The sequence below is a fragment of the Comamonas sp. C11 genome (genome assembly GCF_024496285.1).
Lineage (GTDB): Bacteria > Pseudomonadota > Gammaproteobacteria > Burkholderiales > Burkholderiaceae_C > Comamonas > Comamonas testosteroni_F.
The window spans coordinates 341,398-454,783 of sequence record NZ_CP101743.1; the positions used below are offsets into that span (position 1 = coordinate 341,398).

Below are 113,386 nucleotides of genomic sequence, written 5' to 3' on the forward strand. Positions count from 1 at the left end.
GGGCGCAGCACCTTGCCGCGCATGAACGGCGCGGCCGACGATGTCTCGCGTGCCGCGCGCACCATGGGCGCGGCCGCGGGCCGCTTCAATGACAACCCACAATCCGTCATCTACGGCCAGGGACTGGGCCTGCCAGGCCCCGGCGAGCCTGGTTTCGTGGCTCCGGCCAAGTGAACCCGCAACAAGGACACGACTTGCGCAAATCCGGAGCAGGCATGGTGTTTTCTTCGATAGCAACATCCATTGTCCCTTCCCGTTTGCGTCGGTCCTAAAGGAATCAATATGGCAGACACAAAGCTTTCACTCACAGGCCGCAGAGCATGGAGATTGCTGGGCGCATCTTCTTTGTTGCTGGCGCTTGCGGCCTGCTCGGGCCTGCCCACGGCTCCCACGCAGCCGGTGCGATATGACCTGGGCATGGCCAACCTGGCAGTGCCGGCCGCGAATGCCGCCGCACCCTCCGTGGCGCCGGTGCCGCTGGTGCTGGCTGAAGTCCAGGCGCCGGGGCTGCCCGAGGGCCTGACGGCCATGTTCTACCGTCTGAACTACAGCGACAGCCAGCAACTGCGTGCCTACCAGAACGCACGCTGGAGCCTGCCTCCCGCCCAGATGGTGGAGCAGCGCCTGCGCATGCGCTTGGGGCTGGAGCGTCCCGTTCTTTCGGGTAAGGACAATGTCCGCGCGGTGCTGGCCGACAAGCGCTCGATTGCGCAGCTGCGCGTGACGGTGGACGAGTTCAGCCAGGTCTTTGACAACGCCAGCAACAGCCGTGCGCTGCTGCGCCTGAGCGCCAGCCTGATTGGAGCCGGCGAGAGTGCAGGCAACCAGTTGCTGGGCCAGAAGGTGTTCACGGTCGAGGTTCCGGCTGCCTCGGCCGACGCAGCCGGCGGTGCTCAGGCCATGGCGCGTGCAGTGGATGAGGCGGCAGCCCAGCTCAGCCGCTGGTTGCAGGGTTACGGGCGCTAAGGCCCGGTCAGTCCCAGGCATTTCCGCTCCCAAAGCCCTGCCATGCAGGGCTTTGTTGATTCCGGGCAAGTCCTGGTTGCCGGTGGGCAACTGCTTTGCTGATGTGGGTCAATGGCCGGGACAGGCCTTGTTCTTAAGCTGGCAGTTCCTCAACCTCGCACAAGGAACTGCCATGGCCAGCCTCGAATGGAATGCCGCTCTCATCCTGGATTTTCCCGTCATGGACGCGGTGCATGAAGAGTTCGTCACCTTGCTGGCCCAGGTGGAGGCGGCGGCCGATGAGCAGCTGTGCGCGCTCTGGGACGAGTTGATTGCCCATACCCAGCAGCACTTCGATCAGGAAGACCGCTGGATGCAGACCACGGGCTTTGCCACGAGCAACTGCCACAGCCAGCAGCACAAGGTGGTACTGGCCGTGCTGCGCGAGGGGGCGGTCAAGGGCGAGCAGGGCGATCTGGCCACGATCCGCCATATGGCGGCCGAGCTGGGCCCGTGGTTCAGCCACCATGCGCAGAATATGGACGCGGCTTTGGCCTTGCACATGCGCCGCTCGGGTTTCGATCCGGTCAGCGGTGCGGTGCTGATACCCGAGGCCTTGCCGGCCGAGCCTATCACCGGCTGTGGCGGAGCCTGCGGTGAAGCTGAAAAAAAGGAAGTAGTAACTGCCTGAAACTGGCACGCGCTAAGGCGAGAGACAGCGAGCAAGCTCCGGTCCCCCTTGGGGGAAGCGGCGTAGCCGCTCAGGGGGTCAAGGGTAAATCGCCGGGGAGGCCAGGATGGGGAAGATCTTGATCAGGCCTCCTGCCATCACCTCGATGGCCAGCGCGGCCAGAATCAGGCCCATGAGCCGGGTCATCACATTGATGCCGGTCTTGCCCAGCACGCGGGCGATCGGGTGGGCCAATGAAAAGCACACCATGATGGCGGCAGCCACCACCACGCCGTAACCGACCAGCGCCACATGCTGCCAGATGGTACGCGCCTGATCGGCATAGATCACCACGGTGGACATGGCGGCAGGCCCGGTCAGCAGCGGAATGGTCAGCGGCACTACGGCAATGCTGTTGCCCTCGGCGGCCTTTTCGACGCCGGCTGCCAGCGTGGCATTGTTGGGGCGGTCTTCGGCGGGGCGGGCATTGAGCATGTTCATCGCGCTGATCAGCAGCAGCAGACCGCCGCCGACCTGAAAGCTCTGCAGCGAGATATTGAAGAACTGCAGAATCTGCAGTCCCAACAGGGCGCAGACCGCAATCACACAAAACGCGGCAAAGGCGGCGGTGCGAATGGTCTGCCAGCGCTGCTCGGCGTCGAAGCCGGCCGTGTAGTGGATGAAGAACGGGACGATGGCCAGCGGGTTGATGATGGCGACCAGGGTGATCAGCGGCTTGATATCCATTACAGCTCGCCTCCGGGCATGGGGGGCTTCTTGCGACTGTCGGCCTTTTGTGGGGCTGGGATAGCTTGCATCAACACTCCTGTGAAAAAATGTCCGAATCATCGACGCGGCATCAGCCATTACAGCATTGCTGGCGGCCGCGTCGCGGATTTTCCCTTTGAACCAAGTTAAGGAGCTTCGCAATGGGCAGCTTTATTGAACTGACAGCCGTGGATGGCGCAAAAACCCCCGCCTATGTGGCCATGCCCGAGGGCCAGGCACGCGGTGCCATCGTGGTGCTGCAGGAGATCTTCGGCGTGAACTCGCATATCCGCTCCTTGGCAGACCGCTACGCAGCCCAGGGTTATGTGGCGGTGGCTCCCGCCATGTTTGCCCGCGTCAAGCCCGATGTGGAGCTTGGTTACAGCGAAGAAGACATGAAGGCCGGATTTGCGCTCAAGACCGCGGTGGAGGCCCTGCCCGAGCCTGGAGCGCTGCGCGATGTGGAAGCGGCCGTGGCCCATGCCGCGACGCTGGTGCCCGGCGGCAAGATCGGCGTGGTGGGCTTTTGCTGGGGCGGCCTCATGACCTGGCGCTCGGCCTGCAATCTGGCCAGCGTCTCGGCTGCAGTCTGCTATTACGGCGGCGGCATGACGGGCGAGCTGGAAGCCAGCCGTCAGGCGCTGTGCCCGGTGCTGGCCCACTTCGGCAGCAAGGACCATTACATCTCGCTGGAGTCCGTCGAGGCCTTCAAGACGGCCCAGCCCAAGGCGCAAGTGCATATCTACGAAGCCGATCACGGCTTCAACTGCGACCAGCGCGGCTCCTACAATGAAGCGGCAGCCAAGCTGGCCGGTGAGCGTACGCTGGCCTTCTTTGCCCAGCATCTGGGTTGATATAAAAACCATAGCTGCTTGTGCTTGATATATAAGCACAAGCAGCTGTTTTTATCTAAAGCCCGTTGCCGCCGGGCGGTCCCCCATCAGAGACATCAAGCAAGCGCCGCCGCGCAGCGAGGATGTCGTCCCCCTTGGGGGAAGGCGCGGAAGCGCCTCAGGGGGTCATTCTTTTTCTTCGCTTTCCAGATAGCGCCGCCGCCAGAAATAGGCCACCAGCACCACGGTGATGATCACCATGGCCACCAGGGCCCAGATGAAGCCGTCCTTTTTGTGCACGAAGGGAATGAACTCGAAGTTCATGCCGAAGATGCCTGCAATCAGGTTCAGCGGCAGAAAGATGGCCGTCACCGTGGTCAGCGTGCGCATGATGTCGTTGGCGCGGTTGCTCTGCGCCGAAAAGTGCATCTGCACGGCGGTCTCGGCGCTTTGCTCCATGCGGTGAATGTGGTGGGTCACGCGCTCTATATGTTCGAGCACGTCGCGCGAGCGCACGCGCAGCAACTCGCGCTCATGCTGGCGCGCGGGTGTGTGCTCGGGCGGCCAGCCCTCCAGTGCCTCGGTCCAGTCCTGCACGGCCGCGCGCTGGTCTTCGCAGATCTCATCCAGCTGGTGCAGCGCCAGACGCACGTCGAGCACGCTGGCCCAGTTGCTGAAGCGCTTGTTGGGCTTGAGCAGCGCCATCTGCCAGTGGTCGATCTGGCGCGTCAGTGTGCGACGCAGGTCAAGATAGCCGTCCACCATGCCATTGACCATGCGAAGCATCAGGTCGGCAGGCTCCACAGGCATCTTGGTGCTGACCTGGCGGCTGTCAGTCTTGGCGGGGCCGGAAATCAGGCGCTGCCAGAAGCTGTCCAGCACAAAGCAGCCATCGGGATGCACGGACAGCAGGATCTGGTCATACAGCGCAAAGCCCACGGGCTGGGTTTCCACGCGTTGCAGCACCGGCGTTTCTCGCTGGCCGCTGTGGGCCGGGTTGTGCGATGGAGGCGGGGCACTGGATGCAGCACTGCCGGTGCCTGCCGTCACGGCAGGCGAGGCTGGGGTGTGGTTGCCGTTGAGCGGCGGCAGATGGGCGTTGGCCAGGCGGCGGAACACCAGCACGTCGTACACCGAGGTGTAGTCGTAATTGGAAGGGATTGCCGGATTCAGCAGATCGGAGACATGCAGATCAACGAGGGCGGAGCCGCCCAGCCTGGTCAGCATGGTCTGAATGGCCGGCAGTTGCGTCTCCAGCTCCGAGCGTGTGCAGGAGACCCAGTAAAACCCCGTTGTCGCGGCCTGCGTTGGCAGTCCGTCAACAGGCTGGGCATAGAGGGGAGAGATATGCAGCACGCGCATGGGAATTGGCAGCCTCGATGTCAGTGCAAAAGCAGATGCAAAAACGGCCCGGGCCAGCAGCCCGAGCCGTCAGATCATGCCTGAAATGCTCTCAGGCGCAAGCATGACCTGCGCTGGTAGCTATCAATTTTGTTACAGGCCGCGCAGCTTCTTGGCGGCATCGATGGCAAAGTAGGTCAGGATGCCGTCGGCGCCGGCGCGCTTGAAGGCCAGCAGGGCTTCCATCATCACGGCGTCATGATCGAGCCAGCCGTTGGCGGCCGCGGCCTTGAGCATGGCGTATTCACCGGACACCTGATAGGCGAAGGTCGGCACCTTGAACTCGTCCTTGACGCGGCGCACCACGTCCAGATACGGCATGCCGGGCTTGACCATGACCATGTCTGCGCCTTCGGCGATGTCCTGCGCCACTTCGCGCAGGGCTTCGTCGGTGTTGGCAGGGTCCATCTGGTAGACATTCTTGTCGGCCTTGCCCAGGGCGCCGCGTGTGCCCACGGCGTCGCGGAAGGGGCCGTAGAAGGCGCTGGCGTACTTGGCGCTGTAGGCCATGATGCGGGTGTGAATATGGCCCTGAAGCTCCAGGGCCTCGCGGATGGCGCCGATGCGGCCGTCCATCATGTCGCTGGGGGCCACCATGTCCACACCGGCTTCGGCATGGGCCAGGGCCTGGCCGACGAGTACTTCCACGGTGTCATCGTTGATGATGTAGCCGCTCTCGTCGAGGATGCCGTCCTGGCCGTGGCTGGTGTAGGGGTCCAGAGCTACATCGGTCATCACGCCCAACTGGGGAAATTCCTTTTTCAGCGCGCGCACCACGCGCGGGATCAGGCCGTCGGGGTTCAGGGCTTCCTTGCCATCGGGGGTCTTGAGGCTGGATTCAATGGCGGGGAATAGCGCCAGGTAGGGAATCTCCAGCTTCACGCATTCCTCGGCCACGGGCAGCAGCAGGTCCAGGCTCAGGCGGTCCACGCCAGGCATGGAGGGCACGGCCTCGCGCTTGTTCTGGCCTTCATGCACGAACACGGGGTAGATGAAGTCGTGCGGTGTCAGCACGCTCTCGCGCACCAGATTGCGGGTGAAAGCATCGCGGCGCAGACGACGCGGACGATTCTGGGGAAAAGGAGTAGGGCTGGACAAATGCATGGGGAAAATTGTGCCCCATTCGTCATGGCTTGGCTTGCAGCTGCGTGACTATTCCATGACGACCGGCGCGACAAGGCCCGAGCTTCAGGGTAAAGACGCGGCGCGCAGCAGCTGTGGCGCAGCGCAGGCCTTTACACTGGCCCCATGCTATGGGTCAAAGCCTTTCACATCATTTTTGTCGCCAGCTGGTTTGCTGGTCTGTTCTACCTGCCGCGCATCTTTGTCAATATCGCCATGGTCACCCCGGGCTCTGTGGCTGAGCGCGAGCGCCTGCTGCTGATGGCGCGCAAGCTGCTGCGCTTCACCACCATGCTGGCCGTGCCCGCGCTGGGCCTGGGCCTGTGGCTGTGGCTGGGCTGGGGCTTCGCGGGTGGCTGGCTGCATGCCAAGCTGGTCGTGGTGCTGCTGGTCATCGGCTACCACCACAGCTGTGCCGTGCTGCTGCGCAAGCTGGCGGACAACACCTGTCATAAAAGCCATCGCTGGTTCCGCTTCTATAACGAAGTGCCGGTGCTGCTGTTGATTGCCGCCGTGATTCTGGTGGTGGTCAAGCCCTTCTGAATCTTGCGCTGAGAGTAGGAGGCGACTGTGTCCGATTCCGCGGTGCCGGTGATTTCCATGCGCCATACCTCGGCCTGGCCGCTGGCGCTGGTCTATGGCCTGCTCATCGTGTTTGCCAGCCTGTTCCCGTTCGACGGCTGGCGCGCCCAGGGGATTGATCCCAGCGTATTTCTGCTGGCCAGGATTCCGCCGCCGTACTGGACCTGGTTCGACGTCAATACCAATATCGTCGGCTATGCGCCGCTGGGCTTTTTTCTGGCGCTGGCCCTGATGCGTTCGGGCCAGCCCAGGCTGGCCGTGCCGCTGGCTTTTCTTGCCGGCACGCTGCTGTCGCTGTGCATGGAGTTTCTGCAGATCTATCTGCCGCGCCGCGTGCCGTCGAATCTGGATCTGATGCTCAATGCGGGCGGTACCTTGATCGGTGCCCTGCTGGCTGCGCTGCTGGAGAGGCTGGGGGCTCTCTCGCGCTGGAGTGCATTTCGCAACCAGTGGCTGGGCGAGGGCGGTGCTGGCGTGCTGGTGCTGCTGGCGCTGTGGCCGTTTGCGCTGCTGTTTCCGGCGGCCGTGCCGTTTGGCCTGGGCCAGGTGCTGGAGCGCATCGACGATACCCTGCAGGACTGGTTGCTGAACACGCCGTTCGAGGACTGGTTGCCTCTGGGTGACTTCGCCATGACGCCGCTGTCGCTGGTGACGGAGATGCTATGCGTGATGCTGGGGCTGTGGATTCCCTGTCTGCTGGCCTACTGTGCCGTGCGCCATATGGGGCGCCGCGCGCTGGCCGGACTGCTGCTGGTGGCGGCAGGAGTAGGGGTGACGGCACTGTCGGCCGCGTTGAGCTGGGGTCCGGCCCATGCCTGGGAGTGGGTGGATCTGCCGGTGCGCCTGGGAGTCTGGGGCGGGCTGGGCCTGGCCGTGATTGCATTGCCTGCCTCGCGCCGCATGTGCGCCGTGCTATTGCTGCTGGTGCTGGTGCTGCATCTGAGCATCCTCAATCAGGCACCGACGAATGTGTATTTCGCCCAGACCCTGCAGGCCTGGGAGCAAGGCCGTTTCATCCGCTTCTACGGCCTGGGCCAATGGCTGGGCTGGCTCTGGCCTTACGTGACACTGGCGTATGTAGTGATTCGACTCTCGCGTCGCCAACAGCCTGCCTAGAATGAGCCACCATGAGCGACATCCAGAATCAAGGCCAGGCCGGTGGCTACTACCAGCGTCATATCTTCTTTTGCCTGAACGAGCGTCCCAACGGTGAGGACTGCTGTGCCCTGCATGGCGCCAAGGCAGGCTTTGACCACTGCAAGCGCAAAGTCAAGGAAGAGGGGCTGGCCGGCAAGGGGCAGGTGCGTGTGAACAAGGCCGGCTGCCTGGATCGCTGCGCCGGCGGCCCCGTGGCCGTGGTCTACCCCGAGGCCGTCTGGTACACCTTCATCGACGACAGCGATATCGATGAAATCGTCGAATCCCATCTCAAGAACGGCAAGGTGGTCGAGCGCCTTGTGCTGCCCGATAGCGTGGGCCGGTGATCTGGCTGCCCTGAGGTTTTTGGTCGCTCCGACAGGCTTGCGGCAAGGCGGCTCTTGCCTGGTGCAACCTACTCAGGGCTTGCTGGTTCAGGAACTTTAAGCGTTTACAGGCGTCAGCCCAATTACAGCAAGCGCAAAAAGCTACAACTAGGATAGCAATCGTGAATTCCCAGACCGAACGACTGACGCTCACCGGCACCGCCGGTGCCATTGAGGCCCTGCGCGATGCACCGCAACTGGTCGAAGGCCAGAGCCCCAAGGGTGTGGCCATCATCGCCCATCCGCATCCGCTGTTTGGCGGCACCATGGACAACAAGGTGGTCCAGACACTGGCGCGTGCCTTTGTTCAGTGCGGCTATACGGCCGTGCGTTTCAATTTTCGTGGCGTGGGTGCCAGTGCCGGCGAGTATGACGCGGGCAAGGCCGAGCTGCAGGATTTGCTGGCCGTGGTGCAGCAGGTGGCTCCCGAAGGCCCGATTGCCCTGGCCGGTTTTTCCTTTGGCGCCTTTGTCACCAGCCATGCACTGGCCCAGCTCTGGGATCAAGGTCGAGTGCAGAAGGCCGTGCTGGTAGGCACCGCCGCCAGTCGCTTCGAAGTGGCGCCCGTGCCTGCCGAGGCCCATGACCAGACCCTGGTGATCCACGGAGAGGCGGACGACACCGTCGAGCTGTCCGCAGTGATGGACTGGGCACGCCCGCAGATACTGCCTGTTACCGTGATTCCCCAGGTCGGCCATTTCTTTCACGGACAATTGCCTCTGCTCAAGAGCCTGGTGGTGCGCCATCTGAAGTCCCTGTAAGAGCCATTTCCCACACCTTGACGCACGTGAATTGCTGCCCCGTCTTGGTTAACTCCCTTTTCATAGCGCCAGGCCGAGGTATATCCTTGGCCTTGGCCGTTTTCGACGGTAAATCACCGCGCTTACCTTTGCTTTAGCGAGAGTCCTCTTCATGAAGCCCATCTACTCCACACTGCGTGTTCTGGCCGTTGCTGCCGCAGTGGCGCCCGTGTTTGCCATGGCACAGGTGGCGGCCCCTGTTCCTCCCGAAATTGCTGCCCGCAACTATCTGCTGGTGGACGTCACTGCCGGCCAGGTGCTGGGTGCCAAGGATGTCGATGCTCCCGTCGAGCAGGCATCGCTGACCAAGCTGATGTCGGCCTATGTGGTGTTCGACGCCCTGCGCTCCAAGAAAATCACGCTGGAGCAGCGCATGCCAGTAAGCGAGCGCGCCTGGAAGATGCCCGGCTCGCGCATGTTCATCGACCCCAAGATGCAGGTGCCCGTCAATGACCTGCTCAGCGGCATGATCATCCAGTCCGGCAACGATGCCACCATGGCATTGGCCGAGGCTGTGGGCGGCACGGCCGAGAACTTCGTCAAGATGATGAATGACCAGGCCAAGGCCCTGGGCATGAAGAACACCAGCTACAAGAACCCCGAAGGACTGACCGAGCCCGGCCACCTGACGACGGCGCGTGATCTGTCCATCCTGGCGCAGCGATTGATGCATGACTTCCCCGAGTACATGCACTACTACGCCACCAAGCAATACAGCTACCCCGGCACGCCGGCCTCCAACGGCAGCAACCGCAATGCCTTGCTGTTCCGCGATCCCACCGTGGACGGCCTGAAGACCGGCCACACCAATGCCGCCGGCTATTGCCTGGTGGCCACTGCCAAGCGCGACCTGCCCAATGTGGGCCAGCGCCGCCTGCTGTCCATCGTGCTGGGAACGGCCAGCGAAAAGGCGCGTGCCAACGAAAGCCAGAAGCTGTTGAACTGGGGTTACACCGCGTTCGATGCCGTCAAGCTGTTCGATGCCGATCAGCCCGTGGCCACTCCCGCCGTCTGGAAGGGCGCTGCCAATGCCGTCAAGATCGGCAAGGCCGACGGCGCCGTGGTGGTGACCGTGCCCTCGGGTACCGGCGGCAAGCTGACCACCGAGGTGGTGCGCCAGGATCCGCTGATTGCACCTATTGCCAAGGGGCAGTCCATGGGTGTGCTCAAGGTCAAGTCGGGTGCGGATGTGGTGGCCGAGGTGCCGCTGGTAGCGCTTGAGGCCGTCGAGCAGGCGGGCTTCTTCGGCCGTCTGTGGGACACCATCCGCCTCTGGATCAAGTAAGTTCCCGGGCCGGCAGGAGGCTGCTCCTGCCGGTGAGAGCACTTTGATGTGCCATGCAAAGCATCTTGCTGCCTGCGGGGCTATTGTTGGCGGGGAGTTGTGCTGGTTTGCACAAGCTGGTACATTCGAGGGCTTTTCGGAATTTCCGAAGGGATTCACGTTTCCGCATCGGCATCTGTTGCTGCGGATAAACCTTTTGCTTTCACGAAGCAAATTCACGTTTAGGGACGTTTAATTAATGCCAACCATTAACCAACTCGTGCGTCAGGGCCGCACGGTCGAAGTTGTTAAATCCAAGAGCCCTGCTATGGAAAACTGCCCCCAACGCCGTGGCGTGTGCACCCGTGTGTACACCACCACTCCCAAGAAGCCTAACTCGGCTCTGCGTAAGGTGGCCAAGGTTCGTCTGACCAACGGTTTCGAAGTGATTTCGTACATCGGCGGTGAAGGCCACAACCTGCAAGAGCACAGCGTTGTGCTGGTGCGCGGTGGTCGTGTGAAGGACTTGCCCGGTGTGCGTTACCACATCGTGCGCGGTTCCCTGGACCTGCAAGGCGTCAAGGACCGTAAGCAAGCTCGCTCCAAGTACGGTGCCAAGAAGCCTAAGGCTAAGTAATCAGCCCTGGTTTTTTGAAAACAAACGGTGTTTGATTCGCCTGACTGGCGCGGTCAAACGTAGTGGCCCTGAGCACGAATGTTTTGTGCGGGTCGAGTAAGTGAGAGTTTTGAATAGCTCTCGCGGTATCTGAAAAGATGCCAACTGAAGCAAAGATAGAGGTAAAAAATGCCACGTCGTCGCGAAGTCCCCAAACGTGAAATCCTGCCGGATCCCAAGTTCGGCAATGTAGAGCTGTCCAAATTCATGAACGTGATCATGGAAGGCGGCAAGAAGGCGGTTGCTGAGCGCATCATTTACGGCGCTCTGGACCTGATCGAGAAGAAGCACCCCGGCAAAGACCCTCTGGAAGCTTTCGTTGTTGCCATCAACAACGTCAAGCCCATGGTCGAAGTGAAGTCCCGCCGTGTTGGCGGTGCCAACTACCAGGTGCCCGTGGAAGTGCGTCCCGTCCGTCGTCTGGCTCTGGCCATGCGCTGGATCAAGGAAGCCTCCCGCAAGCGTGGCGAGAAGTCCATGGCTCAACGCCTGGCCAACGAGCTGCTGGAAGCTACGGAAGGCCGTGGCGGCGCCATGAAGCGTCGTGACGAAGTGCACCGTATGGCCGAAGCCAACAAGGCTTTCAGCCACTTCCGCTTCTAATCGGAATCTCGCTCGAGATACAGGGCCGCATGCAAAAACTTGCTGCGGCCTTGTGTCGATTCTGAGCGCCCCCATATAGAGCTGCTGCCTCCTGCGCACAATGCGGGGCCGGCAGTACTCCCATACGATCAAGCAAGGATCCATCATGGCTCGCAAGACCCCCATTGAGCGCTATCGCAACATCGGTATTTCCGCTCACATTGACGCAGGTAAGACAACCACTACAGAACGTATCCTGTTCTATACCGGTGTGACCCACAAGCTGGGCGAAGTGCACGACGGCGCTGCCACCACCGACTGGATGGAGCAAGAGCAAGAGCGTGGTATCACCATCACTTCCGCTGCAGTGACCTGCTTCTGGAAGGGTATGGATCTGTCCTACCCCGAGCACCGCTTCAACATCATCGACACCCCCGGCCACGTGGACTTCACGATTGAAGTGGAACGTTCCATGCGCGTGCTGGACGGTGCTTGCATGGTGTATTGCGCCGTGGGCGGCGTGCAGCCCCAGTCCGAAACCGTGTGGCGTCAGGCCAACAAGTACAAGGTGCCTCGCCTGGCCTTCGTGAACAAGATGGACCGTACCGGTGCCAACTTCTTCAAGGTCTATGAAGGCATGAAGACTCGCCTGAACGCGAACCCTGTGCCCGTGGTGATCCCAATCGGCGCTGAAGAAAACTTCCAGGGCGTGGTCGATCTGGTCAAGATGAAGGCCATCATCTGGGACGAAGCTTCCCAGGGCATGAAGTTCGAATACCAGGATATCCCCGCCGAGCTGGTGGAGACCGCCAACAAGTGGCGTGAAAACCTGGTGGAAGCCGCTGCCGAAGCTTCGGAAGAGCTGATGAACAAGTACCTGGAAGAAGGTACTCTGACTGAAGAAGAAGTGAAGCTCGGCGTGCGTACTCGTACCCTGGCCACCGAAATTCAGCCCATGCTGTGCGGCACCGCGTTCAAGAACAAGGGTGTGCAGCGCATGCTGGACGCCGTGATCGACTATCTGCCCGCTCCTGTGGACATCCCTGACGTTACCGGTACCGACCCCGATGACGAAGAGAAGAAGCTGAGCCGCAAGGCTGACGATGCTGAGAAGTTCTCGGCTCTGGCCTTCAAGCTGATGACCGACCCCTTCGTGGGCCAGCTGACTTTCGTGCGCGTGTACTCTGGCGTTCTGTCCAAGGGTGAGACCGTTCTGAATGCCGTCAAGGGCAAGAAGGAACGTATCGGCCGTATCGTGCAGATGATGGCCAACGACCGCGTGGAAGTGGAAGAAATCCGTGCTGGCGACATCGCTGCCTGCGTGGGCCTGAAGGACGTGACCACCGGTGAAACCCTGTGCGACATCGCAGCGCCTATCGTGCTGGAGCGCATGGTGTTCCCCGAGCCCGTGATTGCACAGGCTGTGGAGCCCAAGTCCAAGACCGACCAGGAAAAGATGGGTATCGCTCTGTCGCGTCTGGCTGCAGAAGATCCTTCCTTCCGCGTGCGTACCGACGAAGAATCCGGTCAGACCATCATCGCCGGTATGGGCGAACTGCACCTGGAAATCATCGTTGACCGCATGAAGCGCGAATTCAACGTGGAAGCCAACGTGGGCAAGCCCCAGGTTGCCTACCGCGAAACCATTCGCAGCACGGTCAAGGACGTGGACGGCAAGTTCGTTCGCCAGTCCGGCGGTAAGGGCCAGTACGGCCACGTGGTTCTGACTCTGGAACCCCAGGAAGCCGGCAAGGGCTTCGAGTTCGTCGACGAAATCAAGGGTGGTGTGGTTCCTCGCGAATACATCCCTGCGGTGGAGAAGGGCGTGATCGAAGCTCTGACTTCCGGCGTGCTGGCTGGCTACCCTGTGGTGGACGTCAAGGTTCGTCTGACCTTCGGTTCGTACCACGATGTGGACTCGAACGAAATGGCGTTCAAGATGGCCGCTATCTTCGGTTTCAAGGAAGCTGCCCGCAAGGCCAACCCCGTCATCCTGGAGCCCATGATGGCTGTGGAAGTGGAAACGCCCGAAGACTACGCCGGTACCGTGATGGGCGATCTGTCCTCGCGTCGCGGCATGGTTCAGGGCATGGACGACATGGTTGGTGGCGGCAAGGCCATCAAGGCTGAAGTGCCTCTGTCCGAAATGTTCGGCTACGCCACTTCGCTGCGTTCCATGACTCAAGGTCGTGCCAGCTACACCATGGAATTCAAGCACTACGCTGAAGCTCCTCGTAACGTGGCTGAAGCCATCGTTGCTGCCCGCGCCAAGTAATTGACGCAGGTTTGACGAATCCGTCATAATCTACGGCTTCCAATCGCGGCAGTCCTTTGAGGATTGCCGCGATTTTTGCCGGTCTGCGATCCCATGCCGTCCTGTTTCCTGTGCGGGGCGAGTCAGCAATGAGGTGCAGACCTTAAACATCACACAGGTTTTTGCTCTTTCGGAGAAATCATGGCAAAAGAAAAGTTTGAACGTACCAAGCCCCACGTGAACGTGGGCACCATCGGTCACGTTGACCACGGCAAGACCACCCTGACTGCTGCTATCGCTACCGTGCTGTCCAAGCACTTCGGCGGTGAAGCCAAGGACTACTCGCAGATCGACAACGCCCCCGAAGAAAAGGCTCGTGGTATCACGATCAACACTTCGCACGTTGAGTACGAAACTGCCAACCGCCACTACGCTCACGTGGACTGCCCCGGCCACGCTGACTATGTGAAGAACATGATCACTGGTGCCGCTCAGATGGACGGCGCTATCCTGGTTTGCTCCGCTGCTGACGGCCCCATGCCCCAGACTCGCGAGCACATCCTGCTGTCGCGTCAGGTGGGCGTGCCCTACATCATCGTGTTCCTGAACAAGGCCGACATGGTGGACGATGAAGAACTGCTGGAACTGGTCGAAATGGAAGTGCGCGAGCTGCTGTCCAAGTACGACTTCCCCGGTGACGACACCCCCATCATCCGCGGCTCCGCCAAGCTGGCCCTGGAAGGTGATCAGTCCGACAAGGGCGAGCCTGCCATCCTGAAGCTGGCCGAAGCTCTGGACACCTACATCCCCACTCCCGAGCGTGCTGTTGACGGCGCCTTCGTGATGCCCGTGGAAGACGTGTTCTCCATCTCCGGTCGTGGTACCGTGGTGACTGGCCGTATCGAGCGCGGTATCGTCAAGGTCGGCGAAGAAATCGAAATCGTCGGTATCAAGGACACCGTCAAGACCACCGTCACCGGCGTGGAAATGTTCCGCAAGCTGCTGGACCAAGGTCAGGCTGGCGACAACGTGGGCCTGCTGCTGCGCGGCACCAAGCGTGAAGACGTGGAACGCGGCCAAGTGCTGTGCAAGCCCGGCTCCATCAAGCCCCACACCAACTTCACTGCTGAAGTTTACGTGCTGTCGAAGGACGAAGGCGGTCGCCACACTCCTTTCTTCAACAACTACCGTCCCCAGTTCTACTTCCGTACAACTGACGTGACCGGCTCCATCGAACTGCCCGAAGGCAAGGAAATGGTGATGCCTGGCGATAACGTGTCGATCACTGTGAAGCTGATCTCCCCCATCGCCATGGAAGAAGGTCTGCGCTTCGCTATCCGCGAAGGTGGTCGTACTGTGGGCGCCGGTGTGGTTGCCACGATCATTGCCTAATTCTTAGAAAAGCTAGGAATTAACAATGTCTAAGCAAAAAATCCGCATCCGTCTGAAGGCTTTCGATTACAAGCTGATCGATCAGTCTGCAGCCGAAATCGTTGATACCGCCAAGCGTACCGGCGCCATCGTCAAGGGTCCCGTGCCCCTGCCGACACGCATGAAGCGCTTCGACATCCTGCGTTCGCCTCACGTCAACAAGACCAGCCGTGACCAGTTCGAAATCCGTACGCACCAGCGTCTGATGGACATCGTGGATCCGACTGACAAGACTGTTGACGCTCTGATGAAGCTGGACCTGCCCGCAGGTGTGGACGTCGAGATCAAACTGCAATAAGAGTTTTGGAAGCCTCGCAAGAGGCTTTTGAGGGTCTTTGTTTAACGCGAACTTGCTTGAAAAAGCAGTTCGCGTTAAAATTTGGAGCTTCGCCTTTGATGCGGAGTTTTATTAACCTTCTTTTGTGTGCTAGGCATGATTGCCGAGGCGCAACGCTGGGCCAATTGCAGTTTCAGCGGCAAAAGTTTTGGAGCAAACAAATGAGTCTGAGCAACTCCCTGGGGTTGCTGGGTCGCAAGGTGGGCATGATGCGTCTGTTCACTGATGATGGGGACGCAGTGCCTGTCACAGTGGTGGATGTTTCTAACAACCGCGTGACTCAGGTCAAAACCCAAGAGAACGATGGCTATGTGGCCCTGCAGGTCACTTTCGGTGCACGCAAGGCTTCTCGCGTGACCAAGCCTCAAGCCGGCCACCTCGCCAAGGCGGGTGTCGAAGCCGGTGAAGTGACCCGTGAATTCCGTGTGACTGATGAAACCGCTGGCAAGTATGCCGCTGGTGCCGTTCTGCCTGTGGCAGAACTGTTCAGCGTTGGCCAGAAGGTGGACGTGCAAGGCACTTCCATCGGTAAGGGCTACGCCGGCACGATCAAGCGCCACAACTTCAGTTCGCAGCGCGCTTCGCACGGTAACAGCCGTTCGCACAATGTCCCCGGTTCTATCGGTATGGCACAAGACCCCGGTCGCGTGTTCCCCGGTAAGCGTATGACCGGCCACATGGGCGACGAAACCGTCACTACTCAAAACCTCGACGTGGTTCGTATCGACGAAGCACGCCAACTGCTGTTGATCAAGGGTGCCATTCCTGGTGCCAAGGGTGGCTTCGTTTCCGTGCGCCCCGCGATCAAGGCTAAAGCTTCCAAAGGAGCGAACTAATGCAGCTCGAACTCCTGAATGAACAAGGCCAGGCCGCTTCCAAGGTGGAAGCTCCCGAGACTGTGTTCGGTCGTGAATTCAACGAAGATCTGGTCCACCAGCTGGTGACTGCCTACCGTGCCAACGCACGTCAAGGCACTCGCGCCCAGAAGGACCGTGAACAAGTGCGTCACACCACTGCCAAGCCTTTCAAGCAAAAGGGTACAGGCCGTGCACGTGCTGGTATGTCCTCCTCGCCTCTGTGGCGTGGCGGCGGTCGCATCTTCCCCAATCTGCCCGAAGAAAACTTCTCGCAGAAGATCAACAAGAAGATGTACCGCGCCGGTATGGCTTCCATCCTGTCTCAGCTGGCCCGCGAAGGCCGTCTGGCAGTTGTGGAATCCCTGACGCTGGATACCCCCAAGACCAAGGTGCTGGCAGACAAGTTCAAGGCTATGAACCTGTCTTCGTCGGTGATGGTGATCGCTGAAGAAATCGACGAGAACCTGTACCTGGCATCCCGCAATCTGAAGAACGTGTTCGTGGTTGAGCCGCGCTATGCAGACCCCGTGTCGCTGGTGCACTACAAGAAAGTGCTCGTCACCAAGGGTGCGATCGACAAACTCAAGGAGATGTTCGCATGAGCACTACCAAGTTTGACGAAGGTCGTCTGATGCAAGTGCTGGTCGCTCCCATCGTGTCCGAAAAGGCCACTCTGGTTGCTGAAAAGTCCAATGCTGTGACATTCAAGGTGCTGCAGAACGCTACCAAGCCCGAAATCAAGGCCGCTGTGGAATTGATGTTCAAGGTTGAAGTGGCTGGCGTGTCTGTGGTGAACACCAAGGGCAAGACCAAGCGCTTTGGCAAGACCGTTGGCCGTCGCGACAATGTGCGCAAGGCTTACGTGATGCTCAAGCCCGGTCAAGAGCTGAACCTGTCCGGGGAGGCTGCGTAATCATGGCTGTTATCAAGCTCAAACCTACGACCCCCGGCCAACGCGGCGCGGTGAAGGTTACTCGCGACCACCTGCACAAGGGTGAGGGCTTTGCCCCCCTGCTGGAAGCTCAATTCCAGAAGGCCGGTCGTAATAACAACGGTCACATCACAACTCGCCACAAGGGCGGTGGTCACAAGCACCACTACCGTGTGGTGGACTTCAAGCGCAACAAGGACGGTATCCCCGCCAAGGTTGAGCGCATTGAATACGATCCCAACCGTACTGCCCACATCGCTCTGGTGTGCTATGCAGACGGCGAGCGTCGCTACGTCATTGCTCCTCGCAACCTGGAAGTCGGCGCTACCATCATCAGTGGCTCCGAAGCTCCTATCCGCGTGGGCAACACCCTGCCTATCCGCAACATCCCCGTGGGCTCGACCATCCACTGCATCGAACTGAAGATCGGTGCCGGTGCTCAGATCGCTCGCTCGGCTGGTACCTCCGCCACTCTGCTGGCTCGCGAAGGCATCTACGCTCAAGTGCGTATGCGTTCGGGCGAAGTCCGCAAGGTGCACATCGAGTGCCGCGCCACCATCGGTGAAGTTGCCAACGAAGAACACAGCCTGCGCCGTCTGGGCAAGGCCGGTGTGAAGCGTTGGATGGGTATTCGTCCTACCGTCCGCGGTACGGTCATGAACCCTGTCGACCACCCGCACGGTGGTGGTGAAGGTAAGACCGGTGAAGGCCGTCACCCAGTTGACCCATGGGGCAATCTGACGAAGGGCTACCGCACCCGTAACAACAAGCGCACACAGACAATGATCGTGTCGCGCCGTAAGAAGTAAGGGGTAGCAAATGACTCGTTCTCTTAAAAAGGGTCCGTTTGTTGACCATCACTTGCTGGCCAAGGTCGAAAAGGCCATCGCCACCAAGGACAAGAAGCCAGTGAAGACCTGGTCGCGTCGCTCCATGGTCCTGCCCGAGTTCATCGGTCTGACCATTGCCGTGCACAACGGCAAGCAACACGTGCCGGTTTATGTGACTGACCAGATGGTCGGCCACAAGCTGGGTGAATTCGCGCTGACTCGTACCTTCAAGGGTCACCCTGCGGACAAGAAAGCCAAGAAGTAAGGAATAGAACATGTCTGAAACACGTGCTGTTCTCCGTGGCGTCCGCCTGTCTGTTGACAAGGGTCGCCTGGTCGCGGATCTGATCCGCGGCAAGAAGGTGGATCAAGCTCTGAACATTCTCCAGTTCACGCAGAAAAAAGCTGCCGTGATCGTGAAGAAGGTTCTGGAATCCGCTATCGCCAACGCTGAGCACAACGACGGCGCCGATATCGACGAACTGAAGGTCAAGACCATCTACGTCGAGCAAGGCACTACGCTCAAGCGTTTCACTGCTCGCGCCAAGGGCCGCGGCAACCGCATCAGCAAGCCTACCTGCCACATCTACGTGACAGTGGGTAACTGAGGCCTTAAGGAAGAATATGGGACAGAAAATCCATCCTACCGGCTTCCGTCTGGCGGTGAGCCGCAACTGGGCAAGCCGCTGGTACGCTAGCAACCGTGACTTCGCCGGCATGCTGGCCGAAGACATCAAGGTGCGCGAGTACCTGAAGGCCAAGCTGAAGAACGCTGCCGTGGCTCGCGTTCTGATCGAGCGTCCTGCCAAGAACGCCCGTATCACCATTTTCTCGGCTCGTCCGGGCGTGGTGATCGGCAAGAAGGGTGAAGACATCGAGGCCCTGAAGAAGGAACTCGCTGCTCGCCTGGGCGTGCCCGTGGCTGTGAACATCGAAGAAGTGCGCAAGCCCGAAATCGATGCCAAGCTGATCGCTGACTCCATCTGCCAACAGCTGGAAAAGCGCATCATGTTCCGCCGCGCCATGAAGCGTGCCATGCAGAACGCCATGCGTCTGGGTGCTCAAGGCATCAAGATCATGTCTTCCGGTCGTCTGAACGGTATCGAAATCGCTCGTACCGAGTGGTACCGCGAAGGCCGCGTGCCTCTGCACACTCTGCGTGCCGACATCGACTACGGCTTCTCCGAAGCCAAGACGACTTACGGCATCATCGGCGTGAAGGTCTGGGTCTACAAGGGTGACACCCTGGGCCGTAACGATCTGCCCGCCGTGGAAACGCCCCGTCCTGAAGACGAGCGTCGTCCCCGTGGTCCCCGTCGTGACGGTCGCCGTGATGGCCGTGATGGCGCTGGCCGTGGTGGCCGTCGTCCCGCAGGCACCAATGCCGCTCCTGCCGATGGCAGCGACAAGCCTGCTGGCGCTGGTGCTGATTCCGTTAAGCGCGTTCGTAAGGCCGACGCGCCCGCTACAGCAGCGGACGGTAAAGGAGAATAAACATGCTGCAACCTGCACGCCGCAAGTTCCGTAAGGAACAAAAAGGCCGCAACACCGGCATCGCTACCCGTGGCAACTCCGTTGCCTTCGGCGATTTCGGTTTGAAGTCTACTGACCGTGGTCGTCTGACCGCACGCCAGATCGAAGCTGCACGTCGTGCAATTTCCCGTCACGTCAAGCGTGGTGGTCGTATCTGGATCCGCGTGTTCCCGGACAAGCCCATCTCTACCAAGCCCGCCGAAGTGCGTATGGGTAACGGTAAGGGCAACCCCGAGTACTACGTGGCCGAAATCCAGCCCGGCAAGGTGATCTACGAAATCGTGGGTGTGCCTGAAGAGCTGGCCCGTGAAGCGTTCCGCCTGGCTGCTGCAAAGCTGCCTCTGCGCACGACCTTCGTGTCCCGTCACATTGGTGCTTAAGGAGATCAACATGACGAAATCTGCTGAACTCCGCCAAAAAGACGTGGCTGGTCTGGAAGCTGAAGTGAAGTCCCTGCAAAAGGCTCACTTCGGTCTGCGCATGCAAAAGGCCACGCAACAACTGGGCAACACTGCGACCATCAAGGCTACACGCCGTGACATCGCTCGTGCCAAGACCATCCTTGCTGAAAAGCAAGCCGCCAAGTAAGGAGCCGACATGACGGAAGCTAAAACATCCCTCAAGCGCACCTTGATTGGCAAGGTGGTCAGCGACAAGCGTGCCAAGACCGTGACCGTTCTGGTGGAACGCCGCGTCAAGCACCCCATCTACGACAAGATCATGATCAAGTCGAGCAAGTACCACGCTCACGACGAGCAAGGTGAGTACAAGCTGGGTGACGTGGTTGAAATCACCGAGAGCCGTCCTCTCTCCAAGACCAAGAACTGGGTTGCTACCCGCTTGGTTCAAAAGGCTGCCCTGGTGTAAGCCTAACCAGGCCCGGCGGCTGCAAAGCCCTTGAAAACGACCCACAATGCTGTGGGTCGTTTTTTTATTTGGGCCGCCAAGAACGCGGTCCTTGCTTTGCAACAAAGGAGATAGTCATGATTAAAGTTGGTGATGCCCTGCCCGCAGTGACCTTGATGGAATATGTGGAAGTGGAAGGCAATGGCTGCAGCCTCGGCCCCAACCCCGTGAAGCTGCCCGAAGCTCTGGCCGGCAAGACTATTGCCGTGTTTGCCGTGCCCGGTGCATTCACGCCCACCTGCTCCGAAAAGCACCTGCCAGGCTATGTGGCCAAGGCCGAAGAACTCAAGGCTGCTGGCGTCGATGAAATCTGGTGCCTGGCCGTGAACGATGCTTTCGTGATGGGCGCCTGGGGCCGCGATCAGAAGGTGGCTGGCAAGGTGCGCATGATTGCCGACGGCGATGCGGCCTTTGCCAAGGCGACCGGCCTGACGCTGGACCTGAACGGCAAGGGCCTGGGCCTGCGTGCCAATCGCTTCTCGATGCTGGTCAAGGACGGCAAGGTCGCGACCCTGAACGTGGAAGCCCCCGGCAAGTTCGAAGTCAGCGATGCCGACACCATGCTGGCTCAGGCCAAGGCTTGATGGGTGAAGTCCCGAGCTGCTGCGCGCGGGAATGATGTTCTCGCCGTAAGGCAGCTTGGCATCACAGAAAAAAGGCATTGCCAAACTGGCAATGCCTTTTTCGCATTAGGGGGCTCAGAACAGGTTCGCCTTGAGGTAGTGCGCGCCTGGAAGCGGGTTGTGATAGTAGGGCTCGATCGACTCGAAGCCCAGATCCACATAGAGTGCGCGGGCAGACTCCATGTCGTCCAGGGTGTCGAGCAGCACATGGTCATAGCCAGCCTGGCGGGCTATGTCGAGCATGGTTTCGGCCAGTTGGCGCCCCAGGCCAAAGCCACGAAACGCCTTGCGCACGAACAGGCGCTTCATCTCGGCGGCATTGGGGTAGTCGGAGTCGTCCAGAGGGCGCAGCGCGCAGCAACCCGCAATGCTGCCATCCACGCGAGCCAGCAGAATCTGTCCACGGGGCGCAGCATATTCCCCAGGGAGGGCGGCGAGTTCAGATTCGAATCCTTGAAATTCCAGGTCGATGTTCAGGCTGTCCGCATACTCTTGGAAGATCTGGCGCACAGCACCCATTTCCTCCAGGCTGGGCGTCAGCAAGTCCACGGCAGGCTTGTCCACGGCAACTAGGCGATGATGAAAGAAGGGTCAGTGTAGCGGCAAGTGCGCTTCATGGTTAAAGCGCAGGCGGCGTCGTCAGAACTCAGAAAGCAGCGCCCTGACCCAGTTGATGGACCCACCAGGACAGTGCGCTTGCCACCACGGCCAGTAGCGCAGCCAGCATGCGGGTGGCAGCGGTGTCGCGGCTGGCGGCAACAGGTTCGGCCAGGCATTTGTCGCCCGTCACCATGGCGGGCACCAGCTTGTCGCCCTTGAGGCTGTAGCCGATGAGGGCCAGCAGATGCAGTGCGACCAGTGCGTAAACCAGGTACTGGCCCCAGTGGGCGTGGTAGTTGGTGGCCTTGGAGATCAGCTCGCCCGAGACAAAGCGGGTCAGGGGACCGCTGAAGGCAATTTCGTCATCGCTCATCAGCCCGCTGGCGATCTGCGCTGTCAGAACGATGAGCATTGCGATGACCGACAGCGAGCCCAGGGGGTTGTGGCCTGCGCGGTCCTGCGTGGTCGACGCGCCGCTGAGATAGCGTTTCATGGCTGCTGCGGAGGGGATGAAGCTGCCAAAGCGCGACCAGTACCCGCCCACCAGGCCCCAGAGAATGCGAAAGACCAGCAAGGCCAGCACCACCTGTCCCAGTATCAGATGCCAATTCATGGCATTGCCGCCCATCTTGGCGGTGACGACCAGGGCCACGATGCAGATCGCCAACAGCCAGTGAAACAGGCGGGTGGGCAGATCCCAGATCCGAACTCTGTGGATTTTCGTGGCGGTTTGTGCGACGGACTCTGTCATGGCTTTTTTCATGGCTGATGGACCCGGGCATTGTGCCCTGGCAAGGCCGCAAGCCCAAATCGCGGCTTTTGGGTGACTCTGCCATACTGGTCAGGCAGCCGCCTGCGGCAGGCTGCAGAACCAAGAAAGGATACCCTGATGAAAGCTTTTTCCACTCTGGCATTCGCTGCTGTGGTTGCCACCGTGGCCCTGCCTGCCTCGGCCCAGTTCGCCAAGGCTGAAGATGCCATCAAATACCGCCAGAGCGCCCTGAGCGTGTTGGGCACGCATTTCAGCCGTCTGGGCGCCATGGCCAACGGCAAGATGCCCTTCGATGCCAAGAGCGCGCAGGAAAGCGCCGAGGTCGTGGCCTTCATGTCCAAGCTGCCCTGGGCTGGCTTCGGTGCCGGCACCGAAGGCGGCAAGGCCAAGCCTGAGGTGTGGAAGGAGCAGGCCAAGTTCCATGACCTGTCGGGCAAGCTGGAAGCAGAAGTCGTCAAGCTCAACGCCGCCGCCAAGACCGGCAATCTGGACAATCTCAAGACGGCTTTCGGCCCGGCCGCCAATAGCTGCAAGAGCTGCCACGACAGCTTCCGCAATAAGTAAGCCAAGACTGTTCTGCATCAAACAGACGCAAAAAAACCGGCATTGCCGGTTTTTTATGAGCGTCTTGCGCTTGCTGGTAGATCATTTCAGCTGGATTGAAGCTTGAGATTCAGCAGCAGCATGCGCAGCCAGCTATGCTTTTGAATGAGCTCAGGCGTTCGCCGGCTCGGCCAGCAGCTTCTCGATCAGCTTGTGCAGTTGCTCAAAGTCGGGGGCGCCGATATAGCGCTTCACGATCTCGCCGCGCTTGTTGACGATGAAGGTGGTAGGGGTGAGCTGCACATCGCCCCAGGCCTTGGCCACGGTGCCGGTGTTGTCCAGCGCGACCTGGAAGGGCAGCTTGCGCGATTCGACGAAGTTCACGACATAGCTGGGCGGGTCGTAGCTCATGGCCACGGCCAGGGTGTCAAAGCCCTTGTCCCGATACTTCTGGTAGGTGCTGATGATCTCGGGCATTTCCGCCACGCAGGTGGTGCAGCTGGTGGCCCAGAAGTTCACCAGCGTCACCTTGCCTTTGAGCTCGGCGGTGGTTTTCTGGCTGCCGTCCAGCAGCACAAAGGTGGATTGGGGGGCAGTGGTCTGCCCTGCGCCCGAATACACCCAGGCCCCGACGCCGATGACGGCGGCCGCCACAATGCCTGCGATCCAATGTTTGCTTGCCATAGAGATTGATTGTGCACAAATCTTCAGCACCTTGCTGATCTGTGGGTTGGTGTGTCAAACCCGCCGAAAGTTCAGTTCTTACTGCTTGACCCACGGGTCAACCCTAGGCTTGTGTGACAGCTCGGGCCCGTGCCGCTGCCGATAATGGGTCATGAAGAAAACCGGACTCCGGGCCGTGAACTTGCTTGCCGGTTGCGCGCTGTTGCTGGCAGCCTGCAGCCCGGCGCTGAACTGGCGTACCACCCAGCTCAAGGATGCGCCGCTGCAAGCACTCTTGCCCTGCGATGCGCAAACAGCCGCCCGGCCGATAGAGCTGGGGCTGGGTCAGGTGCAACTGTCGGTCGTGGGCTGCGAGGCCCGGGGCGCGACCTATGCGGTATCGCATTTCGCCGTGGCCGAGCCAGCGCGTGCTGCCGAGGCTCTGACATTCTGGCAGCAGGCGGTGCTGGCACAGCTGAAGTCGGCAGGCGGCGTCGCGGCAAGGCTCAATGCCAAGGGAGACGGCCCATGGGTGCCCAAGGGGGTGCTGAATCTGCCGCAGTCCCTGCGCATCACGTTCGAAGGCCAGGGCCCGAGCGGACAGAACGTGGTGGGGCATGGCCTGTGGTTTGCTCGTCTGGAGGGCAGTGGTGCCAGGGTCTATCACGCCGTGATCTATGCCGACAAGCTCGGGCCTGCCGAGGCCGAGATGTTTTTTTCAGGCCTGCAATTGCAATAAGCCCCCATCCAGATCATGAGCTTTGCGCTTCATCCACCTCATTGCCCTTGTTGATCGAAGCAACAGGCCATAATTTGCTTTCAAGAACTGTGACTACATGACCACGCGCATTCTTTTGCTCACTCACGCTCCTTTGGCCGCTGCATTGCGCGAATGCGCCCTGCATGTGTTTGCCGATAGCGCTGACGATTTGCTGGCCCTGGACGTGCCTTCCGAAGAGGCGCCCGAGGCCACGCTGGAGCGCGCCCTGGCCATGCTGGTGGCACATGGCGGGCTGGATGCACCGACCCTGGTGCTGACCGACCTGTTTGGCGCCACTCCATGCAATGTGGCCCAGCGTCTCACGGGCCTGTTGCAGGCCAGGCTGGTGGCGGGCGTGAACCTGCCCATGCTTTTGCGCTCCATCGGCTATCGGCATGAGCCGCTGGATGCCCTGGTTTCGCGGGCCATGGTGGGCGGCAGCCAGGGGGTGATGCAGGTAGCCGGCAGTTCTCGACAAAATCAAAGCGCACGACCTTCCAATGATCAAGACCAATATCACCATCAGCAATAAATTGGGCCTGCATGCCCGTGCATCGGCCAAACTCACCAAGCTCGCCGGCAGCTTCCCCTGCGAGGTCTGGCTGACCAAGGGCGAGCGCCGCGTCAATGCCAAGAGCATCATGGGCGTGATGATGCTGGCGGCAGGCATAGGCTCCGAGCTGGAGCTGGAAACCGACGGCGCGCAGGAGCAGGAGGCCACGGAGGCGCTGGTGGCCCTGATCAACGACAAGTTTGGCGAAGGCCAGTAAAAGCTGTTTCACCTGTGCCGCGGCTTGACCGCGCGGAGGTGGCAGTTAGCTCTTTTGATAGCGGGCAAGGTCTTGCTGTCAATAAAGTAGAGCTGTTTTGATGCTGTAGTGCAGCGATAGTTGGCGCTGACTGCTGCAAAAACAAGAGCAAGAAGCAAGCAAAAAGCAATCGCGAAATTCGCGAAAGGGCATTCGCTATGACATTTGCCATCCACGGCCTGGCCGTCTCCCGGGGGATTGCCATCGGGCGCGCGGTCGTTGTGGCCTCCAGTCGCATGGAGGTGGTGCATTACTTCATCCGGCCTGATCAGGTGGAGTCGGAGATCCAGCGTGCCCGCACGGCACGCAATGCGGTGATTGACGAGCTGCGCCGGCTTCAGGAGGAAATGCCCAAGGATGCGCCAGGCGAGCTGGATGCGCTGCTCGATGTGCATCTGATGCTGTTGCAGGATCAGGCACTGGCCGAGGCCATCCGCAACTGGATCTCGGAGCGCCTGTACAACGCCGAATGGGCGCTGACCACGCAGCTGGAAATCGTCTCGCGCCAGTTCGACGAGATGGACGACGAGTACCTGCGCGAGCGCAAGGCCGATCTGGAGCAGGTAGTGGAGCGCATTCTGCGCCACATGAAGGGCGCGGCCAGTCCGCTTGCGCAGGTTGCGCCACCTTTGGCTCCGACGGGCGCCGTGCCTGCAACCGATGGGCAGCAGTTGCGTCTTGACGTCACCACGGAAACCCCGCTGGTGCTGGTGGCACAAGACCTGTCGCCTGCGGACATGCTGCAGTTCAAGAGCAAGGTCTTTGCGGGCTTCATCACAGCCGTGGGCGGCAAGACCAGCCACACGGCCATCGTCGCGCGCAGCATGGACATTCCGGCCGTGGTTGGGGCGCGGGCTGCAAGCCAGCTGATTCGTCAGGATGACTGGGTCATCATCGACGGCAACGAGGGCGTGGTCATCGTGGACCCCACGCCCATCATCCTGGCGGAGTACAGCTTTCGCCAGCGCCAGACTGAACTGGAGCGCGAGCGCCTGACCCGTCTGCGTTACACGCCGTCCCTCACCATGGACGGGCAGAAGGTGGAGTTGCTGGCCAATATCGAGCAGCCCAGCGACGGGGCTGCTGCCGTGCGTGCCGGTGCAGTCGGGGTGGGGTTGTTCCGTACCGAGTTTCTGTTCATGGGACGCAGCGGCAATCTGCCCGGCGAGGAAGAGCAGTACCGCGCCTATCGCGAGGCCATAGACGGCATGCAAGGCATGCCGGTCACCATCCGCACGCTGGACGTGGGGGCCGACAAGCCCCTGGACAAGGCACAGCCCAAGGACTACTACCTCAACCCCGCGCTGGGCCTGCGCGCCATACGCTGGAGTCTGGCCGACCCCGTCATGTTCCGTACCCAGCTGCGCGCCATTCTGCGCGCGGCAGCGCATGGGCAGATCAAGCTGCTGTTTCCCATGCTGGCCCATCGCAGCGAGATCGAGCAGACCCTGGCCCAGCTGCGCCAGGCGCAGCATGAGCTCGATGTGCGCGGCGTCGCCTACGGCCCGGTCAAGCTGGGCGCCATGATCGAGATCCCGGCGGCCGCCCTGACGGTGCGCAGCTTTCTCCAATATTTCGACTTTCTGTCCATAGGCACCAACGACCTGATCCAGTACACGCTGGCCATCGACCGGGCCGACGAAACCGTGGCCCATCTCTACGACCCCATGCATCCGGCCGTGTTGCGCCTGGTGGCCGAGGTGATCGCAGCGGCCAATGCCGCAGGCAAGGAAGTCTGCGTTTGCGGCGAAATGGCGGGCGATCTGAGCATGACCCGGCTGCTTTTGGGCCTGGGCCTGCGCAGCTTTTCCATGCACCCCGCGCAGATTCTGGCGGTGAAGCAGGAGGTGCTGCGTGCGGACACCGGCAAGCTTGCACCCTGGGCCAGCGAAGTACTGGTCAGCGAATGTCCGGCGCAGATGCTGGCGCCCTGAAGCACCCGGGGAACGACATCGAGGCAGGCAGAAAGGGATGGATGAATTACGCAGATTCGCAGGAAATTGCCCGCGCGCTCGAGCCGGTGCTGGAAGATGCGGCACTTGCGCAGCAACTGGCTGAGCAAGCCAGGCCGGCCGTGTGGTTGCAGACCACTGTGGTGGAGGATGAAGCGGAGATTGCGTCCGGCAGCACCAAATTTGGCGGCTGTCCCGATCTGCCTGCCGGTGTGGCCTGGCCCGAGCGCGGACGCTATCCGGACCATGAGCAGCGGGTGAAGCCCCATCGCGAAGACAGTGTTGCTCCCGACAGCCGCTGGCGATGGGCCAGGCCGGAGCAAGTCCAGCTGTTTCGCGAAGAGGCCTTGCAGCACGTCGCAAGGCTTGAAAGCACTTTTCCGCTGAGCTTTGTGGCGCAGATCAACTTCGCCGAAGCCCGCTCCGCCGGGACTCTGGATGCAGATTTCCCCGAGTCCGGACTGCTGTCCGTCTTCTACGACCTGATGGAGCAGCCCTGGGGTTTCGATCCTGCCGATGCCTGCGGGTTGAAGCTGATCTTCTCCGAGGGCGATGCCGCGCTCGAGCGGCGCCCGCAGCCGCCGGCGCTGCTAGAGCTGCCCGATCACTGCCAGCTCGCTCCTATGGCCTGCGAACTGCATGCCTGCGTCACGGCCCTGCCCCTGGAGAGCGCTCAGTGGGGTTCGCAGGGCCTGGCACTTGACGAAGAGCAGCGTGACCGCTTTTTCGAATGGTGGTTTGATGGCGCACAGAACGCTGCCAGCAGCGGTGGTGAGGACAGCGGCTGCCACCGCATCGGCGGCTGGCCCACGCCTGTCCAGGGTGATATGCAGACCGAATGCGCGCTGGTGGCTGCGGGGTATTACTGCGGTAATGGCGATGCCTACGCGGACGATGCCACGCTGGCTGTGCGCAATACTGCAACGCAGTGGCTTTTGCTGCTGCAGATCGGCAGTGATGAAAAAGGTGGCATGGGCTGGGGTGATGGAGGCCAGGTCTATCTGTGGATGCGCCGCGACGACCTGCGCGCACGTCGCTTCGACCGAGTGCGGCTGGTGCTGCAGTGTTGCTGAAACCGGCAGGCGCCGTAATTGCAGGTGTCAACGGTTGCGAAATGACCGCAAAACAGGTGTTTACAGATTTCTTTTTGTCTGAAGTGAAAATTAATTGATATTGATTCTCATTTGATGTTAATATTCATCCGGCTTGCAGCGCAGGACTCTGGTGGGGTATCCAGTGCTGCATTGCTCAGTTTCATCGTGGGGCGACTCGTCGGGCCTGTTCAGCCTGCAGTCGTTTTTGCCAGCCAGCGGTTTGCCGGTTAGCCAGGCGTTTTTTTCGATGCAAACAGTGAGTTACTCAAAATTCATAGCTTTTGGCGCATGATATGCAACGATTGTGCTATGGATTGACTTTGTAAGTGCTACAGGAAAAGCGCATCAAGCTCCTTATTCAGGAGCTTTATTTTTGGGGAAATCCTGGAGCGCGCAGCACTGCCCATCGCATCCGGGCATGAAAAAAAGCAGCCACAGGGGCTGCTTTTGTGAGTGCTGTCTTCGGTGCTCAGACGCCGGCAGCATGTGCCTGCTGGTCGGCATGGTAGCTCGAGCGCACCATGGCGCCGACGGCGGCGTGGGTGAAGCCCATCTTGTAGGCCTCTTGCTCGAACATCTTGAAGGTATCGGGGTGCACATAGCGGCGCACGGGCAGGTGGCTGTTGGTGGGCGCCAGGTACTGGCCGATGGTCAGCATGTCGATGTTGTGGGCGCGCATATCGCGCATCACCTGCAGGATTTCCTCATCCGTCTCGCCCAGGCCCACCATGATGCCGCTCTTGGTCGGCACATCGGGGTGCAGTTCCTTGAACTTCTTGAGCAGGTTCAGGCTGAACTGATAGTCGGAGCCGGGGCGCGCTTCCTTGTACAGGCGCGGCGCGGTTTCCAGATTGTGGTTCATCACATCGGGCGGAGCCGACTTGAGGATTTCCAGTGCGCGGTCGTCACGGCCGCGGAAGTCGGGCACCAGGATCTCGATCTGCGTCTCGGGCGAGAGCTCGCGGATGTTCTTGATGCATTCCACGAAGTGGCCCGAGCCACCGTCGCGCAGGTCGTCGCGGTCCACGCTGGTGATCACCACGTACTTCAGGCGCAGCGCGGCAATGGTGCGCGCCAGATTCAGCGGCTCGTTCACATCCAGTGGATCGGGGCGGCCATGGCCCACGTCGCAGAAGGGGCAGCGGCGCGTGCACTTGTCGCCCATGATCATGAAGGTGGCCGTGCCCTTGCCGAAGCATTCGCCGATATTCGGGCAGCTGGCTTCCTCGCAGACCGTGTGCAGATTGTTCTTGCGCAGAATGTCCTTGATCTCGTAGAAGCGCGTGCTGGGGCTGCCGGCCTTGACGCGGATCCATTCCGGTTTTTTGAGGACTTCGGCCTGCTCCACCTTCACGGGGATGCGTGCCAGCTTGGCAGAAGCCTTCTGCTTGGCCAGCGGGTTGTAGTTTTCGGCGGACTGCGCTTCGCGCACGACTTCATTGGTGCTCATGATCTTGCCTTCAGGGAGAGAGACGCGCCTTCAGCTGGCGGCCCAGCACGGATGCGGCCTCGTCCCAGGTTGTCTGTACGCCGATTGTAGAAAGGTCCACCGTCCTCAGCCCTGCGTATCCGCAAGGGTTGATTCGCAAATAAGGTTCCAAATCCATATCGACATTGAGTGCCACTCCGTGGTAGGTGCTGTGGCGGCTGACCTTGATGCCCAGGGCGGCAATCTTGCCCAGGCCCTCGAAATGCGGCTCGGGCGCCGGGCTGCCGGCCTCGCGGTGTTGCGGTCGCTGCTCCAGCATGGCATGGCTGCGCGGATCGTCCAGGCGCACATAGATGCCGGGGGCACCTGCCACGCGGTGGCCGGTGACGCCGAAATGGTCCAGCGTGCGGATCACTGCATCTTCCAGCCGGTACACATACTCTTTGACGAAGTAGCCCATGCGCTGCAGATCCAGCAGCGGATAGGCCACCACCTGACCGGGGCCGTGATAGGTCACCTGGCCGCCGCGATTGGTTGCCACCACGGGAATATCGCCGGGATTCAGAACATTTTCAACTTTGCCGGCCAACCCCTGGGTGAAGTGGGGTGAGTGCTCGCACACCCATAATTCGTCACGTGTGGCCGGGTTGCGAGTGCGCGTGAACTCCTGCATCGCGACCACCGTTGCTTCATAGCCGGTGTGCCCCAGAAAGCGCAGATCCATGGCTTCGGGAGGCTGCAAGGCGGAAGCAATCGGGTTGTTGCTCACAGCACGACCTTCACCAGGGGGTGAGAGGTCAGTGCGCGGTAGGTGTCGTCCAGCTGCTCGCGGCTGGTGGCCGTGATGGTGATGGTCACGCCCAGGTAGTTGCCGCCAGAACTGGGGCGCAGCTCCACCGTGCTGGCGTCAAAGCTGGGGTCGAATTTTTCGGCGATCTTGGTGATTTCATGCACCAGATGCTCATTCTTGACGCCCATCACCTTGATGGGGAACTGGCTCGGATACTCGATCAGCGAATCCTTGCGCGGGTCTTCTTGCTGGCCGTTCTCGTTGGCGGCAGATGGGTTGGGCGTGTCGCTCATGAAGAGTCCTTGGCTGGAATGAAAAATTGCCGTTGGTGAAACAGCCGGTCAATGAGTAAGAAAGATTGTGCGCCACGCCGGGCAGCCCTGCGCGCGTGGGCCTAATCCATGGCTCGGCGAGGCCTGTCAACCGGCAAAGCCCCTGGCAGGCGGCAGACAATTCAGGGTAATCAGGTATTTCAATTAGGGCACACTCGCGCCGCACCAAAGCCGAGGGTGGCAGATGTTGTCACTCAGCGACAACCCTCAGGTCTTGTCAAAGACGTTTTGCGCATGACAGTATCAACCCCTATCTAACGACGGGGGTTTTTACTTATAATCAGAGGCTTTGTAAAAAAGTCTTGTCTGGTCAGCGGTGTGAAAGAAAACATGACAAACATGCCCGCTGATTTTCAGGATGAGGACGAAGTCGAAGACTTCAAGCCCCTGACTGCACAAGAAGCCTCTGCATGGCGTTCGCGCTTTCCGCAGGTTTCGGTCTGGCGCATCGTCATCGTTCAGACGCTGGTAGGCGTTATCGTGGCTTTGCTGTCGTGGTTGATCACGGGGCGTGCAGCCGCAGGCTGGTCGGCAGCGTATGGAGCGCTGGCGGTCGTGTTGCCCGCGGCGCTGTTTGCAAGAGGCGTGGTTCGTCAGCGGCCGGGAGGTGCCGGTGCGGCCATGGCAGGGATTTTCGGTTGGGAGCTGGTGAAGCTGGTGCTGTGCATTGCCATGTTGGCGGCTGCACCCAAGCTGGTACCTGACCTGAGCTGGCTGGCGTTGCTGGTTGGCTTGATTGTTGTGATGAAAACGTATTGGGTTGCGCTTCTGGTGCGATCCAGTGTCCAAAAACCGATTGATATTTGAGAGAAGTTGACCGATGGCCGCAGAAGCGCACGCACCAACTGCAAGTGAATACATCGTTCACCACTTGCAACACCTCCAGAACATCAAGCAGAAGTCCATCATCGACTTCTCCGTGTTCAATCTGGATTCGATTGCCGTGAGTGTGACTCTGGGCGCTTTGTGCCTGTTCGTCCTCTGGCTGGCTGCCCGCAAGGCGACTTCCGGCGTTCCCGGTCGTTTCCAGGCAGCGGTGGAAATGCTGGTCGAGATGGTGGACAACCAGGCCAAGGCCAATATTCACAACGCTGAATCTCGCAAGTTCATCGCTCCTCTGGCACTGACCGTGTTCGTCTGGATCTTCGCGATGAACGCCATGGACATGCTGCCTGTGGATCTGCTGCCCGTGCTGTGGCAGACCGCCCAGGGCGACTCCCATGCCTACCTGCGTGTCGTGCCTACTGCCGACCTGTCCACCACTCTGGGTCTGTCGACCGGCGTGCTGGTGCTGTGCCTGATCTACTCGGTGAAGATCAAGGGCATGGGCGGCTGGGCTCACGAACTGGTGACCGCTCCTTTCGGTACCTCTAAGAATCCCGTGTTTGCTGTGATCCTGGGTGTTGTGAACCTGGCCATGCAAATCATTGAATACATTGCCAAGACGGTTTCGCACGGTATGCGACTGTTCGGCAATATGTACGCTGGTGAGTTGGTGTTCTGTCTGATCGCCTTGATGGGCGGTGCGGCTGCCATGTCGCTTTCCGGTGTGTTGCTCCCCGTGGGGCACATCATTGCAGGTTCGATCTGGGCGATCTTCCACATCCTGATCATTACCCTGCAAGCCTTCATTTTCATGATGCTGACGCTGATTTACCTCGGCCAGGCACATGAAGCTCACTGAAATCCTTTCTTTCACTCAACCTTTCTTTAATCCCTAGGAGTCATCATGGAAAACGTTCTCGGTCTCGTCGCTCTGGCTTGTGGTCTGATTGTTGGTCTGGGCGCTATCGGCGCTTCGATCGGTATCGCTCTGATGGGTGGCAAGTTCCTGGAATCCTCGGCACGTCAGCCTGAGCTGATCAACGAACTGCAAACCAAGATGTTCATCTTGGCTGGTCTGATCGACGCCGCCTTCCTGATCGGTGTGGCTATCGCTCTGCTGTTCGCCTTCGCCAACCCCTTCCAACTGGTTGCCTAAGCTCCGTTCAACGCCCTAAATAGAAAGGTGTTGCCGTGAGTATTAACGCGACCCTGTTCGTTCAGCTTGGTGTTTTCCTGGTTCTGGCGCTGTTCACGATGAAGTTCGTGTGGCCCCCGATCGCGAAGGCACTGGATGAGCGAGCCCAGAAAATCGCCGATGGCCTCGCTGCTGCCGACAAGGCCAAGACCGAACTGACCGCTGTCAACAAGCGCGTCGAGCAGGAATTGGCCCAGACGCGCAACGAAACAGCTTCGCGGCTTGCGGACGCCGAACGCCGCGCCCAGGCCATCATTGAAGAAGCCAAGGCCCGCGCGACAGAAGAAGGCAACAAGATTGTTGCTGCTGCCCGCGCTGAAGCTGACCAGCAAGCCATTGCTGCCCGTGAAGCCCTGCGTGAGCAAGTGGCAGCGCTGGCCGTCAAGGGTGCCGAGCAGATCCTGAAGAAGGAAGTCAATGCCGGTATCCACGCTGATCTGCTGAACCGCCTGAAGACAGAGCTGTAAGGAAAGCAAAAAATGGCAGAACTCGCCACCATTGCCCGCCCTTACGCCGAAGCATTGTTCAAAGCCTGCGCCGACAAGGCTGCAGATTTGAACAGCACTGTCGCTTGGGTGGAGGAATTGGCGGCGATTGCCGCCAATCCGCAATTGCGCCAACTGGCCGACAACCCGAACGTGAGCGACGCGCAAGTGTTCGATCTCATCACGGGTGTGGCCAAGTCGGCATTGCCCGAGTCCGCACGCAACTTCCTGCGTGTGGTCCTCGAAAACGGCCGTCTGGACGTGCTGCCTGAAGTGGCAGCCCAGTTCCGCAGCCTCGTGAACAGCAAGAGCGGCTCTTCGGATGCCGTGGTGTACAGCGCTTTCCCGATTGAGGATGCAGCGCTGGCCGAGCTTGGCGCCACGCTGGAAAAGCGCTTTGGCCGCAAGCTGAATCTCACCGTGAAGCTCGATGAATCGCTGATCGGTGGCGTTCGCGTCGTGGTGGGCGACGAGGTGCTGGACACCTCCGTCAAGGCCCGTCTGGAACAAATGAAAGCGGCCCTCACGGCGTAATGCGCTTGAGGTCTCGGCTAACACACAAGAAAGAAGGAAAGAGTCATGCAACTCAATCCCGCAGAAATTTCTGAACTGATCAAGAGCCGCATCGAAGGGCTGGCTGCTAGCACTGACGTCCGTAACCAAGGCACCGTGGTGTCGGTGACTGACGGTATCGTGCGCGTGCACGGCCTGTCGGACGTGATGGCTGGCGAAATGCTGGAATTCCCCGCAGGCGCCGACGGTCAACCCACTTACGGTCTGGCTCTGAACCTGGAGCGCGACTCCGTGGGCGCCGTGATTCTGGGTGCCTACGAGCACATCGCAGAAGGCAACACCGTCAAGTGCACCGGCCGTATCCTGGAAGTGCCCGTGGGTCCCGAGCTGGTCGGCCGCGTGGTGAACGCCCTGGGTCAGCCTATCGACGGCAAGGGTCCCATCAACGCCAAGATGACGGACGTGATCGAGAAGGTTGCACCTGGCGTGATCGCACGTCAATCCGTGGATCAGCCCCTGCAAACCGGTATCAAGTCCATCGACTCCATGGTTCCCGTGGGCCGTGGTCAGCGTGAACTGATCATTGGTGACCGTCAGACTGGTAAGACGGCTGTCGCTATCGACGCCATCATCAACCAGAAGGGCCAGGGCGTTATCTGTATCTACGTGGCTATTGGTCAGAAGGCTTCTTCGATCAAGAACGTGGTGCGCTCTCTGGAACAAGCTGGCGCGATGGACTACACCATCGTCGTGGCTGCGACCGCTTCCGAATCCGCTGCCATGCAGTACGTGTCGGCCTACGCTGGCTGCACCATGGGTGAATACTTCCGCGACCGCGGCGAAGACGCTCTGATCGTTTATGACGATCTGTCCAAGCAAGCCGTGGCCTACCGTCAAGTTTCGCTGCTGCTGCGTCGTCCTCCCGGACGTGAAGCCTTCCCCGGCGACGTGTTCTATCTCCACAGCCGTCTGCTGGAGCGTGCCGCTCGCGTGAACGCCGACTACGTCGAAGCCTTCACCAAGGGTGAAGTCAAGGGCAAGACCGGTTCTCTGACCGCTCTGCCTATCATCGAAACACAAGCTGGCGACGTGTCCGCTTTCGTTCCCACGAACGTGATTTCGATTACCGACGGCCAGATCTTCCTGGAAACCAGCCTGTTCAACGCCGGTATCCGTCCCGCTATCAACGCCGGTATTTCGGTGTCCCGCGTGGGTGGTTCCGCTCAGACCAAGGTTGTGAAGGGCCTGTCCGGCGGTATCCGTACCGACCTGGCTCAGTACCGTGAACTGGCTGCCTTTGCGCAGTTCGCTTCCGATCTGGACGATGCAACCCGCAAGCAGCTGGACCGCGGCGCCCGCGTGACCGAACTGCTCAAGCAGGCTCAGTACTCTCCTCTGTCGACCGCTCTGATGGCCGCTTCTCTGTTCGCAGTGAACAAGGGCTTCATGGACGATATCGAAGTCAAGCAAGTGCTGCCCTTCGAATCTGGTCTGCACCAGTTCCTGAAGACCAGCCACGGCGCTCTGCTCGACCGTCTGAACGAAAAGCGTGCTTTCGACAAGGAAGGCAAGGACGAAGCTGAACTGACTGCAGCCATTACTGCATTCAAGAAGTCCTTCGCTTAATACCGGCGAGGAGTCATCATGGCAGCAGGTAAGGAAATACGCGGCAAGATCAAATCGGTGGAAAACACCAAGAAGATCACCAAAGCCATGGAAATGGTGGCTGCATCCAAAATGCGCAAGGCGCAGGACCGGATGCTGGCTGCCCGTCCATATAGCGAAAAAATCCGCAACATTGCAGCCCATCTTGGCGAAGCTAACCCTGAATATGTGCATCCGTTCATGCAAGTGAACGATGCCAAGAAGGTCGGCGTCATCGTGGTGACGACCGACAAGGGTTTGTGCGGCGGCATGAACACCAACGTGTTGCGTGTCGTCACCAACAAGTTGCGCGAACTGCAAGATGCGGGTGTTGCGACAGATGCAGTGGCCATTGGCGGCAAGGGACTGGGTTTCCTGAACCGTGTCGGTGCCAAGGTGGTCTCTCACGCTACAGGCTTGGGCGACACGCCTCACCTGGACAAGCTCATCGGGCCTGTCAAGGTGTTGCTGGACCAATATGCTGAAGGCAAGCTGAGCGCGGTGTACCTGGCGTACACCAAGTTCATCAACACCATGAAGCAGGAGTCGGTGGTGGAGCAACTGCTCCCCCTGTCGTCCGAAAAATTGCAAGCCGAGAAGACGGGTGCATCCTGGGAATACATCTACGAGCCTGACGCTCAAAGCGTCATTGACGAACTGCTGGTTCGTTACGTGGAGTCCCTCGTGTACCAGGCAGTTGCGGAAAACATGGCGTCCGAGCAATCGGCGCGCATGGTGGCCATGAAGGCCGCTACCGACAACGCCGGCAACGTCATCAGCGAGTTGAAGCTGGTCTACAACAAGACGCGTCAGGCAGCGATTACGACCGAGTTGTCGGAAATCGTGGCAGGCGCAGCCGCTGTGTAAACGGCTTTAACGAACAAACAGATTGGAGCAAAAAATGGCTCAAGTACAAGGCAAGATTGTTCAATGTATCGGCGCCGTGGTGGACGTGGAGTTTGCCCACGGCCAGGTGCCCAAGGTGTATGACGCCTTGAAGCTGGAAGGCTCGGCCCTGACCCTGGAAGTTCAGCAGCAGCTGGGCGACGGCGTGGTGCGTACCATTGCCCTGGGTTCTTCGGACGGTCTGAAGCGTGGCCTGATGGTCACCAACACCGGCAACCCCATCACTGTTCCCGTGGGTAAGGCTACCCTGGGCCGCATCATGGACGTGCTGGGTAACCCCATCGACGAACGTGGTCCCGTGGACCAGACCCTGACCGCCGCGATCCACCGCAAGGCTCCTGCTTACGACGAACTGTCGCCTTCGCAGGAACTGCTGGAAACCGGTATCAAGGTGATCGACTTGGTCTGCCCCTTCGCCAAGGGCGGCAAGGTGGGCCTGTTCGGTGGTGCCGGTGTGGGCAAGACCGTGAACATGATGGAACTCATCAACAACATCGCCAAGGCCCACAGCGGTCTGTCGGTGTTCGCTGGTGTGGGTGAGCGTACCCGTGAAGGCAACGACTTCTATCACGAAATGTCCGACGCTGGCGTTGTGAACCAAGAGAACCTGGGCGAGTCCAAGGTTGCCATGGTTTACGGTCAGATGAATGAGCCCCCAGGAAACCGTCTGCGCGTGGCGCTGACCGGCCTGACCATGGCTGAGTCGTTCCGTGACGAAGGCAAGGACGTGCTGTTCTTCGTGGACAACATCTACCGCTACACACTGGCCGGTACCGAAGTGTCCGCTCTGCTGGGTCGTATGCCTTCCGCCGTGGGCTACCAGCCTACCCTGGCTGAAGAAATGGGTAAGCTGCAAGAGCGTATTACCTCCACCAAGGTTGGCTCGATCACTTCCATCCAGGCCGTTTACGTGCCAGCCGATGACTTGACCGACCCCTCGCCCGCCACCACTTTTGCTCACTTGGACTCCACCGTGGTGCTGTCCCGTGACATCGCTTCGCTGGGTATCTACCCCGCTGTGGATCCTCTGGACTCCACCAGCCGTCAGCTGGACCCCCAAGTGGTTGGCGAAGAGCACTACAAGGTGGCTCGCCAAGTGCAGGGCACGCTGCAGCGCTACAAGGAACTGCGCGACATCATCGCGATTCTGGGCATGGACGAACTGGCTCCCGAAGACAAGCTGACCGTGGCTCGTGCTCGTAAGATCCAGCGTTTCCTGTCTCAGCCTTTCCACGTGGCTGAAGTGTTCACCGGCGCTCCCGGCAAGTACGTTCCCCTGTCTGAAACCATCCGTGGCTTCAAGATGATCGTGAACGGCGAAGCCGACCACCTGCCCGAACAGGCTTTCTACATGGTTGGTACCATCGACGAAGCCTTCGAGAAGGCCAAGAAGCTGGCAGCCTAACGGACTTTCACCCCCTGAGCGGCTAACGCCGCTTCCCCCTCTCTCTTCGGGAGGGGGACGACGCCCTCGCTGCGGGGGCGGCCCTTGCTTGGCGTCTCTTGCTTGGGGTGTGTCGGTTTTAGGACCAGTTTTAACCTTTTCAAGGAGCAAAGATGAACACCATCCACGTTGATGTGGTCAGTGCCGAAGAGTCCATCTTCTCCGGTGAAGCGCGCTTTGTCGCCTTGCCCGGCGAAGCGGGCGAGCTGGGCATTTATCCCCGCCACACACCGCTGATCACCCGCATCAAGCCGGGTTCGGTGCGCATCGAAATGCCTGATGGCAGCGAAGAGTTCGTCTTCGTGGCCGGTGGCATTTTGGAAGTGCAACCCAACTGCGTGACCGTGCTGTCCGACACCGCCATCCGCGGCAAGGATCTGGACGATGAAAAGGCGCAAAAGGCCAAGGCTGCCGCTGAGGAAGCCCTGAAGAACGCCAAGGGCGAGCTGGATATCGCTCGTGCACAGTCCGAGCTGGCCGTCATGGCCGCTCAGATTGCCGCTCTGCGCAAGTATCGCCAGAAGCGTTGATGTCCGGTGCCCTGGAGCACCTGCATCAGCAAAGAAAAGCCACCGCATGCGGTGGCTTTCTTTATGGACTGCTGCTGCGTAAATCGAAGCGCACTGCGCTTGTCCAAAAGGGTCTGATCCCGAAACCAGCAGGATTCTGAACCGCGGCAGCGCGCAAGCAGCCTAGCCGTTGCAGGCGGCCTGATAGCCGTAGACCACGGAGTTGTCCTTGGGGTCCACATGGCGCGATTTGCGCACCACGGCCTTGCTAGGGTCTTCGCAGAGTGCTCGGATCTGGGCTTCGCACTTCTTGGGGTCATCTTCCTTGAGCTTGCAGCTCAGTGCGTAGTCGTATTCGGCCGGTGTTTCGGCGCCCTTGGGGCTGATGGAGGAGCAGGCGCTCAGTGCCAAGGCAGAGCTGATGATGGCCAGAGAGAACAAAGATTTCTGCATGCTTGAATGCTTTCTTAAGAAAATACGGCTGCCCCAAAACTAACACAGCCATGCGGGGAAAAAGGTTTTTTCTGGCTGGGACTGACCTGCTTTTGGGCTCACGAGGCCTGTTTGCGGTGTCAAAAACAACAAAGGACGGAGATGCGCTATAGCGGTGTCTTGACGCAATGGAATGACGAGCGTGGCTTTGGCTGGATAGAGACCGATAGCGGTGGTGAGCGTCTGTTTGTCCATATCAGTGCTTTTGAGCCGCGTCCGCCCGCAGAGCATCGTCCTCAGCCTGGCCTGCGCCTGGAGTTTGCCGTCGGCATGGAGCAAGGCAAGAAGCGCGCGCTTCAGGTTGCGTGGCGCGCCACCGGTCAAATCCGTCAGCCGGCAGCGAAAGTATCCAGATTGGTGCGGCACAACAGCTCGCCTGCAGGGCGTTTGCAGTCCTCGCGTACGGCTCCTCAGGGCTGGCATGCCTCCAGTGGCTTCAGTTATGGTGCATTGCTGGTCTGGTTGCTGATGATGCTGGCCGCCGCCGTGATTTGGGGCGTGCCACGCATCCTCTGGCTGGTCTATGCAGGTCTTAGCATGCTGACCTTCATGGCCTACTGGCAGGACAAATGGGCCGCCCAGAAGGGGCATTGGCGCACGCCGGAAAAAACGCTGCAGACCATGGCTCTGGCCGGTGGCTGGCCCGGTGCCTTGCTGGCTCAGCAATGGCTGCGTCACAAAAGCAGCAAGACGAGCTTTCAGCTGCAGTTCTGGCTCATGGTTCTGATCAATGTGGCGACTGTGCTCTGGCTGTGCTCGCCCTATGGGCGGCATGTGCTGGCTTAGGGTGTTGGTGCCTTCAGCCGTTTTCCGGAAGACGCATGCAGCTTGACGCCTGATTAGCTGCTGTGGCCTGGCAGATGTCGCTCGACCACGGGCGAGTCTGGCAGGTTTCGTTCCGCGCTGGGGGCTGATTTGCGCGGGAAGTGGGTCTGCAACTGCCGACTGACGCGCTCCAGTGCCGATACCAGGCCCACGCTGAAATGCCCGCCCTGGAAGGCGGACTGCATATCGCTGATCAGCGTTTGCCATTGCTCGGCGCTCATGGTGCGGTCCAGGGCGCGGTCGGCCACGATTTCTATGGCGTGATCGGCCAGCAGCAGGTAGATGAGGGCGCCGTTGTTGTGCTCAGTGTCCCAGACACGGAGCTTTGCGAACTGCGAGAGCGCACGCTGGCGGGCCGTGGCATCGCGCCAGATATAGCTCCAGGGTAGGCCGGCCTCCACGCAGATGCGGACCTGGCCGGTGTGGCCCAGTTCACTTTGGGCGATCAGCAGTTCCAGCTCCTTGAGCGTGGCAGGAGGCAAGGCCTTGCGCAGATGCTGTTCGGCCCAGCGGTGTCGCACCAGGCGTGCCAAGCGTTGGAAGATATTGCTCATTTCACCAATCCCCCGAGGCGCCACCGCCACCAAAGCTGCCGCCGCCCCCCGAGCTGAAGCCACCGCCCCCGCCGCTGCTCCAGCCGCCGCCCCCGCCCCCGCCCCCGCCCCCGCCCCCGCCGGTGCCGATGTACGGTCCGCCCCCGCCACGCGAAAGGTTTGAGAGCAGGGTGAAGATCAGGCCCACAAAGCCAGCCACGCCTGCGATCAACAGGCTGGCGGTGATCACATAAGCGGCCACCCCGGCAACGCCGCCAATGAGCAGCGAACCCAGCACGCGGCCAAAAATGGCGCGTGCGACGGCAATCCCGATCGGAAAACCGAAGAACAGCAGAGGAAGCAGAAAGTCCAGCTGGTCGGCCCAGGACTTGCCGGACTTGCGCGGTTGGGACTGCGGTGCGGGCAGTTTCTCGCCATGAATCAGCAGGCTCATCTGCTCGATGGCGGCAGACAGTCCACCCGCATAGTCGTCGGCGCGAAAGCGCGGCTTCATGGCACTGTCGATGATGCGTGCAGCCTGGATGTCGGGAATGGCGCCTTCCAGCTTGCGCGCCACTTCGATGCGCATGCGCCTGTCGTTTTTGGCCACGACGATGAGAGAGCCGTCGCCTATGTCCTTGCGTCCCAGCCTCCAGCTGCTGGCCACACGCCAGGAATAGGCTGCGATGTCTTCCGGGGCCGTTGTGGCAACCATGAGCACGGCGACCTGGGCGCCGGTCTCATCCTCCAGCTTCTTGAGCTGCTCGCTCAGCGATTGCAGATCGCCGGGGCTCAGCGTGCTGGTCTGGTCGATGATGCGCGCAGTGAGCTCGGGAACAGGCTGAAGTTGCGTGCCTGCAGCACCTTGTGCCCAGACTGGCAGCGCCGCAAGCAGTGCCAGCCATGCAAAAACAATAGCTGCAAGCGCTTTATGTATAAGAGCTTGATGCATGTGGTGCATGGTTTTTGAAGCGGAAGCCTGCAATTACTTGTTGCCAGCAGGCGCTGCGGGTGTGGAAAAGTCAACGGCTGGTGGCTGTGAGATCTGGGCTTCGTTCTGGACCGTGAAGGTCGGCTTGACCTTGTAGCTGAATACCTTGGCCGTGATATTGGTGGGGAAGCTGCGCGCCAGCACGTTGTAGGCTTGTACGGTGCCTATGTATTCGTTGCGCGCCACGGTGATGCGATTTTCCGTGCCTTCCAGCGTTACGCGCAGATCGCGGAACGCCTGGTTGGCCTTGAGTTCGGGGTATTTTTCCGCCACCACCATCAGGCGTGAGAGCGCGCTGGAAATCTCGCCCTGAGCCTGCTGGAACTTGTTGAAGGCTTCGGGGTTGTTGATCAGCTCGGGCGTGGCCTGAATCGAGGTGGCCTTGGCGCGTGCTTCGATCACCTTGGTCAGGGTCTCTTGCTCGAAGTTGGCTTCGCCCTTGACCGTGGCGACAATGTTCGGGATCAGGTCCGAGCGGCGCTGGTACTGATTCAGCACCTCGCTCCAGGCGGCCTTGGATTTTTCATCCAGGCGCTGAAAGTCGTTATAGCCGCAGCCCGTGAGGGAGAGCATGGAGGCCGCGGTTGCGATTGCCAGAAGCCAGCGTTTCATGGGTGTTTCCATTCACGAGATTGAGACGGAAACAATAGCATAAGGGCTTGGTCGGTTCGTGTGTGTGCAAGGCCTGTCACCCTGCCCGCTGCCCGGCGGCGCTAGCATTGCAATCATGTCCACTGTTTCTGCACTCGATGCCCTGCGTGGCGCACAGCGTCCCGGCCCGAAAACTGCGACCTTGCCGCGCCTGTTGCTGGCCGGGGCCACGGGGCCGCTGGGTAACGAGGTGCTCAGCCGCGTGGTAGGTGCGCAGAACTATGGGCTGGTCCAGGTGCTGGCACGCGAGCCCTATGTCCAGGGCCTGCGTGGCATGGAGTTGCTGACGCAGCTGCACGGCGATGTGCAGCAATGGCCTGTGCAGAGTGCCGATGTGGGCCTCATCATGTTTGAGCCTCCGCGTCCCTATTACCAGCGCGAGCGCGCCTTGTGGACGCCCCGGCCCGATCAGCTGCCGGCGGTGGCGCGGTGGATGCAGCGCTGTGGCGTGCATACGCTTGCCGTGGTGCTGCCCCACGATATGGGCAGCCTGCCCCAGGCTTTGAAGCAGGGACTGGCCAATCTCAATGAGCAAGGCGTAGCTGCGCTGGGCTTCGAGCGCCTGATTTTTGTGCGCTCGGCCAGAGAGGCCCGGAAAATCAATACCGACCATTGGCTGCAGCGTATGGCAAAGACCATGCTTTCGGTGCTCAGCTATATGCTGCCGCAGACGGAGCGACCGGTGCGGGCCATGCATGTGGCCCGTCTGGTCGAGGCCGCCTTGCTCAAGGCGCCGCCGGGAATTCATGTGGCTCCGCCTGAACTGGTCTGGCGTGCGGCGCAAAAAGACGCCCTGCAGTCAGAGCTGCGCAACTGGCTGGGTTCCCCATGAATTTCGAACAATTTCGTGCACCTTGGTGGCAGCCCGGAGGTCATGTCCAGACCATTTGGGCTGCACTCTGTGCGAAGGGCGGAGAGTCTCCGAGGTGGCGGCGCGAGCGCTGGGATACGCCCGATGGCGATTTCATCGATATCGATTTTTCAAGCCATCTGGCCAGTGCAAGCGCTCCCACACTGGTGCTGTTCCATGGCCTGGAAGGCTCTTCCTCCAGCCACTACGCCAAAGCCCTGGCACAGGTCTGCGCGCAGCGCGGCTGGCATCTGGCCGTGCCGCATTTTCGCGGCTGCAGCGGTGAGCCCAATCGCTTGCTGCGTGCTTATCACTCTGGCGACTCGGACGAGGTGGACTGGATTTTGCGCAGGCTGCAGCAGAGCACGAGCGGCGAGTTGCTGGCAATGGGTGTATCGTTGGGCGGCAACGCCCTTGCGCGCTGGGCCGGGCTGCAGCAGCGGGCGGCTGCAGAACTCGTCAAGGGCGCGGCAGTGATCTGTGCGCCGCTGGACCTGGTGGCCGGAGGCGTCAATCTGGGCCAGGGGCTCAATCGCTGGATTTACACCCCCATTTTCATGCGTACCCTGGTGCCCAAGGCCCTCGCCAAATGGCAGCAGTCGCCGGACTTGTTCGACAGGGAGCGGCTGCAGCGCGCGCGCACCCTGCATGACTTTGACGATGTGTTCACGGCCCCGGTCCATGGCTTCAGGGATGCCGATGATTACTGGAGCCGGGCCTCGGCCAAGCCCCTGCTCAAGCAAGTGGCCGTGCCCTTGTTGCTGCTCAATGCGCGCAACGATCCGTTTGTGCCGGCGCACAGCCTGCCCAGGCCCGATGAGGTCAGTGCCTCCGTGCAGCTATGGCAGCCGCCCCACGGTGGACATGTGGGCTTTGCCAGCGGTGCATGGCCTGCCCATGTGCAGGCCATGCCGCTGGCCGTGACCGAATGGCTGGAGCAGTGGCTCTGAGCGTTCGCAGAATAATCAGGAGATGATTGATGGATGACATCGTGAAGCAGGCCATGGCGAAATGGCCCAACGTGCCTGCCTGCAGCGGCTGGCTGGGTCTGGATGCGCGCGGCCAGTGGTGGCTCAGAGACGAGCAGGCCCAGGCATGCGGCACGTTTGCCGGCGGCAAGCCCGGAGCCAGGGGCAATCTGCTGCGCCACGAAAAGCTGGCCGAATTCATCGGTCGCAACTATCTGGCCGAGTCTGATGGTCGCTGGTATTTCCAGAACGGCCCGCAGCGTGTGTATGTGGAGCTGGAGAGTGCGCCATGGATATGGCGTCTGCGATGCACGGAGCATGGCCTGCAGCTCAGCAGCCACACGGGCCAGGAGCTGGCGGTCGAACAGGTGCAGCAGGTGCTGCTTGATGAGCAGGGGCGGCTTTTCCTGGCTTTGCCGCAGGGCCTGGGCATGGTGCACAGCCTGGACATGCTGGATGCCGCCAATGCGCTGGAAGGCGGCTTGCTGCCCGAGGTGCAGGAGGTCGACAGCGCTTCGCTGACATTGAAGTTCGGTTTTGTACCCAGTCCTGAGGGGTATCAAGTTTGATAGCTGCTTTCGCTTGCGTGCAAAGGGCTTGAGGCCAAAAATAACAAAACCGGCCAAAGGCCGGTTTTTGCGGAGCAGAGAGCAGGGCTTACTTGGCTGCATCCACCATGTACTGAATGGCGGCCTTGAAGTCTGCGTCCGAAGCAGTGGAGCCGCCCTTGGGAGGCATGGCCCCAACACCTTGGGTGGCCTTCTGCACCATATCGTCCATGCCCTTGGCAATGAAAGGTGCCCAGGCAGCCTTGTCGCCAAACTTGGGAGCCCCGGCTACGCCACTGGCGTGGCAGGCCATGCAGGTGGTGTTGTAGATGTTCTTGCCCACATCGGAGGCTGCGGCAGCTGCGGCGGGTGCCGCCTCGGCGGCTGCAACAGCTGCAGCAGGTGCAGCGGCAACGGGGGCTGCAGCTGCTGCTGCGGGGGCATCACCGGCTGCTGCGCCAGCTGCAGGCTGGGGCTCGGGGAAGTTGGCTCCGGCCGCATTGGCCATATAGACCACGCCACGGGCAATTTCCGTGTCATTGAACTCGCCGCCACCCTGGGCCGCCATTGCGCCCTTGCCTGCCAGGGCCGAATGCACCAGCGTTTCCAGACCCTGCTTGATGCGCGGGCCCCAGGCTGCCGCATCCTGGAATTTGGGTGCGCCGGCTACGCCGGTTTCATGGCAGGCCGCGCATTGCGACTTGAAGACTTCCGCGCCACCGCGCAGCGGGCGGTTGGCATCACGAATTTCCACCGTTCCCACTTTTTGCAGACGCATGGCCTTGGCCATTTCGGCATTGGCCGTACCTGCGCCCGTGGTGTCGGACGAAGTCACGAACTTGACCAGTCCGATGATGACGAAGATGGGAACCACAAACGAGAAGAAGACGGCAAGCAACAACTGCTTGGGTTTTTTGATTGGGCCGGTATGGGCTTCTTCGTGGTGTTGCTCGCTCATGAAGTCCTCTGAGATCGTGGGGTGGGAATTAACAAACCATTATAGAAGTGAGGGTTAAGAACACCAGTGCACGACGATCCGGGTTGACGGCTGCTGCATAAAGGAGTTGAGTTGGATCAACTTTGTGCAGTCAATTTGTGGCGTGCATGAAAAAAGGCGTCCGAAGACGCCTTGAGTGAGGGGGCAAAAAACGGCCTGATTACTGGGCTGTAGTTGCTGCCGCAGGGTTGTTGCTGGCGCTTGCCTCCGTCCAGCCGCCGCCCAGCACCTTGTAGAGATTGACCTGGTTTTGCAGCTGCGCCAGGCGGACCTGAACCACGGACTGCTCCAGTGCAAACAGTGAACGCTGCGCATCCAGCAGATCCAGGTAGCTGGCCACACCGTTGGTGTAGCGCAGGTCCGACAGCTTGTAGCGAACCTGCTCTGCCTCCAGCTGACGCGATTGGGCATCGAGCTGATCCTTGAGTGCCCGGCGATTCACCAAGGTGTCGGACACCTCGCGGAAGGCCGACTGGATGGAGCCTTCGTATTGCGCCACGGCAATCTTCTGGCTGGCTTCTGCAACCTGCAGATTGGCGCGATTGCGGCCTGCATTGAAGATGGGCAGATACAGCGAAGGCGCAATCGTGAAAGCCGCAGAGTCCGATTTGAACAGATCGGAAACCTCCGAATTCACAAAGCCTGCCGAGGCAGTCAAGGAGATGTTTGGGAAGAACAGCGCACGTGCCGCACCAATGCTGGCATTGGCGGCAATCATGCTTTGCTCTGCCTGACGGATGTCGGGCCGGCGCAGCAACAGGTCAGAAGGCAGGCCCGACGGCACATCGGCCAGGGCTGGCAGATCGCGCAGCTGCTTGCCTTGCATGCTGGTCTGCAGATCGGCAGGCAGAGCCTGGCCTACGAGCAGCGTCAGGGCATTGACGTCGCGCTCGCGCTGACCGGCTTGCTGGGCCAGCGTGGCGCGTGCGCTTTCGGTCAGCGACTGAGCCTGGCGGTAGTCCAGCTCGGAAGCCACGCCAGAGTCCAGGCGCAGCTTGGTCAGCTTGATGGACTGCTCGCGTGTGCCCAGGGTACGGCGGGAAATGGCCAGCAGCTCCTCGTCAGCCTGCAGGTTCAGCCAGGTGTTGGCGACTGTTGCAATCAGGCTGATCTGGGCTGCCTTGCGGCCTTCCTCGGTCGCCAGATACTGGGCCAGAGCTTGCTGCTTGAGGCTGCCGATGCGGCCCCAGAAGTCAATCTCCCAGCTGGGCATGGAGAGGCCCGCCATGTACGAGTTTGCATAGCGGCCCGTGGTAGCGCTGGGCTGGCGGCTGGCGCTGCCTGCCACACCGAACTCAGGAAACTGAGCGGCACGCTGGATCTGGTACTGGGCCTGCGCCTTTTCGATGTTGAGCACGGCCACACGCAGGTCGCGGTTGTTGTCCAGCGCGAGCTGTATCACCTGCTGCAGGCGTGGGTCCGTGTAGAACTGCTGCCAGGGGATGTCGGCGGCCGCAGTGGTGCCGGCCTGCTCGTCGGCGGCAGAGTAATGCTCGGCCACCGGAGCGGCAGGGCGCTCCAGCGTGGGGATGAAGGAGCAGCCGCTGGCCAGCAGCGCGCCGGCCAGTGCTACGGGTAGCAAGGTTTTATTCATGTTGCGAGCCTCCCTGTGCTGCAGAAGTTGCCGCCGGGGGAGTGGCGTTGGAGTCTTGCTTGGATTTCTTGCCAAACAGATTGAACACGGCCACAAAGAACACGGGCACCAGGAACACGGAGATCGGCGTGCCGATCACCATGCCCCAGAACACGCCGGTGCCGATTTCCTTCTGGCTGGCCGCGCTGGCACCTGAGGCGATGTACAGCGGCACCACGCCCAGAATAAAGGCCAGCGAAGTCATCAGAATGGGGCGGAAACGCAGGTGACCGGCTTCCAGTGCGGCTTCCAGCGCGCTCTTGCCTTCCGCATGCAGGTCCTTGGCGAACTCCACGATCAGGATGGCGTTCTTGGCCGAGAGACCAATCACCGTGATCAGCGCCACCTGGAAGTAGATGTCGTTGGGCATGCCGCGCATCAGCATGCCGGCCACGGCGCCGAACACGCCCAGAGGCACGACCAGCAGCACGGACAGCGGGATGCTCCAGCTTTCATACAGTGCGGCCAGGCACAGGAACACGGCCAGGATGGAGAACGCGTACAGCAGCATGGCCGAGGAGCCGGCCTTTTTCTCGTCCAGAGACTGGCCGGTCCACTCGTAGCCGAAGCCGTCGGGCAGTTCCTGGGCCAGCTTTTCCATTTCCTTCATGGCATCACCGCTGGTAAAGCCGGGTTTGGCCTGACCGGTGATGCTCATGGAGGGGTAGCCGTTATAGCGTGTCAGCTGCATGGGACCGCTGATCCACTTGGCGCTGACCATGGTGGAAAGCTCCACCAACTGGCCTTGCGCGTTGGGAACCGTCAGGCGCATCACGTCCTCGGGTTGCATGCGGCGGGCCGCATCGGCCTGGATGGTGACGCGCTGCATATAGCCGTTGTTGGGGAAGTCCGTGGAGTTGGACGAGCCCAGGGCCGTTGCCAGCGTCGAGGCAAGGTCGCTCATGTTCACGCGCTGGGCATAGACGGCATCGCGGTTGATGTCCACCTGCCATTGGGGGGCGTCATCCACACCGTCAAAGCGCACGCCGGTCAGCACAGAGCTCTGGTTGGCCTTGGCAACCAACTGATTGCGGGCTGCCAGCAAGGCTGCATGTCCCTTGCTGCCGCGGTCTTGCAGACGGAAGGTGAAACCGTCGCTATTGCCCAGCTCTGAAATGGAGGGGGGAACCAGCGTGAAGATGAAACCATCGCGCAGCGCTGACATGGCGCCCTTGGCTCGGTCAGCGAAGGATTTGGCATCCGAGCCCGCTCCTGTGCGCTCGGACCAGTCCTTGAGCGTGGTGAACGCCAGGCCCACGTTCTGGCCCTGACCCATGAAGCTGAAGCCCAGAATGCTCACGATGTGATCGGTCTCAGGCTGGCTCAGGGCGAACTTCTCCAGCTCAGACATGGTCTTGCTGGTGCGTTCCAGACTCGCGCCGGGAGGCAGCTGAGCCAGCGAGATGACATAGCCCTGATCTTCGGTGGGAAGAAAGGCCGTGGGCAGTCGCATGAACATGAAGACCACACCGGCGATTACCAGCAGGTAGACGATGAAGGCCTGCACGGAGCGCTTGACCACACCGGACAGAGCGGTTGAATAGCGCCTTGTGCCGGCTTCAAACTTGCGGTTGAACCAGTTGTAGAACGGGCCGAGCAGACCGGTCTTCTTGTCGTGCGCATGGCCCTTTGGAATGGGCTTGAGCATGGTGGCGCACAGTGCGGGCGTCAGTGTCAGCGCAAAGAAGCCCGAGAAGAAGATTGAGATGGCCATCACCAGCGAGAACTGGCGATAGATGTTGCCGGTCGCGCCGGAGAACATGGCCAGAGGCAGGAAAACCGTCACCAGAATCACGGTGATGCCGACCACGGCGCCTTGAATCTGTCCCATGGCCTTGATGGTGGCTTCCTTGGGTGGCAGACCTTCCTCGGCCATGATGCGCTCGACGTTTTCCACCACCACGATGGCATCGTCCACCACGATACCGATCACCAGCACCATGGCGAACATGGCCAGAATGTTGATGGTCAGACCGGCAAGCAGCATCACGGCAAAGGTGCCGAGCAATGCGATGGGGACCACGATGGTAGGGATCAGGGTGTAGCGGATGTTCTGCAGGAAGATCAGCATCACGATGAACACCAGCACGATGGCTTCAAGCAGCGTGTGCACCACCTTTTCGATGGAAATCTTCACGAACTTGGAGGTGTCGTAGGGCGAGGACCACTTCACGCCGGCAGGCAGGAAGGGCTCCATCTCTGCCATCTTGGCCTTGACCAGCTTGGCAGTCGCCATGGCGTTGGCAGTAGAAGTCAGCTGCACGGCCATTGCCACGGCGGGCTTGCCGTCCAGGCGCGACTCGAAAGCATAGCTTTCGATGCCCAGTTCGATGCGAGCCACATCCCTGAGGCGCACGGTGGAGCCGTCGGAGTTGGAGCGCAGCACCACTTCGCCGAATTCCTCGGGCGTCGTCAGCTGGCCAGGCACCACGATCGTGGCGGTGGTGGTGGTGCCAGGGGTGCTGGGCAGGTTGCCCAGGGCGCCACCGGAGATCTGCTGGTTCTGCGCGGCAATCGCTGCGTTGACCGATGCAATCGACAGACCGAAGCCCTGGAGCTTGGCAGGATCCACCCACACGCGCATGGCACGACCCGATGCAAACAGCTGTGCCTTGCCCACGCCGTCCAGACGCTGGATTTCAGGCACCACATTGCGGTTCACGTAGTCGGCAATATCGTCACGCGAAGTCTCTCCGGACTCGGCCTGGAAGGCCAGAATCATCAGGAAGTTGCTCATGGACTTGTCCACGCGCACGCCCAGGGCCTGTACGACCTGAGGCAGGCGGGGCAGCACGCGGGAGAGGCGGTTTTGCACGTCCACCTGCGCCAGATCGGGGTTGGTGCCCGGAGCAAAGGTGACGGTCAGAGTGCCTTGACCGCCCGCAGGGGCGGAGGCTTCCATATACATCAGACCCTGGGCGCCGTTGATTTCGCGCTCGATCAGTTGCAGAACGGAGTCCGTCATGGTCTGTGACGTGGCGCCCGGGTAGGTCGCCGTCACGTTGATGGTGGGAGGTGCGACCGATGGGAACTGTGCCACCGGTAGCTTGGTGATGGAGATCACGCCCGCAATGATCACGAAAATCGCGATCACCCAGGCAAAGATCGGTCTGTGGATGAAAAACTTTGACATGGATCGTGCCTGTTACTTGGCTGCCTGGCCTTCGCCAGCACCTTCGGCTGGTGTGGCAGCTTTCTCTTGCGCAGGTGCGGCAGGGGCCGCAGCAGAGGGCTGTGCTGGTGTGCCGGCAGCCGCATTGTTGATCTCGACGGGCTTGACCTTCTTGGCGCCCATGCCCACCTTGATCAGGCCGTCCACCATGACTTTCTCTCCAGCTTTCAAGCCGGATGTGACGACCCAGTTATTGCCACTGGACTGACTGATCTGAACGGGACGCGGTGCCACGGAGCCATCCTCGGCCACGATCATGACGAAGTTGCCCTTTTCGTTGCGAGTCACGGCTTGTTGCGGAATCAGCGCTGCGTTCTCGACCTGTGCCTGCTCCAGGTGCACGCGTACATAAGTGCCGGGCAACAGCAGTCCGTCGGGATTGGGCAGCTCCGCACGCACGCTGACCTGTCCGGTAGTCGGGTCCACGGTCAGGTCGGTGAACAGCAGCTTGCCGGTGTGTGCATACTCCTTGCCATCGTCCAAATAGACGTGGACGCGCGCTGCGTTGTCACCTACCTTTGCTAACTTGCCGGAGCTGAGCGCTTCGCGCATGCGCATGATGTCGGAAGAGGACTGAGTCAGGTTCACGTACAGCGGGTTGACCTGCTGAATGGTCGCCAGCTGTGTGGCCTCGCCCTGGCCGACCAGAGCGCCTTCCGTCACCAGAGCGCGGCCGATGCGTCCGGAGATGGGGGCTGTCACGCTGGCATAGCCCAGGTTGACGTTGGCATTGGTGACTGCCGCCTTGCCTGCTGCAACCTGTGCCAGTGCCGCCTTTTCGTTGGCAATGGCCGTGTCGTACTCCTGCTTGCTGATGGCATTGGCTTCCACCAGGGGCTTGTAGCGGCGGGTGGTGGCAGATGCCTGGGCAAGATTGGCTTCGGCCTGTGCCAGGGTCGCCTGAGCGCTCTGCAGATTGGCCTTGTACGGCGTGTTGTCAATCTGGAACAGGGCCTGGCCGGCCTTGACATCCGAGCCTTCCTGGAACAGGCGCTTTTGCACGATGCCGGCAGCGCGGGCGCGAACCTGAGCAATGCGCGATGGCTCCAGACGGCCGGGCAGATCGGAGATCAAAGGCACGTTCTGCATGGATACCGTCACCACACCCACTTCGGGTGGCTGTGCCTGCGCGGCTGCCTGTGCTTTTTGAGCTTCCGCGTTTTTGTCACTGCATGCGACTAGGCCCAGTGCAGCAGCCAGGCTCAGGCCGATGACCATGGAGCGGGTGCCGGATGCGGCTGAATGGGACTGATTGTCGGGAGCCTGGTTTGCTTCATACATCGGGTGCATGAACGTCCTTCCGGTTGACATTGTGAAAACGAGAAAAGAGCGCTGTCCGCAGTGGAGCGCTCATTCGGGTGGAAACCCTAGATGGTTTCCTGCATATCGGTGCTAGAGAAATTATACATACATGCATAAATGTATAATTGAAAACGCTGCGTAAAGCAGCTGAGAAATGGTTGTTCTCGCGGCGAGCTATCGCTGGCGAGTGATGAGGAGGGTGAGTGATGGCTCGAAGAACCAAGGCTGAAGCGGACGAGACGCGCACCAAGCTGCTGGATGCGGCTGAGGAGGTGTTTTTCGAGAAGGGGGTGTCTCGAACCTCTCTGGGCGATATCGCGCAGCGTGCAGGGGCTACACGCGGGGCGGTGTACTGGCACTTCAAGGACAAGATGGATGTCTTTGTTTCCATGCTTGGGCGCATATGCCTGCCTTTCGAAGAAATCTGTGACGACAGGTATGGCGACCTGTTGCCGCTAGAGCGCATTCGTCACTCCATCCTGTGTGTGTTCGAGAGCTTGGATGAGGATGAGCGCAGACGCAAGGTGTTTGAAACGGCGCTATTCAAAATGGAATACGTGGGCGAACTGGCTGATGTGCGTTTGCAGCATATAGAAAGTTCAGGCTTCGCTCGGGAAAAATTTGCGCACGACCTGGCGGCTGCAGCGCAGGGGCAGTCCGTGCAGTTGTCGGTATCCCCGGAAGAGGCAGCCCTTGGTTTGCACTCTCTTTTTGTAGGTCTTATACATGGTTGGGTATTGACGGAAGGAAGTTTCTCATTGGTCAAGGTCGGTTCGATGTCGGTGGATGTCTACTTGTCTGGTTTGGGATTTCGGGTGAATTTGTGATTTGGGTGTCCAAACCCGTGCAATAATTGCGGCTGTTGAATTGTTGTTGGCCGTGCAAGCGGCCTGACGGATTCGCGGCTGTAGCTCAGTGGATAGAGTATTGGCCTCCGAAGCCAAGGGTCGTGGGTTCGATCCCCGCCAGCCGCGCCAGCATCGATCTTCGGTAAGAAAAAAGAAATTTCAAAATTTCTTTTTAAGCCGGAAATAGATGCTACAATTCAAGTCTCTTCGGAGGGGTGGCCGAGTGGTTAAAGGCAGCAGACTGTAAATCTGCCCGCTAACGCGTACACAGGTTCGAATCCTGTCCCCTCCACCAGCAATGGTTGAGAAGAGCGATTGCTAGAAATAGCAGTCACGTGCAGTAGTAAATCTGTGCGGGAGTAGTTCAATGGTAGAACCCTAGCCTTCCAAGCTAATGACGCGGGTTCGATTCCCGTCTCCCGCTCCAGTTTGCGAGCAAAGATTTTAGAAGTTGTTTTTGCAGCTTCTTTGCCCATGTGGCTCAGTGGTAGAGCACTCCCTTGGTAAGGGAGAGGTCGCGGGTCCGATTCCCGCCATGGGCACCATTTTCTGGTGCGCTCGCTTGATAGGGTTGCGCCGAAATCCTCTTGCAGTGAATTAGTTTTTTCGGAGTCGGAAAAATGGCAAAAGAAAAATTCGAGCGCACCAAGCCCCACGTGAACGTGGGCACCATCGGTCACGTTGACCACGGCAAGACCACCCTGACTGCTGCTATCGCTACCGTGCTGTCCAAGCACTTCGGCGGTGAAGCCAAGGACTACTCGCAGATCGACAACGCCCCCGAAGAAAAGGCTCGTGGTATCACGATCAACACTTCGCACGTTGAGTACGAAACTGCCAACCGCCACTACGCTCACGTGGACTGCCCCGGCCACGCTGACTATGTGAAGAACATGATCACTGGTGCCGCTCAGATGGACGGCGCTATCCTGGTTTGCTCCGCTGCTGACGGCCCCATGCCCCAGACTCGCGAGCACATCCTGCTGTCGCGTCAGGTGGGCGTGCCCTACATCATCGTGTTCCTGAACAAGGCCGACATGGTGGACGACGAAGAACTGCTGGAACTGGTCGAAATGGAAGTGCGCGAGCTGCTGTCCAAGTATGACTTCCCCGGTGACGACACCCCCATCATCCGCGGCTCCGCCAAGCTGGCCCTGGAAGGTGACCAGTCCGACAAGGGCGAGCCTGCCATCCTGAAGCTGGCCGAAGCTCTGGACACCTACATCCCCACTCCCGAGCGTGCTGTTGACGGCGCCTTCGTGATGCCCGTGGAAGACGTGTTCTCCATCTCCGGTCGTGGTACCGTGGTGACTGGCCGTATCGAGCGCGGTATCGTCAAGGTCGGCGAAGAAATCGAAATCGTCGGTATCAAGGACACCGTCAAGACCACCGTCACCGGCGTGGAAATGTTCCGCAAGCTGCTGGACCAAGGTCAGGCTGGCGACAACGTGGGCCTGCTGCTGCGCGGCACCAAGCGTGAAGACGTGGAACGCGGCCAAGTGCTGTGCAAGCCCGGCTCCATCAAGCCCCACACCAACTTCACTGCTGAAGTTTACGTGCTGTCGAAGGACGAAGGCGGTCGCCACACTCCTTTCTTCAACAACTACCGTCCCCAGTTCTACTTCCGTACAACTGACGTGACCGGCTCCATCGAACTGCCCGAAGGCAAGGAAATGGTGATGCCTGGCGATAACGTGTCGATCACTGTGAAGCTGATCTCCCCCATCGCCATGGAAGAAGGTCTGCGCTTCGCTATCCGCGAAGGTGGTCGTACTGTGGGCGCCGGTGTGGTTGCCACGATCATTGCATAATTGATTTGTAGGGGTATAGCTCAATTGGCAGAGCGTCGGTCTCCAAAACCGAAGGTTGTAGGTTCGATTCCTACTGCCCCTGCCACCTCTTAATGGTGGAATCAACAAGAGCCCGCCTTTGGCGGGCTTTTGTGTCTTGAAATTGCACATTTTTGTGCATTTGAAACAAAATATGGCCACTACTCAGGTTGAAACAGTCAGCTCTGCTGCTGACAAAGCAAAATTAGCCGCTGTTGCGGCTTTAGTTGTTGCTTCTATTGCTGGCTTTTATCTGTTGAGCAAGCAAGGTGCGCTGGTGCAGTGGGCGACTCTGATTGTCGGCCTGGTGCTGGCTGCTGGCGTGTTTCTGATTTCTGAGCCGGGCAAGCGCTTCATTGGCTTTGCTCGTGATGCTTGGCGTGAGGTGAAGAAGGTGGTCTGGCCCACCCGCAAAGAAACCATGCAGATGACACTGTATGTCTTTGCGTTTGTGGTGGTGATGGCCTTGTTCTTGTGGTTCACCGATAAGACGCTTGAATGGGTCTTGTACGACTTGATTTTGGGCTGGAGGAAGTAATGGCTGATGCAGTCGAAACAGATGTGAATGGTGGAGCAGCGGGACCCGCCAATCCCGATCTGCGCTGGTATATCGTCCATGCCTATTCGGGTATGGAGAAGGCTGTCGAGCGCAATATTGCGGAGCGTATTGCCCGCTCGGACATGCAGTCCAAGTTTGGCCGCATCCTGGTGCCTTCCGAAGAAGTTGTGGAAATGCGCAACGGCACTCGTCGCACCACAGAGCGTCGCCTGTTCCCCGGTTATGTTTTCGTCGAAATGGTGATGGATGACGATACATGGCACCTGGTGAAGCACACCAGCAAGGTGACTGGTTTCGTCGGTGGTGCCAAGAATCGTCCTGCCCCCATTTCTGAAGAAGAAGTTCGCAAGATCGTCGACCAGATGCAGGAGGGCACCGAGAAGCCCCGCCACAAGGTCGAGTTCATGGTGGGCGAAATGGTTCGTGTCAAGGAAGGTCCGTTCGCAGACTTCAACGGCTCCGTCGAAGAAGTCAACTACGAAAAGAACCGTCTGCGTGTGTCGGTCACCATCTTTGGCCGCGCAACTCCTGTGGAATTGGAATTCTCTCAAGTTGAGAAAACTTGAGATTCGCAATAGAATCTAGGGCTTCGCATTTTTTGACTCGATGCGAAGCTTTTTTGTAGAGTCAGCAACCTCGGGGAGCTGTTTGCAGACGCTGCGAATGGCGCTATACCCGTAAGGAGCTCAACATGGCGAAAAAAATCGTCGGCTTCATCAAGCTGCAAGTGCCAGCTGGTAAGGCCAATCCTTCTCCTCCCATTGGTCCTGCGCTGGGTCAGCGCGGCCTCAACATCATGGAATTCTGCAAGGCGTTCAACGCCCAGACCCAAGGTGTCGAGCCCGGCCTGCCTCTGCCCGTGGTGATCACGGCTTTTGCTGACAAGAGCTTCACGTTCGTCATCAAGACTCCTCCCGCAACCGTTCTGATCAAGAAGGCTGTGAAGCTGGACAAGGGCTCTTCCAATCCTCTGAAGAACAAGGTTGGCAAGATCACACGTGCTCAGCTGGAAGAAATCGCCAAGACCAAGCTGAAGGACATGAACGCCGCTGACGTTGACGCTGCTGTGCGTACGCTGGCTGGTTCTGCCCGTTCGATGGGCGTGATCGTGGAGGGTGTGTAAATGGCCAAGTTGACCAAGAAGCAAAAAGCTCTCCAGGGCAAGGTTGATTCCAACAAGCTGTACTCTTTCGCTGACGCCGTGGCGCTGGTGAAGGAAGCTGCAACTGCCAAGTTCGATGAATCCATCGACGTGGCCGTGCAACTGGGTGTGGATGCCAAGAAGTCGGACCAAGTGGTGCGTGGCGCTGTGGTGCTGCCTCACGGTACCGGCAAGACTGCTCGCGTGGCTGTGTTCGCACAAGGCGCCAAGGCTGAAGAAGCCAAGGCTGCTGGCGCTGACGTGGTCGGCATGGACGACCTGGCTGCTCAAGTCAAGGCCGGTGACATGCCCTTCGACGTGGTGATCGCTGCTCCCGACGCTATGCGCGTTGTGGGCCAGCTGGGTCAGATCCTGGGCCCCCGTGGCCTGATGCCCAACCCCAAGGTTGGCACCGTGACTCCTGACGTCGCTACGGCCGTGAAGAACGCCAAGGCTGGTCAAGTGCAGTTCCGCGTGGACAAGGCTGGTATCGTGCACGGCACGATCGGTCGCCGTTCGTTCGATGCCGACAAGCTGCAGGGCAACCTGGCTGCTCTGATCGATGCACTGAACAAGGCCAAGCCTGCTTCCAGCAAGGGTCTGTACCTGCGCAAGGTGGCTGTTTCGTCGACCATGGGTGTGGGCGTTCGCGTCGATACACAATCCATCTCGGCGTAATTGCTAGAAATCGTCAGATGAGCCTGGCTCATCTGGTGTGGTGGGCTGCGGGAGTTGTTGCTCCTGCAGGTCATCCAAGACCGTTGGTGTGATTTGATCACTTAATCACGAAGGCCAACGCAGATGGCGATCCCGCTGCAGATGGAAATTTTTCCTAAACAGTTGGTCGCTGCAACAAGAGCGTGTATGCAGGGCTTGCCTTGCATATGCATTTGAAGGAGTAGACCTTGAGTCTTAATCGCAGTGAGAAAGAAGCGGTCATCAACGAAGTGACCAGCCTCGCCGCTAAAGCTCAAACGCTTGTGATCGCGGAATACCGTGGCATCACGGTCGCCGACATGACCAAACTGCGTGCCGATGCTCGCAGCAAGGGTGTGAGCCTGAGCGTGTTGAAGAACACCCTGGCCCGCCGTGCTGTTGCCGGTAGCGCGTTTGACGTGGTGGCTGACCAGATGACTGGTCCCCTGATCTATGGCTTCTCTGAAGACGCAGTGGCTGCCGCCAAGGTGGTGGCCGACTTCGCGAAGACCAACGACAAGTTGGTGATTCGCGGTGGTGCGTTCGGAGGCAAGGCCCTGGACATCGACGGCGTTAAGCAACTGGCAAACATCCCCTCCAAGGAAGTACTGCTCGCACAACTGTGCGGCTTGCTCATGTCGCCTATCTCGCGTACAGCCGTTGTGCTGGGCGCTCTGGCGGCCAAGAAGGGCGAAGGCTCTGCCGAAGCGGCAACAGAAACAGCCGCAGCCTGAGTGCTCGGCAAAACCAACCAATTTTAGGAAATCAAAATGGCATTCGATAAAGACGCATTCCTGACCGCCCTGGACAGCATGACTGTTCTGGAACTGAACGACCTGGTCAAGGCTATTGAAGAGAAGTTTGGCGTGTCCGCCGCTGCTATGGCTGCTCCCGCTGCTGGCGGCGCTGCTGGTGGCGCTGCTGCTGCTGAAGAAAAGACCGAGTTCAACGTCGTTCTGACCGACGCTGGCGCTAACAAGGTGTCCGTGATTAAGGCTGTGCGCGAAATCACCGGCCTGGGTCTGAAGGAAGCCAAGGATCTGGTCGACGGCGCTCCCAAGACCGTGAAGGAAGCAGCTCCCAAGGCTGACGCTGAAGCCGCTGTGAAGAAGCTGGTTGAAGCCGGTGCCAAGGCTGAACTGAAGTAATTCAGTGAAATCAAGGGCTGGAGACTCCTAAAAGGGTCTCCAGCCTTTGGCGCTTGTGGAACGCGCTGAAAGAACACACCAGAAAGCAGGTTTCCTAGGGAGTCTGCTTTTTAGTGTCTTCTGACAATCCGACAGCAGAAGATGCCTTGGTTCGGGCGATGTGCAACGCATCGCCGTCAGCCATGGTTGGTAGTGGCCAACCGCCAAGCCCGCAGGAGAACCCTGTGGGGCAGTCGTCGCAGACCCAGGACTCATGTCTTTGCCCGGAGATCTCATGGCCTATTCTTATACCGAACGCAAGCGAATCCGCAAAAGCTTCGGGAGCCGCGATAGCGTGCTCGAAGTGCCTTATCTGCTGCAGATGCAAAAAGATGCCTATACAGCATTCCTGCAGGCAGATGTAGCCCCCAAAAAACGTACCATTGATGGCCTGCAAGCGGCCTTCAATTCCGCCTTCCCCATCGTCTCCCACAATGGTTTTGTGGAGATGAAGTTTGTCGAGTACAACCTCGCCAAGCCCGCTTTCGACGTGCGTGAATGCCAGACCCGTGGTCTGACCTTCGCCTCCGCTGTCCGCGCCAAGGTCCAGTTGATCATCTATGACCGCGAGTCCTCCACGGCTCAGTCCAAGGTGGTCAAGGAAGTGAAGGAACAAGAGGTCTACATGGGCGAAGTGCCCCTGATGACCGACAAGGGTTCGTTCATCATCAACGGTACCGAGCGCGTGATCGTGTCTCAGCTGCACCGTTCGCCTGGCGTGTTCTTCGAGCACGACAAGGGCAAGACCCATAGCTCGGGCAAGCTGCTGTTCTCGGCTCGCATCATTCCTTACCGCGGCTCCTGGCTGGACTTCGAGTTCGACCCCAAGGACCTGCTGTACTTCCGCGTCGACCGTCGCCGCAAGATGCCCGTGTCGATCCTGCTGAAGGCCATCGGCATGACGCCCGAGACCATCCTGGCAACGTTCTTCGTGAACGACAACTTCCGCCTGATGGACAGCGGTGCCCAGATGGAATTCGTGGCCGATCGCCTGAAGGGCGAAGTCGCGCGTTTCGACATCACCGACAAGTCCGGCAAGGTTGTTGTCGCCAAGGACAAGCGCATCACTGCTCGCCACACCCGCGAGCTGGAGCAGTCCGGCACCAAGTTCGTCAGCGTGCCCGAAGACTTCCTGCTGGGTCGTGTGCTGGCCAAGAACATCGTTGATCCCGATACCGGCGAAATCATCGCCAAGGCCAACGAAGAACTGACCGAAGCCCTGCTCAAGAAGCTGCGCAGCGCCGGTGTGCAGGACGTTCAGTGCATCTACACCAACGAACTGGACCAGGGCGCCTACATCTCGCAGACTCTGCGCACCGATGAAACCGTGGACGAGTTCGCTGCCCGCGTTGCCATCTACCGCATGATGCGTCCTGGCGAGCCTCCTACCGAGGACGCCGTGCAGGCCCTGTTCCAGCGCCTGTTCTACAACGCCGACACCTATGATCTGTCGCGTGTGGGCCGTATGAAGTTCAACGCCAAGATCGGCCGCGAAGGCGCGACCGGTCCCATGGTGCTGTCCAACGAAGACATCCTGGCCGTGGTCAAGATCCTGGTGGACCTGCGCAATGGCCGCGGCGAAGTCGACGATATCGACCACCTGGGCAACCGCCGCGTGCGCTGCGTGGGCGAACTGGCCGAAAACCAGTACCGTACCGGTCTGGCTCGTATCGAAAAGGCTGTGAAGGAACGTCTGGGTCAGGCCGAGCAAGAGCCCCTGATGCCTCACGACCTGATCAACTCCAAGCCCATCTCTGCGGCTCTGAAGGAGTTCTTCGGTGCCTCGCAGCTGTCGCAGTTCATGGACCAGACCAACCCTCTGGCAGAAATCACGCACAAGCGTCGTGTTTCTGCCCTGGGCCCAGGCGGTCTGACCCGCGAACGTGCCGGCTTTGAAGTGCGTGACGTGCACGTGACCCACTACGGTCGCGTCTGCCCTATCGAAACGCCTGAAGGTCCCAACATCGGTCTGATCAACTCGCTGGCTCTGTACGCCCGCCTGAACGAGTACGGTTTCATCGAAACCCCGTACCGTCGCGTGGTGGACGGCAAGGTGACGATGGACATCGACTACCTGTCGGCCATCGAAGAAGGCAAGTACGTGATCGCCCAGGCCAACGCCGATCTGGATGCCGAAGGCAATCTGGTGGGCGAGCTGGTGTCGGCCCGTGAAGCCGGTGAATCGACCCTGGTGTCGGCCGAGCGCGTGCAGTACATGGACGTGTCGCCTGCGCAGATCGTGTCCGTGGCCGCTTCGCTGATTCCCTTCCTGGAACACGACGACGCGAACCGTGCCTTGATGGGCGCCAACATGTCGCGTCAGGCCGTGCCTGTGCTGCGTCCTGAGAAGCCCATGGTCGGTACCGGCATCGAGCGCGTTGCCGCTGTGGACTCCGGCACCGTGGTCACCGCCAAGCGCGGCGGTATCGTGGACTATGTCGACGCCACCCGCATCGTGATCCGTGTGAACGACGACGAAGCCGTGGCCGGTGAAGTCGGCGTGGACATCTACAACCTGATCAAGTATCAGCGTTCCAACCAGAACACCAACATCCACCAGCGCCCCATCGTCAGCCGTGGCGACAAGCTGGCCAAGGGTGATGTGCTGGCGGACGGCGCTTCGACCGACCTCGGCGAAATCGCCATCGGCCAGAACATGCTGATCGCGTTCATGCCCTGGAACGGCTACAACTACGAAGACTCGGTGATGATCAACGAGCGCATCGTGGCTGACGATCGCTACACCTCGATCCACATCGAAGAGCTGGTGGTGATGGCTCGCGACACCAAGCTGGGTGCCGAAGAAATCACGCGCGACATCCCCAACCTGTCCGAGCAGCAACTGAACCGCCTGGACGAGTCCGGCATCATCTACGTGGGTGCCGAAGTGCAGCCCGGCGACGTGCTGGTGGGCAAGGTCACGCCCAAGGGCGAGACCACGCTGACGCCTGAAGAGAAGCTGCTGCGCGCCATCTTCGGCGAGAAGGCTTCCGACGTGAAGGACACTTCTCTGCGTGTGGATCAGGGCTCGCAAGGCACCGTGATCGACGTGCAGGTGTTCACGCGTGAAGGCATCCAGCGCGACAAGCGCGCCCAGCAGATCATCGACGATGAACTCAAGCGCTTCCGCCTGGACCTGAACGACCAGCTGCGCATTGTGGAAGCCGACGCCTTCGACCGTATCGAGAAGCTGCTGACCGGCCGCGTGGCCAACGGTGGTCCTCAGAAACTGTCCAAGGGCGCCAAGATCGACAAGGCCTATCTGGACGGCGTGGAGAAGTTCCACTGGTTCGACATTCGTCCTGCCGAAGACGATGTGGCCGCTCAGCTGGAGTCCATCAAGAATTCCATCGAGCAGCAGCGTCACACCTTCGACCTGGCGTTCGAAGAAAAGCGCAAGAAGCTCACCCAGGGCGACGAGCTGCCTGCCGGCGTGCTGAAGATGGTCAAGGTCTACCTGGCCGTCAAGCGTCGTCTGCAGCCCGGTGACAAGATGGCCGGCCGTCACGGTAACAAGGGCGTGGTCTCCAAGATCACTCCTGTGGAAGACATGCCTTTCCTGGCTGATGGCTCCACTGCCGACATCGTGCTGAACCCGCTGGGCGTGCCTTCGCGTATGAACATCGGTCAGGTGCTGGAAGTGCACTTGGGCTGGGCCGGCAAGGGTCTGGGCCAGCGCATCGGCGACATGCTGCAAAAGGAAGCCCGTGCTGCTGAAGTGCGCGCCTTCCTGGAAGAGATCTACAACCGCAGCGGTCGCAAGGAAGAGCTGTCTCAGCTGGACGACGGCGAAGTCATGTCCATGGCCAAGGAACTGACCACGGGCGTGCCGTTCGCAACGCCGGTGTTCGACGGTGCTTCCGAAGCCGAGATCAAGGACATGCTGAAGCTGGCCTACCCTGACGACATCGCTGCCGCCAAGGGTCTGACCGAGACACGCACTCAGGCTTATCTGTATGACGGCCGCACCGGCGAGCGCTTCGAGCGTCCGACCACCGTGGGCTATATGCACTACCTGAAGCTGCACCACTTGGTCGACGACAAGATGCATGCCCGCTCCACCGGTCCTTACTCGCTGGTGACGCAACAGCCTCTGGGCGGTAAGGCCCAGTTCGGTGGTCAGCGTTTCGGTGAAATGGAAGTGTGGGCGCTGGAAGCTTACGGCGCCGCCTACGTGCTGCAGGAAATGCTGACCGTGAAGTCCGACGACGTGGTCGGTCGTACCAAGGTGTACGAGTCCATCGTCAAGGGCGAGCACTCGATCGAAGCGGGCATGCCCGAATCGTTCAACGTGCTGGTCAAGGAAATCCGCTCTCTGGGCTTGGACATCGAGCTCGAACGTTCTTAAGCCCTATTAAACAGAGAGCTGCAACCGCTTTAAAACAAAGGATTTGCGCTTGGTTCGTTGCTGAAACCAAGGCAAATCCAGCGGTGGCTGCAATGATTTTTGACGAAAAGGAAAGAGTTACATGAAATCGCTACTCGACCTGTTCAAGCAATTTACGCCTGATGAGCATTTCGATGCCATCAAGATCGGCCTGGCCTCGCCCGAGAAGATCCGTTCCTGGTCTTTCGGTGAAGTGAAGAAGCCTGAAACGATCAACTACCGTACTTTCAAGCCCGAGCGTGATGGTCTGTTCTGCGCCAAGATCTTTGGCCCGATCAAGGACTACGAATGCCTGTGCGGCAAGTACAAGCGCCTCAAGCACCGCGGCGTGATCTGCGAGAAGTGCGGCGTTGAAGTCACACAGACCAAGGTGCGTCGCGAACGCATGGGTCACATCGACCTGGCCGCGCCCTGCGCCCACATCTGGTTCCTGAAGTCCCTGCCTTCGCGCCTGGGCCTGGTGCTGGACATGACGCTGCGCGACATCGAGCGCGTGCTGTACTTCGAAGCCTATGTGGTGACCGACCCCGGCATGACTCCGCTGAAGAAGTTCAGCATCATGACCGAGGACGACTACGACGCCAAGCAACTCGAGTACGGCTACGATGAGTTCACCGCCAAGATGGGCGCTGAAGGCATCAAGGACCTGCTCGAAGGCATCGACATCGACGTCGAGATCGAGCGCCTGCGCAACGATCTGACCGGCTCCGAAGTCAAGGTCAAGAAGAACGCCAAGCGCCTGAAGCTGCTGGAAGCGTTCAAGAAGTCCGGCATCAAGCCCGAGTGGATGGTGATGGAAGTGCTGCCCGTGCTGCCTCCCGATCTGCGTCCCCTGGTGCCTCTGGACGGTGGCCGTTTCGCCACTTCCGACCTGAACGACCTGTACCGCCGCGTCATCAACCGCAACTCGCGTCTGCGCCGCCTGCTCGAGCTGAAGGCTCCTGAAATCATCGCGCGCAACGAAAAGCGCATGTTGCAGGAAGCGGTGGACTCGCTGCTGGACAACGGCCGTCGCGGCAAGGCCATGACGGGCGCCAACAAGCGTGCCCTGAAGTCGCTGGCCGACATGATCAAGGGCAAGAGCGGTCGTTTCCGTCAGAACTTGCTGGGCAAGCGCGTGGACTACTCCGGTCGTTCCGTGATTACCGTGGGTCCTTACCTCAAGCTGCACCAGTGCGGTCTGCCCAAGCTGATGGCGCTGGAGCTGTTCAAGCCCTTCATCTTCGCGCAGCTCGAGCAGCGCGGCATCGCCACGACCATCAAGGCTGCCAAGAAGGAAGTGGAAGCCGGTACGCCCGTGGTGTGGGACATCCTTGAAGAAGTCATCAAGGAACACCCCATCATGCTCAACCGTGCGCCTACGCTGCACCGTCTGGGCATCCAGGCTTTCGAGCCCATCCTGATCGAAGGCAAGGCCCTGCAACTGCACCCGCTGGTCTGCGCGGCCTTCAACGCCGACTTCGACGGTGACCAGATGGCTGTTCACGTGCCCCTGTCTGTGGAAGCGCAGATGGAAGCCCGCGTGCTGATGCTGGCCTCGAACAACGTGCTGTTCCCCGCTTCGGGCGAACCCTCCATCGTTCCTTCTCAGGACGTGGTGCTGGGTCTGTATCACGCCACGCGTGAAAAGATCAACGGCAAGGGCGAAGGCATGGTGTTTGCCGACCTGATGGAGCTGCAACGCGCTCTGGATGCCGGCGAGACCGAACTGCACGCCAAGATCAGCGTGCGCCTGACCGAGTGGAACAAGAACAAGGAAACCGGCGAATTCGAGCCCGTGACCTCGCTCGTGGAAACCACCGTGGGCCGTGCCCTGCTGTCTGAAATCCTGCCCAAGGGCCTGGCTTTCAGCAACATGAACAAGGCGCTCAAGAAGAAGGAAATCTCCAAGCTGATCAACGCCTCCTTCCGCAAGTGCGGTCTGAAGGCCACGGTCGTGTTTGCCGACAAGCTGCTGCAAAACGGTTTCCGTCTGTCCACGCACGCCGGTATCTCGATCTCCATCGACGACATGCTGGTGCCTCCGCAAAAGGCCGACATCCTGGCCCGCGCAGAGTCCGAAGTGAAGGAGATCGAGCAGCAGTACGTCTCGGGTCTGGTGACCTCCGGCGAGCGCTACAACAAGGTGGTGGACATCTGGGGCAAGGCCGGCGACGACGTGTCCAAGGTGATGATGGACCAGCTCAAGGTCCAGAAGACCACCGACCGTCATGGCAACGAAGTCGATCAGGAGTCGTTCAACGCGATTTACATGATGGCCGACTCCGGCGCCCGTGGCTCCGCAGCTCAGATTCGTCAGCTGGCCGGTATGCGTGGTCTGATGGCCAAGCCTGACGGCTCCATCATTGAGACGCCTATCACCGCGAACTTCCGCGAAGGCCTCAACGTGCTGCAGTACTTCATCTCGACCCACGGTGCTCGTAAGGGTCTGGCCGACACGGCGCTGAAGACGGCTAACTCCGGTTACCTGACTCGTCGTCTGGTGGACGTGACGCAGGATCTGGTCGTGAACGAACAGGATTGCGGTACCTCCAACGGCTATCTGATGCGCGCCATCGTCGAAGGCGGTGAAGTGATCGAATCCCTGCGCGACCGTGTGCTGGGCCGTTCGACCGCGGAAGAAGTGCTGCACCCCGAAACCCGTGCCGTGCTGGTGCCTGCCGGTACCCTGCTCAACGAAGACACCATCGAAGAGCTGGAAGCCCAGGGCGTGGACGAAATCAAGGTTCGCACGGCTCTGACCTGCGAAACCCGTTTCGGCCTGTGCGCCACCTGCTACGGTCGCGACCTGGGCCGCGGCGGCCTGATCAACCTCGGCGAAGCCGTGGGTGTGATCGCTGCCCAGTCCATCGGTGAACCCGGCACGCAGCTGACCATGCGTACCTTCCACATCGGTGGTGCCGCTTCGCGTGCCGCCATCGCTTCGAGCGTGGAAGCCAAGTCCAATGGTGTCATCGGCTTCAACAGCACGATGCGCTATGTGTCCAACACCAAGGGCGAGCTGGTGGTGATTTCGCGTTCCGGCGAGATCGTGATCAGCGAAAACGGCCGCGAGCGCGAGCGTCACAAGGTGCCTTACGGCGCCGTGCTGACCATCAAGCCCGATGAAGCCATCAAGGCCGGCAAGATCCTGGCGAACTGGGATCCGCTGACCCGACCCATCATTACCGAATACGCCGGTCAAGTGCGTTTCGAGAATGTGGAAGAAGGTCTGACGGTGGCCAAGCAGGTCGACGAAGTGACCGGTCTGTCCACTCTGGTGGTGATCGACCCCAAGCGTCGTGGCTCCGCCAAGGTGGTGCGTCCCCAGGTCAAGCTGATCGACGCCAACAACCAGGAAGTCAAGATCCCAGGTACCGACCATGCCGTGACGATCGGCTTCCAGGTCGGCGCCCTGATCCAGGTGCGTGACGGCCAGGACGTGGGCCCCGGCGAAGTGCTGGCCCGTATCCCTGTGGAAGGTCAGAAGACCCGCGACATTACCGGTGGTCTGCCCCGTGTGGCCGAACTGTTCGAAGCCCGTACGCCCAAGGACAAGGGCACTCTGGCCGAGATGACCGGTACCGTGTCCTTCGGCAAGGAGACCAAGGGCAAGATCCGCCTGCAGATCACCGATCTGGAAGGCAAGGTCTGGGAAGAACTGGTGCCCAAGGAGCGCAACATTCTGGTCCACGAAGGCCAGGTGGTGAACAAGGGCGAGTCCATTGTTGACGGTCCTGCCGATCCTCAAGACATCCTGCGTCTGCTGGGTATCGAAGAGCTGTCGCGCTACATCGTGGACGAGGTGCAGGACGTTTACCGTCTGCAGGGTGTGAAGATCAACGACAAGCACATCGAAGTGATCGTGCGTCAGATGCTGCGTCGCGTGATCATCGAGAACTCCGGCGATACCACCTACATCCAGGGTGAACAGGTCGAGCGTTCCGAGGTGCTCAACACCAACGAACAGATGCAGAAGGAAGGCAAGCTGCCTGCCACGTACTCCAACGTGCTGCTGGGTATCACCAAGGCTTCGCTGTCGACCGACTCGTTCATCTCTGCGGCTTCCTTCCAGGAAACCACCCGTGTTCTGACCGAAGCTGCCATCATGGGCAAGCGCGACGAACTGCGTGGCCTGAAGGAAAACGTGATCGTGGGTCGTCTGATCCCCGCCGGTACCGGTCTGGCCTATCACCAGGCTCGCAAGGCCAAGGACGAAATGGACGATGCCGAGCGTCGTGCCATCGCCGAAGCCGAAGAAGCCGAGCTGGCCGGTGTGCTGGCTGATGACGTCGAAGCACCTGCTGGCGACGCCTCTGCCGACTAAGCATGGCACTGGGCCGCAGCCGGCAAGGGCTGCGGTTCGCTGCTGATGCACCGCGCTCCCGCTCTGCCTTGTGCAGACGGGAGCGTTTTTCATTGATCAAGACACGATTTGCGCAAGTTCGGATCAGGCATGGCGCATGTCGATGGACATGCCCGCCGTGCCTTGCTGTCTGCGTCAGTTTTCCAAGTTTTTCAGGTCTGCTCTTCATGACTTCCAAGCCTTCCCAACCCAAGAACGCCGCGGCTGGTGCTGCTGTACCCAACGCTCCTGCCCTGTGGCAACAGCTGGATGCAGTGGCCAAGGCCCTGCACGGCATCCTGGGTGGCCAGTCCAGCAAGGCTGTGCTGGCACAGGTGCCGCAGCGCTTGCGTCCGGGAGTGCAGGCCTTGCTGTTCCAGGTGCTGCGCAATCTGGGACGTGCCCAGGCGCTGCAAAAGCAGCTGGCGCCGCGCGCACCTGCACCCAAGGTCAGTGCCTTGCTGAGCACGGCGCTGGCTTTGGCCTGGGATGAGGCGCAAGCCCCGTATCCGCCCTTCACCCTGGTCAACCAGGCCGTGGAAGCCGCCAAGAATGGCGCGGCACGCGCGCAGTCCGGTTTCATCAATGCCTGCCTGCGCCGCTTTCTGCGCGAGCGCGATGCCTTGGTGAGCGCGACCGACAGCGATCCAGTGGCCGTCTGGAATCACCCTGCCTGGTGGATTGCCCGGCTCAGGAAAGACCATCCCCAGGATTGGCAGACCATTTTGGCGGCCAACAATGCCCAGCCGCCCATGACGCTGCGCGTGAATGCACAGAAAAGCACTGCAGCCCAGTATCAGGATGCGCTGCAGGAGATGAACCTGAAGGCGACGGCCGTCGCCGAGTGCGGTCTGCAGCTGGAGCAGGCCGTGCCTGTACAGGAGCTGCCGCATTTTGAAGAAGGCTGGGCATCGGTGCAGGACGGCGCGGCACAGGCCGCGGCCCCACTGCTGCTGGCCGGCTTGTCCCAGCCCCAGGGGCGCCCGCTGCGCGTGCTGGATGCCTGTGCGGCGCCCGGCGGCAAGACCGCTCATCTGCTCGAACGTGCCGCGCCCGGCAGCATCGAAGTCACGGCCTTGGAGATCGACCCCGAGCGGGCTCGCCGCATCGATGAAACCCTGTCGCGCCTGGGCTTGAAGGCCAAGGTGCTGGTGGCCGATGCGTCCGCGCCCCAGGCGTGGTTCGAGTCGCAATGTGGCGGTCAGCCCTTCGATGCCATCTTGCTTGATGCGCCTTGCACCGCATCGGGCATTGTGCGTCGCCAGCCCGATGTGCGCTGGCTGCGCCGTGAAAGCGATGTGGCCCAGTTGGCAGACATCCAGTCCAGGCTGCTGGATACCTTGTGGCCGCTGCTGCAGCCCGGCGGCCGCATGGTCTATTGCACCTGCTCGGTCTTCAAGGCCGAGGGCGATGCCCAGATGCAAGCGTTTCTTGCACGCAACACTACGGCGGCCAGCTTGCCTGCTCCGGGTCATTTAATTCCCGGCAAAGCTGCCAAACACGATTCAGTGGCAGACAATCCCCTGGGTGACCACGACGGCTTTTTTTACGCTCTGCTGGAAAAATTGCGCTAACGCTGTAGCGGGGGCCTTGTGGCCTGCGGCCCGTGCAGCTTCGCTGGTGCTGGCCTTGTCCCTGTTTTTCGTGATGGCCCGGGCGGATACCGTGCCGCCGGACATCAGCTCCATGCAGGTCACGCGTACCGACGAGGGGGTGTTTCTCTCGGCCAATCTGCAGTTCGAGCTGCCTGGCCAGGTTGAAGATGCCCTGCGTCAGGGCATTCCCATGTATTTCATTGCCGAAGCCCAGGTACAGCGCGAGCGCTGGTACTGGTCCGATCAGCAATTGGGCGTCGCCACCCGCTATTACCGCATTACGCACCAGCCACTGACCAGGCGCTGGCGTTTGCATATCTCCAATTCCGCCTTCACCGGCGGCAGCGGCACCGGACTGGCGCTGGGCCAGTCCTACGAGCAGCTGGAGGATGCCATCGCAGCCATTCAACGCATTTACCGCTGGAAGATTCTGGAGTCCGGCCAGCTCGGCTCCACTTCAGGCGTCTCGGTGCAACTGCGCTTTCGCATAGATCTGTCGTCCCTGCCCAGACCTTTACAGATTGGGGCGCTGGGGCGCTCGGGCTGGAATCTGCAACTGTCGCGCACACAGACGCTGGAGGCTGCTCCCTGATGGCTGACTTCAAGCTCCTGGATGGCGAAGCCAGCGGCTCCTCTGCCGCGCGCTGGTCGCGCGCCACGCGCTGGGCCGTTGGCACGGGCGTGGCGCTGATGGTGGTGGTGGGGGTGCTGCTGCTGTTCCTGCTGACCCTGGCCACGAATAACCGGCTGGCCTATGAGCGCAACTACAACTGGCTGTTTGCCGCCAATGTCGTTGTGGCCGGATTGCTGCTGCTGGTACTGTTCTGGGGCGGCTTGCGCCTGGCTCTGCGGCTCAGGCGCGGGCGTTTTGGCAGCAAGCTGTTGCTCAAGCTGGCGGGCATCTTCACCTTGGTGGGTTTGCTGCCGGGCTTGTTGATCTATGTGGTGTCCTACCAGTTTGTTTCGCGCTCGATAGAGAGCTGGTTTGACGTCAAGGTCGAGGGGGCCTTGTCTGCGGGTGTGAGCCTGGCCAGTGCCACACTGGATACTGTGGCCAATGACATGGCCAACAACACGCGCACGGCAGGCCTGCAGCTCTCTCAGACCTCGGATGCCGGTGCGGCACTGATGCTGGAGCGCATCCGAGATCAGATCGGTGCCTCCGATGTGGTGCTCTGGAATGCATCAGGCAAGGCCATTGCAAGTGCCGGTCAGTCTCAGTTCAGCCTGGCGCCGGAGCGGCCCAACACCCAACTGCTGCGCAGCTTGAGGGAGCAGGGCGGTCAGCGTGCCGTGGCCAGCATCGAAGGCCTGGATGATGCCGGTGACGTGCCTGCCGATCAGGCTGCGGCCAACGCCAAGGTGCGCACACTGGCGCTGGTGCCCAGCTCGGCCGTGAATCTGTTGGAGGAGGCTCGCTATCTGCAGGCCACGATTCCCCTGCCGCAAGCCCTGGTCAGCAATGCCCTGGCCGTGCAGGAGGCCAATCGCGAATACCAGGAGCGAGCACTGGCTCGCGGTGGGTTGCAGCGCATGTATATCGGCACTCTGACGCTGGCGCTGTTTCTGGCCGTGTTTGGTGCCGTGGTGCTGGCCGTGGTGCTGGGCAATCAGCTGGCCAAGCCATTGCTGTTGCTGGCCCAGGGCATGCGCGATGTGGCTCGTGGAGATTTGCGTCCCAAGCCTGCGCTGCAAAGCAAGGACGAGATTGGCGGGCTGACGCGCTCTTTTGCCGTCATGACCCAGCAATTGGCCGATGCACGCTCCGATGCCAACCGCAATCTGCTGCAACTCGATGCTGCGCGCAGCAATCTGCAGACCATTCTGGACAACCTTACTTCGGGCGTCATCGTGCTCGATCGCTCCGGGCGCATCGTCCTCAGCAATCCCGGTGCAACACGCATTCTGCGTGCGCCCATGGCGGTGTTCCAGGGCAAGCGTCTGCGCGATGTCTCGGGTCTGCAGGACTTCGCGCGCGTGGTGCAGGAGCAGTTCGAGATTTTCCTGGGCGATGCTTCGGCCGAGCAGGGGCGCGACCGCTGGCAGCAGGTCTATGAGCTGGACGGTGGCAGCGGCAATGGCGATGTGGTGCATAACACCACCAGCCTCGTCATGCGTGGTGCGGAGCTGCCCGATGACCAGCGTCTGCTGGTGTTCGATGATATTTCGGAGATCGTCTCGGCCCAGCGTGCACAGGCCTGGGGCGAGGTTGCGCGCCGCGTGGCGCATGAGATCAAGAATCCGTTGACGCCGATTCAGCTGTCTGCGGAGCGTCTGGCGATGAAGCTGACCGACAAGCTGCAGCCTGCGGAGCAGGCGCTGCTGGCAAAATCGGTCAAGACTATCGTCGACCAGGTGGGCGCCATGAAGCGTCTGGTCGATGAGTTTCGTGAGTACGCACGTTTGCCGGCAGCCAATCTGCAAGCGCTGGATCTGAATGCACTGATCGCAGAGGTGCTGCAGCTCTATGGCGAAGAGAATGCGACGGTGCGTGTGGAGGCATCGCTTGACGAAGCCTGTCCGCTGATTCAGGGCGATAGCCAGCAATTGCGCCAGGTCATCCACAATCTTTTGCAAAATGCGCAAGATTCCACGGCGCAAAGAGCGCAGGAAACAGGGCAGACTCCGGGCTCCGTCACCATCGAAACCCGCTGGATGGACACGGCCCAGCGTGTCCGCCTGAGCATCAGCGACAGTGGCACAGGTTTTGCTCCCAATATTCTTCAAAGAGCTTTCGAGCCCTATGTGACCACCAAGTCCCGCGGCACAGGTCTGGGTCTGGCCGTGGTCAAGAAAATCGCCGACGAGCATGGCGCAAGAGTGGACCTGGGTAATCGAGAGGAAGACGGGGTAGTGCAAGGCGCGCGAGTGTCGCTATCATTTGTACCTAACGACCGTGCGGGGGCGGCTTGATCCCGTTCTGCACAAGGCATAGCAACAGGCTTTAGACACATGGCAAACATACTAGTGGTCGACGACGAACTGGGGATCCGGGATTTGTTGTCGGAAATCCTCAACGACGAAGGTCATAGTGTGGACGTGGCGGAGAACGCCACGCAGGCACGCGTATCCAGGGCAACCCACAACTACGATCTGGTGCTGCTGGACATCTGGATGCCGGATACCGACGGCGTCACCTTGCTCAAGGAATGGGCCACGGCCGGCCAGCTCACCATGCCCGTCATCATGATGAGCGGTCATGCGACCATCGAAACGGCCGTCGAGGCCACGCGCATCGGTGCACTGTCCTTCCTCGAAAAGCCCATCACGATGCAGAAGCTGCTCAAGGCGGTGGAGCAGGGGTTGGCGCGCAGCACGGCCAGCCAGGGCGCGGAAACTGCAGCGCATGCCAGCAACGGCACGGCGCCATCGGCCGTGGTCAGCATCACAGCCCAGGCGGCGGAAGACAACCTGCCCAATTCGCACCAGGGCTTCGATCTTGACCGTCCCTTGCGCGAGGCGCGCGACGGCTTTGAAAAAGCCTATTTCGAATTCCACCTGGCCCGCGAAGGCGGCTCCATGACGCGCGTGGCCGAGAAGACCGGCCTGGAGCGCACCCACCTGTATCGCAAGCTGCGTCAGCTGGGCGTGGACCTCGGACGCAATCGCCGCGGATAATTTCCAAAAAAATCGCAGTTTTCGACTTTGGGTCGAAAAGTGTGCCTATAATCGTGGCTTCGGCACTCAAGAGTGTTGATGAAGGCCCGGTAGCTCAGTCGGTAGAGCAGAGGATTGAAAATCCTTGTGTCGGCGGTTCGATTCCGTCCCAGGCCACCAGATTCAAAGCCCTGGATCAGCAATGATCCAGGGCTTTTCTGCATCTAGATCTGACCCGTCACCGGCAGTATTCGCAGGTCGGCGAATGCTTCGGGCTGGAATGCCCCGGCGGGGCAGGAAGCGGAAAAAATATGCCTATAATCGCAGCTTCGGCAAATTCAAGTTGCTGGACAGCAAAGGCCCGGTAGCTCAGTCGGTAGAGCAGAGGATTGAAAATCCTTGTGTCGGCGGTTCGATTCCGTCCCAGGCCACCAAACATGAAGCCCTAGATCAGAAATGATCTGGGGCTTTTCTGTTTGTGCTTGAGGAAAAAAATCCTTGGTTCCCGGACGTATGCCGAGGAAGCTGCGCTTTGCGCCACGGCTGCATTGCAGCGATTGCAATACCGGAAGCACCTGCTGGCGCAGCCTACATGCTTTTCATCCGGGCTGGCTGCTTGGCGGCCACACTCCTATGAGCGATACGGACACGCAGCACGACCGCCCATCCCCGCTAAGATCAGGCCAGTTACAAGATCAAGCGAGAGTCTCTTACGGCCTCTCACTGTGCCTGCTCCACTCTTCCATGAACGCCGACATCAAAAAAACCCTCTGGGCCACAGCAGACAAGCTGCGCGCCAACATGGACGCCGCCGAATACAAGCACCTGGTGCTGGGCCTCATCTTCGTCAAATACATCTCTGACACCTTTGCCGCCCGCCGTGCCGAGCTGACGGCCCGCCTTACCAACCCCGACGACGAATACTTCTACGGCGACTCCGACCCGGCCGACATCGAAGCCGAGCTGGAAGACCGCGACTATTACAAAGAAGTCAATGTCTTCTGGGTACCCGAGGGCGCACGGTGGGAAGCCTTGCGCAATGCTGCCAAGCAGCCCGACATTGGCAAACACATTGACGACGCCCTCACGCTGATCGAGGCCGAGAACCCCAAGCTCAAAGGCATTCTCGACAAGCGCTACGCCCGTGCGCAGTTGCCTGATGGCAAGCTGGGCGAGCTGGTGGACTTGGTCTCCACCATCGGCTTTGGCGACGACCCCTCCGTGGCACGCGATGTGCTGGGCCAGGTGTACGAATATTTCCTAGGTCAGTTCGCCAGCGCCGAGGGCAAGAAGGGCGGGCAGTTCTATACGCCCGCCAGTATCGTCAAGACCCTGGTCGCCATTCTCAGCCCGCATGAAGGCAAGGTGTATGACCCGTGCTGCGGCTCGGGCGGCATGTTTGTGCAGAGCGAGAAATTCATCGAAGCCCACGGCGGAAAGCGGGGCGACGTGAGCATCTACGGGCAGGAAAGCAACCCCACCACCTGGCGCCTGGCCGCCATGAACCTGGCCATCCGAGGCATTGACTACAACCTGGGCCGCGAGCCTGCCGACACCTTCACCCGCAACCAGCACCCCGACCTGCGGGCCGACTACATCCTCGCCAACCCGCCCTTCAACATCTCCGATTGGTGGCACGGCAGCCTGGAAGGCGACCCACGCTGGGAGTTTGGCGATCCACCACACGGCAATGCCAACTACGCCTGGTTGCAGCACATGCTGCACCACCTCAAGCCCACGGGCCGCGCCGGCATTGTGCTTGCCAACGGCAGCATGAGCAGCAGCCAGAACAACGAAGGCGTGATTCGCGCGGCCATGGTCGATGCCGATGTGGTCGAAGTCATGGTGGCCCTGCCCGGGCAGTTGTTCTTTAATACCCAGATCCCCGCCTGTCTGTGGTTTCTGGCCAAGCAAAAAACGCGCAAGGGCGAAGTGCTATTTATCGATGCGCGCAAGCAGGGCCGCATGATCAGCCGTGTGCAGGCCGAGCTGACCGATGAGACGATTGCCCGCATCGAAGCCGTGGTGGCCGCCTGGCGCGGCGAGCCGGGCGCAGGCAGTTATGAAGACGTAAAAGGCTTTTGCCGCAGCGTGCCCCTGGCTGAGATCGCCCAGCACGGCTATGTGCTCACCCCTGGCCGTTACGTGGGTGCCGAAGAAGTGGAAGACGACGACGAAGCCTTTGCCGACAAGATGCAGAAGCTCACGGAGAAGCTGGGCGAGCAGATGACGAAGGGCGCGGAGCTGGATGCGGTGATTCGGGCGAAGCTGGGGGGGCTGGGGTATGCGTTCTGAGTGGCCGCAGGTCTCGATTGGTGATTTGGCAGATCCTCGCGCGGGTTCACTAGCCGTAGGCCCTTTCGGCTCTCGTATGAAAGCTGACCTGTATGTACCTGCTGGCGTCCGCGTAATCCGTGGGAATAACCTTGGAGAAGGTTTACAGCTCAAAGGCGATTTTGTCCATGTGACCAGTGGCACCGCAGATTCATTGGCGAGCTGCTGCTTGACTCCTGGTGACTTGGTTTTTCCGCATCGCGGCAACATCGGAGAGGTCGGGATCACACCTGATGATGGTCATCGCTACATGCTTTCGACCAGCCTCATGAAACTGTCACCAAACCGATCGAAGGTCGATCCGCTGTACTTGCTCTATTTCTTTAAGAGCGTCACGGGACGTGCTGCGTTGCTAATGAATACCTCCCAGGTTGGCACGCCAGGAATAGCGACTCCGCTCAAATCTTTGCGAGGGATAGAGTTAGCGCTGCCTCCCCTGGGAATTCAGCGCGCTATCACGGCCATCTTGCAAGCCCTCGACGACCGCATCTCCCTCCTACGCGAAACCAACGCCACCCTAGAAGCCATCGCCCAGGCCCTGTTCAAGTCCTGGTTCGTCGATTTCGACCCCGTGCGCGCGAAGATGGAAGGCCGCACGCCCGAAGGCATGGACGAGGCCACCGCAGCGCTGTTTCCCGATGGGTTTGAAACGTCGGAGTTGGGGGAGGTGCCGAGGGGGTGGCTAGTGCAGACATTCCGCGACACCATTCAAATCATCGGTGGCGGTACTCCAAAAACCTCTAATCCCGATTTTTGGGGTGGCGATATTCCTTGGTTCTCGGTGGTTGATGCGCCAGGGGCGTCCGACGTGTTTGTAATCGATACAGAGAAGCACATCACAGAGGCGGGATTGTATGGGTCATCCACCAAACTGCTGCCTGCTGGCACAACCATCATTTCAGCCCGTGGAACTGTTGGAAAGCTAGCTCTGACTGGACGGGCTATGGCAATGAATCAATCTTGCTACGGGTTGCGAGGTAAGGTGGGCGACACTTTCTTCACCTACTTCAGCGCAACGCGTTTGGTTCAACAGTTGCAACAACGGGCGCATGGTTCTGTCTTTGACACCATTACACAAGATACCTTTTCAGGCGTGCATGTCGCTTATCCCCAAGCTCCGGTAGTCCAAGCGTTTGATACAGCCGTGGATGCGCTGATGGCTCGAATTCGAGAAAACCTGTTCCAAGCCCAAACCCTATCTACCCTCCGCGACACCCTGCTCCCCCGCCTAATTTCCGGCCAGTTGTCCCTGCCTGAAGCACAGATCGAACTGAAAAAAGCTATCGTATGAAAACGCTCCTTGGCAAACTCGAACGCATACCGCTGCGCAAGGCTTGGGCACACGAGGCAGGGGAGTTCACCCCGTGGCTGGCGCAGGCCGAGAACCTGACGCTACTGGCTGAGTCTTTGGGCCTGGGTGAACTGGAACTGGTGGGTACCGAGCACCCGGTGGGTGACTTCAAGGTGGACATTCTGTGCACGGACGATGGGGGCAAGGTCATCATCGAAAACCAGCTTGAAAAGACGGACCATACCCACCTGGGCCAGATACTGACTTACGCTGCGGGCGTAGGGGCGCGCAAGGTGATCTGGCTGGCCGAATCTTTTCGCACGGAGCACATTGCCGCACTGGAGTTTTTGAACCAGCACACGACCGACGAGTTGGATCTGTTTGCGGCTGAGATTGAGCTGTGGCGCATTGGCGATTCGCCCATGGCACCTAGCTTCAACGTGGTCGTCAAGCCCAATGATTGGGCCAAGACGGGCCAGCAAAACGCCAAAGCAGCTGCAACGACCACGCCCACCAAGCAGCGGCAGCTGAAGTTTTGGACGGGCTGGCAAGCCTGGTTGCAGGCCAAGGGTTCGACGCTGCGCCCGCAAAAGCCGCTGCCGCAGCATTGGACCAATATTGCGCTAGGCCGTTCGGGCATCAGTCTGTCTGCCACCGTCCACTCGCGAGAAAGCCGTGTGGGCATGGAGGTCTATATTGACCACCCCAACTCCAAAGCGATATTCAAGCAGTTGCAAGCGCATCAGGCGGAGATTGATGCGACCCTGGGGGTGAAACTGGAATGGATGGAGCTGCCCGATGGACATGCCTGCCGCATTCTGCAGGTAAGTGCTGACTCGCCGCTGGACGATGAGAGCCAATGGCCCACGTATTTCGCGTGGCTGGAGCAAGCCGCGTTGCGTATGTCGGAGGTGTTTCGCCCACTGGTCAAAGGCTTGAACTGATGGGCCATTTAAATGGCAGCCGCCCTTTGCACACTGGGAGGGAATGGCGATCCGAGCATGACACCGGTTTCTGCTATGTGACGCCACGACAGTGTGTACGCGTAGAGGAGCCCGTGCATCGCACATATTCAGGTTGGAGAGGTGAAGATTGACTGAAGATCAGCTCGAACAAGAAACCCTGGCCTGGCTGCAAGACGTAGGCTACACCCACCGCTACGGCCCCGACATCGCATTCGACGGCTCTTCGCCCGAGCGTGCCGACTACCGCCAGGTTGTCTTGCCTTTCCGGCTGCGCGAAGCCATCAACCGCCTGAACCCTGGCATTCCCGTCGCGGCGCGCGAGGATGCCATCAAGCAGGTCACGGACCTGGGCATCCCGTCCTTGCTGTCGGCTAATCGAGCCTTCCACAAGATGCTGGTGGGTGGTGTCCCCGTCCAGTACCAAAAGGATGGCGAGACACGCGGCGACTTCGTGCGCCTGATCGACTGGACAAACCCCAAGAAGAACGAATGGTGGGCCATCAACCAGTTCACCATTAAAGGCCCTCACAAGACCCGCCGTCCCGACCTCATCCTGTTCGTCAACGGCCTGCCGCTGGTGCTGCTGGAACTGAAGAACCCCGCCGATGAGAACGCCAGCATCTGGAAAGCGTTCGACCAGATCGAGACTTACAAGGAGCAGATCCCGGACGTGTTCCAGTACAACGAGGTGCTGGTGATCTCGGATGGCACTGATGCATTGATGGGGTCCCTGTCTGCTAATGCCGAGCGCTTCATGGCTTGGCGCACCATTGATGGGGTAAACCTCGACCCGCTGGGGCAGTTTCAAGAACTGCAAACCCTGGTGCGTGGCGTGCTGGCCCCACAGTACCTGCTCGACTACATCCGTTACTTTGTCCTGTTCGAGGACGATGGCCAGTTGGTCAAGAAGATCGCTGGCTACCACCAGTTCCATGCGGTGCGCGCCGCCATCGAAGAAGTGGTGACTGCTTCCCGGCCCGGCGCCTCCCGCAAGGGCGGTGTGGTGTGGCATACGCAAGGCAGTGGCAAGAGCATCACCATGACCTGCTTTGCCGCCCGTGTGATGCAAGAAGCCGCGATGGAGAACCCCACCATCGTGGTCATCACCGACCGCAACGATCTGGATGGACAACTCTTTGGCGTGTTCAGCCTGGCCCAAGACCTTTTGCGCGAGCAGCCAACGCAGGCACTGACTCGGCCTGACCTGCGCGCCAAGCTGGGCAATCGCCCCTCGGGCGGCATCATCTTTGCCACCATCCAGAAGTTCATGCCAGGGGAAGATGAAGACACCTTCCCGGTCCTGTCCGAGCGCAGCAACATCGTGGTAATCGCCGACGAAGCGCACCGCACCCAATATGGCTTCAAGGCCACCCTCAAAGGCAAACCCGGCGAAGAGAAGTACCAGGCCGGCTACGCCCAGCACCTGCGCGATGCTCTGCCCAACGCCACGTTCGTCGGCTTCACCGGAACCCCAGTCAGCAGCACCGACCACGATACCCGCGCGGTGTTTGGCGAGTACATCCATGTGTACGACATGCAGCAGGCCAAGGAAGATGGTGCTACCGTGGCCATCTACTACGAGTCTCGCTTGGCCAAGCTGAGACTCAAGGATGAAGACCTGCCCACCATTGACGACGAAGTCGATGAACTGGCCGAGGACGAAGAAGAAAGCCTGCAGGCCAAACTCAAAAGCCGCTGGGCAGCCCTGGAAAAAATCGTAGGGGCCGAACCCCGTGTGGCCAGCGTGGCAGCTGACCTAGTGGCGCACTTTGAAGATCGGAGCACAGCCCAATCAGGCAAGGCCATGGTAGTAGCAATGAGCCGTGAAATCTGTGTGCACCTGTACAACGAGATCATCAAGCTGCGCCCCGGCTGGCATGACCCCGACCCCGAGAAAGGCGCGATCAAGATCGTGATGACTGGCTCAGCCAGCGACAAAGCCCTGCTGCGCCCCCATATCTACGACGGCAAGGTCAAAAAGCGTCTGGAAAAGCGATTCAAAGATCCCGCTGACCCACTGCGTCTGGTGATTGTGCGAGACATGTGGCTCACCGGCTTTGATGCCCCCTGCGTTCACACCCTGTACGTGGATAAGCCCATGAAGGGCCACAACCTCATGCAGGCCATCGCACGGGTGAATCGTGTCTTCAAGGGTAAGCAAGGTGGTTTGGTTGTGGATTACATCGGCATCGGCAACGAACTCAAAGCCGCCATGAAGGAGTACACCGCCAGCAAAGGCCGCGGAACCCCCACCGTGGATGCCCGCGAGGCGTACAGCGTCCTTATGGAAAAGCTCGATGTCTTGCAATCCATGCTGCATGGCTGCGATTACCGCGACTTCCTGACGGGGGGGCACCAAACCCTCGCTCGTGCCGCTAACCACATTCTGGGCCTGCGGGAGGAAGGCGGCAAGGACGGTAAACGCCGCTTTGCCGATACCACCTTGGCACTGACCCAAGCCTTCTCCCTGTGCTGCACCCTGGACGAAGCCAAGGCCGTGCGGGAGGAGGTCGCCTTCATGCAGGCCGTCAAGGTCATCCTGACCAAACGGGACATCACCTCCAAGAAGCGTACCGACGAGCAGCGCGACGAAGCCATCCGGCTGATCATCAGCAACGCCGTGGTGTCTGATCAAGTAGTGGACATCTTTGATGCCGTGGGCCTGGAAAAGCCCAACATCGGTCTGCTGGACGATGAATTCCTGGCACAGGTCAAGAACCTGCCTGAGAAGAACCTGGCAGTCGAGTTGCTCGAACGCCTACTCGAAGGAGAAATCAAGAGTCGCTTTGGCAGTAACGTGGTGCAGGAAAAGAAGTTCTCAGACCTACTTGGCAACGTGATCAAGCGCTATCAGAACCGCTCAATTGAAACCGCTCAGGTGATGGAAGAGCTGGTCGAGATGGCCAAGAAGTTCCGTGAGGCGGCCAGCCGAGGCGAGAAGCTGGGCTTGAGCGAAGACGAGGTACGCTTTTACGACGCGCTGGCTACCAATGAATCAGCAGTCCGCGAACTGACCGATGAAACCCTCAAAAAGATCGCCCACGAGCTGACAGAGAACCTGCGCCAGAACCTGACGGTGGACTGGTCCGAGCGGGAAAGCGTGCGGGCCAAGCTGCGGTTGATGGTCAAGCGGGTATTGCGCAAGTACAAGTATCCACCTGACTTGCAGGAAGAGGCTGTGGATCTGGTGCTGAGGCAAGCACATGCACTAGGAGAAGAGTGGGTGATGTAGTGCACGCTCGGCCTACAAGGCATCGACTTGGCAGCAGTCATTGATCTGGTTGAGTTGACCGACTACAGCCGGCCTGAGGCGGTCAGCTAAGAAAAAGGCGGTGTCGAAAAAAAAGGAAGCCTGGGGCTTCCTTTTTTAATGCTTCTGATCTCAGTCGTCAAAGCACTCTAGTGCAAGGCACTACTGCTATTCACCACCGCAGTCCTGACCATCTCTATCACTTTGCCAACAACACGCATACGACCAGAATTCCCAAGGGTGTGCATAGCGTTGTGTCATCTGTGATGTGCTATGCCCAAGTAGATCATGGACCTCATACAACGTAGCCCCAAAGTTGCTTCAATGTAATTGACAATAATAAAAGGGTACGGTTACATTTGCCTAAAGGTGCTTGTCTGGTACCCGCTGCTCACCTCTGGCAAACCCATTTGGGACAGATCGTTCTCTTGGAGAACACATCCGATTCTCTGTACGCGAATCGGGCAGTGAGCACCTTGATTCGCATACAGATTAGGAATCTGAGATGCGTTTTATTCCCACGTTCGTCACTCGCGTCGAACAACTCAAAGTCGAAGCCAAAAAGCTGCAGCGTAAGCGTGGAGGCAAGCATACCGAATTGCTTGATCGCGTCGCCCGTGGAGCTGGCTATGACCATTGGCATCATGTCGTCCTTTGTCAAAAGGAAACCGCTGCGCGAAACGGTGGTGAGGCATTGATAAATGAGTGCAAAAACATCATTCGGGCGGAGCAAGAAGGACGAGTGTCTGTTGTCATGACAGGCCCTGAAATTGAGGTTGGTCCTTTCGTCCTTTTTTCGACGGGCCTAGGGGATGCATGGCTGTTGAGCCCTGATGAAGACTTGTGCATGTGCCTCATGTGGCACGGAGAAGTCAATGAGCCACAAATTCAAGATACGCCCACTCAAATTAAGATTGGTTGGGATGCCCGCTATCAGCTTATTGGCCCCTTCATGCATTTAGATCCAATCGATCTCAGGATGAAGGCTCAAGCAGTTGGAGGGTATCCCCTTGATGGTGTTCGCTCCTTTATCGACAGAGCACAGTCTTTTGAGCAGCGCTTTCTCTCAGTCATAGAGCAGGAAGACTCAATCCCGCTGGATGACGTTGTTATCAGCGACTTAGTCCAGCAAGGATGGGATGGGCAGGAGCTGCGTACTTATGCTGCGGACGGTTTCCGCTATTCGCCATCGCGTAATTCAATTCTCAGTCCTACCTTCAGCTCAGACGATCTTTGAGTTCTGTGCTGTGCCGTACAGGCTTTAGTACTTGGTGCGCTCGCTGTTCACAAAAAAATGAGGGAGGCTTATGGGCCTCCCTCTGCCTTATGCAACTCCGCATGAAGTCAATTTTCTAATAAAAGTTTAGAATAAAAAACAAGCGTGCCGAAGCAACTTTTTCAGAGACTGAATCCCATCCTATATTGGATATTTTCCATAAAATTTCTTTCTCATATTCAATTTTTTCCTCAATTGACATTAAATTGAGACCATCCTTTTTCCATTTGCCTAATCCTATAAAATCCCACTGCTTCGAGTGGTGCTCATCATCTGTACACCAATTGCAGAAGTGTTCGCAATTATTGGAAAAAAGACTATATAGATCTTCTCCAAGTCTGCTGTGGGCGCGCTCAACTACTTCATCACGACTGAATTTTTCACTTTTCCCTTTGTAAAGTATTGCTGGACTTTCCTTTTCGAAAAGAGATAAAGGTATTTTTTGTACAGAGTTATTACTTAAGCCGAAAATTGATTTGAAAATTTCTGCGTACCCTGCGTAATGTATTACAGAGTTTTTCCCTATATATATTCCATGATGCGTATAACCAGATTTTTTGATGTAAATGTGATCGCCTTTTAGAAAGCTCATTTTTCTATGTTTTATATAGTGTGCTAAGTATTTTTATAAGGTATTCATCGACTGTCAATATTATTTCTTAAATTAGAGAAGATAAATAGGAGGTGTGAGTACTTCCTATTTATGATTCCTAATCATGGAGGCTCTGGTTTCTAACGCATGTCATTGCTGCTGTGGAGCACTGCAGTCCTGACCATCTCTGCTACCTTGCCCACTACCCGTATACGACCAGCGTCGGCAAGGTGCGCATAGCGCTGAGTCATCTGTGAAGTACTATGGCCAAGAAGGTCTTGAACTTCATACAACGTAGCGCCAGAGTTGACCGCCAGACTAGCGAAAGAGTGGCGCAGGTCATGGATGCGCATGTGCTCAATTCCTGCGGCTTTGAGTAGACGATCAAAGGCTTTGCGTGGGTTGTGAAACGCTTTGCCTTCAATGCGACTTGGAAAAACAAACCCACCTGTGGCTCGGCTAGGCAGTGCCACAAGAATTGCTCTCACTTCATCCGACAGCGTGACATAGCGGCCCATGCCATTTTTTGTGTGTGGCAACCACCATTGCCCTTGATCCAGATTAATGTCTTTCCACTGGGCTCCTAATGCTTCCTGTCGACGAGTGCCGGTCAGCAAGAGCAACTTCAGAGCCGCCACTGCAACCTTGTTCTTCTCCTGCTCCATTGCGGCGAACAGGCGTCCGATCTCATCAGGAGAGAGGAACCGCTGCCGCTGATTGTTTTCCTTGAAGGCTTTGATTCCTGCCGCAGGGTTGCGATCGAGCTTGTCCCATTCCATTGCTTTTCGGAACGTAGCACTGAGCAGTGCAAGGTGGCGATTCGCCGTGCCTGGAGAGTGGCTCTCTCTGATGGATGCATGGTGCATCTGGACATCGCGCGTGGTGATGTCACAGAGCCGCAGATGCCCAAACTTTGGCTCCAGATGGAGCCTAAATTTTGAGTCGTCATTGATCGCAGAACGCTTGGTCTGGTAAGCGTATGGAAGGTATTCCTGACGTACGAATTCTGAAAACGTCGGCATGGTCTTGATGCGATCTCGATCCTCTAGCGGATCTCCGCCGCGTTCAACAATCGCCCGCATCTCAAGAGCTAGCTTGCGCGCCTCCGCAACATCGAGAGCACCAACCGTCCCCAGAGTTGCATAGCGCTTGCGACCGGAAAGCGTTTGATAGCGGAAAGCGAATCGCTTGATGCCGTTGGTGCCGACGATGACTTTGAGTCCAACGACGGCCAGGTCGGAGTATTCAGCGGCTTTGGCTGAAGAGTTCGCTTCATGAGCGGGTAGAGCTGCAATGTTGCGATTCGTGAATTGAAATTTCGTCCTTGTGGCCATCATCTGCCTCGCTGGAAGTGGAATAAAAAAATGCCGCTTCCGGAAATTTCCGGAGCGGCACAGGGGGTCCTGAAAGGAGTGGTGCAGGGCCTATCAATGTGTTCAGAGGCGATCCTTTTTTGAAAAAGGGAAAAGGGACTGTGAGATCTGAATGGGCGCTGGGTGATGCACGAGTTGTTGATTCACAAGGGAAAGCAGCAAGTGAGCTGCTCGTACACTAAATCCCTGTTTCCCCGCAAACCCCAAGCAACCGGGACTGCATAGCGTTAGAGCAGGCAAGGGACTTCTGCTATCCAACACGGAGCAGCCCATGCAGGTGATGGACCGTCCGGTCTTATGCCGAACTCACTGAAAAACTCGGAGTGAGCAGGTCGCTCAGCATGGCCGCCATTGCAGTTCTTGGGGGTTCAGTGTGTAGAGGCTGACATCAATACTCGCTGGGAAGCAAGATGGTTGTTGCAAGTCGCTTGGGAATGACCAACGCATTGCCTTGCTCATCCCAGTTAGACACGGCCTCCGTGATGATCCACACCATCGACGTTGCGTTAATGCGGTAGCTGGACAGCAGCCGTGTACCTGTGCGCACCGCGTCGTCATTGGCAGCCGCATCGTCGGAACATACATCGCCCCAATCGCCCGTCACATGACGGGACAGCAGTAGTAAGGGGTTGATGCCGTGTTGGTGAAGAAGGACGAGGGATGAAGGTGTAGCAACCACCTGACCGAACTCAAATTTGTGATCCATAGCGATCTCCTCAATAGAAAATGCCGACCCACCCGGCAATGGGCGGTCGGCATGATGGGGATGGGAAAACTGGGGGAAGAGGGGGTGGCAGCGATAGCGTCATGTCTCAACTGCGTGCGTGTGACACAGCTGAAGTAAGGCTAGATCGGCGTCGGACTTGGGTATCCAGAACACCGCCCCATAGCCTGTATCGTCCAAAACAAATGCCATCTCGAAGCACGATGAATGCGATGCCAGTGCGTCCCAGCTGGGCTGAAACGCTCCGTCTGGACTGGGCCAGCCTGCTATCACAGGCCTGGCGGTTCTGGTCTCCAAGGCAGCCACCGTATCGGAGCTATCTAGCAGCCAAAACTCGGCCAGCTCATCCAATGGTTGCCCGTACTCGGACAGTTCGATAAGCCTTTGCCGAATCACCGCTCGCATGGCGCAGTCATTGAGAGCATTGACCGCAGAGGCATCACTGAGCCGAAGCATCGTGACCATCCTCTTCGTCTTGATCTACCTGCTCAGATTCGGCCTTGGCAGGCTTCTTCTTACGCTTAGGCTTGGCTGCGGTCAATGCATCAGAGGTGGGCGCAGAGGATGTATCGGCGGCATTGCGCGGGATGTTGGCTGCCTCTTCGTCAGAAGAGCTCGATGTGACTTCCGGATAGGTGACCTCTGGGCCATCCTGCAGCAGCAGTTCATTGCGAAACAACGACCAATCACCAGCCTTCACATAGTGGTGGTGCTTGTCTGGAGAGGATTGAGCCAATCCCAGGTCCTTCAGTACGGCAAGCAGAAACGGCGCATTGTTTGCACTACGTCCGACCGTTGCTTCTCTCAATGCTTTGGTTGGAAACGACTGCGCTGCAAAGCCGTCAATGACTTTCTCAATGGTCGAGAGGGCTACCGCTTCACGGCTCCACAGGCCTCCGCCTTCATTGGCAGTGACTGCAATGTGCAGATCAGGCCAATCACCAAGGTCCGCCATCACGACGTAGGTGATGCCTCCTTCACTACGGGTGGATAACTTGGCGGCGATATCTGTCTTGAGCAAGCGGAAGGTTTGGGGTGCTTCAAAGGATGTTGTCATTGCAATCTCCATAAAAACGAAACCCCCGTAGCCAGCTGACTACGGAGGCATCAAGGGGATGAGAGGGGTTAGCGGATTCGGATGGACGCGTCGAGTTCGCGCTGGGTCAATACATAAGCCACAGCGGCAGTGACCAAGGCCAATGCAGCTCCGGGTCCGGTGGGTAGGGCAGCGAAAACGGCGGGTAGCAAAGCAGGTGGCACATGAAACTCCTGTTGGGTCATATAAAAAGAAAGCCCCAGACGCTGGATTGCGGCTGAGGCTGATGGAGATCCAATGGTTGGATCAAAAAAATAATATAGCTCTGATAGGCTCTGCTATGACGCCTTGTCAGATTTTAAAAGGGACAGGTACTTCGTCAGGCTCCAACTCATCAAGGGGTGGCGGCACATCCTGGATGGGGGTGAAAAAATCATGAAAAAGTACATCGGCATAAATCATGTAACAGCGTGAACTAGCGATGTAGCCGTCAGCAGCTTTGGGGCGCTTTGGATCAGGCCTGTTCTCCCCTTTGCTCATACACCAGTAATCCTTTTGCGACAAGGCTTGGATGACGGTGGTGATTGAGCGCTGGCCTGTTGCACGCAGCAGCTGTGCCTTGCTGAAAAGAATCAGCTTTTTGTCCGCGTAGTAAAGAAATGGCACGCCACTACTGGGGGATGAGTCTTGTTGTCGAAAATCCCTTGTCAATAAATGTGGAAATGCCAAGCAGTACGCGCGCAGTGTTTCTTCGATTTGATTGTCTATGGGAGCGAACTGGGTACTGCCAAGCCATGCATATGCCGTAGCCAGAACGGCAACTTCGATTTGCTCGTAAGTGAATGGGAGTACGGCTTTCTCACAGGCAAATGAGCCAATCACTAAGCCCAAGGCGAGTCGACGCAGCGCACGCCTTTGTGGCGCAACAAGGCTGATTCCTGCTTCTTGGAGGTGTTCGCAAAGCGCTGTGTGAGTGTCTTCCAGTTCGGCTTTGATGTATGCCGCCAAGTCCCTGTCTTCTGGAAGGGGCTCTTCAAAGAATGCAGCAATCAACGCCGGAAGTGCGACGCCGTAATGACTCAGGATGTCCTGCTGCAATTGCTCCACTTGCGCGCCTAAGACGGCGAGGTCTGGGGGCTGGGGTGCATCCAAGCGTTGAGCTTGATTGTGAAGGTCGCTGATCGGCACATCCATCATGCGCACCATACTGCCCGCAGTCGCTTGTCCCTGATTTTTCAAGCTCGCATGCTCGTTGCAGCTGTACTCACCAGTCGACAGGACGAATGCTGACCAAGAGTTTTGCGTCCGCAGCACACCTTCCTCATTCAGCTTCGCCTTGCCTAGGCCGGAGAAAGCGTTGTAAAGATTGAAGCCGCAATCGTTGGCTCCTACTTCGTCGATGATCACGGTCATACCGGAATGTGGTGCGAGAAGTTGCTCGACAGCATTCTTGGTGGTGTTCCAGGTTTGAAATAGGCTGGGCTGTCTGTTGCCTCTGGAAGGGTTCCCTGGATAGCCAGCTACTGAGGCGCATACCTGAGCTGCAGTGGTTTTTCCACATGAGGTAGAGCCATAGAAATGCACGCCGCAGTTTTCCTCTTCCGCGAGGCACAGGAATGGTCCCATCAAGCCGAAGAGCACACTTGCAACGATCAATGAGTTATCGCCGAAGGGGCTGACAGCAGCTTTCCAGCCCTCAAGGTCTCCCTTTGAGTGGTAGGCCTGATGTGCGGGCACAGGGGTGCTTGAAAGAAACTGGATTTGCTCTGATTCAACGCTCTGACCAGGCAATGCAGGGGCTGTTAGAGCTTCGCGTGGAAGTACAAACTTGAGAGGCTGTCCTTTATTTGCAAGGAAGCCAAGGTGCCCAACGGTTCGCTCCAGAGGCATGCTGCTAATGCATTGGCTCTCAAAGAAATACTCCAGGAGCATTGCTTGCGTGCGTGCCCCAGGGCTAAACAGAATCCCTAGACTTGCGAGCTCCTTTGCCAGGATCTGGAACTCTCGCGGTTGCGACAGTACTGGCGCTGGAACTAGACGGGATTGAACACGCGACTCGGAGTCCAGCCATGCAAGACGAACAGCCCAATTGGAGCTGCGATGATCTCGGCTGCGTGCGACGATCCCGATCGGTTGATGACAGATCACTACCTCCGCAATATTTCCTCGGGGATCTTTGACGTGCTTGACGGTACCCCTCGTCGAGATGCTGTAGCCACGCGGGGTGTGCACTCGCGCGACAAAGGCTTCAAGGGTAGTTGTGGCAGTCAACATTGATGTGAGGGCTGTGTCGGGATTCCCCGAGATCCCCAGATTCCCCTGGTTGCTGCTGTGTGGTGTTGGGTGAAGGTTGCCCATAGAGCGGTTCCTAAAATTGTTGAAGCAATGCACCGGCGTCGACAACTACTGCGACGACAGGGCTTCAATTGGATAACTGCCTCATTGCACTTCCACTCCACTACCAATTTTTTACCGAAACATGTCCTCGTACCCAACCCCTTCATGGATGGCTGAACTTCAACGTCTGCAGTTCCCTGAGCACATGACAGCTCTTCTCATGCTGACATTGGGCATGAGTCATCGCGACGTATCCGAAATATTTAATCCTCTTTCTCTTGATGAGCTTTTAGATAAGGCCTTGTCGGAGGATAAAAAATCAAACCTATATATTGACGATACTCTTGGTAAAGAGTATTTGAGAAGAGTAATTTTAGAGAGAAATGTTAATAAGATTAAATATGAATTAAGAAGTACTGGTGCAGCCTGGGTAAAAAATAATGATTTACATATATTAAATATGTCGATCAATTCTCGTGACTCTATTTTTGAAGAATTAGCATTAAAAAATGCTTGGAGCCTTGAAAGCTGTGAGCTTAGAAATGGCTGGGTTGCTGAAATTTCTAAAGATTTAATTTCTAAGAAATTTATAAATATAATTATTATGCTTCCGTCGGAGGTGGATGTCACTCCCCGATGGAATTTAGTGGATCTATATGGGTATGAATCCGGTAACTCTGATGATGCATTTCGGATAATGTCAGCATTGGCAATTCTTGGCGTAAATTATAGGGATAAGAAGAATCCAGAATTTTCTTCAACTCTTAGTGATCTGATTCAGATTGCTGATGTTTTTGAAGGTTGCTGTGTTAAAGGGGATGATGAAAGAGTTAAATATTCTGATCCTAAATATTCTTCTAATCAAATTGTGTTCTTAAAAAGAAAAAACTATCATGATTTACAACCGAAATTATTTCATCTAAATTTTGAGAAGAGTCGCTCATCAATGAAGATGAGAGAGTGGGTGATGAGGGATAAGTTGGGCGACTATGATGAGATGGTAAAAACACTGCTTATTCCATTGGGCTTGACTTCCGGTACTTTTATTAGATTGAAACTTAATCCGATTGCTGGGCAGGGCTCTCAAAGCATGAGATTTTTTATGCCTAAAGCTTGGTTGAAATTATTTAAAACAGGTCAAGCAGAGAATAGAGGTAAGAGGGCAGAGACTCCATTTAAACAAAGCAAGCATGGCGATGAGCTTGATGATATTTATTTCCCCGCTCCACAGGATTTAAAGGATTTGAAAAGCCTTTTGAGACGCTAGTTGGAAGCAGGGGAAGCAGGGGAAGCAGGGGAAGCAGGGGAAGCAGGGGAAGCAGGGGAAGCAGGGGAAGCAGGGGAAGCCGGGGAAGCAGGGGAAGCAGGGGAAGCAGGGGAAGCAGGGGAAGCAGGGGAAGCAGGGGGAACGCTTCCTCTACTAGAAGCGATGGAGCTTATGCTGGCGTGTAATGTCAACCTGCGTATCCCACAAAACTGTCACGTATTGACAGTGGTTCACCTTAGTCCATCCACGGGGCCATGTCTTTGCCCATACGTTTAGCTAGGTTCTTCAGCTGCGGCAGGTAGCGTCTCTGGAGCTCATCTCTTGGGACTGCAGATTTGGGAAAAATAATATTCAATCCACCCACTAGGCGGCGTCCACATTTCAGAGGGACAGCCATTGCACCAAACGGGGCCTGTTGATCCCAGTCTCCATCACTAAGTCCATAACCGAGCTCTCGCGTCTCGGCAATCAAGCGCATTACCTCTTTTGTGTCACGGGCCATAGAACCGACCGCATCATCACGTTGCTTCAATAGAGTCAATAAACCGGTGAGTTCCTTATCGGAGCATGCTGCAAGATAGGCCTTTCCCATGGCCGTAAAAAAAAGTGGCAGCTTTTCGCCGATCATTCCCCGATGCTGAGATAGACGACTGAAGCGGTGGGTACTCTCTCTCACTACCATGAAGCCTCCTTCCACTGTGCCGAGATCACATGGCCAGAGTAGATCGGGAACCGCGGCGCGCATAAGCGGTAATGCAACTTGTTCTACCCATGCATCATCTACTAGGCCTTCACTCAGGCTACGTACTGCAAAAGTTAGGTAATACTGCCCTTCCTTTTCGCCACGGCGCACAAATCCATCGGCGCGTAAGGTCTCCAATAGGCGCTTGACCGTGGTGCGGTGTAAAGCACAGGCGTCTGCCAGCGCCGATGTGCTGGAAATTCCTCCTGGTGCGCGGTTCAAAGCCTGAAGCACGGCCAAGCCACGCGACAGGCTTCGGACATCCTTGTAATCATTGGTGGCGGAAGAGCTTAGTAACGTAGGTGGGGTCATAGGGGTTCAAACTTTGCTGACGTGATGTTTGACTAGAAGGTGAGTCAAGCAACTTAGCTCGTTTAAAGCAATGCGTGGTGCTGATCGAGTTACTTGATTTCGAGGGTTTACCCCTCTATTTTGGTGCACCTGGTGCACGCTATTTGGGATTGAGTCTCAAATTCGACAATAGTCTTCCCAGTGTAGAACGGCGCATTCCCACTGAATGGATTCGTTGATCTGGGCCGACGATTGCGTGTTAACGCCATTGCCACGTACACCCCTTTGAAAAGCTATAAGTGCCCTTGTGGCCATACAGGAGACAGTCATGTTTTCTCGTCGTCGTACTCTTCTTCTCTCCAGCGCTTTCGGCGGTTTACTGGGCGCTGCATCTATGGTGCATGCCACCAATGAATTTCCAGCCCGCCCGGTAACGCTGGTTGTGCCTTATGCAGCAGGCGGACCAACGGACCAGTTGGCTCGTGAAATGGCACAGTACTTCACTCAGAACTTTAAGCAGCCTGTGGTTGTAGATAACCGACCAGGTGGTGGAGCGCAGGTGGCAATGAATCTGCTCAAGCAATCGCCTGCCGATGGTCATGCCATCTTTTTTGGCGATGTCCCTTCTCTGGCGACAAACCCTGGTCTTTTCAGCAAGCTTTCTTACGATCCGCATAAAGATCTGATCCCTATTTCGCAATTGATCGTAGCGCCCGGCTTGTTTGTGGTCCCAAACAACAGCCCGTTCAAGACGTTGCAGGATCTTGTCAATTACGCAAAAGCTAATCCGCAAAAGCCTCTGAACTATGCATCTCAGGGCGTCGGCTCCGGTGGCCAGTTGTTTAGCGTCATGCTGAGCAAAAAATTGGGTGTGTTGATGAACCATGTGCCTTATCGCGGATCGGCTCCCGGTCTTGTCGATGTGATGAGTGGTCAGGTGGATTTTTTCTACGACACGGTTCCCAGCGCAGTGAATTATGTCAATACCGGAAAAATGCGTGCCTTAGCCGTTGGCGAAGACAAGCGCTCTCCTTTGCTGCCCAATGTGCCTACCCTCAATGAGCTGGGGTATGGGGATATTGTTCCTACCTTCTGGTACGGCGTAGCAGTCAAGGCAGGCACTCCGGCTCCTGTAGTTCAGCGCATCACACAAGCCGTGCACAACGGCATGCGCGACCCCAAGGTGTCTGGAAAATTCATTGCACAGGGGATGCTGATCAAGACGAGCAGCCCGGAAGAGTTTGCACGCTACACCCGCCAGGAAGCAACTCGCTGGATTGCGGTCATGAAAGACGCCGGGATGAAGGCTGAGTAAGTTCTAGTGGAGAAATTAATGCAACGTTTTACGAACAAAATTGTGCTGATTACCGGCGGTGCGGGTGCTATTGGTCTAGCCTGTGGGCAGCGACTGGCGCAGGAAGGCGCGGAAGTCATTCTGGCCGACCTGCAGTTCGGAAATGCAGAAACCATCCTGCAGCAATTTGTAGGAAACAAGGCTCCGCAATTGAAAACTCTGGATGTTCGTGAACCCCTGGCATGGAAAGACCTGATGCAGTCCATCGTGACCGAATTCGGAGCGCTGGATGTACTGGTGAACAACGCAGGTTTGATATCGCCCAAACCTGCACCGTTCGATGAACTGGATCTCGACGAGTGGCGCCGTGTTTTTGCCGTCAATGTCGATGGAGCACTTCTAGGTATGCAAAGTGCTCTACGCGTGATGAAAAAGCAAAGTAGCGGTGGCTCCATCGTCAACATGGGCTCAATTTCAGGGTTTGTGGGCTCCAAGGATCTCGGTACTTACGCTTCCAGCAAAGGCGCTTTGCGCACAATGACCAAGCAGGCAGCTGTCAGCGCAGCGCATCATGGCTACAACGTGCGGGTCAATGCCGTTCACCCCGGTTATTTGTGGACGCCATTTGTCGAGGCCCAGCTCTCCGAGCGTTTTGGTGGTCGTGAAAAAGCACTAGAAGCTGTCAAGAAAATGAACCCCATGCAGCAGATTGTCGAGCCAGCCGATGTGGCTGCCGCTGTGGCATTTCTTGCATCTGCTGACGCTCGCATGATCACTGGTGCCGATCTGGTCATTGATGGCGGTCGGCTGGTGCAGTAACACGCAGACTTCTTTGAAATTAATCCTTTGAGCCACCTTTACGGTGGCTTTTTTCTTTGAAGCTGATAAGAGGTGTTTAGGGTTAAACCCTAGTTTATGGTGCACCAGGTGCACACAGTTTGGGTGGCTTCAGCTTGCTCTGACAATGTGTGCAACACAAGAAAAGCGCACTGAATAGGCGTTTTACAGGAGTCAGCCATAAGCATGAAAACCGCAGCCATCACGACCTCTCGCCGGGCCTTTCTGGGTATGTCTCATTCGCCCCTACTTGGGCTGAATCCCATCAGCGCCGAAGATCAGCAAGCACTGGATACCGCGATAGGGCAGGCCCGTGAGGCCATCAAAGCTTTTGATCCGGAACTTATCGTTCTGCTGGGACCGGATCATTACAACGGTTTTTTCAATGAATTGATGCCGCCGTTTTGTATCGGTAGCCAGGCTACGGCAGTCGGTGACTACCTCTCGCCAGCTGGTACGCTGAACGTGGCAGAAGAGCATGCAGTGGCATTGGCCAGCTATCTGATGGATCAGCACTTTGACATTGCTGTGTCGCGTCGCATGCAGGTCGATCATGGATTTTCGCAAGCGCTGCAGTTCATTTGGGGCGATGACATGAAAACGCCCCCCGTGATACCTATTTTCATGAATGCTGTTGCGCAGCCCGGGATTGCACGCATGAGCCGTTGCAAGGCTCTGGGTGAAGCGATCGGCCGTTTCCTCGATACGCTGCCACTGCGCACACTGCTTATTGGATCCGGGGGGCTATCGCATGAGCCGCCAGTTCCTACTCTGGCCCATCCTGATCCCGCAGTGCGTGAGCGCATCACGGTCAAGCGCACCCCTACGGACGCGGAAAAGGCACTCAAGACAGAGCGCGTCATGGCTGCAGGCGTAGCTCTGGCCAATGGTGATAACTGGATGAAGTCGCTCAATCCTGAGTGGGATCTGAACTGGATGGATGCGCTGGCCAGCGGCAAGCTGGATGAACTGTGCCTTATGAGTGAAGCATCCATTGCAGAAGAGGCTGGCAATTCCGCCCACGAATCCAAAACTTGGCTTATTGCCCGCGCTGCCCTTGAGCTGGAAACGCTGTTGCCCTGTCCGGTGCGCAATTACCGGGCCGTCCCGGCATTAATCGCAGGCTACGGCGTCATGCTCATGCATAACTAAGCCACTACACCCTATGCCTATTTCTCAAAACATTCGCGCCTGGGCCGAGCGTCTGCGCACTGCCGAAGCCACGGCCACACCTATCGCACCCTTGCGCGAGGAGGTTCACGACAATGAAACCGCTTACGCCATTCAGCTTGCCAATGTGGAGCATGCACTGTCCGAAGGACGGCGCATTGTCGGTCGCAAGATCGGCCTGACTTCTCTAGCCGTACAAAAACAGCTGGGTGTGGACCAGCCGGACTTCGGCACGCTGTTTGCCGACATGGTTTATGGCGACGATGAGCTCGTGCCGCTGTCGCGCACACTGCAACCCAAGGTCGAAGCCGAAGTGGCATTGGTTCTGTCCAAGGATCTTGATTTGGTCGACGCCACGCTGGTGGATTTGATGAATGCTGTGGACTACGTGCTGCCGGCCATTGAAATCGTCGGCAGCCGCATTGCGGACTGGAACATCCGTTTCATTGATACGGTTGCGGACAACGCATCCAGCGGTCTAGTTGTTCTGGGCGCCGTGCCGACTAAGCTCAATGCGCTGGATCTGAAACTCTGCGAAATGCAGATGTCACGCAATGGTGAACTTGCCTCTTCAGGCGGTGGTGCGGCATGTTTAGGTCATCCGCTGAATGCGGCCGTGTGGTTGGCACGCAAGCTCGCCAGTCTCAAGCAGCCTTTAAAAGCCGGCGATCTCGTTCTGACCGGCGCTCTGGGCCCCATGGTGTCTGTACAGCCCGGCGACCGCTTCGAGGCACAAATCAGTGGTGTGGGCAAGGTCTGCGCTCAGTTTAGTCAATAAACGAAGACGGCAGCATATCCGTCGTCCTAAGAAAGAAATGCAATGACGCGCAAACTCAAGGCTGCCATCATCGGTAGCGGAAATATCGGCACGGACTTGATGATCAAGATCCTGCGCCATGGTCAAAATATCGAAATGGGTGCCATGGTTGGCATCGACCCCAACTCCGATGGCCTGGCCCGTGCAGCTCGCATGGGCGTTGCAACAACCCACGAAGGTGTTGAAGGTCTGACCCGCATGCCGGAATTCGCTGATATCGACTTCGTCTTTGATGCGACTAGCGCTTCTGCACATGTCAAAAATGACGCTTTTCTGCGGACGCTCAAGCCAGGTATCCGTGTCATCGACCTGACCCCTGCAGCCATCGGCCCATACTGTATTCCCGTGGTCAACGGTGATGCTCATATGGATGCAATGAACCTCAACATGGTGACCTGCGGAGGCCAGGCCACCATTCCCATGGTGGCTGCAGTTTCCTGTGTGGCCAAGGTGCATTACGGTGAAATCATCGCATCCATATCCAGCAAGAGTGCCGGCCCTGGCACCCGTGCCAACATTGATGAGTTCACGGAGACCACCTCCAAGGCCATTGAAGTGGTGGGGAGGGCGAGCAAAGGCAAGGCCATCATTGTTCTGAATCCTGCAGAGCCGCCGCTGATCATGCGTGACACGGTCTACACCCTTAGCGAGCTGGCCGATGAGGCCGCGATTGCCGAATCGGTCGAGCGCATGGCAGCTGCCGTGCAATCCTATGTGCCTGGCTACCGCCTCAAGCAAAAAGTGCAGTTTGACCGCATCGACAAGCCCATTCGTATTCCTGGCGTGGGCGATGCACTCACAGGACTGAAGACATCCATCTTCCTCGAAGTTGAAGGTGCGGCTCACTATTTGCCCGCTTACGCAGGCAACCTGGACATCATGACCAGTGCGGGTCTGCGCTCCGCTGAATCCATTGCCGCACGCATGCTGGCCACTGCCAGCGCCGAGTAAGGAGATATCTCATGAACGCGAACAAAAAAATCTACATCTCCGACGTGACGCTGCGCGATGGCAGCCATGCCGTGCGTCATCAGTACAGCGTGGAGCAAGCCCGGCAGATTGCCAAGGCTCTGGACGAGGCTAAGGTGGACTCCATTGAAGTCGCACACGGCGATGGCTTGCAAGGCTCGTCGTTCAACTATGGCTTTGGCGCCCATACCGATCTGGAATGGATCGAGGCCGTGGCCAGCGTGGTCAAGCATGCCAAGATCACCACGCTGCTGCTGCCCGGCATTGGCACCGTTCACGATCTGAAGGCTGCTTACGAGGCTGGTGTTCGCGTCGTGCGTGTGGCTACGCATTGCACCGAAGCCGATGTCTCTCGTCAGCACATCGAATACGCCCGCCATCTGGGCATGGAAGCAGTGGGCTTTTTGATGATGAGCCACATGCAGACCCCGCAAGGTCTGGCCCAACAAGCGAAACTGATGGAAAGCTACGGCGCCACCGTCTGCTACGTGGTGGACTCGGGCGGTGCACTGGGTATGCAAGACGTGCGTGACCGTTTCCGCGCCTTCAAGGATGTCTTGAAACCTGAAACCCAAACTGGCATGCATGCCCACCACAACCTGAGCTTGGGTGTAGCCAACTCCATCGTGGCCGTGGAAGAAGGCTGCGACCGTGTGGATGCTAGCTTGGCCGGCATGGGTGCTGGCGCTGGTAATGCTCCTCTGGAAGTTTTCATTGCCGCTGCCGAGCGCATGGGATGGAACCACGGTACCGATCTGTACAAGCTGATGGATGCCGCCGACGACATCGTGCGCCCCCTGCAAGACCGCCCAGTGCGTGTGGATCGAGAAACGCTGGCCCTGGGTTATGCCGGTGTGTACAGCTCGTTCCTGCGCCATGCCGAAGTGGCAGCGGCCAAGTACAACCTGAAAGCCGTGGACATTCTGGTGGAACTGGGCAAGCGCCGTATGGTGGGTGGTCAGGAAGACATGATTGTCGACGTCGCGCTGGACTTGCTGCGCCAGCGCACTGCCGCTTGATTTCATCGTTTTCGGGGACTAGCAGCGCACGCAGTAAACCCTCCTGACTTTTTCATCTTCAAGAGATATCAATGAGCATCACTGTTACCGAAGAAGCCACCAGCCGCTTTGTCACCATCACAGAAGACGGCAAGCCACTGAAACTGCACTACAACGATGTAGGAACTGGCAGTGAAGTGGTTGTTATGTTGCACGGCTCTGGCCCCGGCGCCAGCGGTTGGGCCAATTTTCACCGCAATATCGAGTCCCTGGTGGTTGCGGGCTATCGTGTGATTCTGCTTGACTGTCCGGGGTGGAGCAAAAGCGATCCAATTGTCAGCACTGGCTCGCGCTCAGACCTCAACGCCCGCTGCCTCAAGGCCGTGCTTGATGCACTGAGCATCGCCAAGGTGCACATCATCGGCAACTCTATGGGCGGACACAGCGCCGTCGGTTTTGCACTGGCCAACCCGCAGATGGTCGACCGACTGGTGCTGATGGGCGGCGGAACAGGTGGCCCCAGCGCCATCGTGCCCATGCCTGCCGAAGGCATCAAGCTTATTGGCGCGCTCTATCGCGACCCCACGGTCGAAAATCTCAAGCGCATGATGAATGTGTTTGTCTACGACGCGAGCAGCCTGACCGAAGATCTCTATCAGCAGCGCCTTAGCAATATTCTGGCCCGCCGCGACCATCTGGAAAACTTTGTCAAAAGCGCCCAGATCAACCCCAAACAGTTCAGCGATTACGGCACGCGCTTGTCGGAGATCAAGGCCCAAACCCTGATCATCTGGGGTCGTGATGATCGCTTTGTGCCGCTGGACATTGGTCTGCGCCTGCTGTGGGGCATTCCCAACTCCGAGTTCCATGTCTTCAGCCAATGCGGTCACTGGGCTCAGTGGGAACATGCAGAGGTCTTCAATAAGATGGTCAAAGATTTTTTGGCACGTTAAGTCAGACTTTTCTCCGCCAATGCTGCCTGGGCCGGTGGTTGCTACACCACGGCCTGAGGCGGAGCCAGCTCAGTGCCTTAATGCCCCCCTCAATATCTTGCAACCATGGCTGGCCTGCTCGATAGTGTTGCAGCAGCGCTGCTAGTCATTTGCAATACGTCTGGATCTACTCAAAAGTCATGCTCACGCATACCGCTACGTTGCCTGAATACATTAGTGGCACAGCCAAGACACCACAGCGGCTAGAGCTGCCACTGCACTAAATTCTGCTGTAGCCGTCGACTGACGGTGTCGGCGAGCTCCTTGTACAGGCGTGGATTATCCAATTCCACCGATCGCTGTGGGCTCATAGCTCCAACAGTACCTGACGGGGCTAATCGCTGGAGAGATCAGATGATCTTTTTTCGCAGCGGTCGGTTGCACGGGCTGCAAACGCCCTGACGCTCCCGGATATCAGGACAGCCTGCTATAGGGCTGGATAGAGCGGCGAATATGCATTTCATCGCCTTCAAATGAGAACAGCGTGCAAAGCCCCAGCGGCAGCGTGGACAGGTGCTGCATGATGGGCAATGCTGCGGGCCATCTGTGATCGAGGTATGACGCCATTGCTCAGGCGCATGATCTGCGGTGCTAGTCGATACAGACCGCTGTGCGCTTCATAGTCCAAAAAGTGCAGTTGGCGCAGTGTCTCCACATGCACTTGCTTGAGGCACAGGAAACTCTAGGGCGCATCGCCAGCACGGTATAAATGGGGCTGCTGGTTGAGCGCCTTCAGCAAAGCTAAGCTCTTCACCAACGGCGATAAGTTCCTAGAACAGGCAAGGCAATCGCCGATGATGCCGTCACTCAACGGTTGCACCAGCGCTCTTGACGATTGCACCAATGCGCCGGGTTTCGCTACGCAAGAACTGGCCCAACTGCTCAGAAGTAGACGGCTGCAGGGTTTGTCCAATCGCCTGCATCTTTTGCTGCAATCCTGGATCCTTGAGGACTGCCATCGTAGATTGATTGAGCTTTTGCACCACCGCCGGCGAGGTGCCTGCGGGTGCAAACATTGCAAACCAAACATCAATCGCATAGCCCGGGACGCCGGCTTCGGCAACGGTCGGAATTTGTGGCAGTGTAGGGGCGCGTGTTTCCCCTGTGGTTGCAAGCACCTTAAGCTTGCCGGCCTGGATCTGCGGCATGGAAATGGACAGGTCCAAAAAGCCCAATTGAATGACACCGCTAAGCAAGTCAGCCATTGCCGCAGAGCCGCCCTTGTAAGGCACGTGTATCAGGTTGGCGCCAGTGTTGGATTTGAGCATTTCACCCGCTAGGTGCAAGATGGTCCCATTGCCTGAAGAGCCATAGTTCAAAGGCTTTTGTTTAGATAAAGCGACCAGCTCTTGCACAGTATTGGCCTGCACCGATGGGTGAACGACCAGCGCGTGGGGACTGCGTGCGACTAGGCTAATAGGCGCAAAGTCTTTGATAGCGTTATAGCTGAGCTTTTGGTACAGGCTGGCGTTGGTCGCTAGCCCCGTCGAGCCGAACAATATCGTGTAGCCATCGGGATGGCTCTTGGCTACATATTCATAGGCAATATTGCCGCCGGCACCGACCTTGTTTTCCACCACCACCGGTTGGCCGAATTGCTGTCCGATACGCTCGGCCACGTTGCGTGCGACCACGTCGGTCGCGCCGCCAGCGCTGAAAGGGACAATCATCTTGATGGGCCGATTCGGGAACACTGAATCCGCCAGAGCGGGACTGGTCTGCACGATGGTCACCAAACCCGCAAGCAGCATTCGCTGCGCTGATGCACTAAATCTTTTCTTCATTTCAATGTCTCCCTACTAGTCATCGAAATATAAAGACAGAAACACTTTCAAGGGGTGCACATAGTGCACCAGTGAGCCATTGGGATGCTTTCGCTGGGAGTTTGACCATTTCTTGATGCAGCGTTGGCGTACTCCAAAGGGAACGGAAAGCCAAAATCAGTGCACAGCAATATCCCTAGGAGCCGGTGATGGCTGACAGATCGGAGGGGCAGCAACTGAACCTAGAATCGCAATGCCATGTCCACCGAAGACTCCAGTTACCGCCACTGCCAGTCCCTGCTCAAAGGCTTGGAGTTGCTGGCCTTGCTCAACCAATGCCCCAACGCAACGGCGTCTATCTCAGAACTCGCACGCCTGTCAGGTCAACATCGCACCACCATCAAGCGCCTACTCGAATCCCTAAAGGTAGCGGGCTATGTCAGCCACGATATTGCTACCAACCTGTACCGCTTGACGTTTCTCGTGCAGCGGCTGAGCCATGGTTTCAGGGATACCAGCCTGATTGCAGAAATTGCCTGGCCGCTAATGCGCCGGCTATCGCAAAAAATAGTCTGGCCCTGCTCATTGGTCGCCCCCGAAGGGGCTGAAATGGTAGTTCGTTACTCCACGCGCGCTTACAGTCCACTGTCTTTTCATCCCGGAATGCCGGGGCGGAAAATGCCCATGCTGACCACGGCGGCGGGCCGCGCCTACTTTGCCTTTGCCTCGGAGGCTACGCGCGCCACACTGCTTGCCATGATTCGTCAGCAGACGCCACCAAACAGCTTGTCCGATCTTCGCGAAGCGAGCATTGGAAGGATGGTTGATCAGGTGCGTCAATGCGGCTATGCCTCCAATTTGGGAGAGTGGACGGATGAGCCCAAATTCAGTGCATTTGCCGCACCGATATCGCACCTGGGCGAGGCGGCCATCTGCCTGAACGTAATTTTTCTCAGCAGCGCACTCGACAGCCAGGCCAAGCGCGACTCACTGGCATCTAGCTTGCTTGATACAGCGCAAAGCATTGAGCGGCTGTATGCCGAGAAAATGCAGCTAGGCAACGAACAACCTCTTTCAAAGAGCTGATTGGACAAAACCGCTCGAGGTTAGTTGTGCTGGAGAGGGTGCACAATGTGCACTCTTTTTTCGAGCGCATTGCTCTTATTGGGGTCGACTCCTACCATTTACTGGTCCCTGCTAGCCAGGATAGGAGATCGAATAATGACCCCCACATGTGCACCTCAGACCATTGCGAGCATGGTCGATGATCAAGTCAGCGAATTTCGAGTTTCGACAGCCGCGTATCGTGGCGAAGCCATGTTCGAGAAGGAGCTGGAAAACATCTTCTACCGTACCTGGATCTACTTGGCGCACGAAAGCGAAATCGCTAATCCAGGCGACTTCAAGTCGACGCAAATCGGTACGCGCCCTGTCATTGTCTCGCGCGGCCGCGACGGCCAAATTCATGCAGTTCTGAACGCCTGTACCCACCGAGGTGCAACCATCTGCCGTGAAGAAAAAGGCACGACTCGCGCTTTCGTCTGCCCGTATCACGGCTGGTCCTTCCGTCCCAGTGGTGAGTTGATCGGTATTCCTGATGAAGCGCGCTACCCAGGCGGCTTTAACAAGGCAGACAAGAATCTCAAGCCGCTGGCACGCGTCGCCAGCTATGGCGGCCTGATTTTCGGTTCCTTCAATGCCGACGTGGAAGATCTTGAGACCTTCCTCGGCGGTGCCAAGCAACATATCGACATCTGGCTGCAGCGCACGGCAGGCAGTAGCTACCGTGTCACGACTTCACACAAGTACGGCTACGACGGCAACTGGAAGTTCCAGAGTGAAAACGTTTACGACGGATATCACCCCGGCTTTGTGCACCGCTCGGCATTCGCAACAGTGCGCAAATTTGAAGGCTCTTTCGAAAACCGTGAACTCAATGCAGCGGTGCGTCAGCAAGGCTTCACACGAGGTTACCCAGAAGGTCACGGAACGCTGGAAGCTGGAGCTCCTCTGGAGTCCGGCGGTATTGACCCCGCGATCCGCGAAGCTTATGAAGCCAAGCTCAAAGAGCTGTATGGCGAACAAGGTGCAGCCGAAACATTGACCAATCGCCAGTTTTTGATTTTCCCGAATCTGGTGATTTTTGACTTCAACATCCGCGTCGTTCAACCCATCACCCACGATAAGACCGAGGTGTACTCCTACCCCTTGATGATCACCGGCGCACACGATGACATCAACAGCAACCGGATGCTGGACGCCCAAACGCGCGTCGGCACGGCTGGGATTCTGTCCGCCGATGACATTGATGTTTTCGCAGGCGGACAGAACGCGCTGAGAGCCGGAGGCTTCGACTGGATCACTCTGTCCCGCGGCCTCGACAAAGAGGAAGTCAAGGCGTGTGGTGAGCGCGTCGGCGTATACAGCGATGAAGTTCCGCAGCGGGCTTTCTGGCGCAAGTGGAAGTCGCTGCTGAGCAACTAAGCACCTTGCGACCAAGCTGAGACTTGTCTGCCTATTAGGCAGGGACTGTGCTGTTCGCCCCTGCTTGCAAGGCCGCTCTATACCCGTTCGCTGAACCGCTTTATTTCAAACTCCAAGCACCATGACACACCCCGTTGAAAAACTGATTTACCAGGAAGCTAGGCTGCTGGATCAAGGCCTTCTGGACGACTGGTTGGCTCTCTATACCAGTGATGCGACGTACTGGATTCCCATTGACGAGAATGCGGACCCCCTCAAGGAGTCTTCCATCATTTTTGACAACCACTTGCGCTTGCAGATGCGCGTTGAGCAGATCATGCGTCAAGCCCGTGTGGCCCAGAATCCGTCGTCATACATGATGCGCATGGTGAGCAATATCAGCCTGCAAGAGCAGGCGAGTGACCGTATCGTGGCCCACTTTTCCATGTTGCTGACAGAGGTGCGATCGGGCGACTGGCGCCAGCAAGGGCTGGGAGACATGCGTCAGCTGCCGGGCCACTGCGAACTTGAGGCAGTCAATGTGGATGGCATTTGGAAGATCCACCGCAAAAAAATTGTGCTCCTCAATCGCAAGCAGCCCATTACCGGTCTTTCCTTCCTCATCTGAACTCAGATCCAGAGCCATCAGCCCCCTCGAAAAACGAAAACAAGAGACAAACATGCTCCTCAAGCCCACGAAAATCACAGCTTTGCTTTTGGCATCTGCGGCCCTTATGGGCTCTTCTGCATACGGCCAAACCGGGTATCCCGACCGCAGCGTCAAGCTGGTGGTTCCATTTGCGCCAGGAGGCTCCTCCGACAGCGCCACTCGAATCCTTGCAGAACAACTGGGACAAAAGTGGAAGCATCCCGTTGTCGTGGAGAACAAGCCGGGGGCTAGTGGCTCGCTGGGGGCACTGCAGGTTGCCAAGTCGGCGGCTGATGGATATACCTTGCTGGTCACCCCTGTCTCCATTGGAACCATTGAGATATTCCTGAAAAACCCTGGTTTTGATCGCAACAAGGACCTGATGCCCATTACGCAATTTGCACGTGGTGACTATGTTCTGTCGGTCGGCAAGAATGTTCCTGTCAAGAACTTTGCGGAATTCGTGAAATTCGCAAAAAGCAGCCCCTCAGGTGTGTTCCATGGCGCTTTTGGTGGAGCGTCCATGCTGGCCTTTGATGGTTTCGCACAGTCCCAGGAATTGCGACATGAAAACGTCAGCTACCGAGGCGAATCACTCGCTCTGAACGCCCTGATGGGTGGTGAAGTACAGGCGGTGCTTTCCACACTGACGGCCGCCAAGCCGTTCATTGATGCAGGTCGTATTAAGGCCATTGGTATTCCATCCAAGGAGCGCTCTCCTCTTGCGCCCCAGATTCCTACGGCTGGTGAAAGCGGTATCAAGGGATTTAACGCAGACTTTTGGTTCGGTCTGATGGCGCCAGCAGGAACGCCAGAGGTAGTGCGCAACAAAGTTGCTCAAGACGTTGCAGAAATCCTGCAACGTCCACAAATTCAGCAGCGCTTTCTTCAACTCGGCTTGATTGCCAAGTCCTCCAAGCCTGAAGAGTTTGCGCAACTCATCAAATATGAATCCGAACGCTGGATTCCGGTTGCTAAGAAATCTGGCATTGAGCCTCAATAAGACATCAGGAGTGTTGAAAATATGTTGGCACTGAGCAAAGTCACCGCTGGTCCTGGTGGGCTGGCCATTCGCGAATGTGAACCACGCGCTCCCGGTGCAGGAGAGATCCTGCTCAAAGTGATCGCAGCCGGCGTCTGCGGCACTGATATGCAGATTTATCACGGCTATGGCGCTTTCGCGCAGCGCGTCAAACTTCCAACAACGCTGGGTCATGAAATGTGCGGCACGGTGGTGCAGGTGGGATCCGGCGTTACTCGTGTCAAGCACGGTGATTTAGTCAGCCTGGAAAGCCACATTCCGTGTGGTGAGTGCATTGCATGTCGCACCGGTCGCGCTCATGTCTGTCCGCAGACACGCTACCCTGGCATTGATATTGACGGAACCTTTGCCGAATATGTCACCGTCCCTGAGTCGATTGCCTGGGTGAACCCGGCAGGTACAGCCCCTGAAATGGCGGCACTTCTTGAGCCCCTAGGTATCGCCGTGCATGCCAGCATGGAAGGTATGGGTGTGGCCGGGAAAACGGTTGTCGTCAATGGTTGCGGCCCCATCGGTCTGATGAATGTTGCAGTGGCTCGACACTTTGGGGCGGACAAGGTCTTTGCCATCGACCCCAATGCCAAGCGCCGCGATATTGCGCTTCAAATGGGCGCGGATGCGGCCTGGGACCCGGAGCAGCAAGATCCGGTGAAGGCGCTCAAGGATGCCACTAAGGGTTTTGGCGCAGATGTGGTTTTTGAATACACCGGCAGCCCTCAAGGTGTTCTCAATACCTTTGGGATGGTTGGAACGCTTGGCGATGTGCGCTGGTGCGCCACACCAGCCAAGCCTATGGAGTTTGACTTTGGCATGTGGCGCAAGGCACGTCCCACCATCTATAACATCCATGGCCGGCGACTCTGGAACACCTGGGAGCTTTCCGCACCACTGGTCTACGGCAACAAAATTAACCTAGCACCGATTGCAAGCCACCGCATTGACCTTGCAGATGGCGCCAAAGCGTTTGAGCTGATCGCTCAAGGCCAAGCGATCAAACCTCTCATTCTCTGTTCCTAATTCATGAACGCTGCTTACATACCCACTCTCGCTTTGCGCGTGCAGGCCATTGATCTCGTCGCCAATGACACCCGCATGTTCACGCTTCAGGCGGAAGAAGGCCATGTGCTGCCTGCGTTCACTGCAGGCTCGCATATCGAACTTCAGCTAGCACCGGGACTCACTCGCAGCTACTCCTTGCTGAATTCTCCCGAAGACACACAAAAATACCAAATTGCCGTCCATCTCTCCCCCACAAGTAAAGGCGGATCGAGTCATCTGCATAGCAATATTCAAGTCGGTCAGACCATAAATTGCTCTGGCCCACGCAACTTGTTCAAGCTAGATGAGAGTGCCGCACACACCTGCCTAATTGGTGGTGGTATTGGCATAACACCGCTAATGTCCATGGCCAAGCGCCTAACACTGCTGAAAAAATCCTGGGAGCTGCACTACTGCGCGCGTACCCCAGACCATGCAGGCTGGATGCAAGAGCTGACTAAACTGGGCCAAGCCAGTGGCAATAAAGTGTCCTTCCATTTCGATCAAATTCCGGATGGTGGCCCACTTAACATTCCAAAGCTGGTCCAACAAAGCCAGAATAGCACCCACTTTTACTGCTGTGGGCCGAGTGGAATGCTGAAGGCCTTCGAAGAAGCTACCGTACAGTGTCCAGAGCGTCGCCATGTTGAGTACTTCACGGCCAAGGCCGAAGCATCTCTTGAGGGTGGCTTCGAGCTAGAACTAGCGCGCAGTGGGAAATGCCTACGGGTGCCAGCCGGGCGCTCAATTTTGGACATAGTGACGGAAGCCGGACTGGATATTCCAACCTCCTGCCGCGAAGGGATCTGTGGCAGCTGCGAAACCCGCATCATCAGCGGAGAAGCTGACCACCGTGACGCTGTGCTGACCCCCCAGGAGCAGGCGGAAAACAAGAGCATGATGATCTGCTGCTCTGGCGCCCGATCAGCTCGTCTAGTTCTCGATCTGTAAGGACTTTTCCCCTTTTTTTAAATCTGAATCGCACCAGCCAAGTACCGGGCATCCATGGGGGGAGGCAGTGTTTGAGTCACACAGTTACTTGGTTTGGATATGCTGCATAGCCACCGATGATTGTCTCAAAGGCTGAGCGAGAGATTGGTTCATGACTTCACGTGACTACCGTTTTCATTGGCAGTAACTGCAATGTGCAGGTCAAGTCAATCATCAAGTCGGCCATCATGATGTAAGTGCTGCCTCCTTCGCTGTGAAGGGATAGGCTCGACGGTATTTGTCCAGATTAGTTCGCGATGTTTACATTAGTAAGGCGTTATGCGCGTGCGAGTAAGCACTTATCGGGAAACGAAAAAGCTTAGAAGTTGCGGAAAATCTTCCGGTTTTGCGTCGGAAGGTGGAGTCTGCTTCGAGTCCGGAATCGGTGCATATTGACTCGCTGAGTCAACTTTCTAAGGCAGACTGAGTGATCATTTCTGCATGTCTGCCATGGCACTCGGGAGATCAAGGTAGGTGCTGAACCCCGCCGAGCAAGTGTTCAAAAAATTGAAAATCCTTGTGTCGGCGGTTCGATTCCGTCCCAGGCCACCAGACATGAAGCCCCAGATCAGCAATGATCTGGGGCTTTTCTCATTGCCGCCTCGAATGTCAGCAATGGGCATGGGTACTGGGCAGCAGAAAGCAGAGCGGCTTGCGCTTGCTTTAGCTTGATTTCAAGGTGTTTCAGCTCCAGTTTGCTTTGTGGGTGAGCGCAATCAGCTTTTCATTTAATAGCGCTTGCATGCTGCCGTTAAGCTTGCAGCTTTCATCGTGCACAGACAGGCACAGGAGCGCGTGTGACAGCAGAGCAGCAACCAAGGGCGTCGCAACCGGCAGCTAACTGGCAGCCGGGCCTGATCGCCATTCACGGCAACCAGACCGAGGCGCTGGCCGATACCGTGCTGGCCTGGCTGGCCGCGCACCCCTTGCAGGCGCTGGAGCCCGAGATCGTGCTGGTGCAAAGCAACGGCATGGCCGAGTGGTTCAAGATGCGCATGGCCGGGCAGCAGGGCGTGTGCGCCGCCGCACAGGTCGAGTTGCCGGCGCGCTTTGTCTGGCGCAGCTACCGGCAGATTCTGGGCAGGCATGAGGTGCCACGTGAATCGCCGCTGGACAAGACGCCCATGATCTGGCGCCTGATGCGTCTGCTGCCGCAATGTCTGGGCGAGTCTGCATTCGCACCGATCGCCAACTTTCTGCGCCCTGGCGAGCCGCAGCGCCTGCTGCAGCTGGCCGAAAAGCTGGCGGACCTGTTTGACCAGTACCAGATCTACCGCGCCGACTGGCTGGCCGCCTGGGAGCAGGGCGAGGATGTGCTGCGCACGGCGGGACGCCCCGATGCGCCCGTGCCCGAAGGGCAGCTCTGGCAACCCCAGCTGTGGCGCAAGGTGCTGGCCGAGCTCGATGAGCAGGAGCGTGCCGCCACCCGCCCGGCTCTGCTGGCGCGGATTCTGGACGCGCTGCAGAGCGGCCGGCCGCCGGTCACGCCGCTGGCGCGCCGCGTGGTGGTGTTCGGCATGAGCCAGATGCCTCTGTCGCTGATGCAGTTTCTGAGCGGCATTGCCCAGCACAGCCAGGTGCTGATTGCCGTTCCCAACCCCTGCCGCTTTCACTGGGCCGATGCCATCGACGGGCGCGAGCTGCTGCGCCAGCAGCGCCGCCGCCACGCCGACAAGGGCGGCAAGGACCTGGCGCAGATTCCCTTGGCCGCCATGCACGCCCATGCCCATCCGCTGCTGGCGGCCTGGGGACGGCAAAGCCGTGACTACGTGCGTCAGCTCGATGCCTTCGACACCACGGATGACACCGCCATGCAATGGGGCTGGCCGCGTGTGGATGTGTATGACGAGGCCGAGGCGGGCGAGCTGATCGACGCACCGCTGCTGGCCCAGGTGCAGCAGCGCATTCGCGATCTGGTACCCATGTCTGAGCACCCTGCCGTCGAGATCGCGGCGGCCGACCAGTCCATCGTCTTTCACAAGGCCCATGGCCTGGTGCGCGAGCTCGAAGTGCTGCACGACCAACTGCTGCAATGGCTGGCCGAGCCTGCCGCTGCGGGCCGCGCAGCGCTGGCGCCGCGCGAGGTGGTGGTCATGCTGCCGTCGATTGAAGAAGCTGCACCCGCCATCCGCGCCGTGTTCGGTCAGTACGGCCGCCACGATGCGCGCCATATCCCGTTTGACATTGCCGACGTGGGCGCGCGCGCCTGCAGCCCGCTGGTGACCGCGCTGCAATGGCTGCTCAAGCTGCCTCAGCAGCGCTGCCGCCTGAGCGAGTTGTGCGATCTGCTCGATGTCCCCTCCGTGGCGGCGCGGGTGGGGCTGGCGGCCGACGATCTGCCCCAGCTCACGCACTGGATGGCCGGCGCAGGCATTCGCTGGGGGCTCAACCATGCGCAGCGCGCCCAGTTGGGCCTGGCGGCCTGTGGTGATCCCAACAGCGCCTGGTTCGGCCTGCGCCGCATGCTGCTGGGCTATGCCAGCGGGCCGGCGCTGCAGGCCCCTTTCGACGATGCACAGGCTTTTGCCGGCATGGAGCCCTATGACGAAGTGGGCGGCCTGACGGCCGAGCTGGCCGGATCGCTGGCCAGCTTGCTGGGGCGCATGCTGCAGTGGTGGCAAACGGCTGCAACGGCCGTGGCTCCCGAGGTCTGGGCCCAGCGTTTTCGCAGTCTGATGGATGACTTCTTTGTCGCGCAGGGCGATGAGGACCAGGCCTTGTGCGCCGCACTCGACACGGCCCTGGTCGGCTGGCAGTCCGCCTGCGAGCAAGCGGGCTTCGATGCCCTGATTCCGCTGGAAGTGGCGCAGGAGGCCTGGCTGCAGGCCCTGTCCGAGCCCGCGCTCAACCAGCGCTTTCGCGCCGGCGGCGTGACTTTTTGCACGCTGATGCCCATGCGCGCCATTCCCTTCGATGTGGTGTGCCTGCTGGGCATGAACGATGGCGACTACCCGCGCCGCGCCATGCGCGTGGACTTCGATCTGATGGCCTTGCCCGGCCAGCAGCGCCCCGGCGACCGCGCGCGCCGCGACGATGACCGCCAGCTGATGCTGGATGCCTTGCTGTCGGCCCGCAGCAAGCTCTACATCAGCTGGGCCGGCCGCCATGTGCGCGACAACAGCGAACAGCCCCCCTCGGTGCTGGTCTCGCAGCTGCGTGACTATCTGCGCCAAGGCTGGCAGGGCGAAGGCAGCGCAGGCCTTTGCGCCAGCGAGCGCGGAGATCTGCTGCTGGCCCAGCGCACCCGCCAGCATCCTTTGCAGCCTTTCAGCCGCCGCTATTTTGAACAGGCTTCGGGGCTGTCGACTTTCGCGCGCGAATGGTATGGCGCGCATGAAGAGCGGGAGGCGCAGTCGCTGCCTGTCGTGGCCGCATTCGAACCTGACCCCGAAGTACCGCTGACGCTGGCACGCCTGACGGAATTTCTGCGCCATCCTGCACGCAGCTTTCTGCGCAACCGCCTGCAGGTACGCTTCGAGCAGGACGAGGAACTGCTGGAGGACGACGAGCTTTTCAGCGTCGATGGTCTGACCGCCTACGGCCTGATTCAGCAGCTGCAGCAAGGCGTGCGCACGCAGCTGGCGCATGATGCGGCGCTGGACGTGGGTCTGCAGGTGCAGCGCCAGGTGCAGCGTCTGGGGCGTGCCGGCGTGCTGCCGCTGGCGGGTCTCGGCAGGCGCGAGGCCGAGGCCTTGCAGGCCCAGGCCACGCCGTCGCTGCTGGCCTGGCAGCAGCACATGCGGTTATGGCCCCATGCGGCGCCGCGCGAGCGGCTGTTGCTGCACTGCGGTGCGGTCACGCTGGACGACTGGATGGATGGCTTGCAGGAGCGCGAAGAGCCGTCCTCGGATGCGGGCCACAGCCGTTGCTGGTTTGCGCTGGAGCCGCGCACGCTGCTGAACAAAAAAGGCGAGCTGCAGGCCTACAAGCTGCTGCCCATCTATGTGCGCAGTCTGGCGCTCTCCAGCACGGGCACCGACACGCTGATGGGCGTGATCGCACGCGACACCCTGGTCTGGGTGCAACCGCTGGAGCCGCAGGCGGCCACGCAGCGCTTGCAAGCCTTGATGCAGCTGTGGCTGGCGGGCCAGAACGAGCCCTTGCCGTTGCCTCTCAAAAGCGCCATCGCAGCCGGCCTGGACGATCTGAGCGCCGCAGCACAGGCCTATGAGGGCGGCTACATGCTGGGCGGCGAATGCGAAGACCCCAGCTGGGCGCGCTGCTACCCCGGCTGGGAGGCGCTGACGGCCGATCTGCGCTTTCACGCCCTGGCCAAGCAGATCTATGGCCCGCTGCATGACTGGCTGGCCGCGCAGGTGCACACCGAGAGCCTGCCCCCGATACAGCGTGCAGACCAGAACGAACAACCAGGAGAGCCGGCATGAGCACGCCCGCCAACCCCATGAAGCCCGACAGCCAGGCGCTGCAGCCCCTGCATTTCCCGCTCTGGGGCTCGCGTCTGATCGAAGCCAGCGCGGGCACAGGCAAGACCTGGACGATTGCCGCGCTCTATCTGCGGCTGGTGCTGGGCCATGGCGCAGAAAATGGCTTTGCCCGCGCCTTGATGCCGCCCGATATTCTGGTCATGACCTTCACACGGGCCGCCACGCGCGAGCTGTCGGACCGCATTCGTGACCGCCTGATCGAGGCCGTGCAATGCTTTCGCGGCGAGGCCGAACCGGCTGCGCACGACAGCTTTCTGCGCGATCTGCGCGATGCCTATGCCGAAGGCACGGAGCGCGATACCGCCGCCTGGCGGCTGGATATGGCTGCGCAGTGCATGGACGATGCCGCCATCCACACCATAGATGCCTGGTGCCAGCGCATGCTGCGTGAGCATGCCTTCGACAGCGGCAATCTGTTTGATGAAACACTGGAGGCCGATGAAAGCCAGCGCCAGACCGAGGCTGCACAGGATTACTGGCGCCAGCAGTGCTATCCGCTGTCGGGCGAGCTGCTGGAGACGGCGCTGCAGGTCTGGCCCGATGTGCAGGCCCTGGTCAAGGATATGCAGTCGCTGCTGCGTGAAGACATCGCCGCCACGGCGGGCGCCGGGACCTTGGGTGAATGCATTGCACAGACCCAGGCGGAGCGTGCGCAGCGGTTGCGGGCACTGGCCGATGGCTGGGACGCCAAGGCCGGGCGCATGCTGCGCTGGATCGAAGGCGAGCTTGACGGCCGCGCTGCGCTGTGGGACAAGCGCAAGCTGCAGGCCCGCTACTATCAGGGCTGGTTCGACAGCCTCATCGTCTGGGCGCAAGACCCCTTGAACCGGTCGCTGGAACTCAGCGATTCCGCCCGCAAGCGCCTCCGCCCCGAGGGGATGGCCGAGGCCTTCAAGGGCTCGACCATGGACTTGCTGCTGCCCACTGAATTTTCCGAGCTGGAGCAATTGCTTAAAGCGTTGACCGAGCTGCCGTCGATCAAGGTGGCGCTGCGCCTGCATGCTGCAGTCCATGTCCAGCAGCGCCTGCTGTGGCTCAAGCGCCAGGCCGGCACTTTCGGCTTTGCCGATATGCTGCAACGCCTGGACGCTGCCCTGGCCGGAGATAACGGGCCTGCGCTGCAGGCCGGCATTCTGGCCCAGTACCCGGTGGCGCTGATTGACGAGTTCCAGGACACCTCGCCGCTGCAATACCGGCTGTTCGACCAGATCTACCGTACGGCAGACAACCGCGCGGACAGCGCATTGCTGCTGATTGGCGACCCCAAGCAGTCCATCTACGGCTTTCGTGGTGCGGATATCTACAGCTATCTGCAGGCCAGGCAGGCGACCGAGGGCCGCCACTATGTGCTGGACACCAACTTCCGCTCCACCGAGGCGCTGGTCGATGCGGTCAACCAGTGGTTTGTGCAGGCTGAAGTGCGCGAAGGCGAGGGCGCGTTCATGTTCCGCGCAGGGCAGAGCAATCCGCTGCCGTTCGAGAGCGTCAAGGCCAATGGCCGCAAGGAGCGGCTGATGCAGGGCAGCCAGCGCATGGCAGCGCTGACCATCGCCTGGGATGGCAGCAGCGAAGAGCCGCTGAGCAATGACGATATCCGCCGCCGTGGGGCGGAGTTCTGCGCCAGCCAGATCGTGCAGTGGCTGATGGACGCTGCAACTGGCTTTGCCGAGGGCGACCAGCCGCTGCAGCGCCTGCGCCCGGCCGATGTTGCGGTGCTGGTGCGCACTGGCAAGGAAGCCACAGCCGTGCGCCGCGCGCTGGCGCGGCGCAATGTGGCCTCGGTCTATCTGTCCGATCAGGACTCGGTATTCGCCAGCAGCGAGGCGCAGGATCTGCTGCTGTGGCTGCGTGCCGTGGCCGCCCCCCTGGACGGACTGGCTGTGCGCGCCGGCCTGGCCACGCCCATGATGGGTCTGTCGTTTGACGAGCTGGCCTGGCTGGCCAGCGATGACGAGGCCTTCGATGCGCGCAGCGAGCTGCTCAAGGAGCTGCACAGCCTCTGGCTGCGCCTGGGCGTGCTGGCCATGCTGCGCCAGACGCTATACCGCTTTGAATTGCCGGCGCGCTGGCTGCAGGATATGGGCGGCGAGCGCCGTCTGACCAACTATCTGCACCTGGCCGAGCTGCTGCAGGGCGCGAGCGCCCAGCTGGAGGGCGAGCAGGCGTTGATCCGCTGGCTGGCCACCCAGATCGAGAGCCCGGGCGCGGCCGGCGATGCGCAGATCGTGCGGCTGGAATCGGATGCCGATCTGGTCAAGGTCGTCACCGTACACAAGAGCAAGGGGCTGGAGTACCCACTGGTCTGCCTGCCGTTTGGCGGCAGCTTCCGGCCTGTGGACGGCAAGGCGGCCTATCTTTCGCTGCCCGTGCAGATCGATGGCGCACCTGCGCGCGAGCTGGTGCTGGACTACGACGATGCACAGTTGGCGCAGGCCGACAAGGAACGCCTGCGCGAGGATCTGCGCCTGCTCTATGTGGCGCTGACCCGTCCGCGTCATGCGCTGTGGATGGGGCTGGCCCCCATGAAGCGCGGCAACAGCAAAAACTGTGCGAACGAACAGGGTGCGGCGGGCTATCTGCTGGCCGGAGCTGTTTCGCAGTCCGCAGCCCGCTGGCGCGCCAGCATCCAGGCCCTGAGCGAGCGTTGCACGCAGATCGCCGTGGTGGATTTGCCGGCCGAACTGCCCGTGGCCTCGCGCTATGTTGCCGCTCAGGCCTTGCCCGCCCTGGCCGCCGCGCCGGTGTACGAGGCGCAGTTCGACCGCCGCTGGGGCATTGGCAGCTTTTCGTCGCTGACCCGCGCCATGGCCGCACCCAGCCTGCCGGTCCTGCCGGTGGCCGCACAAAGCCCTGCCGAGGACGAGCGTGCGCTGCAGGCCCAGGAGGCCGGTGAAGCTGCGCTGGATCTGGGCGTCATCAACGAGGTCATGACCACCCTGCCCACCTTGACCAGATTCGCCGCCGGTGCGCGCAGCGATGCGGCGGTCTGGCACCGCTTCATGCGCGGCCCGGTGGTGGGCAATTTCCTGCACGACCAGCTGGAATGGCTGGCTGCCGAGGACTTTGCGCTGCAGCCCGAGGATGATCCCGACAACAGCGAGCCCCTGGCGGCCCGTCTGCTGCGCCGCTGCGAGCGCGCGGGCCGCAAGGAGCAGGCCGCCGATGTGCTGCAGTGGCTGCGCGCCGTGGTGCACCAGCCGCTGGCGCCGCTCGGTGTCTCGCTGGCCCAGCTGGGCGGAGGTGATGCGCTGTTGCCCGAGATGGAGTTCTGGCTGCCGGCGCGGCGCCTGTCGGCACCGCGCATCGACGCGCTGTGCCGCCGGCACATCCTTGCCGGCCAGCCGCGCCCGGCGCTGCCCGAGCGCGAGCTGCACGGCATGCTGATGGGCTTTGCCGACCTGGTGTTTCATCATGGCGGTCGTTACTGGGTGCTGGACTACAAGACCAACCACCTGGGCCAGGACGGCGCGGCCTACGCACCTCAGGCGCTGGAGCAGGCCATGCTCGAACATCGCTATGACGTGCAGGCGGCGCTGTATCTGCTGGCTCTGCACCGCCTGCTGCAAAGCCGCCTGGGCGCGGCTTACGACCCCCGGGAACAATTGGGCGGCGCGCTCTATTTCTTCCTGCGTGGTCTCGATGGCGAGGCCGCCGGCATGCATGTGCTGAAGCCGCCGCTGGCGCTGCTGCAAGGGCTTGAGGCGCTGCTTGGCGACTGCGAGCAAGAATCGAAGGAGGAGCAGCCATGAAGGGCCGCCGCAAAGCCGATCTGCAGACGCTGGACCTGTTTGCCGCCCCCGTGGATGGGGACCGGATTGCGCCGGACACCACGGACTGGCTGGCCGCTCTGGAACGCCTGGCAGATGCCGGCCTGCTGCGCCGCCTGGACAGCGCCCTGGCGGCGTTTGTGGCAGCGCAGGACGCCGAGGCCGGGCCCGCGCTGCTGGTGGCCACCGCCGTGCTGGCGCAGATGGAGGGGCGCGGCCACAGCTGTCTGCCCTTGCAGGCGCTGGCTGGCGATCCCAATCAGATTCTCGCCTGGCCCAAGGAGGCCGAGCGACTGCAGCAATCGCTATGGGAGCAATTGCCCGGCCGGCTGGCCGACTGGCTGCAGGCCCTGCGCCGCAGCCCCGTGGTGCGTGTCGTGCAGCCGGGTGCGGTAGCGGCAGACCGAGGTCAGCCGCTGGTGCTGCTGGACGGCGCTGCGCCCTTGCTGTATCTGCGCCGCTACTGGGACTACGAGCGCAGTGTCGCCGCGCATATGGCGCAACGCACGGCGGCCGATGCGGTGGCGCTTGACGAACCCAGGATCCGCGACTGGCTGGGACGGCTTTTCACCGCGTCTGCCGTTGCCGCGAATGCGGTGGACTGGCAGAAGCTGGCTTGCGCGCTGGCGCTGCGGGGGCGCATGTCCGTCATCACCGGCGGGCCGGGCACGGGCAAGACCTATACGGCCGCCCGCCTGCTGGCGCTGCTGTTTGCCACGGCGCCGGATGCCGCGCAGCTGCGCGTTGCGCTGGCTGCGCCAACCGGCAAGGCGGCGGCGCGGCTCAAGCAGTCCATCGACAGCTCGCTGCTGGAGCTGAAGGAGGCGGTGGGCCGCGAGCTGGATCTGGAAGCCCTGGTCAAGCGCATGGGGGCGGCACGCACCCTGCATTCGCTGCTGGGCGCAAGGCCCGACACGCGGCGCTTTGCCCGCCATGCGGGCAATCCGCTGGATGTCGACGTGCTCATCGTCGATGAGGCCTCCATGATCCACCTCGAGATGATGGCCGCGCTGCTGCAGGCCCTGCCGCCCACGGCGCGCCTGATTCTGCTGGGCGACAAGGACCAGCTCGCCTCGGTGGAGGCCGGTGCCGTGCTGGGCGATCTGTGCCGCGATGCGCAGCGGGGCAATTACGCGCCGGACACCGCGGCCTATGCCGGGCGCGTGACGGGCCAGCGCCTGCCAGAGCAGTACCTGGCGCCAGCCAGGGCCTTTCCGCTGGCCCAGCACACCGTCATGCTGCGCGAGAGCCGCCGCTTTGGCGGGCCTATCGGTCAGCTTGCACAGGCCGTGAATGCCGGCGATGCACCTTCTGCCATGGCGCTGCTGCGCATGCAGACCCAGGCCGGCCTGCATGCCGAACTCTGGGCACGTGAAGGCGGTGAGGTCGAGGCCGTGGTGCGCAGCGCCGTGCAAG

The 113,386-nt window shown here is 59.2% G+C and carries 106 protein-coding genes and 7 tRNA genes (2 of these 113 running past the window's edge); 89 read left to right on the plus strand and 24 right to left on the minus strand.

Annotation, left to right across the window (positions count from 1 at the left end):
- The 3 genes from NOX35_RS01510 to NOX35_RS01520 all read left to right on the plus strand — a co-directional run.
- Positions 1–174 carry the final stretch of an MlaD family protein gene (locus tag NOX35_RS01510; protein ID WP_256495499.1) on the plus strand. The gene continues 774 nt to the left of window position 1, outside the view, so the window shows 174 of its 948 coding nt (coding positions 775–948); the start codon falls outside the window, past its left edge; the stop codon is at positions 172–174.
- A gap of 108 nt (positions 175–282) precedes the next feature.
- The gene (locus NOX35_RS01515; RefSeq protein ID WP_256495500.1) at positions 283–966 is read left to right on the plus strand and encodes an ABC-type transport auxiliary lipoprotein family protein; all 684 of its coding nucleotides are present in this window, start codon (positions 283–285) and stop codon (positions 964–966) included.
- Between the two features lie 172 nt (positions 967–1,138).
- A complete protein-coding gene (locus NOX35_RS01520; RefSeq protein ID WP_182285377.1) occupies positions 1,139–1,636 on the plus strand; it encodes a hemerythrin domain-containing protein in 498 nt (165 codons plus the stop codon).
- A 78-nt stretch (positions 1,637–1,714) separates the two neighbouring features.
- Here NOX35_RS01520 and NOX35_RS01525 read toward each other — a convergent pair whose 3' ends face one another.
- Positions 1,715–2,362 (minus strand): MarC family protein, encoded by a 648-nt coding sequence (locus tag NOX35_RS01525; protein ID WP_003059455.1) that lies wholly within the window; start codon positions 2,360–2,362, stop codon positions 1,715–1,717.
- Positions 2,363–2,544: 182 nt separating this feature from the next.
- On the opposite strand from NOX35_RS01525, the gene NOX35_RS01530 reads away from it, so the two are divergent.
- A complete protein-coding gene (locus NOX35_RS01530; protein WP_182285378.1) occupies positions 2,545–3,237 on the plus strand; it encodes a dienelactone hydrolase family protein in 693 nt (230 codons plus the stop codon).
- Positions 3,238–3,402: 165 nt separating this feature from the next.
- Here the strand turns inward: NOX35_RS01530 and NOX35_RS01535 are convergent, their stop codons facing one another.
- The gene (locus tag NOX35_RS01535) at positions 3,403–4,578 is read right to left on the minus strand and encodes a magnesium transporter CorA family protein (RefSeq protein WP_182285379.1); all 1,176 of its coding nucleotides are present in this window, start codon (positions 4,576–4,578) and stop codon (positions 3,403–3,405) included.
- A gap of 132 nt (positions 4,579–4,710) precedes the next feature.
- Complete coding sequence (hemB, locus tag NOX35_RS01540; RefSeq protein WP_003059450.1) at positions 4,711–5,721, minus strand: porphobilinogen synthase; 1,011 nt, start codon at positions 5,719–5,721, stop codon at positions 4,711–4,713.
- A 144-nt stretch (positions 5,722–5,865) separates the two neighbouring features.
- On the opposite strand from hemB, the gene NOX35_RS01545 reads away from it, so the two are divergent.
- The 21 genes from NOX35_RS01545 (at position 5,866) to NOX35_RS01645 (ending at position 20,829) form a co-directional block, all read left to right on the plus strand.
- Positions 5,866–6,282, plus strand: a complete 417-nt coding sequence (locus NOX35_RS01545) for a CopD family protein (protein ID WP_182285380.1) — start codon at positions 5,866–5,868, stop codon at positions 6,280–6,282.
- A 57-nt stretch (positions 6,283–6,339) separates the two neighbouring features.
- Positions 6,340–7,437 (plus strand): VanZ family protein, encoded by a 1,098-nt coding sequence (locus NOX35_RS01550; RefSeq protein WP_256496876.1) that lies wholly within the window; start codon positions 6,340–6,342, stop codon positions 7,435–7,437.
- Positions 7,438–7,448: 11 nt separating this feature from the next.
- Positions 7,449–7,805 carry a ferredoxin gene (locus NOX35_RS01555; protein WP_256495502.1) on the plus strand — a complete coding sequence of 119 codons (357 nt, stop codon included), beginning with the start codon at positions 7,449–7,451 and terminating at the stop codon, positions 7,803–7,805.
- Positions 7,806–7,966: 161 nt separating this feature from the next.
- Positions 7,967–8,605: an alpha/beta hydrolase gene (locus NOX35_RS01560; RefSeq protein ID WP_182285382.1), complete on the plus strand. Its 639-nt coding sequence runs from the start codon at positions 7,967–7,969 to the stop codon at positions 8,603–8,605.
- A gap of 151 nt (positions 8,606–8,756) precedes the next feature.
- Positions 8,757–9,929, plus strand: coding sequence for a D-alanyl-D-alanine carboxypeptidase family protein (locus NOX35_RS01565; RefSeq protein ID WP_182285383.1), 1,173 nt, complete (start codon positions 8,757–8,759; stop codon positions 9,927–9,929).
- A gap of 238 nt (positions 9,930–10,167) precedes the next feature.
- Positions 10,168–10,545, plus strand: a complete 378-nt coding sequence (gene rpsL / locus NOX35_RS01570) for a 30S ribosomal protein S12 (RefSeq protein ID WP_003059441.1) — start codon at positions 10,168–10,170, stop codon at positions 10,543–10,545.
- A 168-nt stretch (positions 10,546–10,713) separates the two neighbouring features.
- Positions 10,714–11,187, plus strand: coding sequence for a 30S ribosomal protein S7 (gene rpsG / locus NOX35_RS01575; RefSeq protein ID WP_003059438.1), 474 nt, complete (start codon positions 10,714–10,716; stop codon positions 11,185–11,187).
- A gap of 145 nt (positions 11,188–11,332) precedes the next feature.
- Positions 11,333–13,441 (plus strand): elongation factor G, encoded by a 2,109-nt coding sequence (gene fusA, locus NOX35_RS01580; RefSeq protein ID WP_003064006.1) that lies wholly within the window; start codon positions 11,333–11,335, stop codon positions 13,439–13,441.
- 180 nt (positions 13,442–13,621) lie between these two features.
- Complete coding sequence (gene tuf / locus NOX35_RS01585; RefSeq protein WP_012836789.1) at positions 13,622–14,812, plus strand: elongation factor Tu; 1,191 nt, start codon at positions 13,622–13,624, stop codon at positions 14,810–14,812.
- Between the two features lie 25 nt (positions 14,813–14,837).
- A complete protein-coding gene (gene rpsJ / locus NOX35_RS01590; RefSeq protein ID WP_003059431.1) occupies positions 14,838–15,149 on the plus strand; it encodes a 30S ribosomal protein S10 in 312 nt (103 codons plus the stop codon).
- Positions 15,150–15,349: 200 nt separating this feature from the next.
- A complete protein-coding gene (gene rplC, locus NOX35_RS01595) occupies positions 15,350–16,024 on the plus strand; it encodes a 50S ribosomal protein L3 (protein ID WP_003059417.1) in 675 nt (224 codons plus the stop codon).
- Positions 16,024–16,647: a 50S ribosomal protein L4 gene (gene rplD / locus NOX35_RS01600; RefSeq protein ID WP_003065421.1), complete on the plus strand. Its 624-nt coding sequence runs from the start codon at positions 16,024–16,026 to the stop codon at positions 16,645–16,647. Before rplC ends, rplD begins: the two co-directional genes overlap by 1 nt.
- A complete protein-coding gene (gene rplW / locus NOX35_RS01605) occupies positions 16,644–16,958 on the plus strand; it encodes a 50S ribosomal protein L23 (RefSeq protein ID WP_003059415.1) in 315 nt (104 codons plus the stop codon). Before rplD ends, rplW begins: the two co-directional genes overlap by 4 nt.
- Positions 16,959–16,960: 2 nt before the next feature.
- Positions 16,961–17,785, plus strand: a complete 825-nt coding sequence (gene rplB, locus NOX35_RS01610) for a 50S ribosomal protein L2 (protein WP_003059414.1) — start codon at positions 16,961–16,963, stop codon at positions 17,783–17,785.
- Positions 17,786–17,795: 10 nt separating this feature from the next.
- Positions 17,796–18,071 (plus strand): 30S ribosomal protein S19, encoded by a 276-nt coding sequence (rpsS, locus tag NOX35_RS01615; RefSeq protein ID WP_003059413.1) that lies wholly within the window; start codon positions 17,796–17,798, stop codon positions 18,069–18,071.
- A gap of 10 nt (positions 18,072–18,081) precedes the next feature.
- The gene (rplV, locus tag NOX35_RS01620) at positions 18,082–18,414 is read left to right on the plus strand and encodes a 50S ribosomal protein L22 (protein WP_003059408.1); all 333 of its coding nucleotides are present in this window, start codon (positions 18,082–18,084) and stop codon (positions 18,412–18,414) included.
- A 16-nt stretch (positions 18,415–18,430) separates the two neighbouring features.
- Positions 18,431–19,300, plus strand: a complete 870-nt coding sequence (gene rpsC / locus NOX35_RS01625) for a 30S ribosomal protein S3 (protein ID WP_003059406.1) — start codon at positions 18,431–18,433, stop codon at positions 19,298–19,300.
- 2 nt (positions 19,301–19,302) lie between these two features.
- On the plus strand, positions 19,303–19,719 hold the full coding sequence (gene rplP, locus NOX35_RS01630; protein WP_003059405.1) for a 50S ribosomal protein L16: 417 nt from the start codon (positions 19,303–19,305) through the stop codon (positions 19,717–19,719).
- A 10-nt stretch (positions 19,720–19,729) separates the two neighbouring features.
- A complete protein-coding gene (rpmC, locus tag NOX35_RS01635) occupies positions 19,730–19,927 on the plus strand; it encodes a 50S ribosomal protein L29 (RefSeq protein ID WP_003059403.1) in 198 nt (65 codons plus the stop codon).
- Between the two features lie 9 nt (positions 19,928–19,936).
- Positions 19,937–20,206, plus strand: coding sequence for a 30S ribosomal protein S17 (rpsQ, locus tag NOX35_RS01640; protein ID WP_003059401.1), 270 nt, complete (start codon positions 19,937–19,939; stop codon positions 20,204–20,206).
- A gap of 116 nt (positions 20,207–20,322) precedes the next feature.
- Positions 20,323–20,829 carry a peroxiredoxin gene (locus NOX35_RS01645; protein ID WP_182285384.1) on the plus strand — a complete coding sequence of 169 codons (507 nt, stop codon included), beginning with the start codon at positions 20,323–20,325 and terminating at the stop codon, positions 20,827–20,829.
- A gap of 114 nt (positions 20,830–20,943) precedes the next feature.
- On the opposite strand, the gene NOX35_RS01650 is transcribed toward NOX35_RS01645, so the two are convergent.
- On the minus strand, positions 20,944–21,432 hold the full coding sequence (locus tag NOX35_RS01650; RefSeq protein ID WP_182285385.1) for a GNAT family N-acetyltransferase: 489 nt from the start codon (positions 21,430–21,432) through the stop codon (positions 20,944–20,946).
- A gap of 82 nt (positions 21,433–21,514) precedes the next feature.
- Positions 21,515–22,219, minus strand: a complete 705-nt coding sequence (locus tag NOX35_RS01655; RefSeq protein ID WP_256495512.1) for a cytochrome b/b6 domain-containing protein — start codon at positions 22,217–22,219, stop codon at positions 21,515–21,517.
- A gap of 138 nt (positions 22,220–22,357) precedes the next feature.
- Between NOX35_RS01655 and NOX35_RS01660 the strand changes: the two genes are divergently transcribed.
- Positions 22,358–22,804: a cytochrome c gene (locus NOX35_RS01660; protein ID WP_182285387.1), complete on the plus strand. Its 447-nt coding sequence runs from the start codon at positions 22,358–22,360 to the stop codon at positions 22,802–22,804.
- Positions 22,805–22,954: 150 nt separating this feature from the next.
- Here the strand turns inward: NOX35_RS01660 and NOX35_RS01665 are convergent, their stop codons facing one another.
- On the minus strand, positions 22,955–23,467 hold the full coding sequence (locus NOX35_RS01665) for a TlpA disulfide reductase family protein (RefSeq protein WP_182285388.1): 513 nt from the start codon (positions 23,465–23,467) through the stop codon (positions 22,955–22,957).
- Between the two features lie 151 nt (positions 23,468–23,618).
- On the opposite strand from NOX35_RS01665, the gene NOX35_RS01670 reads away from it, so the two are divergent.
- From NOX35_RS01670 to NOX35_RS01690, 5 genes are all read left to right on the plus strand, one after another.
- Positions 23,619–24,185, plus strand: a complete 567-nt coding sequence (locus NOX35_RS01670; RefSeq protein ID WP_256495513.1) for a hypothetical protein — start codon at positions 23,619–23,621, stop codon at positions 24,183–24,185.
- A gap of 97 nt (positions 24,186–24,282) precedes the next feature.
- On the plus strand, positions 24,283–24,738 hold the full coding sequence (locus NOX35_RS01675; protein ID WP_034359049.1) for a PTS sugar transporter subunit IIA: 456 nt from the start codon (positions 24,283–24,285) through the stop codon (positions 24,736–24,738).
- Positions 24,707–24,976 (plus strand): HPr family phosphocarrier protein, encoded by a 270-nt coding sequence (locus NOX35_RS01680; RefSeq protein ID WP_182285390.1) that lies wholly within the window; start codon positions 24,707–24,709, stop codon positions 24,974–24,976. Before NOX35_RS01675 ends, NOX35_RS01680 begins: the two co-directional genes overlap by 32 nt.
- A 197-nt stretch (positions 24,977–25,173) precedes the next feature.
- Entirely contained in the window at positions 25,174–26,949 is a 1,776-nt protein-coding gene (gene ptsP / locus NOX35_RS01685) for a phosphoenolpyruvate--protein phosphotransferase (protein WP_256495514.1), read from the plus strand.
- A gap of 41 nt (positions 26,950–26,990) precedes the next feature.
- Positions 26,991–28,040 carry a YwqG family protein gene (locus tag NOX35_RS01690; RefSeq protein ID WP_256495515.1) on the plus strand — a complete coding sequence of 350 codons (1,050 nt, stop codon included), beginning with the start codon at positions 26,991–26,993 and terminating at the stop codon, positions 28,038–28,040.
- Positions 28,041–28,530: 490 nt separating this feature from the next.
- Here NOX35_RS01690 and lipA read toward each other — a convergent pair whose 3' ends face one another.
- The 3 genes from lipA to NOX35_RS01705 are packed head-to-tail and all read right to left on the minus strand — an operon-like array spanning position 28,531 to position 30,573.
- On the minus strand, positions 28,531–29,511 hold the full coding sequence (lipA, locus tag NOX35_RS01695) for a lipoyl synthase (protein ID WP_256495516.1): 981 nt from the start codon (positions 29,509–29,511) through the stop codon (positions 28,531–28,533).
- Between the two features lie 10 nt (positions 29,512–29,521).
- Complete coding sequence (gene lipB, locus NOX35_RS01700; RefSeq protein WP_182287073.1) at positions 29,522–30,214, minus strand: lipoyl(octanoyl) transferase LipB; 693 nt, start codon at positions 30,212–30,214, stop codon at positions 29,522–29,524.
- 41 nt (positions 30,215–30,255) lie between these two features.
- Positions 30,256–30,573, minus strand: coding sequence for a YbeD family protein (locus tag NOX35_RS01705; protein ID WP_003065410.1), 318 nt, complete (start codon positions 30,571–30,573; stop codon positions 30,256–30,258).
- A gap of 378 nt (positions 30,574–30,951) precedes the next feature.
- On the opposite strand from NOX35_RS01705, the gene NOX35_RS01710 reads away from it, so the two are divergent.
- From NOX35_RS01710 to NOX35_RS01755, 10 genes are all read left to right on the plus strand, one after another.
- Positions 30,952–31,419 (plus strand): ATP synthase subunit I, encoded by a 468-nt coding sequence (locus NOX35_RS01710; RefSeq protein ID WP_087085758.1) that lies wholly within the window; start codon positions 30,952–30,954, stop codon positions 31,417–31,419.
- A gap of 13 nt (positions 31,420–31,432) precedes the next feature.
- On the plus strand, positions 31,433–32,296 hold the full coding sequence (gene atpB / locus NOX35_RS01715) for a F0F1 ATP synthase subunit A (protein WP_003059377.1): 864 nt from the start codon (positions 31,433–31,435) through the stop codon (positions 32,294–32,296).
- A 45-nt stretch (positions 32,297–32,341) separates the two neighbouring features.
- The gene (gene atpE, locus NOX35_RS01720; protein ID WP_003059376.1) at positions 32,342–32,593 is read left to right on the plus strand and encodes a F0F1 ATP synthase subunit C; all 252 of its coding nucleotides are present in this window, start codon (positions 32,342–32,344) and stop codon (positions 32,591–32,593) included.
- Positions 32,594–32,628: 35 nt separating this feature from the next.
- Complete coding sequence (locus tag NOX35_RS01725; protein WP_003059375.1) at positions 32,629–33,099, plus strand: F0F1 ATP synthase subunit B; 471 nt, start codon at positions 32,629–32,631, stop codon at positions 33,097–33,099.
- A gap of 12 nt (positions 33,100–33,111) precedes the next feature.
- On the plus strand, positions 33,112–33,651 hold the full coding sequence (locus tag NOX35_RS01730; protein WP_003065404.1) for a F0F1 ATP synthase subunit delta: 540 nt from the start codon (positions 33,112–33,114) through the stop codon (positions 33,649–33,651).
- Between the two features lie 45 nt (positions 33,652–33,696).
- Positions 33,697–35,256, plus strand: a complete 1,560-nt coding sequence (gene atpA / locus NOX35_RS01735; protein ID WP_003065402.1) for a F0F1 ATP synthase subunit alpha — start codon at positions 33,697–33,699, stop codon at positions 35,254–35,256.
- An 18-nt stretch (positions 35,257–35,274) separates the two neighbouring features.
- Entirely contained in the window at positions 35,275–36,141 is an 867-nt protein-coding gene (atpG, locus tag NOX35_RS01740; protein ID WP_003065400.1) for a F0F1 ATP synthase subunit gamma, read from the plus strand.
- A 34-nt stretch (positions 36,142–36,175) separates the two neighbouring features.
- Positions 36,176–37,585, plus strand: a complete 1,410-nt coding sequence (gene atpD / locus NOX35_RS01745) for a F0F1 ATP synthase subunit beta (RefSeq protein ID WP_003065399.1) — start codon at positions 36,176–36,178, stop codon at positions 37,583–37,585.
- Positions 37,586–37,737: 152 nt separating this feature from the next.
- Positions 37,738–38,154 (plus strand): F0F1 ATP synthase subunit epsilon, encoded by a 417-nt coding sequence (locus NOX35_RS01750; protein WP_003059364.1) that lies wholly within the window; start codon positions 37,738–37,740, stop codon positions 38,152–38,154.
- Complete coding sequence (locus NOX35_RS01755) at positions 38,154–38,294, plus strand: hypothetical protein (RefSeq protein ID WP_256495520.1); 141 nt, start codon at positions 38,154–38,156, stop codon at positions 38,292–38,294. Before NOX35_RS01750 ends, NOX35_RS01755 begins: the two co-directional genes overlap by 1 nt.
- A 22-nt stretch (positions 38,295–38,316) precedes the next feature.
- Here the strand turns inward: NOX35_RS01755 and NOX35_RS01760 are convergent, their stop codons facing one another.
- On the minus strand, positions 38,317–38,586 hold the full coding sequence (locus NOX35_RS01760) for a hypothetical protein (protein WP_182285394.1): 270 nt from the start codon (positions 38,584–38,586) through the stop codon (positions 38,317–38,319).
- Positions 38,587–38,727: 141 nt separating this feature from the next.
- On the opposite strand from NOX35_RS01760, the gene NOX35_RS01765 reads away from it, so the two are divergent.
- Entirely contained in the window at positions 38,728–39,411 is a 684-nt protein-coding gene (locus NOX35_RS01765) for a cold shock and DUF1294 domain-containing protein (RefSeq protein ID WP_256495521.1), read from the plus strand.
- A gap of 53 nt (positions 39,412–39,464) precedes the next feature.
- Here the strand turns inward: NOX35_RS01765 and NOX35_RS01770 are convergent, their stop codons facing one another.
- Genes NOX35_RS01770 through NOX35_RS01780 form a run of 3 tightly spaced genes read right to left on the minus strand, consistent with a single transcriptional unit; the run spans position 39,465 to position 41,586 of the window.
- Positions 39,465–40,004 carry a TPM domain-containing protein gene (locus NOX35_RS01770; protein ID WP_182285396.1) on the minus strand — a complete coding sequence of 180 codons (540 nt, stop codon included), beginning with the start codon at positions 40,002–40,004 and terminating at the stop codon, positions 39,465–39,467.
- 1 nt (position 40,005) lies between these two features.
- Positions 40,006–40,935, minus strand: a complete 930-nt coding sequence (locus tag NOX35_RS01775) for a YgcG family protein (protein ID WP_256495523.1) — start codon at positions 40,933–40,935, stop codon at positions 40,006–40,008.
- 33 nt (positions 40,936–40,968) lie between these two features.
- The gene (locus NOX35_RS01780; RefSeq protein ID WP_256495524.1) at positions 40,969–41,586 is read right to left on the minus strand and encodes a LemA family protein; all 618 of its coding nucleotides are present in this window, start codon (positions 41,584–41,586) and stop codon (positions 40,969–40,971) included.
- Positions 41,587–41,701: 115 nt separating this feature from the next.
- Here NOX35_RS01780 and NOX35_RS01785 point away from each other — a divergent pair, with 115 nt between their 5' ends.
- Genes NOX35_RS01785 through NOX35_RS01795 form a run of 3 tightly spaced genes read left to right on the plus strand, consistent with a single transcriptional unit; the run spans position 41,702 to position 44,012 of the window.
- The gene (locus tag NOX35_RS01785) at positions 41,702–42,457 is read left to right on the plus strand and encodes a hypothetical protein (protein WP_256495525.1); all 756 of its coding nucleotides are present in this window, start codon (positions 41,702–41,704) and stop codon (positions 42,455–42,457) included.
- Positions 42,454–43,425, plus strand: a complete 972-nt coding sequence (locus tag NOX35_RS01790) for a YheT family hydrolase (protein WP_182285400.1) — start codon at positions 42,454–42,456, stop codon at positions 43,423–43,425. Before NOX35_RS01785 ends, NOX35_RS01790 begins: the two co-directional genes overlap by 4 nt.
- 29 nt (positions 43,426–43,454) lie before the next feature.
- Positions 43,455–44,012: a DUF2946 family protein gene (locus NOX35_RS01795; protein WP_182285401.1), complete on the plus strand. Its 558-nt coding sequence runs from the start codon at positions 43,455–43,457 to the stop codon at positions 44,010–44,012.
- An 88-nt stretch (positions 44,013–44,100) separates the two neighbouring features.
- On the opposite strand, the gene NOX35_RS01800 is transcribed toward NOX35_RS01795, so the two are convergent.
- The 4 genes from NOX35_RS01800 to NOX35_RS01815 form a co-directional block, all read right to left on the minus strand.
- On the minus strand, positions 44,101–44,949 hold the full coding sequence (locus NOX35_RS01800; protein WP_182285402.1) for a cytochrome c5 family protein: 849 nt from the start codon (positions 44,947–44,949) through the stop codon (positions 44,101–44,103).
- Positions 44,950–45,148: 199 nt separating this feature from the next.
- Complete coding sequence (locus tag NOX35_RS01805; protein WP_182285403.1) at positions 45,149–46,582, minus strand: efflux transporter outer membrane subunit; 1,434 nt, start codon at positions 46,580–46,582, stop codon at positions 45,149–45,151.
- Positions 46,575–49,754: an efflux RND transporter permease subunit gene (locus tag NOX35_RS01810; RefSeq protein ID WP_182285404.1), complete on the minus strand. Its 3,180-nt coding sequence runs from the start codon at positions 49,752–49,754 to the stop codon at positions 46,575–46,577. The genes NOX35_RS01805 and NOX35_RS01810 overlap by 8 nt, the downstream gene beginning before the upstream one ends.
- Positions 49,755–49,766: 12 nt before the next feature.
- Positions 49,767–51,074, minus strand: a complete 1,308-nt coding sequence (locus NOX35_RS01815) for an efflux RND transporter periplasmic adaptor subunit (RefSeq protein ID WP_182287074.1) — start codon at positions 51,072–51,074, stop codon at positions 49,767–49,769.
- A gap of 227 nt (positions 51,075–51,301) precedes the next feature.
- Here NOX35_RS01815 and NOX35_RS01820 point away from each other — a divergent pair, with 227 nt between their 5' ends.
- The 26 genes from NOX35_RS01820 (at position 51,302) to NOX35_RS01945 (ending at position 80,335) form a co-directional block, all read left to right on the plus strand.
- The gene (locus NOX35_RS01820) at positions 51,302–51,922 is read left to right on the plus strand and encodes a TetR family transcriptional regulator (RefSeq protein ID WP_042438626.1); all 621 of its coding nucleotides are present in this window, start codon (positions 51,302–51,304) and stop codon (positions 51,920–51,922) included.
- A 74-nt stretch (positions 51,923–51,996) separates the two neighbouring features.
- A tRNA-Arg gene (locus NOX35_RS01825) sits at positions 51,997–52,072 on the plus strand.
- An 80-nt stretch (positions 52,073–52,152) separates the two neighbouring features.
- Positions 52,153–52,238, plus strand: a tRNA-Tyr gene (locus NOX35_RS01830).
- A 58-nt stretch (positions 52,239–52,296) separates the two neighbouring features.
- Positions 52,297–52,370 (plus strand) — tRNA-Gly (locus tag NOX35_RS01835).
- Between the two features lie 43 nt (positions 52,371–52,413).
- A tRNA-Thr gene (locus tag NOX35_RS01840) sits at positions 52,414–52,488 on the plus strand.
- A gap of 75 nt (positions 52,489–52,563) precedes the next feature.
- The gene (tuf, locus tag NOX35_RS01845; protein ID WP_012836789.1) at positions 52,564–53,754 is read left to right on the plus strand and encodes an elongation factor Tu; all 1,191 of its coding nucleotides are present in this window, start codon (positions 52,564–52,566) and stop codon (positions 53,752–53,754) included.
- A 9-nt stretch (positions 53,755–53,763) separates the two neighbouring features.
- Positions 53,764–53,839 (plus strand) — tRNA-Trp (locus tag NOX35_RS01850).
- Between the two features lie 87 nt (positions 53,840–53,926).
- Positions 53,927–54,310 (plus strand): preprotein translocase subunit SecE, encoded by a 384-nt coding sequence (gene secE / locus NOX35_RS01855; protein ID WP_034349432.1) that lies wholly within the window; start codon positions 53,927–53,929, stop codon positions 54,308–54,310.
- The gene (gene nusG / locus NOX35_RS01860) at positions 54,310–54,897 is read left to right on the plus strand and encodes a transcription termination/antitermination protein NusG (protein ID WP_003065695.1); all 588 of its coding nucleotides are present in this window, start codon (positions 54,310–54,312) and stop codon (positions 54,895–54,897) included. Before secE ends, nusG begins: the two co-directional genes overlap by 1 nt.
- A 125-nt stretch (positions 54,898–55,022) precedes the next feature.
- Entirely contained in the window at positions 55,023–55,454 is a 432-nt protein-coding gene (rplK, locus tag NOX35_RS01865; protein WP_003059339.1) for a 50S ribosomal protein L11, read from the plus strand.
- Positions 55,455–56,150, plus strand: a complete 696-nt coding sequence (gene rplA, locus NOX35_RS01870) for a 50S ribosomal protein L1 (RefSeq protein WP_003065693.1) — start codon at positions 55,455–55,457, stop codon at positions 56,148–56,150. It begins immediately after the preceding gene.
- 227 nt (positions 56,151–56,377) lie between these two features.
- Positions 56,378–56,902, plus strand: coding sequence for a 50S ribosomal protein L10 (gene rplJ / locus NOX35_RS01875; protein ID WP_003065692.1), 525 nt, complete (start codon positions 56,378–56,380; stop codon positions 56,900–56,902).
- Between the two features lie 36 nt (positions 56,903–56,938).
- Positions 56,939–57,316 carry a 50S ribosomal protein L7/L12 gene (rplL, locus tag NOX35_RS01880; RefSeq protein ID WP_003065690.1) on the plus strand — a complete coding sequence of 126 codons (378 nt, stop codon included), beginning with the start codon at positions 56,939–56,941 and terminating at the stop codon, positions 57,314–57,316.
- A gap of 274 nt (positions 57,317–57,590) precedes the next feature.
- The gene (rpoB, locus tag NOX35_RS01885) at positions 57,591–61,703 is read left to right on the plus strand and encodes a DNA-directed RNA polymerase subunit beta (protein ID WP_182285405.1); all 4,113 of its coding nucleotides are present in this window, start codon (positions 57,591–57,593) and stop codon (positions 61,701–61,703) included.
- 121 nt (positions 61,704–61,824) lie between these two features.
- On the plus strand, positions 61,825–66,048 hold the full coding sequence (gene rpoC / locus NOX35_RS01890; RefSeq protein ID WP_003065685.1) for a DNA-directed RNA polymerase subunit beta': 4,224 nt from the start codon (positions 61,825–61,827) through the stop codon (positions 66,046–66,048).
- Positions 66,049–66,254: 206 nt separating this feature from the next.
- Positions 66,255–67,640, plus strand: a complete 1,386-nt coding sequence (rsmB, locus tag NOX35_RS01895; RefSeq protein WP_256495526.1) for a 16S rRNA (cytosine(967)-C(5))-methyltransferase RsmB — start codon at positions 66,255–66,257, stop codon at positions 67,638–67,640.
- 73 nt (positions 67,641–67,713) lie between these two features.
- On the plus strand, positions 67,714–68,253 hold the full coding sequence (locus tag NOX35_RS01900) for a DUF4390 domain-containing protein (protein ID WP_182287075.1): 540 nt from the start codon (positions 67,714–67,716) through the stop codon (positions 68,251–68,253).
- Entirely contained in the window at positions 68,253–70,574 is a 2,322-nt protein-coding gene (locus tag NOX35_RS01905) for an ATP-binding protein (RefSeq protein ID WP_182285407.1), read from the plus strand. Before NOX35_RS01900 ends, NOX35_RS01905 begins: the two co-directional genes overlap by 1 nt.
- 39 nt (positions 70,575–70,613) lie before the next feature.
- On the plus strand, positions 70,614–71,279 hold the full coding sequence (locus NOX35_RS01910; protein WP_182285408.1) for a response regulator: 666 nt from the start codon (positions 70,614–70,616) through the stop codon (positions 71,277–71,279).
- 83 nt (positions 71,280–71,362) lie between these two features.
- Positions 71,363–71,438, plus strand: a tRNA-Phe gene (locus tag NOX35_RS01915).
- A 178-nt stretch (positions 71,439–71,616) separates the two neighbouring features.
- Positions 71,617–71,692, plus strand: a tRNA-Phe gene (locus tag NOX35_RS01920).
- 310 nt (positions 71,693–72,002) lie between these two features.
- Positions 72,003–73,553, plus strand: coding sequence for a class I SAM-dependent DNA methyltransferase (locus NOX35_RS01925; RefSeq protein ID WP_256495527.1), 1,551 nt, complete (start codon positions 72,003–72,005; stop codon positions 73,551–73,553).
- A gap of 76 nt (positions 73,554–73,629) precedes the next feature.
- A complete protein-coding gene (locus NOX35_RS01930) occupies positions 73,630–74,883 on the plus strand; it encodes a restriction endonuclease subunit S (RefSeq protein WP_256495529.1) in 1,254 nt (417 codons plus the stop codon).
- Entirely contained in the window at positions 74,880–75,827 is a 948-nt protein-coding gene (locus tag NOX35_RS01935; protein ID WP_256495531.1) for a DUF4268 domain-containing protein, read from the plus strand. Before NOX35_RS01930 ends, NOX35_RS01935 begins: the two co-directional genes overlap by 4 nt.
- A gap of 148 nt (positions 75,828–75,975) precedes the next feature.
- Positions 75,976–79,080, plus strand: a complete 3,105-nt coding sequence (locus NOX35_RS01940; RefSeq protein WP_256495533.1) for a type I restriction endonuclease subunit R — start codon at positions 75,976–75,978, stop codon at positions 79,078–79,080.
- Between the two features lie 523 nt (positions 79,081–79,603).
- Positions 79,604–80,335 (plus strand): hypothetical protein, encoded by a 732-nt coding sequence (locus NOX35_RS01945; protein WP_256495534.1) that lies wholly within the window; start codon positions 79,604–79,606, stop codon positions 80,333–80,335.
- 115 nt (positions 80,336–80,450) lie between these two features.
- Here NOX35_RS01945 and NOX35_RS01950 read toward each other — a convergent pair whose 3' ends face one another.
- The 5 genes from NOX35_RS01950 to NOX35_RS01970 form a co-directional block, all read right to left on the minus strand.
- Positions 80,451–80,966: a lecithin retinol acyltransferase family protein gene (locus NOX35_RS01950; RefSeq protein ID WP_256495535.1), complete on the minus strand. Its 516-nt coding sequence runs from the start codon at positions 80,964–80,966 to the stop codon at positions 80,451–80,453.
- A gap of 140 nt (positions 80,967–81,106) precedes the next feature.
- Complete coding sequence (locus tag NOX35_RS01955) at positions 81,107–82,303, minus strand: site-specific integrase (RefSeq protein ID WP_256495536.1); 1,197 nt, start codon at positions 82,301–82,303, stop codon at positions 81,107–81,109.
- A 424-nt stretch (positions 82,304–82,727) separates the two neighbouring features.
- Positions 82,728–83,045: a hypothetical protein gene (locus tag NOX35_RS01960; RefSeq protein WP_256495537.1), complete on the minus strand. Its 318-nt coding sequence runs from the start codon at positions 83,043–83,045 to the stop codon at positions 82,728–82,730.
- Positions 83,046–83,502: 457 nt separating this feature from the next.
- The gene (locus NOX35_RS01965; protein WP_256495538.1) at positions 83,503–84,120 is read right to left on the minus strand and encodes a hypothetical protein; all 618 of its coding nucleotides are present in this window, start codon (positions 84,118–84,120) and stop codon (positions 83,503–83,505) included.
- 330 nt (positions 84,121–84,450) lie between these two features.
- Positions 84,451–86,457: a DUF927 domain-containing protein gene (locus NOX35_RS01970; RefSeq protein ID WP_371878511.1), complete on the minus strand. Its 2,007-nt coding sequence runs from the start codon at positions 86,455–86,457 to the stop codon at positions 84,451–84,453.
- 184 nt (positions 86,458–86,641) lie between these two features.
- Between NOX35_RS01970 and NOX35_RS01975 the strand changes: the two genes are divergently transcribed.
- Positions 86,642–87,703, plus strand: coding sequence for a hypothetical protein (locus tag NOX35_RS01975; RefSeq protein WP_256495539.1), 1,062 nt, complete (start codon positions 86,642–86,644; stop codon positions 87,701–87,703).
- Positions 87,704–87,938: 235 nt separating this feature from the next.
- On the opposite strand, the gene NOX35_RS01980 is transcribed toward NOX35_RS01975, so the two are convergent.
- Positions 87,939–88,757 (minus strand): DNA-binding transcriptional regulator, encoded by an 819-nt coding sequence (locus tag NOX35_RS01980; RefSeq protein ID WP_256495541.1) that lies wholly within the window; start codon positions 88,755–88,757, stop codon positions 87,939–87,941.
- Between the two features lie 307 nt (positions 88,758–89,064).
- Here NOX35_RS01980 and NOX35_RS01985 point away from each other — a divergent pair, with 307 nt between their 5' ends.
- The 7 genes from NOX35_RS01985 (at position 89,065) to NOX35_RS02015 (ending at position 95,774) form a co-directional block, all read left to right on the plus strand.
- Positions 89,065–90,051, plus strand: coding sequence for a tripartite tricarboxylate transporter substrate binding protein (locus NOX35_RS01985; protein ID WP_256495542.1), 987 nt, complete (start codon positions 89,065–89,067; stop codon positions 90,049–90,051).
- 18 nt (positions 90,052–90,069) lie between these two features.
- Positions 90,070–90,849 (plus strand): SDR family NAD(P)-dependent oxidoreductase, encoded by a 780-nt coding sequence (locus NOX35_RS01990; protein ID WP_256495544.1) that lies wholly within the window; start codon positions 90,070–90,072, stop codon positions 90,847–90,849.
- Between the two features lie 204 nt (positions 90,850–91,053).
- Positions 91,054–92,019 carry a 3-carboxyethylcatechol 2,3-dioxygenase gene (locus tag NOX35_RS01995; protein ID WP_256495545.1) on the plus strand — a complete coding sequence of 322 codons (966 nt, stop codon included), beginning with the start codon at positions 91,054–91,056 and terminating at the stop codon, positions 92,017–92,019.
- Between the two features lie 13 nt (positions 92,020–92,032).
- Entirely contained in the window at positions 92,033–92,815 is a 783-nt protein-coding gene (mhpD, locus tag NOX35_RS02000; protein ID WP_256495546.1) for a 2-keto-4-pentenoate hydratase, read from the plus strand.
- 42 nt (positions 92,816–92,857) lie between these two features.
- Entirely contained in the window at positions 92,858–93,805 is a 948-nt protein-coding gene (locus tag NOX35_RS02005) for an acetaldehyde dehydrogenase (acetylating) (protein WP_256495547.1), read from the plus strand.
- 11 nt (positions 93,806–93,816) lie between these two features.
- Entirely contained in the window at positions 93,817–94,842 is a 1,026-nt protein-coding gene (gene dmpG / locus NOX35_RS02010) for a 4-hydroxy-2-oxovalerate aldolase (protein ID WP_256495548.1), read from the plus strand.
- A 71-nt stretch (positions 94,843–94,913) separates the two neighbouring features.
- A complete protein-coding gene (locus tag NOX35_RS02015) occupies positions 94,914–95,774 on the plus strand; it encodes an alpha/beta fold hydrolase (RefSeq protein WP_256495549.1) in 861 nt (286 codons plus the stop codon).
- Positions 95,775–96,616: 842 nt separating this feature from the next.
- Here the strand turns inward: NOX35_RS02015 and NOX35_RS02020 are convergent.
- The gene (locus NOX35_RS02020; protein WP_256495551.1) at positions 96,617–97,597 is read right to left on the minus strand and encodes a tripartite tricarboxylate transporter substrate binding protein; all 981 of its coding nucleotides are present in this window, start codon (positions 97,595–97,597) and stop codon (positions 96,617–96,619) included.
- A gap of 237 nt (positions 97,598–97,834) precedes the next feature.
- Between NOX35_RS02020 and NOX35_RS02025 the strand changes: the two genes are divergently transcribed.
- The 10 genes from NOX35_RS02025 to recD all read left to right on the plus strand — a co-directional run.
- The gene (locus tag NOX35_RS02025; RefSeq protein WP_256495552.1) at positions 97,835–98,662 is read left to right on the plus strand and encodes a helix-turn-helix domain-containing protein; all 828 of its coding nucleotides are present in this window, start codon (positions 97,835–97,837) and stop codon (positions 98,660–98,662) included.
- Between the two features lie 171 nt (positions 98,663–98,833).
- Complete coding sequence (locus NOX35_RS02030) at positions 98,834–100,060, plus strand: Rieske 2Fe-2S domain-containing protein (RefSeq protein ID WP_256495553.1); 1,227 nt, start codon at positions 98,834–98,836, stop codon at positions 100,058–100,060.
- 121 nt (positions 100,061–100,181) lie between these two features.
- Positions 100,182–100,667, plus strand: a complete 486-nt coding sequence (locus NOX35_RS02035) for an aromatic-ring-hydroxylating dioxygenase subunit beta (RefSeq protein WP_256495554.1) — start codon at positions 100,182–100,184, stop codon at positions 100,665–100,667.
- Positions 100,668–100,719: 52 nt separating this feature from the next.
- Positions 100,720–101,691, plus strand: coding sequence for a tripartite tricarboxylate transporter substrate binding protein (locus NOX35_RS02040; RefSeq protein ID WP_256495556.1), 972 nt, complete (start codon positions 100,720–100,722; stop codon positions 101,689–101,691).
- 21 nt (positions 101,692–101,712) lie between these two features.
- On the plus strand, positions 101,713–102,747 hold the full coding sequence (locus NOX35_RS02045; protein ID WP_256495558.1) for an alcohol dehydrogenase catalytic domain-containing protein: 1,035 nt from the start codon (positions 101,713–101,715) through the stop codon (positions 102,745–102,747).
- 3 nt (positions 102,748–102,750) lie between these two features.
- Entirely contained in the window at positions 102,751–103,719 is a 969-nt protein-coding gene (locus NOX35_RS02050) for a PDR/VanB family oxidoreductase (protein ID WP_256495559.1), read from the plus strand.
- 513 nt (positions 103,720–104,232) lie between these two features.
- Positions 104,233–104,430 carry a hypothetical protein gene (locus NOX35_RS02055; protein ID WP_256495561.1) on the plus strand — a complete coding sequence of 66 codons (198 nt, stop codon included), beginning with the start codon at positions 104,233–104,235 and terminating at the stop codon, positions 104,428–104,430.
- 125 nt (positions 104,431–104,555) lie between these two features.
- A complete protein-coding gene (gene recC, locus NOX35_RS02060; protein ID WP_256495562.1) occupies positions 104,556–108,143 on the plus strand; it encodes an exodeoxyribonuclease V subunit gamma in 3,588 nt (1,195 codons plus the stop codon).
- Positions 108,140–111,952: an exodeoxyribonuclease V subunit beta gene (recB, locus tag NOX35_RS02065; protein WP_256495563.1), complete on the plus strand. Its 3,813-nt coding sequence runs from the start codon at positions 108,140–108,142 to the stop codon at positions 111,950–111,952. The genes recC and recB overlap by 4 nt, the downstream gene beginning before the upstream one ends.
- A protein-coding gene (gene recD, locus NOX35_RS02070) for an exodeoxyribonuclease V subunit alpha (protein ID WP_256495564.1) crosses the window boundary here: on the plus strand, positions 111,949–113,386 show its 5' portion. Its footprint extends 653 nt past the window's final position; 1,438 of the gene's 2,091 nt are visible here — the first part of the coding sequence; its start codon is at positions 111,949–111,951; its stop codon lies off the right edge, out of view. The genes recB and recD overlap by 4 nt, the downstream gene beginning before the upstream one ends.

Excerpts from the sequence above, each read along its gene's own strand:
- NOX35_RS02040 (WP_256495556.1), top strand. The coding sequence starts at position 100,720 with ATGCTCCTCAAGCCCACGAAAATCACAGCTTTGCTTTTGGCATCTGCG.
- NOX35_RS01755 (WP_256495520.1), top strand. The coding sequence starts at position 38,154 with ATGTCCGGTGCCCTGGAGCACCTGCATCAGCAAAGAAAAGCCACCGCA.
- tuf (WP_012836789.1), top strand. The coding sequence starts at position 52,564 with ATGGCAAAAGAAAAATTCGAGCGCACCAAGCCCCACGTGAACGTGGGC.
- NOX35_RS01690 (WP_256495515.1), top strand. The coding sequence starts at position 26,991 with ATGAATTACGCAGATTCGCAGGAAATTGCCCGCGCGCTCGAGCCGGTG.
- rplB (WP_003059414.1), top strand. The coding sequence starts at position 16,961 with ATGGCTGTTATCAAGCTCAAACCTACGACCCCCGGCCAACGCGGCGCG.
- NOX35_RS01670 (WP_256495513.1), top strand. The coding sequence starts at position 23,619 with ATGAAGAAAACCGGACTCCGGGCCGTGAACTTGCTTGCCGGTTGCGCG.
- NOX35_RS01815 (WP_182287074.1), bottom strand. The coding sequence starts at position 51,074 with ATGTATGAAGCAAACCAGGCTCCCGACAATCAGTCCCATTCAGCCGCA.
- rpoB (WP_182285405.1), top strand. The coding sequence starts at position 57,591 with ATGGCCTATTCTTATACCGAACGCAAGCGAATCCGCAAAAGCTTCGGG.
- NOX35_RS01665 (WP_182285388.1), bottom strand. The coding sequence starts at position 23,467 with ATGGCAAGCAAACATTGGATCGCAGGCATTGTGGCGGCCGCCGTCATC.
- NOX35_RS02035 (WP_256495554.1), top strand. The coding sequence starts at position 100,182 with ATGACACACCCCGTTGAAAAACTGATTTACCAGGAAGCTAGGCTGCTG.
- rplD (WP_003065421.1), top strand. The coding sequence starts at position 16,024 with ATGCAGCTCGAACTCCTGAATGAACAAGGCCAGGCCGCTTCCAAGGTG.
- rpsG (WP_003059438.1), top strand. The coding sequence starts at position 10,714 with ATGCCACGTCGTCGCGAAGTCCCCAAACGTGAAATCCTGCCGGATCCC.
- NOX35_RS02050 (WP_256495559.1), top strand. The coding sequence starts at position 102,751 with ATGAACGCTGCTTACATACCCACTCTCGCTTTGCGCGTGCAGGCCATT.
- NOX35_RS01680 (WP_182285390.1), top strand. The coding sequence starts at position 24,707 with ATGATCAAGACCAATATCACCATCAGCAATAAATTGGGCCTGCATGCC.
- NOX35_RS01660 (WP_182285387.1), top strand. The coding sequence starts at position 22,358 with ATGAAAGCTTTTTCCACTCTGGCATTCGCTGCTGTGGTTGCCACCGTG.
- rplC (WP_003059417.1), top strand. The coding sequence starts at position 15,350 with ATGAGTCTGAGCAACTCCCTGGGGTTGCTGGGTCGCAAGGTGGGCATG.
- rpsQ (WP_003059401.1), top strand. The coding sequence starts at position 19,937 with ATGACGGAAGCTAAAACATCCCTCAAGCGCACCTTGATTGGCAAGGTG.
- rplP (WP_003059405.1), top strand. The coding sequence starts at position 19,303 with ATGCTGCAACCTGCACGCCGCAAGTTCCGTAAGGAACAAAAAGGCCGC.
- NOX35_RS01770 (WP_182285396.1), bottom strand. The coding sequence starts at position 40,004 with ATGAGCAATATCTTCCAACGCTTGGCACGCCTGGTGCGACACCGCTGG.
- atpB (WP_003059377.1), top strand. The coding sequence starts at position 31,433 with ATGGCCGCAGAAGCGCACGCACCAACTGCAAGTGAATACATCGTTCAC.
- tuf (WP_012836789.1), top strand. The coding sequence starts at position 13,622 with ATGGCAAAAGAAAAGTTTGAACGTACCAAGCCCCACGTGAACGTGGGC.
- NOX35_RS01985 (WP_256495542.1), top strand. The coding sequence starts at position 89,065 with ATGTTTTCTCGTCGTCGTACTCTTCTTCTCTCCAGCGCTTTCGGCGGT.
- NOX35_RS01655 (WP_256495512.1), bottom strand. The coding sequence starts at position 22,219 with ATGACAGAGTCCGTCGCACAAACCGCCACGAAAATCCACAGAGTTCGG.
- NOX35_RS02025 (WP_256495552.1), top strand. The coding sequence starts at position 97,835 with ATGTCCACCGAAGACTCCAGTTACCGCCACTGCCAGTCCCTGCTCAAA.
- NOX35_RS01520 (WP_182285377.1), top strand. The coding sequence starts at position 1,139 with ATGGCCAGCCTCGAATGGAATGCCGCTCTCATCCTGGATTTTCCCGTC.
- NOX35_RS01800 (WP_182285402.1), bottom strand. The coding sequence starts at position 44,949 with ATGAGCGAGCAACACCACGAAGAAGCCCATACCGGCCCAATCAAAAAA.
- hemB (WP_003059450.1), bottom strand. The coding sequence starts at position 5,721 with ATGCATTTGTCCAGCCCTACTCCTTTTCCCCAGAATCGTCCGCGTCGT.
- NOX35_RS01995 (WP_256495545.1), top strand. The coding sequence starts at position 91,054 with ATGAAAACCGCAGCCATCACGACCTCTCGCCGGGCCTTTCTGGGTATG.
- secE (WP_034349432.1), top strand. The coding sequence starts at position 53,927 with ATGGCCACTACTCAGGTTGAAACAGTCAGCTCTGCTGCTGACAAAGCA.
- NOX35_RS02030 (WP_256495553.1), top strand. The coding sequence starts at position 98,834 with ATGGTCGATGATCAAGTCAGCGAATTTCGAGTTTCGACAGCCGCGTAT.
- NOX35_RS01730 (WP_003065404.1), top strand. The coding sequence starts at position 33,112 with ATGGCAGAACTCGCCACCATTGCCCGCCCTTACGCCGAAGCATTGTTC.
- NOX35_RS01945 (WP_256495534.1), top strand. The coding sequence starts at position 79,604 with ATGCGTTTTATTCCCACGTTCGTCACTCGCGTCGAACAACTCAAAGTC.
- atpD (WP_003065399.1), top strand. The coding sequence starts at position 36,176 with ATGGCTCAAGTACAAGGCAAGATTGTTCAATGTATCGGCGCCGTGGTG.
- NOX35_RS02045 (WP_256495558.1), top strand. The coding sequence starts at position 101,713 with ATGTTGGCACTGAGCAAAGTCACCGCTGGTCCTGGTGGGCTGGCCATT.
- rpoC (WP_003065685.1), top strand. The coding sequence starts at position 61,825 with ATGAAATCGCTACTCGACCTGTTCAAGCAATTTACGCCTGATGAGCAT.
- NOX35_RS01535 (WP_182285379.1), bottom strand. The coding sequence starts at position 4,578 with ATGCGCGTGCTGCATATCTCTCCCCTCTATGCCCAGCCTGTTGACGGA.
- NOX35_RS01550 (WP_256496876.1), top strand. The coding sequence starts at position 6,340 with ATGCGCCATACCTCGGCCTGGCCGCTGGCGCTGGTCTATGGCCTGCTC.
- NOX35_RS01795 (WP_182285401.1), top strand. The coding sequence starts at position 43,455 with ATGGATGACATCGTGAAGCAGGCCATGGCGAAATGGCCCAACGTGCCT.
- NOX35_RS01705 (WP_003065410.1), bottom strand. The coding sequence starts at position 30,573 with ATGAGCGACACGCCCAACCCATCTGCCGCCAACGAGAACGGCCAGCAA.
- NOX35_RS01545 (WP_182285380.1), top strand. The coding sequence starts at position 5,866 with ATGCTATGGGTCAAAGCCTTTCACATCATTTTTGTCGCCAGCTGGTTT.
- NOX35_RS01970 (WP_371878511.1), bottom strand. The coding sequence starts at position 86,457 with ATGGGCAACCTTCACCCAACACCACACAGCAGCAACCAGGGGAATCTG.
- NOX35_RS01565 (WP_182285383.1), top strand. The coding sequence starts at position 8,757 with ATGAAGCCCATCTACTCCACACTGCGTGTTCTGGCCGTTGCTGCCGCA.
- NOX35_RS01515 (WP_256495500.1), top strand. The coding sequence starts at position 283 with ATGGCAGACACAAAGCTTTCACTCACAGGCCGCAGAGCATGGAGATTG.
- NOX35_RS01935 (WP_256495531.1), top strand. The coding sequence starts at position 74,880 with ATGAAAACGCTCCTTGGCAAACTCGAACGCATACCGCTGCGCAAGGCT.
- NOX35_RS01960 (WP_256495537.1), bottom strand. The coding sequence starts at position 83,045 with ATGGATCACAAATTTGAGTTCGGTCAGGTGGTTGCTACACCTTCATCC.
- NOX35_RS01555 (WP_256495502.1), top strand. The coding sequence starts at position 7,449 with ATGAGCGACATCCAGAATCAAGGCCAGGCCGGTGGCTACTACCAGCGT.
- rplW (WP_003059415.1), top strand. The coding sequence starts at position 16,644 with ATGAGCACTACCAAGTTTGACGAAGGTCGTCTGATGCAAGTGCTGGTC.
- rsmB (WP_256495526.1), top strand. The coding sequence starts at position 66,255 with ATGACTTCCAAGCCTTCCCAACCCAAGAACGCCGCGGCTGGTGCTGCT.
- NOX35_RS01975 (WP_256495539.1), top strand. The coding sequence starts at position 86,642 with ATGACAGCTCTTCTCATGCTGACATTGGGCATGAGTCATCGCGACGTA.
- NOX35_RS01955 (WP_256495536.1), bottom strand. The coding sequence starts at position 82,303 with ATGATGGCCACAAGGACGAAATTTCAATTCACGAATCGCAACATTGCA.
- nusG (WP_003065695.1), top strand. The coding sequence starts at position 54,310 with ATGGCTGATGCAGTCGAAACAGATGTGAATGGTGGAGCAGCGGGACCC.
- NOX35_RS02015 (WP_256495549.1), top strand. The coding sequence starts at position 94,914 with ATGAGCATCACTGTTACCGAAGAAGCCACCAGCCGCTTTGTCACCATC.
- NOX35_RS01810 (WP_182285404.1), bottom strand. The coding sequence starts at position 49,754 with ATGTCAAAGTTTTTCATCCACAGACCGATCTTTGCCTGGGTGATCGCG.
- NOX35_RS02005 (WP_256495547.1), top strand. The coding sequence starts at position 92,858 with ATGACGCGCAAACTCAAGGCTGCCATCATCGGTAGCGGAAATATCGGC.
- atpG (WP_003065400.1), top strand. The coding sequence starts at position 35,275 with ATGGCAGCAGGTAAGGAAATACGCGGCAAGATCAAATCGGTGGAAAAC.
- NOX35_RS01750 (WP_003059364.1), top strand. The coding sequence starts at position 37,738 with ATGAACACCATCCACGTTGATGTGGTCAGTGCCGAAGAGTCCATCTTC.
- NOX35_RS01910 (WP_182285408.1), top strand. The coding sequence starts at position 70,614 with ATGGCAAACATACTAGTGGTCGACGACGAACTGGGGATCCGGGATTTG.
- NOX35_RS01990 (WP_256495544.1), top strand. The coding sequence starts at position 90,070 with ATGCAACGTTTTACGAACAAAATTGTGCTGATTACCGGCGGTGCGGGT.
- lipA (WP_256495516.1), bottom strand. The coding sequence starts at position 29,511 with ATGAGCACCAATGAAGTCGTGCGCGAAGCGCAGTCCGCCGAAAACTAC.
- NOX35_RS01820 (WP_042438626.1), top strand. The coding sequence starts at position 51,302 with ATGGCTCGAAGAACCAAGGCTGAAGCGGACGAGACGCGCACCAAGCTG.
- NOX35_RS01780 (WP_256495524.1), bottom strand. The coding sequence starts at position 41,586 with ATGAAACGCTGGCTTCTGGCAATCGCAACCGCGGCCTCCATGCTCTCC.
- rplK (WP_003059339.1), top strand. The coding sequence starts at position 55,023 with ATGGCGAAAAAAATCGTCGGCTTCATCAAGCTGCAAGTGCCAGCTGGT.
- NOX35_RS01675 (WP_034359049.1), top strand. The coding sequence starts at position 24,283 with ATGACCACGCGCATTCTTTTGCTCACTCACGCTCCTTTGGCCGCTGCA.
- rpmC (WP_003059403.1), top strand. The coding sequence starts at position 19,730 with ATGACGAAATCTGCTGAACTCCGCCAAAAAGACGTGGCTGGTCTGGAA.
- NOX35_RS01710 (WP_087085758.1), top strand. The coding sequence starts at position 30,952 with ATGCCCGCTGATTTTCAGGATGAGGACGAAGTCGAAGACTTCAAGCCC.
- NOX35_RS01530 (WP_182285378.1), top strand. The coding sequence starts at position 2,545 with ATGGGCAGCTTTATTGAACTGACAGCCGTGGATGGCGCAAAAACCCCC.
- NOX35_RS01805 (WP_182285403.1), bottom strand. The coding sequence starts at position 46,582 with ATGAATAAAACCTTGCTACCCGTAGCACTGGCCGGCGCGCTGCTGGCC.
- NOX35_RS01925 (WP_256495527.1), top strand. The coding sequence starts at position 72,003 with ATGAACGCCGACATCAAAAAAACCCTCTGGGCCACAGCAGACAAGCTG.
- NOX35_RS01965 (WP_256495538.1), bottom strand. The coding sequence starts at position 84,120 with ATGACAACATCCTTTGAAGCACCCCAAACCTTCCGCTTGCTCAAGACA.
- lipB (WP_182287073.1), bottom strand. The coding sequence starts at position 30,214 with ATGGATCTGCGCTTTCTGGGGCACACCGGCTATGAAGCAACGGTGGTC.
- NOX35_RS01525 (WP_003059455.1), bottom strand. The coding sequence starts at position 2,362 with ATGGATATCAAGCCGCTGATCACCCTGGTCGCCATCATCAACCCGCTG.
- ptsP (WP_256495514.1), top strand. The coding sequence starts at position 25,174 with ATGACATTTGCCATCCACGGCCTGGCCGTCTCCCGGGGGATTGCCATC.
- NOX35_RS01760 (WP_182285394.1), bottom strand. The coding sequence starts at position 38,586 with ATGCAGAAATCTTTGTTCTCTCTGGCCATCATCAGCTCTGCCTTGGCA.
- NOX35_RS01775 (WP_256495523.1), bottom strand. The coding sequence starts at position 40,935 with ATGCATCAAGCTCTTATACATAAAGCGCTTGCAGCTATTGTTTTTGCA.
- NOX35_RS01950 (WP_256495535.1), bottom strand. The coding sequence starts at position 80,966 with ATGAGCTTTCTAAAAGGCGATCACATTTACATCAAAAAATCTGGTTAT.
- rplV (WP_003059408.1), top strand. The coding sequence starts at position 18,082 with ATGTCTGAAACACGTGCTGTTCTCCGTGGCGTCCGCCTGTCTGTTGAC.
- mhpD (WP_256495546.1), top strand. The coding sequence starts at position 92,033 with ATGCCTATTTCTCAAAACATTCGCGCCTGGGCCGAGCGTCTGCGCACT.
- atpE (WP_003059376.1), top strand. The coding sequence starts at position 32,342 with ATGGAAAACGTTCTCGGTCTCGTCGCTCTGGCTTGTGGTCTGATTGTT.
- rpsC (WP_003059406.1), top strand. The coding sequence starts at position 18,431 with ATGGGACAGAAAATCCATCCTACCGGCTTCCGTCTGGCGGTGAGCCGC.
- NOX35_RS01930 (WP_256495529.1), top strand. The coding sequence starts at position 73,630 with ATGAAAGCTGACCTGTATGTACCTGCTGGCGTCCGCGTAATCCGTGGG.
- NOX35_RS01645 (WP_182285384.1), top strand. The coding sequence starts at position 20,323 with ATGATTAAAGTTGGTGATGCCCTGCCCGCAGTGACCTTGATGGAATAT.
- NOX35_RS01785 (WP_256495525.1), top strand. The coding sequence starts at position 41,702 with ATGTCCACTGTTTCTGCACTCGATGCCCTGCGTGGCGCACAGCGTCCC.
- rplL (WP_003065690.1), top strand. The coding sequence starts at position 56,939 with ATGGCATTCGATAAAGACGCATTCCTGACCGCCCTGGACAGCATGACT.
- NOX35_RS01900 (WP_182287075.1), top strand. The coding sequence starts at position 67,714 with ATGGCCCGGGCGGATACCGTGCCGCCGGACATCAGCTCCATGCAGGTC.
- rpsS (WP_003059413.1), top strand. The coding sequence starts at position 17,796 with ATGACTCGTTCTCTTAAAAAGGGTCCGTTTGTTGACCATCACTTGCTG.
- fusA (WP_003064006.1), top strand. The coding sequence starts at position 11,333 with ATGGCTCGCAAGACCCCCATTGAGCGCTATCGCAACATCGGTATTTCC.
- NOX35_RS01790 (WP_182285400.1), top strand. The coding sequence starts at position 42,454 with ATGAATTTCGAACAATTTCGTGCACCTTGGTGGCAGCCCGGAGGTCAT.
- recB (WP_256495563.1), top strand. The coding sequence starts at position 108,140 with ATGAGCACGCCCGCCAACCCCATGAAGCCCGACAGCCAGGCGCTGCAG.
- dmpG (WP_256495548.1), top strand. The coding sequence starts at position 93,817 with ATGAACGCGAACAAAAAAATCTACATCTCCGACGTGACGCTGCGCGAT.
- rplA (WP_003065693.1), top strand. The coding sequence starts at position 55,455 with ATGGCCAAGTTGACCAAGAAGCAAAAAGCTCTCCAGGGCAAGGTTGAT.
- rpsL (WP_003059441.1), top strand. The coding sequence starts at position 10,168 with ATGCCAACCATTAACCAACTCGTGCGTCAGGGCCGCACGGTCGAAGTT.
- rpsJ (WP_003059431.1), top strand. The coding sequence starts at position 14,838 with ATGTCTAAGCAAAAAATCCGCATCCGTCTGAAGGCTTTCGATTACAAG.
- NOX35_RS02020 (WP_256495551.1), bottom strand. The coding sequence starts at position 97,597 with ATGAAGAAAAGATTTAGTGCATCAGCGCAGCGAATGCTGCTTGCGGGT.
- NOX35_RS01765 (WP_256495521.1), top strand. The coding sequence starts at position 38,728 with ATGCGCTATAGCGGTGTCTTGACGCAATGGAATGACGAGCGTGGCTTT.
- atpA (WP_003065402.1), top strand. The coding sequence starts at position 33,697 with ATGCAACTCAATCCCGCAGAAATTTCTGAACTGATCAAGAGCCGCATC.
- NOX35_RS01905 (WP_182285407.1), top strand. The coding sequence starts at position 68,253 with ATGGCTGACTTCAAGCTCCTGGATGGCGAAGCCAGCGGCTCCTCTGCC.
- NOX35_RS01980 (WP_256495541.1), bottom strand. The coding sequence starts at position 88,757 with ATGACCCCACCTACGTTACTAAGCTCTTCCGCCACCAATGATTACAAG.